75 protein-coding genes, 3 tRNA genes, 1 rRNA gene and 1 riboswitch are annotated in these 91721 nt (G+C 73.0%); of the genes, 66 read left to right on the top strand and 13 right to left on the bottom strand.

The window, feature by feature from the left end; genetic code table 11:
- Positions 1 to 211 precede the first annotated feature (211 nt).
- The 5 genes from rrf to K353_RS27435 all read left to right on the top strand — a co-directional run bounded on the left by rrf (position 212) and on the right by K353_RS27435 (position 3456).
- Positions 212 to 328: ribosomal RNA gene (gene rrf, locus K353_RS27455) — 5S ribosomal RNA — on the top strand.
- A 133-nt stretch (positions 329 to 461) separates the two neighbouring features.
- Positions 462 to 1154, top strand: a complete 693-nt coding sequence (locus K353_RS27450) for a SigE family RNA polymerase sigma factor (protein ID WP_111556211.1) — start codon at positions 462 to 464, stop codon at positions 1152 to 1154.
- Positions 1147 to 2253: a hypothetical protein gene (locus K353_RS34545; protein ID WP_158585497.1), complete on the top strand. Its 1107-nt coding sequence runs from the start codon at positions 1147 to 1149 to the stop codon at positions 2251 to 2253. Before K353_RS27450 ends, K353_RS34545 begins: the two co-directional genes overlap by 8 nt.
- A gap of 361 nt (positions 2254 to 2614) precedes the next feature.
- Positions 2615 to 2794, top strand: a complete 180-nt coding sequence (locus K353_RS27440; protein WP_199528263.1) for a hypothetical protein — start codon at positions 2615 to 2617, stop codon at positions 2792 to 2794.
- On the top strand, positions 2791 to 3456 hold the full coding sequence (locus tag K353_RS27435) for an ABC transporter ATP-binding protein (RefSeq protein ID WP_111556205.1): 666 nt from the start codon (positions 2791 to 2793) through the stop codon (positions 3454 to 3456). The genes K353_RS27440 and K353_RS27435 overlap by 4 nt, the downstream gene beginning before the upstream one ends.
- Positions 3457 to 3493: 37 nt before the next feature.
- Here K353_RS27435 and K353_RS27430 read toward each other — a convergent pair whose 3' ends face one another.
- Positions 3494 to 4327, bottom strand: coding sequence for a patatin-like phospholipase family protein (locus K353_RS27430; protein ID WP_111556204.1), 834 nt, complete (start codon positions 4325 to 4327; stop codon positions 3494 to 3496).
- Positions 4328 to 4465: 138 nt separating this feature from the next.
- Between K353_RS27430 and K353_RS27425 the strand changes: the two genes are divergently transcribed.
- The 4 genes from K353_RS27425 (at position 4466) to K353_RS27410 (ending at position 9044) form a co-directional block, all read left to right on the top strand.
- Positions 4466 to 7123 carry a sensor histidine kinase KdpD gene (locus tag K353_RS27425; RefSeq protein WP_233533861.1) on the top strand — a complete coding sequence of 886 codons (2658 nt, stop codon included), beginning with the start codon at positions 4466 to 4468 and terminating at the stop codon, positions 7121 to 7123.
- Positions 7120 to 7800 carry a response regulator gene (locus tag K353_RS27420; RefSeq protein WP_111556203.1) on the top strand — a complete coding sequence of 227 codons (681 nt, stop codon included), beginning with the start codon at positions 7120 to 7122 and terminating at the stop codon, positions 7798 to 7800. Before K353_RS27425 ends, K353_RS27420 begins: the two co-directional genes overlap by 4 nt.
- A gap of 63 nt (positions 7801 to 7863) precedes the next feature.
- Positions 7864 to 8274, top strand: coding sequence for an OB-fold nucleic acid binding domain-containing protein (locus K353_RS27415; RefSeq protein WP_100836172.1), 411 nt, complete (start codon positions 7864 to 7866; stop codon positions 8272 to 8274).
- Positions 8271 to 9044, top strand: coding sequence for a DUF3159 domain-containing protein (locus tag K353_RS27410; protein ID WP_199528262.1), 774 nt, complete (start codon positions 8271 to 8273; stop codon positions 9042 to 9044). The genes K353_RS27415 and K353_RS27410 overlap by 4 nt, the downstream gene beginning before the upstream one ends.
- Before the next feature lie 50 nt (positions 9045 to 9094).
- Here K353_RS27410 and K353_RS27405 read toward each other — a convergent pair whose 3' ends face one another.
- Together K353_RS27405 and K353_RS27400 are read right to left on the bottom strand one after the other, a co-directional pair.
- Positions 9095 to 9751, bottom strand: a complete 657-nt coding sequence (locus K353_RS27405) for a TrkA family potassium uptake protein (protein WP_111556202.1) — start codon at positions 9749 to 9751, stop codon at positions 9095 to 9097.
- Positions 9751 to 10419, bottom strand: a complete 669-nt coding sequence (locus tag K353_RS27400; protein ID WP_111556201.1) for a TrkA family potassium uptake protein — start codon at positions 10417 to 10419, stop codon at positions 9751 to 9753. The genes K353_RS27405 and K353_RS27400 overlap by 1 nt, the downstream gene beginning before the upstream one ends.
- A 246-nt stretch (positions 10420 to 10665) precedes the next feature.
- On the opposite strand from K353_RS27400, the gene K353_RS27395 reads away from it, so the two are divergent.
- The 9 genes from K353_RS27395 to K353_RS37300 all read left to right on the top strand — a co-directional run bounded on the left by K353_RS27395 (position 10666) and on the right by K353_RS37300 (position 21685).
- Positions 10666 to 12735 (top strand): APC family permease, encoded by a 2070-nt coding sequence (locus K353_RS27395; protein WP_111556200.1) that lies wholly within the window; start codon positions 10666 to 10668, stop codon positions 12733 to 12735.
- A gap of 611 nt (positions 12736 to 13346) precedes the next feature.
- Complete coding sequence (locus K353_RS27390) at positions 13347 to 14657, top strand: class I SAM-dependent RNA methyltransferase (protein ID WP_370447667.1); 1311 nt, start codon at positions 13347 to 13349, stop codon at positions 14655 to 14657.
- 246 nt (positions 14658 to 14903) lie between these two features.
- Positions 14904 to 16919 carry a TerD family protein gene (locus K353_RS27385; RefSeq protein WP_111556199.1) on the top strand — a complete coding sequence of 672 codons (2016 nt, stop codon included), beginning with the start codon at positions 14904 to 14906 and terminating at the stop codon, positions 16917 to 16919.
- Between the two features lie 142 nt (positions 16920 to 17061).
- A complete protein-coding gene (locus K353_RS27380; RefSeq protein WP_111556198.1) occupies positions 17062 to 17298 on the top strand; it encodes a toxin-antitoxin system HicB family antitoxin in 237 nt (78 codons plus the stop codon).
- On the top strand, positions 17295 to 17708 hold the full coding sequence (locus K353_RS27375; protein ID WP_111556197.1) for a fic family toxin-antitoxin system, toxin component: 414 nt from the start codon (positions 17295 to 17297) through the stop codon (positions 17706 to 17708). The genes K353_RS27380 and K353_RS27375 overlap by 4 nt, the downstream gene beginning before the upstream one ends.
- 176 nt (positions 17709 to 17884) lie before the next feature.
- Positions 17885 to 18715 carry a putative RNA methyltransferase gene (locus K353_RS27370; RefSeq protein ID WP_111556196.1) on the top strand — a complete coding sequence of 277 codons (831 nt, stop codon included), beginning with the start codon at positions 17885 to 17887 and terminating at the stop codon, positions 18713 to 18715.
- A gap of 107 nt (positions 18716 to 18822) precedes the next feature.
- Positions 18823 to 20148 (top strand): AAA family ATPase, encoded by a 1326-nt coding sequence (locus K353_RS27365; protein ID WP_146616580.1) that lies wholly within the window; start codon positions 18823 to 18825, stop codon positions 20146 to 20148.
- A 158-nt stretch (positions 20149 to 20306) separates the two neighbouring features.
- Complete coding sequence (locus K353_RS27355) at positions 20307 to 20615, top strand: nucleotide pyrophosphohydrolase (RefSeq protein WP_111556194.1); 309 nt, start codon at positions 20307 to 20309, stop codon at positions 20613 to 20615.
- Between the two features lie 182 nt (positions 20616 to 20797).
- Positions 20798 to 21685 carry a DUF6099 family protein gene (locus K353_RS37300; RefSeq protein ID WP_158585496.1) on the top strand — a complete coding sequence of 296 codons (888 nt, stop codon included), beginning with the start codon at positions 20798 to 20800 and terminating at the stop codon, positions 21683 to 21685.
- Between the two features lie 278 nt (positions 21686 to 21963).
- Here the strand turns inward: K353_RS37300 and dapD are convergent, their stop codons facing one another.
- Entirely contained in the window at positions 21964 to 22953 is a 990-nt protein-coding gene (gene dapD, locus K353_RS27345; protein WP_111556192.1) for a 2,3,4,5-tetrahydropyridine-2,6-dicarboxylate N-succinyltransferase, read from the bottom strand.
- A 101-nt stretch (positions 22954 to 23054) separates the two neighbouring features.
- Between dapD and K353_RS27340 the strand changes: the two genes are divergently transcribed.
- The 3 genes from K353_RS27340 to argF all read left to right on the top strand — a co-directional run bounded on the left by K353_RS27340 (position 23055) and on the right by argF (position 28691).
- The gene (locus K353_RS27340) at positions 23055 to 24806 is read left to right on the top strand and encodes a 3' terminal RNA ribose 2'-O-methyltransferase Hen1 (RefSeq protein ID WP_111556191.1); all 1752 of its coding nucleotides are present in this window, start codon (positions 23055 to 23057) and stop codon (positions 24804 to 24806) included.
- The gene (locus tag K353_RS27335) at positions 24803 to 27406 is read left to right on the top strand and encodes a polynucleotide kinase-phosphatase (protein WP_111556190.1); all 2604 of its coding nucleotides are present in this window, start codon (positions 24803 to 24805) and stop codon (positions 27404 to 27406) included. The genes K353_RS27340 and K353_RS27335 overlap by 4 nt, the downstream gene beginning before the upstream one ends.
- Before the next feature lie 283 nt (positions 27407 to 27689).
- Positions 27690 to 28691 (top strand): ornithine carbamoyltransferase, encoded by a 1002-nt coding sequence (gene argF / locus K353_RS27330; RefSeq protein ID WP_111556189.1) that lies wholly within the window; start codon positions 27690 to 27692, stop codon positions 28689 to 28691.
- 40 nt (positions 28692 to 28731) lie between these two features.
- Here the strand turns inward: argF and K353_RS27325 are convergent, their stop codons facing one another.
- Entirely contained in the window at positions 28732 to 29331 is a 600-nt protein-coding gene (locus tag K353_RS27325; protein WP_111556188.1) for a superoxide dismutase, read from the bottom strand.
- Between the two features lie 158 nt (positions 29332 to 29489).
- Positions 29490 to 29894, bottom strand: coding sequence for a type II toxin-antitoxin system VapC family toxin (locus tag K353_RS27320; RefSeq protein WP_199528259.1), 405 nt, complete (start codon positions 29892 to 29894; stop codon positions 29490 to 29492).
- 308 nt (positions 29895 to 30202) lie between these two features.
- On the opposite strand from K353_RS27320, the gene acnA reads away from it, so the two are divergent.
- The 5 genes from acnA (at position 30203) to K353_RS27295 (ending at position 38239) form a co-directional block, all read left to right on the top strand.
- Positions 30203 to 32920, top strand: coding sequence for an aconitate hydratase AcnA (gene acnA / locus K353_RS27315; protein ID WP_111556187.1), 2718 nt, complete (start codon positions 30203 to 30205; stop codon positions 32918 to 32920).
- Between the two features lie 152 nt (positions 32921 to 33072).
- Positions 33073 to 34395, top strand: a complete 1323-nt coding sequence (locus K353_RS27310; RefSeq protein WP_111556186.1) for a glycoside hydrolase family 18 protein — start codon at positions 33073 to 33075, stop codon at positions 34393 to 34395.
- A 422-nt stretch (positions 34396 to 34817) separates the two neighbouring features.
- Complete coding sequence (ngcE, locus tag K353_RS27305) at positions 34818 to 36215, top strand: N-acetylglucosamine/diacetylchitobiose ABC transporter substrate-binding protein (protein WP_111556185.1); 1398 nt, start codon at positions 34818 to 34820, stop codon at positions 36213 to 36215.
- Between the two features lie 127 nt (positions 36216 to 36342).
- A complete protein-coding gene (locus tag K353_RS27300; protein WP_111556184.1) occupies positions 36343 to 37275 on the top strand; it encodes a carbohydrate ABC transporter permease in 933 nt (310 codons plus the stop codon).
- 10 nt (positions 37276 to 37285) lie between these two features.
- Positions 37286 to 38239, top strand: coding sequence for a carbohydrate ABC transporter permease (locus K353_RS27295; RefSeq protein WP_111556183.1), 954 nt, complete (start codon positions 37286 to 37288; stop codon positions 38237 to 38239).
- Positions 38240 to 38393: 154 nt separating this feature from the next.
- On the opposite strand, the gene pepN is transcribed toward K353_RS27295, so the two are convergent.
- Positions 38394 to 41057: an aminopeptidase N gene (gene pepN / locus K353_RS27290; protein ID WP_111556182.1), complete on the bottom strand. Its 2664-nt coding sequence runs from the start codon at positions 41055 to 41057 to the stop codon at positions 38394 to 38396.
- 249 nt (positions 41058 to 41306) lie between these two features.
- Between pepN and K353_RS27285 the strand changes: the two genes are divergently transcribed.
- On the top strand, positions 41307 to 41876 hold the full coding sequence (locus K353_RS27285; RefSeq protein ID WP_233533864.1) for a disulfide bond formation protein DsbA: 570 nt from the start codon (positions 41307 to 41309) through the stop codon (positions 41874 to 41876).
- 33 nt (positions 41877 to 41909) lie between these two features.
- Here K353_RS27285 and K353_RS27280 read toward each other — a convergent pair whose 3' ends face one another.
- Positions 41910 to 43319 (bottom strand): amino acid permease, encoded by a 1410-nt coding sequence (locus tag K353_RS27280; RefSeq protein ID WP_111556180.1) that lies wholly within the window; start codon positions 43317 to 43319, stop codon positions 41910 to 41912.
- Between the two features lie 276 nt (positions 43320 to 43595).
- On the opposite strand from K353_RS27280, the gene K353_RS27275 reads away from it, so the two are divergent.
- From K353_RS27275 to K353_RS27255, 5 genes are all read left to right on the top strand, one after another.
- Entirely contained in the window at positions 43596 to 44192 is a 597-nt protein-coding gene (locus tag K353_RS27275) for a biotin transporter BioY (RefSeq protein WP_111556179.1), read from the top strand.
- A 71-nt stretch (positions 44193 to 44263) separates the two neighbouring features.
- Entirely contained in the window at positions 44264 to 44749 is a 486-nt protein-coding gene (locus tag K353_RS27270) for a ribose-5-phosphate isomerase (protein ID WP_111556178.1), read from the top strand.
- Between the two features lie 321 nt (positions 44750 to 45070).
- On the top strand, positions 45071 to 46201 hold the full coding sequence (locus tag K353_RS27265) for a PP2C family protein-serine/threonine phosphatase (protein ID WP_111556207.1): 1131 nt from the start codon (positions 45071 to 45073) through the stop codon (positions 46199 to 46201).
- A 394-nt stretch (positions 46202 to 46595) separates the two neighbouring features.
- Positions 46596 to 46790, top strand: a complete 195-nt coding sequence (locus K353_RS27260; protein WP_111556177.1) for a hypothetical protein — start codon at positions 46596 to 46598, stop codon at positions 46788 to 46790.
- A 371-nt stretch (positions 46791 to 47161) separates the two neighbouring features.
- Positions 47162 to 47313, top strand: a riboswitch (cyclic di-AMP (ydaO/yuaA leader).
- 5 nt (positions 47314 to 47318) lie between these two features.
- Complete coding sequence (locus K353_RS27255) at positions 47319 to 48347, top strand: LysM peptidoglycan-binding domain-containing M23 family metallopeptidase (RefSeq protein WP_111556176.1); 1029 nt, start codon at positions 47319 to 47321, stop codon at positions 48345 to 48347.
- Positions 48348 to 48504: 157 nt separating this feature from the next.
- Here K353_RS27255 and K353_RS27250 read toward each other — a convergent pair.
- Positions 48505 to 48578 (bottom strand) — tRNA-Gly (locus K353_RS27250).
- Between the two features lie 160 nt (positions 48579 to 48738).
- Here K353_RS27250 and K353_RS27245 point away from each other — a divergent pair.
- From K353_RS27245 to clpX, 5 genes are all read left to right on the top strand, one after another.
- Positions 48739 to 48812 (top strand) — tRNA-Pro (locus tag K353_RS27245).
- Positions 48813 to 49052: 240 nt separating this feature from the next.
- A complete protein-coding gene (gene tig, locus K353_RS27240) occupies positions 49053 to 50441 on the top strand; it encodes a trigger factor (RefSeq protein ID WP_111556175.1) in 1389 nt (462 codons plus the stop codon).
- A gap of 250 nt (positions 50442 to 50691) precedes the next feature.
- Entirely contained in the window at positions 50692 to 51321 is a 630-nt protein-coding gene (locus K353_RS27235; RefSeq protein WP_282206501.1) for an ATP-dependent Clp protease proteolytic subunit, read from the top strand.
- Positions 51322 to 51365: 44 nt separating this feature from the next.
- Positions 51366 to 52028, top strand: a complete 663-nt coding sequence (locus K353_RS27230; RefSeq protein ID WP_111556174.1) for an ATP-dependent Clp protease proteolytic subunit — start codon at positions 51366 to 51368, stop codon at positions 52026 to 52028.
- Positions 52029 to 52306: 278 nt separating this feature from the next.
- Entirely contained in the window at positions 52307 to 53593 is a 1287-nt protein-coding gene (gene clpX, locus K353_RS27225) for an ATP-dependent Clp protease ATP-binding subunit ClpX (RefSeq protein ID WP_014135752.1), read from the top strand.
- A gap of 142 nt (positions 53594 to 53735) precedes the next feature.
- Here clpX and K353_RS27220 read toward each other — a convergent pair whose 3' ends face one another.
- Together K353_RS27220 and K353_RS27215 are read right to left on the bottom strand one after the other, a co-directional pair.
- Positions 53736 to 54533, bottom strand: coding sequence for a hypothetical protein (locus tag K353_RS27220; protein WP_111556173.1), 798 nt, complete (start codon positions 54531 to 54533; stop codon positions 53736 to 53738).
- Between the two features lie 48 nt (positions 54534 to 54581).
- A complete protein-coding gene (locus K353_RS27215; RefSeq protein WP_111556172.1) occupies positions 54582 to 55535 on the bottom strand; it encodes a hypothetical protein in 954 nt (317 codons plus the stop codon).
- A 162-nt stretch (positions 55536 to 55697) separates the two neighbouring features.
- Between K353_RS27215 and K353_RS27210 the strand changes: the two genes are divergently transcribed.
- Positions 55698 to 58337, top strand: coding sequence for a valine--tRNA ligase (locus tag K353_RS27210; protein ID WP_111556171.1), 2640 nt, complete (start codon positions 55698 to 55700; stop codon positions 58335 to 58337).
- Positions 58338 to 58610: 273 nt separating this feature from the next.
- Positions 58611 to 59141, top strand: a complete 531-nt coding sequence (locus K353_RS27205) for a hypothetical protein (RefSeq protein ID WP_100836140.1) — start codon at positions 58611 to 58613, stop codon at positions 59139 to 59141.
- A gap of 63 nt (positions 59142 to 59204) precedes the next feature.
- On the opposite strand, the gene K353_RS27200 is transcribed toward K353_RS27205, so the two are convergent.
- Positions 59205 to 60752, bottom strand: coding sequence for a chitinase (locus K353_RS27200; RefSeq protein WP_111556170.1), 1548 nt, complete (start codon positions 60750 to 60752; stop codon positions 59205 to 59207).
- Between the two features lie 169 nt (positions 60753 to 60921).
- Between K353_RS27200 and K353_RS27195 the strand changes: the two genes are divergently transcribed.
- From K353_RS27195 to K353_RS27100, 20 genes are all read left to right on the top strand, one after another.
- Positions 60922 to 62313 (top strand): folylpolyglutamate synthase/dihydrofolate synthase family protein, encoded by a 1392-nt coding sequence (locus tag K353_RS27195; RefSeq protein WP_111556169.1) that lies wholly within the window; start codon positions 60922 to 60924, stop codon positions 62311 to 62313.
- Between the two features lie 6 nt (positions 62314 to 62319).
- Entirely contained in the window at positions 62320 to 62697 is a 378-nt protein-coding gene (locus tag K353_RS27190) for a DUF4233 domain-containing protein (protein ID WP_111556168.1), read from the top strand.
- A 96-nt stretch (positions 62698 to 62793) separates the two neighbouring features.
- Complete coding sequence (gene ndk / locus K353_RS27185; RefSeq protein ID WP_100836136.1) at positions 62794 to 63207, top strand: nucleoside-diphosphate kinase; 414 nt, start codon at positions 62794 to 62796, stop codon at positions 63205 to 63207.
- A gap of 364 nt (positions 63208 to 63571) precedes the next feature.
- Positions 63572 to 64597, top strand: a complete 1026-nt coding sequence (locus K353_RS27180) for a rod shape-determining protein (RefSeq protein ID WP_030458241.1) — start codon at positions 63572 to 63574, stop codon at positions 64595 to 64597.
- Positions 64598 to 64687: 90 nt separating this feature from the next.
- Positions 64688 to 65623, top strand: coding sequence for a rod shape-determining protein MreC (mreC, locus tag K353_RS27175; protein WP_111556167.1), 936 nt, complete (start codon positions 64688 to 64690; stop codon positions 65621 to 65623).
- Positions 65623 to 66267, top strand: coding sequence for a rod shape-determining protein MreD (mreD, locus tag K353_RS27170; protein ID WP_111556166.1), 645 nt, complete (start codon positions 65623 to 65625; stop codon positions 66265 to 66267). Before mreC ends, mreD begins: the two co-directional genes overlap by 1 nt.
- Before the next feature lie 21 nt (positions 66268 to 66288).
- Positions 66289 to 68523 (top strand): penicillin-binding protein 2, encoded by a 2235-nt coding sequence (gene mrdA, locus K353_RS27165; protein ID WP_111556165.1) that lies wholly within the window; start codon positions 66289 to 66291, stop codon positions 68521 to 68523.
- The gene (gene rodA / locus K353_RS27160; RefSeq protein ID WP_111556164.1) at positions 68520 to 69719 is read left to right on the top strand and encodes a rod shape-determining protein RodA; all 1200 of its coding nucleotides are present in this window, start codon (positions 68520 to 68522) and stop codon (positions 69717 to 69719) included. The genes mrdA and rodA overlap by 4 nt, the downstream gene beginning before the upstream one ends.
- Positions 69720 to 69804: 85 nt before the next feature.
- Positions 69805 to 71733, top strand: coding sequence for a TIGR03960 family B12-binding radical SAM protein (locus K353_RS27155; RefSeq protein WP_111556163.1), 1929 nt, complete (start codon positions 69805 to 69807; stop codon positions 71731 to 71733).
- 93 nt (positions 71734 to 71826) lie between these two features.
- Positions 71827 to 72471: a hypothetical protein gene (locus tag K353_RS27150; RefSeq protein WP_146616579.1), complete on the top strand. Its 645-nt coding sequence runs from the start codon at positions 71827 to 71829 to the stop codon at positions 72469 to 72471.
- Between the two features lie 133 nt (positions 72472 to 72604).
- Complete coding sequence (locus K353_RS27145; protein WP_100836129.1) at positions 72605 to 73378, top strand: TIGR03936 family radical SAM-associated protein; 774 nt, start codon at positions 72605 to 72607, stop codon at positions 73376 to 73378.
- A 363-nt stretch (positions 73379 to 73741) separates the two neighbouring features.
- Complete coding sequence (locus K353_RS27140; RefSeq protein ID WP_111556161.1) at positions 73742 to 77341, top strand: Rne/Rng family ribonuclease; 3600 nt, start codon at positions 73742 to 73744, stop codon at positions 77339 to 77341.
- Positions 77342 to 77595: 254 nt separating this feature from the next.
- Positions 77596 to 77913 (top strand): 50S ribosomal protein L21, encoded by a 318-nt coding sequence (gene rplU, locus K353_RS27135; protein WP_100836127.1) that lies wholly within the window; start codon positions 77596 to 77598, stop codon positions 77911 to 77913.
- A gap of 37 nt (positions 77914 to 77950) precedes the next feature.
- Positions 77951 to 78208: a 50S ribosomal protein L27 gene (gene rpmA / locus K353_RS27130; protein WP_030906548.1), complete on the top strand. Its 258-nt coding sequence runs from the start codon at positions 77951 to 77953 to the stop codon at positions 78206 to 78208.
- A gap of 101 nt (positions 78209 to 78309) precedes the next feature.
- On the top strand, positions 78310 to 79770 hold the full coding sequence (obgE, locus tag K353_RS27125; protein ID WP_111556160.1) for a GTPase ObgE: 1461 nt from the start codon (positions 78310 to 78312) through the stop codon (positions 79768 to 79770).
- Positions 79771 to 79949: 179 nt separating this feature from the next.
- Complete coding sequence (proB, locus tag K353_RS27120) at positions 79950 to 81086, top strand: glutamate 5-kinase (protein ID WP_111556159.1); 1137 nt, start codon at positions 79950 to 79952, stop codon at positions 81084 to 81086.
- Between the two features lie 80 nt (positions 81087 to 81166).
- A complete protein-coding gene (locus tag K353_RS27115) occupies positions 81167 to 81625 on the top strand; it encodes a hypothetical protein (RefSeq protein ID WP_111556158.1) in 459 nt (152 codons plus the stop codon).
- A gap of 162 nt (positions 81626 to 81787) precedes the next feature.
- Positions 81788 to 83095 carry a glutamate-5-semialdehyde dehydrogenase gene (locus tag K353_RS27110; protein WP_111556157.1) on the top strand — a complete coding sequence of 436 codons (1308 nt, stop codon included), beginning with the start codon at positions 81788 to 81790 and terminating at the stop codon, positions 83093 to 83095.
- 118 nt (positions 83096 to 83213) lie between these two features.
- Positions 83214 to 83852, top strand: a complete 639-nt coding sequence (locus tag K353_RS27105) for a hypothetical protein (protein ID WP_111556156.1) — start codon at positions 83214 to 83216, stop codon at positions 83850 to 83852.
- A gap of 85 nt (positions 83853 to 83937) precedes the next feature.
- Positions 83938 to 84996: a hypothetical protein gene (locus K353_RS27100; RefSeq protein WP_111556155.1), complete on the top strand. Its 1059-nt coding sequence runs from the start codon at positions 83938 to 83940 to the stop codon at positions 84994 to 84996.
- 88 nt (positions 84997 to 85084) lie between these two features.
- Here K353_RS27100 and K353_RS27095 read toward each other — a convergent pair whose 3' ends face one another.
- A complete protein-coding gene (locus K353_RS27095; RefSeq protein ID WP_111556154.1) occupies positions 85085 to 86170 on the bottom strand; it encodes a M48 family metallopeptidase in 1086 nt (361 codons plus the stop codon).
- 271 nt (positions 86171 to 86441) lie between these two features.
- Here K353_RS27095 and K353_RS27090 point away from each other — a divergent pair, with 271 nt between their 5' ends.
- From K353_RS27090 to K353_RS27065, 7 genes are all read left to right on the top strand, one after another.
- On the top strand, positions 86442 to 86669 hold the full coding sequence (locus tag K353_RS27090; RefSeq protein WP_111556153.1) for a hypothetical protein: 228 nt from the start codon (positions 86442 to 86444) through the stop codon (positions 86667 to 86669).
- A 334-nt stretch (positions 86670 to 87003) separates the two neighbouring features.
- Positions 87004 to 87153 (top strand): hypothetical protein, encoded by a 150-nt coding sequence (locus tag K353_RS34965; protein ID WP_199528258.1) that lies wholly within the window; start codon positions 87004 to 87006, stop codon positions 87151 to 87153.
- Positions 87154 to 87468: 315 nt separating this feature from the next.
- A complete protein-coding gene (nadD, locus tag K353_RS27085; protein WP_111556152.1) occupies positions 87469 to 88107 on the top strand; it encodes a nicotinate-nucleotide adenylyltransferase in 639 nt (212 codons plus the stop codon).
- 19 nt (positions 88108 to 88126) lie between these two features.
- Positions 88127 to 90292: an LCP family protein gene (locus K353_RS27080; RefSeq protein WP_111556151.1), complete on the top strand. Its 2166-nt coding sequence runs from the start codon at positions 88127 to 88129 to the stop codon at positions 90290 to 90292.
- A 146-nt stretch (positions 90293 to 90438) separates the two neighbouring features.
- Positions 90439 to 90876, top strand: coding sequence for a ribosome silencing factor (rsfS, locus tag K353_RS27075; RefSeq protein ID WP_100836116.1), 438 nt, complete (start codon positions 90439 to 90441; stop codon positions 90874 to 90876).
- Positions 90873 to 91520 (top strand): histidine phosphatase family protein, encoded by a 648-nt coding sequence (locus K353_RS27070; protein WP_111556206.1) that lies wholly within the window; start codon positions 90873 to 90875, stop codon positions 91518 to 91520. Before rsfS ends, K353_RS27070 begins: the two co-directional genes overlap by 4 nt.
- A gap of 108 nt (positions 91521 to 91628) precedes the next feature.
- Positions 91629 to 91701 (top strand) — tRNA-Ala (locus K353_RS27065).
- Positions 91702 to 91721 lie beyond the last annotated feature (20 nt).

Here is a 91721-nt window from a genome sequence, read left to right as displayed (position 1 = left end):
GCTTCGAGATGAGCACTCCCACCTCCTTGAGAGGGTAAGGCTCCCAGTAGACGACTGGGTTGATAGGCCGGATATGGAAGCCCTGTGAGGGGTGGAGTTGACCGGTACTAATAGGCCGAGGGCTTGTCCTCAGTTGCTCGCGTCCACTGTGTTGTTCTGAAACAACGACCCCCGCCCTGCCACGGGTGGGCGGTGCACAGTTTCACCGTGTTTCGGTGGTCATAGCGTGAGGGAAACGCCCGGTTACATTCCGAACCCGGAAGCTAAGCCTCACAGCGCCGATGGTACTGCAGGGGGGACCCTGTGGGAGAGTAGGACGCCGCCGAACAATCTTTCAAAGAAAGGGCTCCAGCCTCACGGCTGGGGCCCTTTCTGCATGTCCGGGACGGAATGGAGGGCGGAATAGGCCGGCGGCAGCGGAGTATTGCCGGGTGGGGCGGTGCACGGCACACTGTGACGTCATGGTCGTGGAGCAGGGCGAGGGGCCCGGTGGCAGAGCCGAGCGGGGCGACGACGACTTTCGGGCGTTCTACGAGGCGGCGTACGGGCAACTGGTGGCGCACCTGTACGCGCTGACGGGTGATCTGGGGGAGGCACAGGACGCGGCCCAGGAGGCGTTCGTCCGGGCCTGGAACCACTGGGGGCGGCTGGTGTCGCACGAGAATCCGGTGGCCTGGGTGCGGTTGACGGGGCAGCGGATCGCGATCAGCCGGTGGCGGCGGGCCCGGACCGCGTTGCAGAGCTGGATCCGGCACGGCGACGGGCAGTCGCCGGTTCCGGGGCCCGGACCGGAGACGGTGGCGTTGGTGGAGGCGTTGCGGCAGTTGCCGGAGGCGCAGCGGTCGGCGTTGGTGTGGCACCACATGGGGGGTCGTTCGGTGGCGGAGATCGCCGCGGACGAGGGGGTGCCGGTGGGGACGGTGAAGGCGCGCCTGCACCGGGGGCGGCAGGCGTTGGCGGGGTTGTTGGGGGAAGAGCCGGAGGTGGTCGTCGAGGAGCCGGTGGTCGCGTCGCTGCGGCCGGTTCGGGCGGCTGCCGCGGGTGAGCGGGAGCAGCGGGTGGCGGGGGTCGGCCGTGCCGAAGGGGGGCCGGTCGCGGTGGAGTTGACGGAGGGACGGGCGCGGGTGGCGGAGGACTGCGGGTCGCATGTCTAGGTCCGAGGTACCGGAGGTGGACGAGACGGAGGACCGTCCGGCGATCGGGGCTGCCCGGTTGGAGGCGATGTTCGACGGGCTGCGGCGTGAGGTGGTGCTGGGGGTCCCGGTGCCGGAGAGCACGGAGGTGGCCCGGCGGGGGGCGCGGCGCAAGCGCCGGCGGCGGGCGGGTGCGGTGGCCGGGGCGGGGGTGCTGGGTGGCGCGGTGCTGTGGACGGCGGTGGCGGTGGTGCCGTTGCAGGGCGGGCACGGGGCGGCGGGGGTGCCGGTGGAGCAGTCGGCGTTGCCGCGTCCGAAGGAGACGGTGACGTTGGCGCTGCCGTTGCCGCCACTGCCGTCGGCGAGCGGGAGCGCGAGCACGAGCGCGAGTGCGGGGGCGTCGGTTCCGGCCGGGGAGTTGCTGTCGCTGGCGTCGGCGGAGCCAGAGGTACGGGCGTTGGCGCTGGGGGCGGCGCGGATGCCGAGCGTACTGGGCGGGTACGGCCCGTGGACGGCGGTGTCCCCGTCGGCGAGTGCCGCCGGTGCATCGCCCTCCTGGTCCGCGCCGGCCTCCGCGTCCACCTCTGCGTCCGCGTCCACCCCCGTGTCCGCTTCCGGGCCGTCGCGCTCGGCACCGGCACCGGCGTCCGCGTCGGCGTCGGCGCAGTGGGGCGCGGGCCTCAGGGAGGGGTGTGTGTCGGGCCTGGTGGCGTCGGCGGGGGCGGTGCGGGTGTGGGGGGAGGCGTACACGGACGGTGGGGACCTGGCGGCGTCGGCGCACCAGTACGTGCTGGGTTTCCGGACGGTGGCGGACGCGGAGGTCGCCGGGGCCCGGCTGTTGGCGGGTGGGGAGTGCGTGGGGTCGGGCGCGGGCTGGGCGGTGGAGGAGCGGTCGGTCGGGGTGGCGGCGTTGGGTCTGTGGCAGCCCTCGGTGCGCGCGGAGGAGGTCGCGGTGCACGTCCGGGGGTCGATGGTGGCGGTGCTGACGGTGTGTCGGGGCGGGCGCGGGGTGGTGCCGGAGGTGGGGTTGTCGCAGGCGTTCCGGGTCTCGGCGGCGGAGTTCCTGTCCTTGGGTGAGCCGGTGGCGGGGACGGAGACGCCGGTCGTGCCGGTCGGCTGAGCGGCAACAGCGGTGGCGGTGCCGGGCGGACGGCGGGGAGAGGATGGGAGGTTTCGAAAAAAGTTCGAGAACCCGTGCAACCCCCCTGCTGCGGGCGGCGTTGGAGTGGTGGGGCCGTCACCGTGCGGGTGGCGGTCGCCGGGTGCGCTGGATCGGTCGGCCGGGGCGGAACAGGGGACCGCCCCGCCCGTCCGGTTCGGCGCCGGCCCGGGGGACGAGGCCGTACCGAGCCGTGGGGCTCCCGGTCCGAGGCCGGAGGGGGAGCGGCGTGGGGGTCGGGGCGGATTTCACGGAGCTGCGCGGTAGGGGGGCCGAGCCCTGGCCGCCGCCCGTGGCGGGGACGGTGGTGTGCGGGAGCCCGGTGCGCTTCCACCGCTCCGAGGGGGTCGAGGTGGAGGCCCTGCGGAGGCTGGACTGGGTGGGCCGGTCGCAGTTGCCGGTGGACTCCGCGGGGGTGTCGCGGCGCAGCCGCCGGGTGCGGTCGGCGTGGGAAGAGGACCACATCGCGGTGTGGCGGGCCGAGGAAGAGGTGCACGGATGAGTGGTGGCGCGATGGTGGTCGTGGAGGACGTGCACCGGACGTTCGGGGAGGGCGACCGGGCGGTGCACGCGGTGCGCGGGGTGTCGTTCACGGCGCGGGCCGGGGAGTTGACGGCGCTGCGCGGGCGGCCGGGTTCGGGCAAGACGACGCTGCTGAACCTGGTGGGCGGGCTGGACACGCCGTCCGCGGGGAGGATCAGCATCGCCGGGACGGACCTGGCGGGGCTGGACGAGGCGGGCCGGCTGGAGCTGCGGCGGAACCGGATCGGGTTCGTGTTCCAGCCGTTCGGCCTGGTCTCGGTGCTGACGGCGGCGGAGAACGTCGGGGTGCCGATGCGGCTGCGCAGGGTGGCGGTGCGGGAGCGCGAGGAGCGGGCCCGGACGCTGCTGGCGATGGTCGGGCCGGCGGAGCACGCGGAGCGGCGGCCGACTGAGATGTCGGGCGGTCAGCAGCAGCGGGTGGCGGTGGCGCGGGCGTTGGCGAACGATCCGGCGCTGCTGATCGCGGACGAGCCGACCGGGCAGCTGGACTCGGAGACCGGTCCGGCGATCGTGCAGTTGCTGCGCGCGGTGGTGCGCAGCAAGGGGATGCGCAGCGAGGGGGTGACGGCGCTGGCCGACCGGGTCCTGGAGCTGCGGGCCGGCCGGATCGTGGAGCCGTAGGCCCGGAGGGGTGGAACGTCCCCTCCGGGCCTACGGCTCAGCTGGTCCAGAGGGCGCGGACCTGGTCGGCGATCCGGCGGCCCTGGGCCCGGCCGGCTTCGGCGGAGGGGGTGCGGACGGCGGTGTCGAGCGGGTTGGGGCCGGCCGCGGCGAGGGAGTCCTCGTCGGGGGAGACGGCGAGGACACGCTGTCCGGCGGCTTCGAGGCGGGCGAGTTCGGCGGTGAGGAAGAGGTCGACGACCGGGGCGAGGACCAGGACGGTCCGCTCGCCGGTCATCAGGTCGGCGTTGTTCGAGCTGCGGGTGCCGCCGTCCATGTAGGGGCGGCCGTCGATCTCGACGGTGGGCCAGATGCCGGGGACGGCGCAGCTGGCGGCGACCGCGTCGACCAGGGGGACGCCGCTGTGCCGGTCGAAGGTGCGGGGTTCGCCGGTGCCGGCGTCGACGGCGGTGAGGGTGAGCGGCCAGGCGGGCCAGTCGTGGCCGGGGAGGCGGCCGGCGATGACGGCGCGCCGGTCGGCGGCCGGGACGGTGTCGGCGGCGAGGGCGAACTCGCCGACGCGGCGGCGGAGTTCGGCGGGGTCGGTGATCTCGGTGACCAGCTGGTGGAAGGTCTCGAAGAGCGCGCCGACGGTCTCGGCGGGCGGGACGAGCTCGTGGTTCTGGGCGGCCGGGTCGGCCTGGCGGCGGTAGAGCTCGGCGAGCGGCAGGCCGGAGGCGAGCTGTCCGGCGACGGTGGCGCCGGCCGAGGTGCCGAGGACGTGGTCGGTGGTGGCGGGGAGGTCGAGTCCGGCTTCGGCGAGGCCGTGCAGCAGGCCGGTCTCCCAGGAGATGCCGGCGAGGCCGCCGCCGCCGAGTACGAGTCCGCGCATGGTGGTTCCTCCTCGGGTCGTTCGCTGACCCCGGCATTGTGACCCGAACGGCGGCGGCGGGCGTCAAGAAGTCGTCAATTCTCCGCCCGGGCCCGTCTGATCAGCGGATATTGCGATCGTGGACCGTAGGCTCGGAGCATGGTGCACACGGCCCGCGGCAGGCTGCGGATCTACCTCGGGGCGGCCCCGGGCGTCGGCAAGACCTACGCCATGCTGGCCGAGGCGCACCGCCGGACCGGCCGCGGCGCGGACGTGGTGGTCGGCTTCGTGGAGACCCACGGCCGGGCCCGCACCGCCGCGCTGCTGGACGGGCTGGAGACCGTCCCGCGCCGGACGGCGACCCACCGCGGCGCCGAGTTCACCGAGCTGGACCTGGACGCGGTGCTGGCCCGCGACCCGGCGGTCGCGCTGGTCGACGAGCTCGCGCACACCAACGTCCCGGGCTCGCGCAACGCCAAGCGCTGGCAGGACGTCGAGGAGCTGCTGGCGGCCGGGATCGACGTGGTCTCCACCGTCAACATCCAGCACCTGGAGTCGCTGGGGGACGTGGTCGAGGGCATCACCGGCGTCCGGCAGCGGGAGACCGTCCCGGACGAGGTGGTGCGGCGGGCCGAGCAGATCGAGCTGGTCGACATGTCCCCGCAGGCGCTGCGCCGCCGCCTCGCCCACGGCAACGTGTACGCGCCGGAGAAGGTGGACGCGGCGCTCGCGCACTACTTCCGGCCCGGGAACCTGACCGCGCTGCGCGAGCTGGCGCTGCTGTGGACGGCCGACCGGGTCGACGAGTACCTCCAGCGCTACCGGGCCGAGCAGGGCATCCAGGGCACCTGGCAGGCCCGGGAGCGGATCGTGGTCGGCCTGACCGGCGGCCCGGAGGGCGCCACGCTGATCCGCCGGGCGGCCCGGATCGCGGCCCGCAACAGCGCCGGCGAGCTGCTGGCGGTGCACATCTCGCGCTCCGACGGGCTGTCCGGCTCCTCCCCGCGGGCGCTGATCGAGCAGCGGGCGCTGGTGGAGAGCCTGGGCGGCAGCTTCCACCCGGTGCTCGGCGACGACCCGGCGGCCGGGCTGCTGGACTTCGCGCGCGGCGTCAACGCCACCCAGATCGTGATCGGCACCAGCCGCCGCAAGGTCTGGCAGTACGTGTACGGGCCGGGCGTGGGCTACACGGTGACCCGGGACTCCGGGGACATCGACGTCCACATGGTCAACCACGAGCACGCGGCGCGCGGCCGGGGCCGGATCCCGATCCGCAAGGTGACCGACCTGGGCCGGACCAGGACGGTCGCGGGCTGGGTGATCGGGGTGGCCGGGCCGCCGCTGCTGGCGCTGGCGCTGACCCGCACCAGCGGGCCGGGGCTGTCCACCGAGATGCTGCTGTTCCTGTCGCTGACGGTGGGCGCGGCGCTGGTGGGCGGGCTGTTCCCGGCGATCGCCTCCGCGCTGGTCTCCTCCTCGGCGCTCAACTACTACTTCGCGCCCCCCGTGCACACCTTCACCATCGCCCAGCCGGAGAACATCGCCGCGGTGGTGATCTTCGCCGCGGTCGGCATCGCGGTCGCCACCGTGGTCGACCTGGCCGCCCGGCGCAGCCACCTCGCGGCCCGGGCCCAGGCCGAGGCGCAGACGCTGTCCGCGCTGGCCGGCACGGTGCTGCGCGGCGCGCCCACCGGCGAGGGGGTGCTGACGGCGCTGCTGGAGCAGGTCCGGGAGACCTTCCAGCAGGAGGCGGTGGCGCTGCTGGAGCGCACCGACCCGCCCGGCCCGCACGGCCGGTGGCAGGCCGCCGCCGCGGTCGGGCCGCGGCCGCCCGCCGGGCCGGAGCAGGGCGACGTGGACGTCCCGGTCGGCGAGCGGCTCGCGCTGGTGCTGCGCGGCCGGGTGCTGCCCGCCGAGGACCGGCGGATGCTCGGCGCGTTCGCCAACCAGGCGGCCGTCCTGCTGGAGCGCCGCCGGCTGGCGGGGGAGGCCGCGGCGGCCCGCCGGGAGGCCGAGGGCAACCGGATCCGCACCGCGCTGCTGGCCGCCGTCTCGCACGACCTGCGCACCCCGCTGGCCGGGATCAAGGCCGCGGTCTCCTCGCTGCGCGCCGAGGACGTCGAGTGGGACCCGGAGGACGAGGCGGAGCTGCTGGCCGGGATCGAGTCCGGCGCGGACCGCCTCGACCACCTGATCAACAACCTGCTGGACATGAGCCGCCTGCAGACCGGCACCGTCACCCCGCTGCTGCAGCCCACCGACCTGGACGAGGTGGTGCCGTTCGCGCTCGGCGGCGTGCCGCCCGGCAGCGTGCGCCTGGACGTGGCGGAGTCGCTGCCGATGGTGCGGGCCGACGCCGGGCTGCTGGAGCGGGTGCTGGCCAACCTGGTGGAGAACGCCGTCAAGTACGGGCCGTCGCGATCACCCGTCCTGGTGAAGGCGGACCTGCTGGAACGGGACGGCCGGGTCGAGCTGCGGGTGGTCGACCGCGGCCCGGGCGTCCCCGAGGAGGCCCGGGAGCGGATCTTCGCCCCGTTCCAGCGCTACGGCGACGCCCCGCGCGGCGCCGGGGTCGGCCTCGGCCTGGCGGTGGCGCGCGGCTTCGCCGAGGCGATGGGCGGCACCGTCACCGCCGAGGACACCCCCGGCGGCGGACTGACCATGGTGGTCTCGCTCCCGGCCGTCGAACTCCCCGCCGCCGAGCCGCCCACCGCCGGGCTCCCGGCCGTCGAGCCGCCCGCCGTCGAGCCGTCCGACCGCGCCCCCCGGAGTCCCGACGGGGGCTCCCCCGACAAGCGAAAGGCCGGTCCCGCATGACCCGGGTCCTCGTGGTGGACGACGAGCCGCAGATCGTCCGCGCCCTGGTGATCAACCTCAAGGCCCGCAAGTACGAGGTGGACTCCGCGCACGACGGCGCGAGCGCGCTGGAGCTGGCCGCCGCCCGCCACCCCGACGTGGTGGTCCTCGACCTGGGCCTGCCTGACATGGACGGCGTCGAGGTGATCCGCGGCCTGCGCGGCTGGACCAGGGTGCCGATCATCGTGCTGTCCGCCCGGCACGCCTCCGACGAGAAGGTCGAGGCGCTGGACGCCGGCGCCGACGACTACGTCACCAAGCCGTTCGGCATGGACGAGCTGCTGGCCCGGATGCGGGCCGCCGTCCGCCGGGCCGAACCGGTCGCCGCCGGGGGCGAGCCGGTGATCGCCACCGAGGGCTTCACCGTCGACCTGGCCGCGAAGAAGGTCAACCGCCAGGGGGCCGACGTCCGGCTCACCCCCACCGAGTGGCACCTGCTGGAGGTGCTGGTGCGCAACTCCGGGCGGCTGGTCAGCCAGACCCAGCTGCTCCAGGAGGTCTGGGGACCGGCCTACCGCAAGGAGACCAACTACCTGCGGGTCTACCTGGCGCAGCTGCGCCGCAAGCTGGAGGCGGACCCCTCGCACCCCCGGCACTTCATCACCGAACCGGGCATGGGCTACCGCTTCGAGCCGTGACCCGGCCGCGGGTCGGACCCGCGGCCCTGCCGCCCGGCACCGGCGAACCGGTACCCTTCCGGCATGAGTGGTGACAACATCGGCGACCAGCCGCAAGGCCGTTTCCGCCGCATGCTGAGCCGGTTGACCTCCTCCTCCGAGGAGCTGGAGGCCGAGGAGCTGCGGCAGGACACCGCGGAGGCGGGCTGCACCCCGATCGCCGCCTGCGGTGACCGCGAGGTCGTCACCGTCGCCGGCACCCTGCGCACCGTCACGCTCCGCCCCCGCGCGGGAGTGCCCGCGCTGGAGGCCGAGCTGTTCGACGGCACGGAGGCGCTGGACGTGGTGTGGCTGGGCCGCCGCTCGATCGTGGGCATAGAGCCGGGCCGCCGCCTGATCGCCAGCGGCCGGATCAGCCACGCACGCGGGCGCCGCGTGCTCTTCAATCCCCGCTACGAGCTGCGTCCGGTGGGACACGGGAACGAGTCCGCGTGAGCAATGAGGCGACCAGGGTGACCGCGCACGGTCCGCGGGACGAGGAGCGGCCCGGCGGGTACGGCCCGGCCGGCGGGCATGGGCAGCTGGACGGTCCCGGGCCGGTCGGTGCCGAGCCGGAGCGCGACGCCTCCAAGGAGGCCGCCGAGACGGTGCTCAAGGCGTTCGGCGGCATCCGCGGCATGGTCGACATGACGCTGCCGGGCCTGGTGTACATCGTCGCGTTCAACATCACCCACAAGGTGCCGGTGGCCGCCTGGTCGGCGCTCGCGCTGTGCGCGGTGTTCGTGGTGGTCCGGCTGGCCCGCCGGGAGACCATCCAGCACGCCTTCTCCGGCGTGTTCGGCGTGGCGATCGGCGCCTGGATCTCGATGAAGACCGGCAAGGCCGAGGACTTCTACCTGCCGGGCCTGCTGTGGAACGTCGGCTACTGCCTGGCGCTGGCGGTCTCCGCCCTGGTGCGCTGGCCGATGATCGGACTGATGCTCGGCCCGATCACCGGCGAGATGTTCACCTGGCGCAAGCAGAACCCGGGCCGGCTGGCCGCCTACACCAGGGCGACCTGGGCCTGGGTGCTGATCATGGGCCTGAAGCCGGTGATCCTGTTCCCGCTGTACTTCACCCACAACATCAACCTGCTGGGCTGGCTGAAGGTCGCGCTCGGCATCCCGCCGCTGCTGCTGGCGATGTACGTGACCTGGCGGATCCTGCTGACCGCGCCGCCGCCGATCAAGGCGGAGCCGGACGACGAGGACGAGCCGGAGAAGTGACCGGAGGGCCCCGCGCACCGCGCGGGGCCCTCCGTCGTCGCGGGAGCGGGTCAGCCGGCCAGCAGCGTCTCCAGCTCCTCCTCGCGCTCCTGGGCGGCGACGAACAGCAGCTCGTCACCGGCCTCCAGGGTGTCGCTGCCGCCCGGCACCAGCACCCGGCCCGCGCGGATGATGGTGACCAGCGCGGTGTCCACCGGCCAGGCCACGTCGCCGACCCGGGTGCCGACCAGTTCGGTGTCGGCGGCCAGGGTCAGCTCGACCAGGTTGGCGTTGCCCTGGGAGAAGCGCATCAGCCGGACCAGGTCACCGACGCTCACCGCCTCCTCGACCAGCGCCGACATCAGGCGCGGGGTGGAGACCGCGACGTCCACGCCCCAGGACTCGTTGTACAGCCACTCGTTGCGCGGGTTGTTCACCCGGGCGACCACCCGCGGCACGCCGTACTCGGTCTTGGCGAGCAGCGACACCACCAGGTTGACCTTGTCGTCACCGGTGGCGGCGATCACCACGTGGCAGCGTTGCAGCGCGGCCTCGTCCAGCGAGGTGATCTCGCAGGCGTCGGCGAGCAGCCACTCGGCGAGCGGGACGCGCTCCACCGAGATGGAGTTCGGGTTCTTGTCGATCAGCAGGACCTCGTGGCCGTTCTCCAGCAGCTCCCCGGCGATCGAACGGCCGACGGCTCCGGCTCCGGCGATGGCGACGCGCATCAGTGACCAGCCTCCTCGGGGCCCTTGGCGAACGCCGCCTCGACCGCGGTCAGTTCGTTGCGGCGCAGCATCACGTGGATCAGGTCGCCCTCCTGCACCACCATCTGCGGGGCGGGCAGCACGCCCTCGCCGACCCGGGTGACGAACGCCACCCGGACGCCGGCGGCGGCCTCCAGGTCGGCGAGCCGGTGGCCGATCCAGTCCGGGGTGAACGCGACCTCGGCGAGCTGCACGGAGCCCGACGGGTCCTGCCAGACCGGCTCGGCGCCGCTGGGCAGCAGCCGGCGCAGCATCTGGTCGGCGGTCCAGCGCACGGTGGCGACGGTCGGGATGCCCAGGCGCTGGTAGACCTCGGCGCGGCGCGGGTCGTAGATGCGGGCCGCGACGTGCTCGACGCCGAAGTTCTCGCGGGCCACCCGGGCCGCGATGATGTTCGAGTTGTCACCGCTGGAGACGGCGGCGAAGGCGCCCGCCTCCTCGATGCCGGCCTCCTTCAGGGTGTCCTGGTCGAAGCCGACGCCGGTGACCCGGCGGCCGTTGAAGCCCGCGCCGAGCCGACGGAAGGCGGTCGGGTCCTGATCGATGATCGCGATCGAGTGGCCCTGTTTCTCGAGCGCTCTGGCGAGGGCGGAGCCCACGCGTCCGCAGCCCATGATGACGATGTGCACGCGCCTACCTCACCCGGTCCGTTGGGGTCATGACCTGCGTAAACACCGCTCATCGTCCTTCCGTGCCCCCGATTGGGGGAGCCACTTGTCGGCCGCGCCTGTGATCCGACGCGAGGGGGCAACCCGGTGTTGCCCGCAAACCCTTCTGTCGACACGCTAGCCGGTCCGCCGAACACGGTCGCGAGCAAGGTGGCCCCGCGCGGCACCGGGTGCCGGTCGGAGCCCTTACGATTCCTTGCTGTGCCTATGCCTGCTGACCTACCGAAACGCATCCTGATCGGGCGTGCGCTGCGCAGCGACAAGCTGGGGGAGACGCTGCTCCCCAAGCGGCTCGCCCTGCCGGTGTTCGCCTCGGACGCGCTCTCCTCCGTCGCCTACGCGCCGGAGGAGATCCTGCTGACGCTGTCGCTGGCCGGCGCCTCGGCGATCCACTTCTCCTGGCAGATCGGCGTCGTGGTCGCCGTCGTGATGCTCGCGGTGGTCGCCTCGTACCGGCAGAACGTGCACGCCTACCCGAGCGGCGGCGGCGACTACGAGGTCGCCACCGTCAACCACGGGCCGAACTCCGGCCTGGTGGTGGCGAGCGCGCTGATGGTCGACTACATCCTCACCGTGGCGGTGTCGACCACCTCGGGCGTGGCCAACGTGGTGTCGGCGGTGCCCGCGCTGCGCGGGCACGAGCTGGGGCTGTCGGTGTTCCTGGTCGTCGTGCTGATGGGGATGAACCTGCGCGGCGTGCGCGAGTCCGGTTCGGCGTTCGCCGTGCCGACGTACGCGTTCATGGTCGGCGTCATCGGCATGGTGGTCTACGGCCTGGTGCGGCACTTCGGGTTCGGCACGGAGCTGCCCGCCGAGAGCTCCGCGTACCACCTGGAGGCGACGCCCGGCAACGGCTCGCTGGCCGGGTTCGCGCTGGTGTTCCTGCTGCTCAAGGCGTTCTCCTCGGGCTGTGCGGCGCTGACCGGCGTGGAGGCGATCTCCAACGGCGTGCCCGCGTTCCGCAAGCCGAAGAGCAAGAACGCGGCGACCACGCTGCTGATGATGGCCACCATCGCCGTGACGATGTTCATGGGCATCATCTACCTGGCCCACCTGACCGGCACGCAGATGGCCGAGAACCCGGCGGAGCAGCTGGTCGGCGCGCCGGCCGGGTACCACCAGAAGACCGTGCTGGCGCAGATCTCCGAGGCGGTGTTCTCCAACTTCACGCCCGGCTTCTACTTCGTCGCGGCGACCACCGGCCTGATCCTGGTGCTGGCCGCCAACACCGCGTTCAACGGCTTCCCGGTGCTCGGCGCGATCCTCGCCCAGGACCGCTACCTGCCCCGGCAGCTGCACACCCGCGGCGACCGGCTGGCGTACTCCAACGGCATCGTGCTGCTGGCCGGTGCGGCGATCCTGTTCATCGTGGCGTTCGACGCCGACCCGAACCGGCTGATCCAGCTGTACATCGTCGGCGTCTTCGTGGCGTTCAACATGAGCCAGTCCGGCATGATCCGGCACTGGACCAGGCTGCTGCGCACCGAGACCGACCCGAAGAAGCGCGCCCACATGCAGCGCAGCCGGGCGATCAACGCCTTCGGCCTGGTGATGACCATGGCCGTGCTGATCGTGGTGCTCGCCACCAAGATCGGCCACGCCTGGGTCGCGATCGCCCTGATGGTCGTGCTGTTCGTGATGATGAAGGCGATCCGCCGCCACTACGACCGGGTCAGCGCCGAGCTCAAGGCCGCCGAGGAGCCCGAGGACTTCACCCCGCCGACCCGGGTGCACGCCATCGTGCTGGTCTCCAAGCTGCACAAGCCCGCGCTGCGCGCCCTCGCGTACGCCCGGCTGGCCCGGGCCCAGACCCTGGAGGCCGTCACCGTCAACGTCGACCCGGTGGACACCGCGGCGCTGCGCGAGGAGTGGGACGAACGCGGCCTCGACGTGCCGCTGAAGGTCCTCGACTCGCCGTACCGCGAGATCACCGGGCCGGTGCTGGAGTACGTCAAGAACCTGCGCCGCTCCAGCCCGCGCGACGTGGTCGCCGTCTACATCCCCGAGTACGTCGTCGGGCACTGGTACGAGCACCTGCTGCACAACCAGAGCGCGCTGCGGCTCAAGGGACGGCTGCTGTTCAAGCCCGGCGTGATGGTGACGTCCGTACCCTGGCAGTTGGAGTCCTCGGAACGGCGCAAGGCGCCCAAGGCGTGGTCCGCGCCCGGCGCGGTGCGCCGCGGCGAGCTGCGGCGGCGGCCGGCCCCGCCCGCCGAGCCGGGTGCCGGTGCGGCCGGCGGGCGCCCGGGCGGGTCGGACGCCGCGCCGCGCGACTGAGCGCCCGCGCGGCCCGTCGGGCCTCCCGATGGCCTTCAATGGGCCCGTGGCGGACCGTTCCCGGTCCGTCGCGGGCCGCCGTGCCCGCCGCGCGGCGCCGCGCTCCGTCCGTGTGTCCGTGTGTCCGTCCGCTGTTCCGTCCGTGTCCGCGTGCCACCCGCCCCACCCCGTTCGTGATCCGTCCCCGCACCGCTGTCTCCCGTAAGGAAGCGACCCCCGTGACCCGCAACAACCCGCCCCGCTCCTCCGGTCGCCAAGGCCGGCCCGGCCGCACGTCCGGCGCCAAGCCGGGGCAGGTCGCGCACCCTCGCTGGAGCAGCCGGCCCGCCCGGCCCGAGGCCACCGACCGGGAGGGCAACACCGCCCGCAGCCTGCCGCCGGTGCCGGGCGAGGCGTCGAAGGACCGGGCGCCCGGGGACCGCGGGCCCGAGGACCGCGCGCCGAAGGGCCGGGCGCCGAAGGGCGGGTCCGAGGACCGGGCGTCGAAGGGCCGGGCACCGGAGGACCGGGCGCCGAAGGGCGAGGGCGGCGGCGGGCGGAAGCCCGCCCGGCAGGGGCGCAAGCCCGGAGCGGTGCGCCCGCCCAAGGCGCTGCGGCCCGCCCAGCCGGTGCTGCGGCAGCCCTCCGGGGACCCGCTGGTCGGCGAGCGCTACGAGGTCGAGGTCGGGCCGGTCGCGCACGGCGGGCACTGCGTGGCCCGGCACGAGGGGCGGGTGCTGTTCGTCCGGCACGCGCTGCCCGGCGAGCGGGTGGTCGCGCAGGTCACCGACGGCACCACCACCTCGCGCTTCCTGCGGGCCGACGCGGTGGAGGTGCTGGAGGCCGCCAAGGACCGGATCGAGGCGCCCTGCCCGTTCTCCGGCCCCGGCCGGTGCGGCGGCTGCGACTGGCAGCACGTCACGCCCGGCGGGCAGCGCAAGCTCAAGGCCGCCGTCCTCACCGAGCAGCTCGCCAAGCTGGCCGGCCTCACCCCCGAGGAGGCCCGCTGGGACGGCTCGGTCGAGCCGGTCGGCGGCAAGCTCCCGGCGGGCGAGGTCCCGGCCTGGCGCACCCGGGTGCAGTACGCGGTCGACGAGGAGGGCGTGATCGGCCTGCGCAAGCACCGCTCGCACGACGTCCAGCCGATCGACCGCTGCCTGATCGCCGCGCCCGGCGTCACCGAACTCGGCGTCGAGTCGCGGGACTGGACCGGGGTGGCCTCGGTCGAGGCGGTCGCCGCCTCCGGCTCCTCGGACCGGCAGGTGATCCTGCGGCCGCGGCCCGGCGAGCAGCTGCCGCTGGTCGAGCTGGACCGCGAGACGTCCATCGCCCGGATCGACGACCAAGACCTGTTCCACCGCGTCCACGGCCGCGCCTTCGTCCGCGAGCGCGCCGCCGGGCGCACCTGGCGGGTCTCCAACGGCGGCTTCTGGCAGATCCACCCCGAGGCCCCCGACACCCTGGTCGACGCCGTCCTGGCCGGGCTCGACCCGCAGTGGGGCGAGAGCGCGCTCGACCTGTACTGCGGCGTCGGCCTGTTCGCGGGCGCGCTCGCCGAGCGGGTCGGCGAGGACGGCGCGGTGCTCGGCATCGAGTCCGGCAAGCAGGCGGTCGCCGACGCCCGGCACAACCTGGCCGCGCTGGAGAACGTCCGGATCGAGTGCGACAAGGTCGAGACCCTGCTGCCCCGCACCGGCATCACCTCCACCGACCTGATCGTCCTCGACCCCCCGCGGGCCGGCGCCGGCCGCGACACCGTCGCCCACCTCAGCTCCCTGGAGGCCCGCCGGATCGCCTACGTCGCCTGCGACCCCGCCGCCCTCGCCCGCGACCTTGCCTTCTTCCGCGAGGGCGGCTACCGCCCGGTCTCGCTGCGGGCGTTCGACCTGTTCCCGATGACCCAGCACTTCGAGTGCGTCGCCATCCTGGAGCCGACCGGCTGACGGCGGGCCGGAGCAACGAGCACGCCGCACGGGCGCGGGATCCCTTCCCGCGCCCGTGCGGCGTTCCCGGGGGCGGGCGGGCGGGCGGCGGGCTGGTCGGGACGCCCGGGGTTGCCCACGGGGCGGTCCCGGGGACGGCTCCGTTCAAGGGGATGGCGTGAAGATCAGGAAGGAGTACCATCCTCGAAACGTGTGGGCATGGTGACGCTGCGCACACGTCGTTCGCCGTGCTCAGGAGGGGAAGCCGTGCACCAGTTGACCAAGGGCGCCAACGCCGAACTGTTCGCCGAGGGGGACGACCCGGGGCCGGTCACGGTCGCGCTGAGCTGGACCGACCCGACCGGGGCGGGCGACGCCGACGTGTCGGTGCTGCTGCTGGGCGCGGACGGAAAGGTGCGCCAGGACGCGGACTTCCTCTTCTACAACTGCCCCACCACCCCCGACGGCTCGGTGCAGCTGCTCGGCAAGGTGCCGACCGGCAGCGGCACCCAGGACCGGATCCTGATCGACCTCGCGGCCCTGCCCGCGGAGGTGCACCAGGTGGTCCTGGCGGCCAGCCGCCACGCCGGTGCCACCTTCGGCGAACTCGCCGAACTCCGGCTGGCCGTGCTGGACGGCGGCGGGGACGCCCTGGCCGCCTTCGACATCCCGGACGCCGGGGAGGAGACCGCGTTCGTCTTCGGCGAGCTCTACCGGCGCGGCGGCGCGTGGAAGTTCCGCGCGGTCGGCCAGGGCTACCGGTCCGGACTCGGCGGTCTCGCCGGGGACTTCGGCATCAGCGTCGACCAGGACGAGAGCGAGGACGAGAGCGGTGGCGGGGTCGGGGCCGGGGCCGGGGCCGCCGAGCGGGCCGCGAAGGCCGGGGCCGCGGGAGTTGCGGCCGTGGGAGTCGCGGCCGTGGGGGCGGGTGCGGTGGACACGGCGGGTGCGGCGCCCGTCCCGGCCGTCGAGCCGCCGGCCGCGCCGAAGCGGGCGGTGCGCACCGCCAAGAAGCGGGTCACCCTGCCGAAGGCCGCGAAGGCCGACCTCGCCGACCACCCGTCCTGGAGGCAGGCCCGGCTGTTCTCGGTGGCCGGGCTGAAGAACGAGCTGGACCGGGAGAACCGGGCCACCGCCACCCTGCTGGCGGTGATGGCCGAGGTGCCGGAGTTCGGGCGCCGGATCACCGCCATGTTCAACGCCCCCGCGGGCACCGTCCAGACCTTCACCGAGACCAGCTTCAAGCACGGCGACGGCACCGTCCGCCCCGACGGCACGGTCCGGGTCAGCCGGGCCGGGAAGATCTGGACCGCACTGGTGGAGACCAAGACCGGGGGCAGCCCGCTCAAGTCCGAACAGGTGCAGGCGTACCTCGACGTCGCCCACCGGCACGGCTACGAGACGGTCATCACGCTCTCCAACGACCTCGCCCTGGACGGCGAACCCCCGGTGACGGTCGACCGGCGCCGGGCCCGCAAGGTCGCGCTGCGGCACCTGTCCTGGGCCGAAGTGGCGCACGAAGCCCACCTGCTGTGCCACCACGACGGCGTGGTCAATCCCGCGCACGCCTGGCTGCTGAACGAGTTCCTGCACTACCTGCGGCACGAGAACTCCGGCTGCCACGGCTTCCAGAACATGGGCCCGGCCTGGGTGACGGTCCGCAACGCGATCTCCGAGGGCACCCTGCGGCCCGGGGACCGCCACGCGCTGCGGGTGGTCGAGAACTGGGAGCGGCTCACCCGGCAGCTGTGCCTGCGCCTGGGCGGTGAGCTGGGCGTCCCGGTCTCCCCGGTGCTGCGCGGCAAGCGGCGCACCGAACCGGCCGTCCGCCGGGCCCAGGCGGTGGACGAGCTGGCCGTCGGCGGCCGGATGCGCTCCGAGCTGGCGGTGCCCGGCCTGCCCGGGCCGATCGTGCTGGAGGCGGACCTGCGCACCGGCCGGATCGAGACCACCGTCGAGGTGGCGGCCGCCGAGCGCTCCCGGGCGCTCACCCGGGTCCAGTGGCTGCTGCGCCGGCTCGCGGACGCCCCCGCCGAGCTGCGGATCGAGGCGCTCACCGCGGACGGCGGGCCCGGGCCGTGCGAGCTGCTGCGGGCCCTGCGGGTCGAACCCGGCCTGCTGGTCCCCGCGGACGGCGCGGAGATCCGGGCGTTCCGGCTGACCCTGCCCGTCGGCATGGGGACCAGGCGCGGCGCGGAGGAGACGGGGTTCATCCGCAGCGTGGACACCGTCGTCGACCGCTTCCTGAACGAGGTCGTCCGGGTGCTGAAGCCCGCCGAGTAGCGCGCCGCGGGCGCCGTGCGGGTGTCGGCGGATCGGGGCGGGTGGCCGGTTTTCGCGGGGGCGCGGGCGGACATGGTGGGGAGCGGGGGAGCGGCCGGTTTGCGCCCTTGTTGTGCTAGCACGTCGGCGCTAGCTTTGAAGGATGGCCAAGAAGCAGCTGAACGTCAGGGTGGACGCGACCACCGCCGAGATGGCCCGCGAACGGGCGGAGCAGCAGGGGATCAGCATGAACCAGTACATCGAACGGCTGGTGCAGCAGGACATGGGCGAGGCCGGACGCAACTTCGTGGACGCCGCGGCGCAGTTCATGAAGGAGCACGAGGCGGTGTTCCTCGCCGAGTTCGGCTCGCCCAGTGAGCTCCAGGAGGTGCGCCGTTGAAACTTGAGGTCGACCTCTCGTGGCTGCTCATGACGGCCGAGCAGTACACGCCCGGTGACCCGCAGGTCACCGACTACGGATCGCTGCTCGCGGCGATCACCAGGCACCAGGCCGAGGTCTTCGACATCGCGGTCTACCCCGAGCCGCAGGACCGGGCGGCGGCGCTGATGCACCAGCTGATCCGGGTCCCCGCGCTGGAGCGCAACAACGAGCTGTTCGCCACCGCCGTCGCCTACGCGTACCTGGTGGCCAGCGGCTGCCGGGTGGCGACCACCGCGCGGGAGGTGCGCAGCCTGGCCCGGGCGATCCGAGAGGGCAAGCTCGGCATCACCGGCGTCGCGGAGCGGTTGGCGATGTGGGTGGTGGACGAGTCGGAGGAGGAAGAGGTCGGCGGCGACGGCGAGGAGTGAGGCGCCGCGCCGTACGGGCGGGGCGTCAGGGGCCGGGAGAGCGACGAGGCGCCCGCGGGCGGGATACCCTCGACGTTCCCCCGGCCCCTGACGGTCCTCGGCCCCCTGCCGAGGGCTCCCGGCAGGGCCGCCGACGATCTCCGCGAGGAGACGACCTCCGCGAGGATGCGAGCGAGTTGCTGCAGGACATCGAGCCCTACCTGGTCTGCCCGCACTGCGCCCGCCCGCTGGCCCTGGCCGGCCGCACCCTGCGCTGCGCGGACGGCCACAGCTTCGACCAGGCCCGGCAGGGCTACGTGAGCCTGCTGGCGGGGGACGCCAGGGCCGGCACCGCCGACACCGCCGAGATGGTCGCGGCCCGCGGCGACTTCCTGGCGGCCGGCCACTACGCGCCGCTGGAGCGGGCGCTGGCCCGGGCCGCGGCCGGCGTCCCGGCGCTCGGCGGGCTGGTCGCGGACCTCGGCGCGGGCACCGGCCACTACCTGGCCCGGGTGCTGGAGGCCCGGCCGGGCGCGGTCGGTGCGGCGCTCGACCTGTCCAAGTACGCGCTGCGGCGCGCCGCGAAGGCGCACCCGCGGATCGGCGCGGTGGTGTGCGACGCCTGGCGCCCGCTGCCGCTGCGGGACGGCGCCGCGGACGTGCTGCTGAACGTGTTCGCGCCGCGCAACGGGCCCGAGATGCGGCGGGTGCTGCGCCCGGGCGGCCGACTGCTGGTGGCCGCCCCGACCTCCCGCCACCTGCGCGAACTGGTGGGCGCGCTGGGCCTGCTGTCGGTGGACGAGGACAAGGAACGGCGGATCGGCGAGAAGCTCGGCCCGTGGTTCACGCCGGTGGGGCGCACCGAGGTGGAGTTCGCGCTGCGGCTGTCTCGGGCGGACGCCGCCGCCGTGGTCGGGATGGGCCCGAGCGCCTGGCACACCGACCGGGCCGCGCTGGCCGCCGCGCTGGCGGCGCTGCCCGAACCGGTCGAGGTCACCGGATCGGTGCTGGTCACCGCGTACGAGTGACACCGGGCGCGGCGGCGGGGCCGGCGGGGCCGACGGGGGACCCGAAGGGGTGAAAGGGCGCCAGGAGCGACGTTTCTGCACCTCAGGGCGGACTTAAAGTGCTCCGGGTGACCAGCGAAGCCCCCTTGGCCCCACCCCCGGCCGCCACCCGCGCGGTGCGGCAGGCGCCCGTTCCGACGGTGAAGCGCCCCACCATCGAGGAGCTGCGGCTGACCTCCTTCAAGTCCTACCGCCGGGCCATCCTGCCGCTGTCGCCGCTGACCGCGCTGCACGGGCCGTCCGGAGCGGGCAAGTCCAACGCGCTGGACGCCCTGACCGTGCTCTCCCGGCTCGCCCTCGGGGAGGAGATCAGGCCCTCGCTGGACGGCGTCGGCGGCCCGCGCGGCCCGCTCGCCGCCCCGGTGCGCGGCGGGCTGGTCGGCTGCGTGCCGCACGGGCGCAACGCGATCATCCTGGGCTGCACCGTGCGCTCCGGCGTCGGGGCGGTCCGGCTCGAAGTGGTGGTGCGCACCGACGAGCGGGTCCGGATCGCCCGCGAACGCCTCACCCTGGACGGCCACCCCCTGATGTCGACCGGCGAGCAGGACCTCGCCCGCGGCCGGGTCAACGTCACCTGGCACAACGACTCCCGGCAGGGCGACATCCGCGCCCCGCTGCCCAGCGACAGCCTGATCACCGCCCAACTCCCGCTGCGGGTCGCCGGGTCCTCCAAGGGCGAGCGCAAGGTGCTGGCCGCCGCCGAGCAACTGCTCACCGCACTGCGCGAGATGTTCGCGCTGCACCCCGTACCGGCCGCGATGCGCGGCTGGGGACGGCCCGAACCCCAGGCCCGGCTGCGCGGCACCGCCGCCAACATCTCCGCCGTGCTCCACCGGCTGGAGCACGAGTGCCCGCGCCGCTGGGCCCGCCTGCTGCGCGCCGTCCAGGCCGCCGCCCCGCACCCGCTGCTCGGCCTCGGCGTCGCCCGCCGCGGCGAGGCCGAACGGCAGCGCCTGATCGCCGTCTTCGACGAGGGCGTGCTCGGCCGCACCGGCGCCGACCAGGCCGCCGACGGCATGCTGCGACTGCTCGCCTTCGCCGCCGTCCTGCTCACCGGCGCGGCCGTCCTGGACGTCGACCCCGCCATCGAAGTACCGGACGCGCACCGGCAGTTGGTCCTGCTCGCCGAGGACATGGGCGCGGGCCTGGCGGCCGACCAGATCACCGCCCTGCTCCGGCTGGCCCGCGAGGTCACCGGCAAGGGAGACATCCGGCTGCTCGCCACCCTCCAGGACCCCGGCCCGGCGCTCGGCCTGGACGGCGTCGAACTGGTCGAGTGCCGACGCGATCCGGCCACCGGCCACAGCCTGCTGCGCCGCACCGAACCCGCCGCCCGGGTGCCGGTGCAGGGCGCGGCGCGCGGCGAGGGCCTGGTGGTAGACCTGGGGGAATGAGCGACGAAGCAGAACCGGCGAGGCCGGACGCGGAGATGGCGGCGGGCGGGGCGGCGGTGCCCGGGACGGTGGTGTCCGGGACGGCGGCGGGCGGGACGGGGGCGGTTGAGCCGGGGGCGGGCGGAGCGGGGGCCGGCGGAGGGGCGGCCGGGCTGACGGTGCCCGAACTGCAGCGGCGGCTGGCCGAGTTCGCGGCCGTCCGGGACTGGCAGCAGTACCACACCCCGAAGAACCTGGCCTCGGCGCTGACCGTCGAGGCGGGCGAACTGCTGGAGGTCTTCCAGTGGCTGACGCCCGAGCAGGCCGCCGACGTGATGGCGGACGCGGGGTCGGCGCACCGGGTCCGCGACGAGGTGGCCGACGTGCTGGCCTACCTGTTGCAGCTGTGCACCGTGCTGGAGGTGGACCCGCTGCGGGCGCTGGCGGAGAAGATCGAACGCAACGAGAGCCGGTTCCCCGCGCCCTAGCCGGGTTCCCGGCGGGCCTGGAAATCATCCGGAATTCACCCGGGCGAGGGACCCGGGTTGTCCACAGGGCCGGGTTTTCCACAGGTGCGCCGAACCCGCTGGGAGCATCCCGCGACCGGCGGCACGCTGATCCCCGTGACCGACCGCCGAAGGACGGCGGCGGTGGACGAGGGGAGCGCACCATGGAGGCGCTGCGACTGATCAAGACCGTCCGGCACGCCCTGGCCGAGGCCCGGACGACCGGCGACATCCTGCACGAGGCCTGGCAGTCCGGGCTGCTCACCGAGGCGGTGGGGGCCCGGATCGCCGACCACGACGGGGAGACGTTCGCCACCCTCGGGCAGCTGCTCTGCGAGGCCGGCGCGCACACCGCGAGCTGCCTGCGCCAACCGCCCGAACCGGGCCTGGACGACCTGCCCGGCGGCCCGGTCGGCGTGTACCCGGAGTGGTCCGGGCCGACGCTGGTCGAGCGGTTCGGCGCGCTCGGTGAGCTGGAGCCGGTGCTGGCCGAACTCGCCCTGCTGCTGGCGGAGATGAGCGAGAGCCTGGTGGTGCTCGCCTGCGGGGCGGAGACCGAGAGCCTGTACTGGAGCTGCATCGACGGGCTGGACGCCGGCTCCGAGTGCCGCGACCTGGTGGCCGAACTCCTGCGCGAGCAGCGGAGTTCGACGGACGCGCGGGCCCCCGACGACGAGCCGGGGCAGCCGGGGCGGCGGGAGCCGCGGGAAGGGGAGTGGGCGGAGCCGGCCGACCCGGGAGCCCCGGGCGGGGCCCGGCGGGAGGAGCCCAGGCTCGTGATCCCGCTGGGCCCGCCGGTCCCGGTGGCGGGCGGCGCTCAGGTGCGGGGCGACTCGTCCGGCGGGGTGTCCTGCGCGCGGCGGACGGGGGAGGACCGCAGGTCGGAGTCGAATCCGGCCAGGTCGGTGTTGATCGAGGCGAGCAGTTCCTGCATCTGCTCCAACAGCGACTTCGGGGTGGCGGGCACGCCGTCCGCGGTGGTGTCCGCGGTGGGCGGGTCGGTCCAGGGCTCGGACATGAGGGGGCCCCTTCAGCTCGGTGGTGCGGTGTGAAGCGCCGGGTGTCGGCACCGCCGGTCCAACGAGCCCCCGCCGCGCGCGGTCACCCCGGACCACCCGTTGAGGTCCAACCGGCGGTCCCGGTCAGCCGCAGGAGTGAGCCGGGTTTGCGGGGCCCGCCCCCGCTCGGCTACGGCGCCGGGGCACGGCGTCCGCCAGCCCGGCGGGCGCACCGGGTCCGCAGGGTGTGCCGGGTCCGCAGGCCGGGCCGGGCGGCCGGGCCGTTGGAGAACAGCGGCCCGACCGCCCGGCGGGAACCACCTGACAGGAGGTCAGTTGTGCGCGTGCAGATCCGTGTTCAGACCGCCCCACGAGCCGGAGCGGGCGATCACCTCGACCGCGCCGGACTGCGAGTTGCGGCGGAACAGCAGGTTGTCCTGGCCGGACAGCTCCACCGCCTTGGCCACCGAGCCGTCCGGCGTGGTGACCCGGGTGCCGGCCGTCACGTACAGGCCGGCCTCGACCACGCAGTCGTTGCCCAGCGAGATGCCGATGCCCGCGTTGGCGCCCAGCAGGCAGCGCTCGCCCACCGAGACGACCTGCTTGCCGCCCCCGGACAGGGTCCCCATGATCGAGGAGCCGCCGCCGATGTCGCTGTGGTCGCCGACCACCACGCCGGCGCTGATCCGGCCCTCGACCATCGAGGTGCCCAGGGTGCCCGCGTTGAAGTTGACGAAGCCCTCGTGCATCACCGTGGTGCCCTCGGCCAGGTGCGCGCCCAGGCGCACCCGGTCGGCGTGGGCGATCCGGACGCCGGACGGCGCGACGTAGTCGGTCATCCGGGGGAACTTGTCGATGCCGTACAGGGCGAGCTGCCCGCCCTGGGCGCGCACCGCCAGCCGGGCCTGCTCCACGTTGGCGACCGGGGTCGGGCCGATCGAGGTCCAGGCGACGTTGGCCAGCAGGCCGAAGATGCCGTCCAGGTTCTGGCCGTGCGGCTTCACCAGGCGGGAGGAGAGCAGGTGCAGTCGCAGGTAGACGTCGTACGCGTCCAGCGGTTTCTCGTCCAGGGAGGAGATCGTGGTGCGCACCGCCACCACCTCGACGCCGCGCCGGGCGTCGGTGCGGAGCGCCTCGGCGGCGCCCGGGCCGAGGGCCAGTTCGGCCTCCTCGGCGCTCAGTCGGACGGTGCCGGACGGGCCGGGGGCGGCGGCCAGCCCGGGCGCCGGGAACCAGGTGTCGAGCACGGTGCCGTCGGCGGCGATGGTCGCGAGGCCGGCGGCCACCGCGCCACTTGCGGGGGTGGAGGTTTCAGCAGTCACATCCCGCACCGTAACGAATCAGGCCGAGGGCTGACCAACACGCTCACCGGACGGACAAAACCTGGTGCTCCCGCACAGACCCGCAGGTCATACTCGGTCGGGTGTTCGTATCCATCTCCACCACCGGCACCGCCGAGAACCCCGCCTCCGACCTCGGCTTCCTGCTGCACAAGCACCCCGACAAGGTGCAGCGGTTCACCACCACGCACGGCACGGCGCACGTCTTCTACCCCGAGGCCGGGGAGCAGGTGTGCACCGCCGCGCTGCTGCTGGAGGTCGACCCGACGGCGCTGCTCCGCCAGGGGCGCGGCCAGGGCCGGTCCGGCTCGCCCGACCTCGCGCTCGCCCAGTACGTCAACGACCGCCCGTACGCCGCCTCCTCGCTGCTCGCGGTGGCGCTGCGCACGGTCTACCGGTCCGCGATGAAGGGGGAGTGCGCCCACCGGCCCGAACTGCCCGGCCGGGCGATGCCGCTGCGGATCGCCCTGCCCGCCGTCCCGGTGGCCGGCGGCGAGGGCCCCGCGCTGGTGGAGCGGCTGTTCGCCCCGCTGGGCTGGCGGGTCGACGTGCGGCCCGTTCCGCTGGACGAGTCCTTCCCGGAGTGGGGCGACTCCCGGTACGTGCGGCTCGAACTGACCGGCACCCTGCGGCTCGCCGACGCGTTGCAGCACCTCTACGTGCTGCTGCCGGTCCTCGACGGGGCCAAGCACTACTGGGTCGCCCCCGACGAGGTCGACAAGCTGCTCGCGGCCGGTCAGGGCTGGCTGGCCGAGCACCCCGAACGCGCCCTGATCATCCGTCGCTACCTGGCCCGCCGCTGGTCGCTGACCAAGATCGCCATGGAACGCCTGGCCCTGGCCCGCCTGGCCGAGGCCGACGACCGCGAGGCCGAGGAGATCGACAACGCCGTTCCGGACGTGCCGGACACCCCGGATGCTACGGATGCCACGGATGCCGCTGAGGAGGTGGACGCCACCGGATCGACCGGCCTGACCGGATCGACCGGCCTGACCGGCCTGACCGGCCCGACCGGCCTGACCGACCGGGTTTCGGTCACCGACGCCGAGCGCGCCGGTGACGCCGAGGGCGCCCGGGAGCGTGGGGGGCCGCTCGCCGTGCAGCGGCGGACGGCGATCCTGGCGGCGCTGGCTCGCACCGGCGCGGCCCGGGTGCTCGACCTGGGCTGCGGGCAGGGCGAGCTGGTGGGCGCGCTGCTCAAGGAGCCGCGGGTGACCGAGGTGCTCGGCGTGGACGTCTCCTCCCGCGCGCTGTCGACCGCCGCCCGACGGCTCCGCCTGGACCGGCTGCCGGAGCGGCAGGCCCGCCGGGTCAGGCTGGTCCAGGGCGCGCTGACGTACACCGACGCCCGGCTGAAGGGCTACGACGCGGCGGTGCTGTGCGAGGTCATCGAGCACCTCGACCTGCCCCGGCTGCCCGCGCTGGAGTACGCCGTGTTCGGCGCGGCCCGGCCCGCCGCGGTCGTGGTCACCACCCCGAACGTCGAGTACAACGCCCGCTGGGAGAGCCTGCCCGCCGGGCACCGGCGGCACGACGACCACCGCTTCGAGTGGAGCCGCGCCGAGTTCGCGGCCTGGACGGAGCAGGTCGCCGCCGCCTACGGCTACCGCGTCGAGCTGGAGCCGGTCGGCCCGGTCGACCCCGAGGTCGGCGCGCCCACCCAGCTCGCGCACTTCCGCATCGTCGAACCCGACCCGGCCGCCAGCACCACCGCGACCGGCACCACCCGCACCGCCGGCACCACCGCGACCGCGACCGCGACCGACACCGCCGCGACCGGCGCCGCCGGCACCCCGTCGTACGACTCCGCCCCGGAAGGGAGCGCCCACCGATGACCACCGAAACCCCGGAGACGACCCCCGCCCGGGCCGGCCGCCGACTGCCCGTCACCGACGTCTCGCTGGTGGTGCTGATCGGCAGCACCGGCTCCGGCAAGTCCAGCTTCGCCCGCAAGCACTTCAAGCCCACCGAGGTGGTCTCCTCCGACTTCTGCCGCGGGCTGGTCGCCGACGACGAGAACGACCAGTCCGCCTCCGCCGACGCCTTCGACGTGCTGCACTACATCGTCGGCAAGCGGCTCGCGGCGGGCCGGCTCACCGTGGTCGACGCCACCAACGTCCAGCAGGAGGCCCGCCGCCAGCTGGTCGCCCTCGCCCGGGAGCACCACGTGCTGCCGATCGCGATCGTGCTGGACGTCCCGGCCGAGGTGTGCGCCGAGCGCAACCGGGCCCGGCCGGACCGGCAGTTGCCGGCCCACGTGATCCCCCGCCACCAGCGCGAGCTGCGCCGCTCGCTGCGCGGGCTGGAGCGCGAGGGCTTCCGCAAGGTGCACGTGCTGCGCGGGGTCGAGGAGGTCGAGCGCGCCGAGATCGTCCCGGAGAAGCGGTACAACGACCTGCGGCACCTGACCGGCCCGTTCGACGTCGTCGGCGACATCCACGGCTGCCGCTCCGAGCTGGAGACGCTGCTGGAGCGGCTCGGCTACGCGCTCACCCGCGACGAGCGGGGCCGCGCGGTGGACGCCGCGCACCCCGAGGGCCGCACCGCGGTCTTCGTCGGCGACCTGGTCGACCGCGGCCCGGACACCCCGGGCGTGCTGCGCCTGGTGATGGGCATGGTCGAGGCCGGCCACGCCCTCTGCGTCCCCGGCAACCACGAGAACAAGCTCGGCCGCTGGATGGGCGGCCGCAAGGTCACCGTCTCGCACGGCCTCCAGGAGTCGATCGACCAGCTGTCCGCCGAGAGCGACGAGTTCCGGGCCCGGGTGCGGGAGTTCATGCGCGGCCTGGTCAGCCACTACCTGCTGGACGGCGGCGCGCTGGTGGTCTGCCACGCCGGTCTGCCGGAGAAGTACCACGGCCGCGCCTCCGGTCGGGTCCGCTCGCACGCGCTGTACGGCGACACCACCGGCGAGACCGACGAGTACGGCCTGCCGGTGCGCTACCCGTGGGCCGAGGAGTACCGCGGCCGCGCCCTGGTGGTCTACGGCCACACCCCCGTGCCGGTGGCGAGCTTCCTCAACAACACCATCTGCCTGGACACCGGCTGCGCGTTCGGCGGCAGCCTGACCGCGCTGCGCTACCCGGAGCGGGAGATCGTCGCCGTCCCGGCCGAGCAGGAGTGGTACGAGCCGGTCCGCCCGATGCACACCGACGCGCCCGGCGGCCGGGAGGGCCGCCCGCTCGACCTGGCGGACGTGGCCGGCCGCCGGGTGGTGGAGACCGCCCGGCTCGGCAACGTCGCCGTCCGGGAGGAGAACGCCGCCGCCGCGCTGGAGGTGATGAGCCGCTTCGCGCTCGACCCGCGGCTGCTCACCTACCTGCCGCCCACCATGGCCCCCTCGCCGACCTCCCGGCGCGAGGGCCTGCTGGAGCATCCCGAGGAGGCGTTCTTCGCCTACCGGCACGACGGGGTGCGGCAGGTGGTCTGCGAGGAGAAGCACATGGGCTCGCGGGCCGTCGTCCTGGTCGCCCGGGACGACGCCGCCCTGGAGAAGCGCTTCGGCCTGCCCGGCCCGGGCGCGATCTGGACCAGGACCGGCCGCGCCTTCCTCAGCGACGAGCGGCTCACCGGCGCGATCCTCGACCGGCTCCGGGCCGCCGCCGAGGACGCCGGCCTGTTCGACGAACTCGACACCGGCTGGCTGCTGCTGGACGCCGAGCTGCTGCCCTGGTCGCTCAAGGCGGTCGAGCTGCTGCGCCGGCAGTACGCCGCCGTCGGCGCGGCCGCCGGAGCCGCGCTGCCCGCCGCGCTCGACGCCCTCGCCCGGGCCGCCGACCGCGGACTGGACGTGGCGGAGCTGGCGGACCGCCAGCAGGAGCGCGCCGCCGACGCCCTGGCCTTCACCGAGGCGTACCGGCGCTACTGCTGGCCCACCGAGGGCCTCGACGGCATCCGGCTGGCCCCGTTCCAGCTGCTCGCCGCCGAGGGCGCCAACCTGGCCCTGCGCCCGCACACCGAGCACCTCGCCCTGATCGACCGGCTGGTGGAAGCCGACCGGACGGCCGCCGGGCCGGCCGCCGCGCAGCCGGTGCTGCACCGCACCGGGCGGCTGCTGGTCGACACCGGGGACGATTCCTCGGTCGCCGCCGCCACCGCCTGGTGGGAGGAGCTGACCGGCGCCGGCGGCGAGGGCATGGTGGTCAAGCCGGTCGACCCGCTGCACCGGGACGGCTCCGGGCGGCTGGTCCAGCCCGGGTTGAAGGTCCGCGGCCGGGAGTACCTGCGGATCATCTACGGCCCGGACTACACCCGGCACCTGGACCGGCTGCGCCAGCGCTCGCTCGGCCACAAGCGCTCGCTCGCCCTGCGCGAGTACGCGCTCGGCCTGGAGTCGCTGGACCGGCTGGCGGCCGGCGAGCCGCTGTGGCGGGTGCACGAGGCGGTGTTCGCGGTGCTGGCCCTGGAGTCAGAGCCGGTCGACCCCCGGCTCTGACGCCCCGGCGGTACGGACGGGTCCGGGCGGTACGGACGGGCACCGGCGGTGCGGGACCGGTACGGCACACGGACGGGAGCACCCCCGGGGCCCCGTCCGTGTCCGTCCGGCCACGGTCTGTCCACGGTCTGCCCACGGTCCGTGCGCAGTCCGTAGGCGGTCCGTACGCGGCCCGGGCGTTCTCCCGGCCCGGTAACGCGTCGGCCATCGAAGTGTTGCATGAATATTCGACTCCTCGTATACACTTCCCGTCTCAGTCCGCTGATCGACCCAGGAGACCGGTATGGCGTTCAACCTCCGGAACAGGCACTTCCTCAAGGAGCTCGACTTCACTCCCCAGGAGTTCCGTCACCTGATCGACCTGGCGGCCCAGTTGAAGGCCGCCAAGTACGCGGGCACCGAGCAGCCCCGGCTGCGCGGCAAGAACATCGCGCTGATCTTCGCCAAGACCTCCACCCGCACCCGCTGCGCCTTCGAGGTGGCCGCCCACGACCAGGGCGCGACCACCACCTACCTGGACCCGGCCGGATCGCAGATGGGGCACAAGGAGTCGATCAAGGACACTGCGCGGGTGCTGGGCCGGATGTACGACGGCATCGAGTACCGCGGCGACGGGCAGGCGATCGTCGAGGAGCTGGCCGCGTACGCGGGCGTCCCGGTCTGGAACGGCCTGACCGACGAGTGGCACCCGACCCAGCTGCTGGCCGACGTGCTCACCATCCGGGAGCACTCCACCAAGCCGCTGAACGAGACCACCCTGGTCTACCTCGGCGACGCCCGCTTCAACATGGGCAACTCGCTGCTGGTCACCGGCGCGCTGCTGGGCATGGACATCCGGATCGTCGCGCCGTCCTCGCTCTGGCCCGCCGAGGAGATCCGCAAGGCGGCCGAGACGCTGGCCGAGACCAGCGGCGCCCGGATCACCCTGACCGAGGACGTCCCGGCCGGGGTGGCGGGCGCGGACTTCCTCTACACCGACGTCTGGGTGTCGATGGGCGAGCCCAAGGAGGTCTGGGCCGAGCGGATCGCGCTGCTCAAGCCCTACCAGGTCTCGATGGACACGGTGCGCGCCACCGGCAACCCGGCGGTCAAGTTCCTGCACTGCCTGCCCGCGTTCCACGACCTCGGCACCGAGATCGGCCGGCAGATGTACGAGCTCACCGGCATGACGGAGCTGGAGTGCACCGACGAGCTGTTCGAGTCCGCGCACTCCGTGGTCTTCGACCAGGCCGAGAACCGCCTGCACACCATCAAGGCCGTGATGGTGGCGACCCTCGGCTCCTGAGCCGGGGCGCCCGGCCCGCGTCCGCGCTCCCGCGGGCGGCTCAGAAGCCGACGTCCACGCAGGCCGCCCGGTCGGCCGCGGCGTACGGCCCGACGGGGGTCCCCGCGTGCAGCACCAGCGAGTGCGCCTCGTCGGGCCGGAACCCCCACGGGACGGTCGCCGAGGCGGTGCCCGTCCCGCCCGGGTCGGTGCGCACGGTCATCCGCACCTCGTTGTCGACGGCGTCCGACCCGGCCACCTGCTGGTAGTGCGGCCCGGAGGACGCCGGGTCGGCGCCGCAGTAGCCGGTGTGCACGTGCGCGGGGAACTCGTGCGCCCCGGCCACCCCGACGAGCCGCACCGTGACGGAGGTGCGCCCGGCCGCCCGGTCGACGGTGACCCGCACCCGCGAGCCGTACGGCACCAGGTCGGGCGCGTGGGTGATCGCCCGGGCCGGGACGAAACCGTCCGCCCGGTCGAACCGGGCGTCCACCACCCGGTCGACCCCGGCCCCGGCCGGTCCGACCGGTGCGGAGGAGTCGACCGGCGCGGAGGAGCCGGCCGGCCCGGGAGGACCGGCCGGGCCCTGGGCGGCGGGCGGGCCGATCGGCAGCAGGGCGAGCGGCACCAGCAGCGCACCGGCAGCGGGGGACAGGGGCATCTCGCGGACCTTCCGACGGGCGTGCGGGGACGACACCCGCCACGGTGGCCGCCCCCGCCGCGCCGCGCACGCCGCCGTGCCGCACCGCCGCCCGCCGTCACCCGTACGGGAAGCGGCGTTCGAACAGCAGCACCGGTGCGGCTGGGGTGGTCGCCCGGTCAGCCCGCCGCGGTGATCCCGCGGATCTCGCAGCGCGGCCCGCTGGCGCGCATCAGCCGCAGGTCGGCGGTGACCAGCGGGGCGCCGTGGAGTTCGGCGACCGCGACGTAGGCGGCGTCGTCCGGGGTCAGGTTGTCCTTGAGCTCCCAGATCCGGCCGAGCAGCGGGGCCACCTCCACCGTGCGGATGGCCAGGCCGGGCAGTCGGCGGGCGATCCCGGCGACCTCCTCGGCGGTCAGCTCCTTGGCGAGGTACAGGCCGCGCAGCGACTGCATCACCTCGATCACCACGTGCTCGGGCGCCACCCACTCCGGGTCGGCGGCCAGCGCGGCCCGGGCCGCGTCGCCCCGGGGGCCCCGGTCGGAGAGCGACAGCACCACTGCGGAGGCGTCCACCACGATCACCCGGCACACGCTAGTCCGCCCGTCCCCGCCGCCCCGCCGCGGGGGTGCCCGAGCGGCGGAGCGGGGCCCCGTGGTGGGAGGCTGGGGGTGTCGGCGCTCCCGCGGCATGGCGGGGTGAGCCGGTGGAGTGCGGCCGGAGCCCATGCACTATGGTTTATCTCGACATCGAGATACATTCCGCGCTACGCTTTATCTTGACGTCAAGATACTTACCGAGAGGCGCAGGCCTTCCATCATCGGCTCGGTAGGCGGCAGGCAGGTTAGCCAAGGCTTACCTTACCACCGGGTGGACCAAAAAGGAGTCAGTCGTGTCCGCGAACAGCTTCGACGCCCGCAGCTCGCTGCAGGTGGGCGACGAGTCGTACGAGATCTTCAAGCTCTCCGCCGTCGAGGGTTCCGAGCGGCTGCCGTACAGCCTCAAGGTCCTGCTGGAGAACCTGCTCCGCACCGAGGACGGCGCCAACATCACCGCCGACCACATCCGGGCGCTGGGCGGCTGGGACCCGACGGCCGAGCCGTCCGAGGAGATCCAGTTCACCCCGGCGCGCGTGATCATGCAGGACTTCACCGGCGTGCCCTGCGTGGTCGACCTGGCCACCATGCGCGAGGCCGTGAAGGAGCTGGGCGGCGACCCGTCCAAGATCAACCCGCTGGCGCCGGCCGAGCTGGTCATCGACCACTCCGTCATCGCCGACAAGTTCGGCACCCCGGACGCCTTCGTCCAGAACGTCGAGATCGAGTACGGCCGCAACAAGGAGCGCTACCAGTTCCTGCGCTGGGGCCAGACCGCGTTCGACGAGTTCAAGGTCGTCCCGCCCGGCACCGGCATCGTCCACCAGGTCAACATCGAGCACCTGGCCCGCACCGTCATGGTCCGGGGCGGCCAGGCGTACCCCGACACCTGCGTCGGCACCGACTCGCACACCACCATGGTCAACGGCCTGGGCGTGCTGGGCTGGGGCGTCGGCGGCATCGAGGCCGAGGCCGCGATGCTCGGCCAGCCGGTCTCGATGCTCATCCCGCGCGTGGTCGGCTTCAAGCTGAACGGCCAGCTCCCGGCCGGCACCACCGCCACCGACCTGGTGCTCACCATCACCGAGATGCTGCGCAAGCACGGCGTGGTCGGCAAGTTCGTCGAGTTCTACGGCGAGGGCGTCACCTCGATCCCGCTGGCGAACCGCGCCACCATCGGCAACATGTCGCCGGAGTTCGGCTCGACCTGCGCGATCTTCCCGATCGACGCCGAGACCATCGGCTACCTCAAGCTCACCGGCCGCGACGAGCAGCAGCTCGCCCTGGTCGAGGCGTACGCCAAGGAGCAGGGCCTCTGGCACGACCCGTCGGTCGAGCCGGTCTACTCCGAGTACCTGGAGCTGGACGTCTCCACCGTCGTCCCGTCGATCTCCGGCCCGAAGCGCCCGCAGGACCGGGTGGTCCTGGCCGAGGCCGCCCAGCGCTTCCGCACCGCCGTGCGCGACTACATCAGCGTCGACGAGGCCGGCGAGGAGTCCTTCCCCGCCTCCGACGCCCCGGCGTCCAGCAACGGCATCCACAAGCCGTCCCTGGTCACCGCCCCCGACGGCTCGTCCTACGAGATCGACAACGGCGCGGTCGTGATCGCCTCGATCACCTCCTGCACCAACACCTCCAACCCCTCCGTCATGCTGGGCGCCGCCCTGCTGGCGAAGAAGGCCGTGGAGAAGGGCCTCACGGTCAAGCCGTGGGTCAAGACCACCCTGGCGCCCGGCTCCAAGGTCGTCATGGACTACTACGAGAAGGCCGGCCTGCTCCCGTACATGGAGAAGCTGGGCTTCAACCTGGTCGGCTACGGCTGCGTCACCTGCATCGGCAACTCGGGCCCGCTGCCCGAGGAGGTGTCGAAGGCGGTCAACGACAACGACCTCGCGGTCGTCTCGGTGCTCTCCGGCAACCGCAACTTCGAGGGCCGGATCAACCCCGACGTCAAGATGAACTACCTGGCCTCCCCGCCGCTGGTGGTCGCCTACGCGATCGCCGGCAACATGGGCGTCGACATCACCAAGGACGCGCTGGGCCGGGACGCCGACGGCAACGACGTCTTCCTCGCCGACATCTGGCCGTCGGAGCAGGAGGTGGCCCAGGTGGTCGCCGGCTCCATCGACCAGGACATGTTCGCCAAGGACTACGCGGACGTCTTCGCCGGCGACCACCGCTGGCAGTCGCTGCCCGTCCCGACCGGTGACACCTTCGAGTGGGACGCCGAGTCCACCTACGTCCGCAAGCCCCCGTACTTCGAGGGCATGGCCCAGACCCCGAGCCCGGTGACCGACATCTCCGGCGCCCGGGTGCTGGCCAAGCTGGGCGACTCGGTCACCACCGACCACATCTCCCCGGCCGGCAACATCAAGCCCGGCACCCCGGCGGCGCAGTACCTGACCGCCAACGGCGTGGAGAAGCGCGACTTCAACTCCTACGGCTCGCGCCGCGGCAACCACGAGGTGATGATCCGCGGCACCTTCGCCAACATCCGCCTGCGCAACCAGATCGCGCCGGGCACCGAGGGCGGCTACACCCGCGACTTCACCCAGGCCGACGGCCCGGTGTCGTTCATCTACGACGCCTCGCAGAACTACCAGGCCGCGGGCGTCCCGCTGGTGGTCCTGGCGGGCAAGGAGTACGGCTCCGGCTCGTCCCGCGACTGGGCGGCCAAGGGCACCGCGCTGCTCGGCGTCAAGGCCGTCATCGCCGAGTCCTACGAGCGCATCCACCGCTCGAACCTGATCGGCATGGGCGTCCTGCCGCTGCAGTTCCCGGCCGGCCAGAACGCCGACTCGCTGGGCCTGACCGGCGAGGAGACCTTCGAGTTCACCGGGGTCACCGAGCTGAACGAGGGCCGCACCCCGAAGACCGTCAAGGTCAAGGCGGTCGGCCCGGCGGGCGGCACCGTCGAGTTCGACGCCGTGGTGCGCATCGACACCCCCGGTGAGGCGGACTACTACCGCAACGGCGGCATCCTGCAGTACGTGCTGCGCAGCCTCATCGGCTGATCGGGCACGACGGCTGATCCGACAGCCGGTGGACGAGGGGCCGGACCGCATCGAGCGGTCCGGCCCCTTGTGCGTTCCGGTCCCGATGGACTAAACCTCTCCCTCAGCACATGGTCCATACCAATTGACGCTGAATCGGAGAGATTCACGGAATGACCAGACGCACATCTGCGGTCCTCGCGGCCGTCCTGATCGCCTCTTTCGCCGCCACCCCGGCCCAGGCCCACGGGAACGACGACCACGGCGGGAACCACCGGCTGGAGGGCCAGCGGGTCGGCTACTTCACCCAGTGGGGCATCTACAGCGGCTTCACGGCCAAGAGCGTCCAGGCCAGCGGCCAGGCCGGCAAGCTGACCGTGATCAACTACGCCTTCGGCAACGTCTCCGCCGACGGCACCTGCTTCGAGGCCAACGGGGCCGGCCTGGGCGACGCCTGGGCCGACTACCAGCGCCCGGTGGGCGCCGAGGAGTCGGTGGACGGCGTGGCCGACACCGCGGAGCAGCCGCTCAAGGGCAACTTCAACCAGCTCCGCAAGCTCAAGGCGCAGAACCCGCAACTGCGCGCGGTGGTCTCGCTGGGCGGCTGGAGCTGGTCCAAGTACTTCTCGGACGCGGCGCTCACCGACGCCTCCCGGAAGAAGTTCGTCTCCTCCTGCATCGACCTGTACCTCAAGGGCGACCTGCCGCAGCTGGGCTCGGCCGAGGGCGGCGCGGGCGCGGGCGCCGGGGTGTTCGACGGCATCGACGTCGACTGGGAGTACCCGGGCGGCGGCGGTGACGCGGGCAACGTGGTGCGCCCGGAGGACAAGCGGAACTACACCCTGCTGATGCAGGAGTTCCGCCGCCAGCTGGACGCGCTGTCCGGCCGGAAGGGCCCGCACTACCTGCTCACCGCCGCGGTCCCGGCCGGCGAGTCGAAGATCGACCAGCTGGAGGTCGGGAAGGTCGCCAAGTCGGTGGACTGGCTGAACCTGATGACCTACGACCTGCACGGCCCGTGGGAGGCCCAGGGTCCGACCAACCACGACGCCAACCTGTACACCGACCGGGCCGACGCCTCCGGGCAGCAGCTCAGCGTCGACCGGGTGGTGCGGACCTACCTGGACCGCGGCCTGCCCGCGAAGAAGGCCGTGGTGGGCGTCCCGTTCTACGGCTACGGCTGGACGGGCGTGCCGGCCGGCCCGAAGAAGAACGGCCTGTACCAGTCCGCCACCGGCCTGTCCCGGGGCGGGAACCTGCCCTACAACCAGATCAAGGACCTGCCGGGCACGGTCTTCACCGACCGCGCGCACGGGGCGACCTGGAAGTACGACGGCACCGAGTTCTGGACGTACGACACCCCCGACCTGCTGACCCGCAAGGCGCGCTACGTCGAGGAGAACGACCTGGGCGGCGTGATGGCCTGGTCGCTGGACAACGACGACGCCCGGGGCAGTCTGGTCTCCGCCCTGGACAAGGGCCTCCGGGACGACTGATTCCGGGCCGGACCCCCGGCCGGTCTCCCGCTGACCCCCGCTGACCCCCGCTCACCCCGGGCGGGGCGGCCGACGCGCAGCTTCGCGCATCACAGTTAGAGCACTGTGATGCGCAGAGCTGCGCGTTTCTATGTTCTTTCGAGCATCAACGCGCTAGATTCCCCTTCATACCTGGCGCGGACACGTAATTCGCAGGGTTCCTGCACATTGCACATGCTGCATCGCGGACAACGGTTCAGTCGTCAGGTTTGTTATCCGACCTGCTGACTATTGCCGCTGGGTGAACAGTGGACTATACCTTTGCAGCATCATCACACCGCCTCTGACCGGCACCTTCGCCGCTGGGCACCTTTCGGGCCGCGGGAGTTGACGTGACGTCAGCTCCGGTCCACTTCTTCTGGAACTGAGGGGTTAGGGCACTCATGGGCTCTGCAACTGAGTACAACCGTCGCGACCTGTTCAAGCGCGCGGCCGCGATCACCGTCCTCGCCGCGGGCGGCACTTCGCTGCTCGCCGCCTGCGCCGGCGGTTCCGGCAGCGGTGACAGCAAGTCCAGCGCCGCTCCGACGCTCGGCGGCGACAGCAAGAACCCGTTCGGGGTCAAGGACAGCGACGCGCTGGACGTCGTGATCTTCAAGGGCGGCTACGGCGACGACTACGCCAAGGTGTTCGAGGACGCCTACAAGAAGGCGTACGCGGGCGCGACCGTCTCGCACCTGGGCACCCAGGAGATCAGCGGCAAGCTGCAGCCGCGCTTCAACGCCAACACCCCGCCGGACGTCTTCGACAACTCCGGTGCCCAGGCGATGAAGGCGGACGTCCTGGTCAGCGCCGGCCAGCTCACCGACCTGTCGGTGCTGCTGGAGGCCCCGTACCTGGACGACCCGACGAAGAAGATCAAGGACGTCCTGCTGCCCGGCACCGTCGAGCAGGGCACCATCGGCGGCAAGATGTACTCGCTGAACTACGTCTACACCGTGTTCGGCCTCTGGTACTCGGCCAAGCTCTTCAAGGACAAGGGCTGGACCCCGCCGAAGACCTGGGACGAGTTCATCACCCTCTGCGGCACCATCAAGGCCGCCGGCATCGCCCCCTTCGCGCACCAGGGCAAGTACCCCTACTACGCGAACTACGTGATCTTCAGCCTGATCGCCAAGCAGGGCGGCCAGGACCTGGTCAAGAAGATCAACGCCTGTGACACGGCGGCCTGGGACGACCCGGCGGTGCTGGCCGGCGTCAGCGCGTTCAACAAGATCATGGAGGGCGACTTCCTCCTCCCCGGCACCAACGGCATGACCCACACCGAGTCGCAGACCGCCTGGTGCCAGGGCAAGGCCGCCTTCATCCCGTCCGGCTCCTGGCTGGAGAACGAGATGCTGGCCTCCACCCCGGCCGACTTCGACATGGCCTTCCTGCCGATCCCGTCGCTGCCCGGCGACAAGCTGCCCGGCACCGCGCTCTGGGCCGGCGCCGGCGAGCCGTTCATGGTCCCGAGCAAGGCCAAGAACAAGGCCGGCGGCCTCGAGTTCCTGCGCATGATGCTGACCAAGGACGGCTCCTCGAAGTTCGTGGCCACCGCGAACTCGCTGACCGTGCTGAAGGACGGCGTCAACCCCGACGTCGCCCTCAAGCCGGGCACCAAGTCCTCCGCCGACGCGGTCAAGGCGGCCGGCGACGTCACCTTCAACTTCAGCTTCCAGGACCTGCAGACCGCGTTCGACACCGAGATCGAGAACGCCACCAACGAGCTGGTCAACAAGCGCATCACCCCGCAGGAGTGGGTGGCCCGCGGCAAGGCCGCGACCTCCAAGAAGATCTGACACCCCAGCAGGCCGACGGCTTGTCACCGCAAGGCCGGGGCCCGCTCGCGGGCCCCGGCCGTTCCACGCGCTACCGCAGTTCCAGGCCTGTCTGACCACAGGCTGTCGGCGGACAGGAGCAGCTCCCATGCGACACCGTAAAACACCCTTCATCTTCGGGTTCCTCGTGGTTCCCGTCGTGCTGTACATCGCCCTGGTCATCTGGCCCTACCTGCAGACCTTCGGCTACTCGCTGACCGACTGGTCCGGCGCCTCGCCCGACATGAACTTCATCGGGCTGGACAACTACACCGCGCTCTTCAAGGACAGCGCCTTCCTCGACGCGCTCCAGCACAACCTGCTGCTGCTGGTCGTGCTGCCGCTCGCCACCATCCTGCTGGCGCTGTTCTTCGCCTTCATGCTCAACGTCGGCGGCAAGAGCGGCACCGGCGGCGTGCAGGGCGTGCGCGGCTCGGCCTTCTACAAGGTCGTCTTCTTCTTCCCGCAGGTGCTGTCGGTCGCCATCCTGTCGGTGCTGTTCCAGGGCGTGTACCGGACGGACAAGGGCGGCCTGCTCAACGGCGTCCTGATCGCGCTCGGCATCGTCGACGAGGGCCACCCCTGGGACTTCGCGTCCAACCCGACCTTCGGCCTGTGGTGCGTCATGGGCGTGATCATCTGGTCCGGCGTCGGCTTCTACCTGGTGCTGTTCTCGGCCGCCATGCAGAGCATCCCGAAGGACATCTACGAGGCGGCCCTGCTGGACGGCGCCAAGCGCGGCACCACCTTCTTCAAGATCACGCTGCCGCTGCTCTGGGAGAGCATCCAGACCGCCTGGGTCTACCTCGCGATCGCCGCGATGGACGCCTTCGCCCTGGTCTCCACCATGACGCCCGGCGCGTACTACGGCGGTGGCCCGGACCACCACAGCGAGATCATGGCGACCTTGCTGATGCGCAACTTCATCACCTACGGCAAGGCCGGCTACGCCTGCGCCATGGGTGTGGTGATCTTCTTCATCACCCTGGTCCTGTCCGTCGTCTCGCTCCGGGTCACCCGGCGCGAGAAGATCGAGTTCTGAGGTTCCCGGCATGAGCACCAACACCGACGCGACCACCGCCGTCCCGGCCCAGCGCAGCGGCGGGACCGACAAGCCGCGCAAGCCCGGCAAGGACCAGCGCTTCGCCGACGGCGGAGGGATCCTCAACGTCTTCTCGCACGGCTTCCTGGCCCTGTGGGCCGTGCTGATCCTCGTCCCGCTGGTCTGGATCGTCCTCGGCTCGTTCAAGAACAACACCGAGATCGGCGACAGCGCCTGGAGCTGGCCCTCGCACTGGAGCTTCGACGCCTTCACCCGCGCCTGGGACAAGGGCATCGGCGACTTCTTCATCAGCACCGTGATCGTGCTGGCGGGCTCGCTCACCCTGACCATGCTGCTCGGCTCGATGGCCGCCTACGTGCTGGCCCGGTACGAGTTCCGCGGCAACCGGGTCATCTACTACTTCTTCGTCGCCGGCGCGATGTTCCCGGTGTACCTGGCGCTCGTCCCGCTGTTCTTCATGATGAAGAACCTCGGCTCGGTGATCCCGTGGCTCGGCCTGAACCAGTACGCCGGCCTGATCCTGGTGTACACGGCGTACTCGCTGCCGTTCACCGTGTTCTTCCTGCACTCGTTCTTCCGGTCGCTGCCCAGCGCCGTCCACGAGGCCGCGATGATCGACGGCTGCTCGCACACCCGGGCGTTCTTCCAGGTCATGGTGCCGATGGCGAAGTCCGGCCTGATCAGCGTGTTCATCTTCAACGTGCTCGGCCAGTGGAACCAGTACCTGCTGCCGCTGACCCTGATGCAGCAGCAGAGCAGCGTCGACCCGGACCGCTCGATGCTCGCCCAGGGCCTGATGAACCTGGCCCTGCAGTCCGGCTACGCCAGCGACTTCCCCGGCCTGTTCGCCGGCATGACGATCGCGATGCTGCCGGTGCTGGTGGTGTACCTGTCCTTCCAGCGCCAGGTCCAGGCCGGTCTGACCTCGGCCACCCTGAAGTAGCCGCACCCGCCGTACCACCGCACTCGCCCGTGGGGCGGCTCCCTCCCCGGCGGAGGGAGCCGCCCCGCTGCGCGCCACCGGCCCGTACGACCGGCCCGCGCCACCGGCCCGTACGACCGGCCCCGCGCTACCGGCCCGTACGACCGGCCCCGCGCTACCGGGCGTCGCACTCCTGGGCCCGCAGCGCCCGGGCCAGGTCGTCCCGGCACTCCAGCACCAGCCGGCGCAGCGCCGGGGCGGCGTCCGGGTGGGCGGACAGCCAGGCGTCGGTGGCCGCGAGGGTCCGCGGGGTGGTCTGGTGCCGGGGGAAGAAGCCGCCGACGATCCGCATCGCGATCTCGATCGAGCGCTCCGCCCAGACCGACTCCAGCGCGGCGAAGTACCGCTCGGCGTAGGGGGCCGTCAACTCCCGCTGCCCGGGCTGGTCGAAGCCCGCGATCCGGGCCTCGACCAGGGCGTTGGGCAGCTCGTCGGAGTCGACCACCGAGGACCAGGCCTCGGCCTTGGCCTCCGGGGTGGGCAGCGCGGCCAGGCACTGGGTCTGCCGGCGGCGGCCGCCGGCCGTGTTGTCGCGGGCCAGCTCGGCGGCCAGCTCCTCGGCGGAGGCCCGCCCGTGCGCGGCGAGCGCCAGCCAGAAGTTCCAGCGCAGTTCCTGGTCGACCGTCAGGCCGTCGATCCGGCCGGTCCCGTCGAGCAGGCCGCGCAGCAGCCGCAGGTGGTCGGCGCGCTCGGCGGTGTCGGCCAGGAACCGGGCCCAGGCCAGCTGGTGGTCGCTGCCGGGGGCGGCCCGCTCCAGCTCGCGCAGCGCGCACTCGGCCAGCGCGGTGCCGTACCCGGCGCGGTGGGCCGGGTCGGCGTACACCGCCAGCGCGACGCCGGCCTGCTGGTGCAGGGACTGCAGGACGCCGACGTCGGACTCCCGGCCGGCGAAGCGCAGCACCAGGTCGAGGTAGTCCCGGGTGGGCATCAGGCCGTCCCGGGTCAGGTTCCACACCGCGGACCAGGCCAGCGCCCGGGCCAGGCTGGGCGCGTCCGCGCCGGTCGGGTCGGCGGCGCCGGGGCCGTCGGCCGGGGCGTCGGCGAGGTCGCCGAGCCCGGTGCGCAGGGTCTCCAGCGAGCGCTCGTCGAAGCGGACCTTGCCGTACGTCAGGTCGTCGTCGTTGACCAGCACCAACGCGGGCACCGGACGCCCGGCGGCCGCGGCGACCACGGTCCGCTCCCCGGCCACGTCCAGCTCGTAGCGGTCGGTGCGGCGCAGCGCGCCGTCCTCGGCCCGGTCGTACAGGCCGACCGCGATCCGGTGCGGGCGCGGCGGCGTGCCGTCCTGGCGGATCGCCAGCTCGGTGATCCGGCCCTCGGCGTCGTGCGCCAGCTCGGGGGTCAGGGTGTTGACGCCGGAGGTCTGCAGCCAGGCGGCGGACCAGGCGCGCAGGTCGCGGCCGCTGGTCTCCTCCAGGGCGTCCAGCAGGTCGTCGAGCACGGTGTTGCCGAAGGCGTGCTTCCTGAAGTAGGTGCGGGCGCCCTCGAAGAAGGCGTCCCGGCCGACGTAGGCGACCAGCTGCTTGAGGACGGCGGCGCCCTTGGCGTAGGTGATGCCGTCGAAGTTGAGCTTGGCGTCCTCCAGGTCGCGGATGTCCGCGGTGATCGGGTGGGTGGTGGGGAACTGGTCCTGCCGGTACGCCCACGCCTTGCGGCGGTTGGCGAAGGTGATCCAGGCGGAGCGGTACTTCGTGCCGGCGCCGATCTGCGCGTAGGAGCCCATGAAGTCGGCGAACGACTCCTTCAGCCACAGGTCGTCCCACCACTTCATGGTGACCAGGTCGCCGAACCACATGTGCGCCATCTCGTGCAGGATCACGTTGGCCCGGGACTCGTACGCGGCCTCGGTGACCTTCGAGCGGAAGACGAACTCCTCGCGGAAGGTCACGCAGCCGGGGTTCTCCATCGCGCCGATGTTGTACTCGGGGACGAAGCACTGGTCGTACTTGCCGAACGGGTACGGGTAGTCGAACTCCCGGTGGAAGAAGTCCAGGCCCTGCTTGGTGACGGTGAGGATCTCGTCGGCGTCGAAGTACGGGGCCAGCGAGCGCCGGCAGGTGGCGGCCAGCGGGATCTCCAGCCGGCCGCCGTCCGGCAGTTCGCGGGTGTAGTGGTCGCGCACCACGTGGTACGGGCCGGCCACCACGGCGGTCAGGTAGGTGGAGATCGGCTGGGTCGGCGCGAACTCCCAGGTGCGGGCGGCGCCCTCGTCGACGACGCGCCCTCCTTGCCCGCCCCCGGGCAGGAGGGGCCCGGTCGCGCTGACGCGCTCGGCCACCGCGTTGGCGTACACGTCCCAGGCGGCGGGGGCGGTCACCGTGAAGGTGAACGGGGCCTTCAGGTCCGGCTGTTCGAAGTCGGCGAAGACCCGGCGGGCGTCGGCCGGCTCGTAGTGGGTGTACAGGTAGGTCTCGCCGTCCGCCGGGTCGACGAAGCGGTGCAGCCCCTCGCCGGTGCGGCTGTACGCGCACTCGGCGACCACGGTCAGCCGGTTGTGCGCGGCCAGCACCGGCAGCGCCACCCGGGTGCCGTCGAACACCTCGGCCGGGTCCAGCGGCAGGCCGTTCAGCTCGACCGAGACCACCTCGGGGGCCAGCAGGTCGGCGAAGCTGCTCGTGCCCGGCTCGGCGCAGTCGAACGAGATCCGGGTGGTGGAGCGGAAGGTGGGCCGACCGGGGTCGGCCGCCCCGCTGACGTCCAGGTGGACGCGGTAGCTCTCCACCCGGATGATCGCGGCCCGGTCTCGGGCCTCCTCGCGGCTCAGGTTCTTGCCGGGCACGTCGGTACTCCTCTGTACGGAACACGCGGTCGCGGAACGTTCATGGCGCTCCTTCGGGGGCATCCTTTCACGCCGTCCGACCTGTGCCATTGCACTGGCGCGGAATCATCGCGGGCACCGGGCGGTTGCATTCCGGGGGACACCCCGACCACTCCTGCCCGCCGACTCCGAAGGACGCCGTCCGTGACGACCGCAGCCTCCCGCAAGACCGCCGACTTCTGGTTCGACCCGATCTGCCCCTGGGCCTGGATGACCTCCCGCTGGATGCTGGAGGTCGAGAAGCTCCGCCCGGTGGACACCCGTTGGCACGTGATGAGCCTGTCCGTCCTCAACGAGAACCGGGACGACCTGCCCGAGCAGTACCGCACGCTGCTGGCCGCCGGCTGGGGCCCGGTCCGGGTCCTGATCGCCGCCGCCCAGGCGCACGGCGACAAGGTGCTCGGCCCGCTCTACACCGAGCTCGGCACCCGCCTCCACAACCAGGGCCTGCCCAACACCCGGGAGACCGTCGTCGCCGCGCTGCGCGCCGCCGGCCTGCCCGAGGAGCTGGCCGACGCCGCCGACACCGACGCGTACGACGACGCGCTGCGCGCCTCGCACGCCGAGGGCATCGGCCTGGTCGGCGAGGACGTCGGCACCCCGGTGATCGCCGTCGACGGCCCGGACGGCGACCGGGTCGCCTTCTTCGGCCCGGTCGTCACCCCCACCCCGCGCGGCGAGGCCGCCGCCCGGCTCTGGGACGGCACGGTCCTGGTCGCCGCCACCCCCGGCTTCTACGAGATCAAGCGCACCCGCACCGCGGGCCCGTCCTTCGAGTAGGCCCCGCCGAGCGGAGCCGGACCCCGCGCCCCGTCAGGGGCGCGGGGTCCGCGCCGTCCGGGCCCCCCGGCCGCGCAGCGCGCCCGCCGCCGCCAGCACCAGCGTCAGCCCGGCCGTGAAGTAGAGCTGCACGCGGTTGGCGGGGTCCAGCGTCATCAGCACCAGCACCGCCAGGATCGCGGCCAGCGCCAGGTACGTCAGGTACGGGAACGCCCACATCCGGACCGGGAGTTCGGCCGCCGACAGGTGGCGGCGCATCCGCAGCTGGGCGACGCAGATGAACGCCCAGACCACCAGGACCGCCGCGCCCACCATGTTCAGCAGCCAGGAGAAGACGGTCTCCGGCCACCAGTAGGACAGCAGCACCGCGAGGAAGCCGAACCCGCAGGAGGCCAGCACCGCCCGGCGCGGCACGCCGCCGGAGAGCCGGGACAGCGCGCGCGGGCCGTGGCCGCGGGCGATCAGCGAGTGCGCCATCCGGGACGAGCCGTAGATGTTGGCGTTCATCGCGGACAGCAGCGCGATCAGCACCACCGCGTTCATCAGCTGGGCCGCGCCGGGAATGCCCAGCGCGTCCAGCACCGCGACGTACGGGCCGGGCCGCACCACCGCCGGGTCGTCCCACGGCACCAGCGTGACGATCACCGCCATCGAGCCGACGTAGAACAGCGCGATCCGCCACATCGCGGTGCGCACCGCGATCGCCACGCTGCGCCGCGGGTCCTTCGACTCGGCGGCGGCGATGGTGACGGTCTCCAGGCCGCCGTACGCGAAGACCGAGGCGAGCAGGCCGGTGATCAGGCCGCTCGTCCCGTGCGGGAGGAAGCCGCCGTGGCCGGTGAGGTTGGCCGCCCCCGGGGCGGCGGCGCCGGGCAGCAGGCCGCAGACCGCCAGCACGCCGATCACCAGGAAGGCGGTGATGGCCAGCACCTTGACCGCGGCGAACCAGAACTCGAACTCGCCGAAGTTGCGGACCGCCGCCAGGTTGGTCAGGCAGAAGAAGGCCATGAAGACCGCCACCCAGGCCCAAGACGGCACGGCGGGCAGCCAGCCGGAGACGATGCCGGCCGCGCCGATCGCCTCCACCGCGACACCGACGCACAGCAGCACCCAGAACAGCCAGCCGACGGTGAACCCGGCCCAGCCGCCGATCTCCCGGTCCGCGTGCACCGAGAAGGAGCCGGAGGCCGGGCGGGCGGCGGACATCTCGCCGAGCATCCGCATCACCAGCATGACCAGCAGGCCGGAGGCGGCGAAGGCCAGCACCACGGCCGGACCGGCCGCGGCGATCCCGGCGCCCGAGCCGACGAACAGCCCGGCGCCGATCACCCCGCCGAGCGCGATCATCGACAGGTGGCGCTGCTCGAGCCCGTGGGCCAGGCCCGCGTCCTCGGCGGCCGGCTCCCGGGCGGGCACGGTCTCGGGGGTGGGGGTGCGGGACATGCGGAGGGTTCCAGACTGTTCGACTAACGGACGCTTTCGCGGGGGTCCGTCCACTATTCGGCATCCGGCGGGGGCCTCCCAGGCGGGACCGCCATCCGGACGGCCATCCGACGCACGGTGACCGCACCCGCACCCACGGTGCGGATGAGGGCTCGGTCACAGGCCGGACCCGACAAGCCGGGACGGTCGGCTTTTGTCACGGCCGACGCGGCGGCGGGCGCCGGACAGCGCGTAGGTTCACAGGTGATCACCCGCATCGGACCCCCGGGAGCAGCCATGGCCATCGCCGCGCCGACACCCTCCACCGCCGTCCTCGCCGACCTGCTGCCGCAGGCGTCCACCCGGCTCGGTGCGCGCGCCCGCGACCTGGCCCTGGTGGCCGGCGGCGCCGCGCTGACCGGCCTGGCCGCCCAGCTGTCGGTGCCCGTCCCCGGCTCGCCGGTGCCGGTGACCGGCCAGACCTTCGCCGCCCTGCTGGTCGGCACCGCGCTCGGCGCCCGCCGCGGCGCCGCCGCCCTCGGCCTCTACCTGCTGGCCGGCGCGGCCGGCCTGCCGTGGTTCGCCCAGGGCACCTCCGGCGCGGGCCTGGCCACCCTCGGCTACGTGATCGGCTTCGTGGTCGCCGCCGCCCTGACCGGCGCGCTGGCCCGCCGCGGCGCCGACCGCGCCCCGCTGCGCACCGCGGGCGCGATGGTGCTCGGCAGCCTGGCCATCTACGCCGTCGGCGTCCCCTACCTGGCCTTCGCCCTGGACGTCCCGCTGGCGAAGGCCGCCCGCCTCGGCCTGTACCCGTACCTGGTCGGCGACGCGCTCAAGGTGGTGCTCGCGATGGGCGCCCTCCCGCTCACCTGGAAACTGCTCGGCCGCCGCTGACGCCGCGTCACCACCGCCGGGCCCGCGCCCCTGTCGGGGAGCGGGCCCGACGGCATGTCACACTCGTGGTCATGCGCGTCTACCTGGGCTCCGACCACGCCGGATACGAACTGAAGAACCACCTCGTCGAGTGGCTGAAGGGGGCCGGGCACGAGCCGGTCGACTGCGGCCCGCACGTCTACGACGCCGAGGACGACTACCCGCCGTTCTGCCTCCGGGCGGCCGAGCGCACCGCCGCCGACCCCGAGGCGCTGGGCGTGGTGATCGGCGGCTCCGGCAACGGCGAGGCGATCGCCGCCAACAAGGTCAAGGGCGTCCGGGCCGCCCTCGCCTGGAGCGAGCAGACCGCGGCCCTCGGCCGCGAGCACAACAACGCCAACGTCATCTCGGTCGGCGGCCGGATGCACAGCCTGGACGAGGCCACCGCGTTCGTCGAGGTCTTCCTCAACACCCCGTACAGCGGTGAGGCGCGGCACACCCGCCGGATCGACATGCTGTCCGAGTACGAGACCACCGGCGAGCTCCCGCCGATCCCGGCCCACCACCCGCAGGGCTGAGCCGACGGGGGACGCCCGCCCGGGCGTCCCCCGACGCACCCCGTACCGCGGCGGGCGCAGCTCGGGCGCACCGCGCCCAACGCGCGGACGTCCGGCCCCGGTTCGGCCGCACCGCCGGTCCGCCCGCCGGGCCCCCGCCCCCGGACCCGTCCCGGGCGGCCGAAACCCGCCGGGCCCGCCGCCCCGCGCTGCACCCGGTGCCACCCGCCCCGTCGACGCGGGCACCGGCGGTGGATAAGGTCGGTCCCCATGGTCGGCAGCGCGCGTCCCAGTGCGACGGGCCGGGGCGGCGGACCGTCCCGCGAACCCGTGACGGCCCGGCTGCGCGCGGCGCTGTACCGGGCCCGGCGCAGGCTGCGCCGCACCGGGGTCGACTACTTCCGCGGCGACGGCGCCGACTGGTGGGCGTTCGCCGCGCTCGCCCTGGCCGTCCCGCTGCTGGTGCTGCTCAACATCCTCGTCCCGGACTGGGCCCCGCCCACCGCCCTGGTCCTGCCGGTGCTGGCCGGCGCGCTGCTGCTGCGCCCCGGCACCCTGGTGCTGCTGTACGCCGCCGCGGCCGCCGGGCTGATCACCGAGTCCCTGGTGCACACCGGCGAGCGGGTGGCCAGCCCGCAGCCCGAGGCGTACGCCCACGGCGTCACCCCGGGCGCCGCCCTGGTGGTCGGCGCGGTCGGCGTCGCCGGGCTGCTGGTCGCCCAGTTCCGCCGCCGGATCGGCGTGCCCTGGCGCGGCGGCTCCACCATGCTCTTCGACCTGCGCGAACGGATCCGGGTCCAGGGCCGCGTCCCGCAGCTGCCCGACGGCTGGCACACCGACACCGCGCTCCGCCCGGCCGGCGGCCAGTCCTTCTCCGGCGACTTCATGGTCGCCGCCCGCACCGGCCCGGTGCTCGAAGTCGTCCTCGCCGACGTCTCCGGCAAGGGCATGGACGCCGGCAGCCGCGCCCTGCTGCTCTCCGGCGCCTTCGGCGGGCTGCTCGGCTCGCTGCCCGCCCACGACTTCCTGCCCGCCGCCAACGGCTACCTGCTGCGCCAGGACTGGGAGGAGGGCTTCGCCACCGCCGTCCACCTGGTCCTCGACCTGGACACCGGCGAGTACGAACTCCTCTCCGCCGGGCACCTGCCCGGCATGCACCGGCTGGCCGGGGCCGGCCACTGGGAGGTCAAGGAGGCCGAGGGCCCGCTGCTCGGCGTCTACGACGGCGCCAAGTTCGAGGGCGTGCGCGGTACTTTGGGCCCCGGCGACGTGCTGATGCTCTGCACCGACGGCATGGTGGAGATCCCCGGCCGGGACTTGGGCGAGGGCATGGACCGGCTGATGGGCGAGGCCGACCGGCTGGTCGCCACCATCCCGGCGGCCGGGCGCCCCGGGGCCGCGGTCCGGCTGATCGACAGCGTGGCCAAGCACGTCAACGACGACCGGGCGGTGCTGCTGGTCTGGCGCCGCTGACCCCGCCGGGCGCGGACGCGGCGGACGCGGCGGGCACGGAGCGCCCACGGAGTGTCAAACCCCGACGTTGATCTTCGGCCAATTCCCCTGGCATACCCGACCGGTGGGCACCGACCCGGCCTGCCTGCCGGTTTGCCGCGGCGGCCGCCGCGAACCGCCTCCCGCCGACGCCCCGTCAGGACCCGTCCGCTATCGTCGCGGTCGGCGGAAATCAGTCCCACCACCCGGGTTGGGGCCACCGGTGACGGGGCAAGTCCTTTACGCAGTCCGCACGAGCGACCACACTGAGTCCGGATGGAGTGGTGGGGACACGGGGGGTAGGGGCCGGTTTCCGCCTGGAGCCGTCGCCGGTTCCGACCTGAACCCCCGCCATGAATCGAGGAAGTGAGTCCCGGTGGCCTTCTCCGTCTCCGCCCTTGTCCTGTTCGGCGTCATCGTCTTCATCTTCATCCGCAACAAGCAGCTGAAGGGCGGACACGCCATCGTCGCCGCGCTGTTCGGATTCATGCTGAGCCAGTCGACCATGGCCGGGCCGATCCAGCAGTTCCTCAACTCGATCTCCAAGGCCATCTCCGGCATCGCGGGCTGACCACCCCGCCCGGCTCCGGGGAGCACGTTCCGGCGGGCGGGAGCACCCCCGTTCCGGACCGCACCGCTGCCCGCGGGTGACCAGGCTCACCCGACCCGTCACGCCAGGTCAGCGCCCAGGTGCACACAGTGGCCGACGTCGCCCGCTGTGTGCGGTTCGTGGGCGCACCGTCATGATCCCGTACGCGCACCGCAGCCCGTCGTCGGCGGAGCGTGACCTGGCGTACCGTCAGCCCCCTCCCGATCACGGGAACGGGGCTCTTCGGCGCTTGCCAGCTCCGCGAGCCGTGGGTTTTGCTTCCTCCGCAGCCCGGACATCGGCCGGGCTGGCCACCGAGCGGAACGCCTAGTCCTGCCGCCGTTCGGTGCCGACCAGACACCACGCCACGGCAGGAGCGGGGGAACCACAGGTAGGACGCCGGGCCCGGAACGCACGGGACGGCTCGGGGTGAAGCCGCGGAGACGCGGCCGGGCAACTCTCGCCCGAACCCGACAGCTCACCTCGTAGGCGTCGGAGAGGAACAGCTTCATGTCCGTCCAGGGCAAGCACCGCAAGCCGCGCCTGACCACCATCGCCCGCATCGCCATCGCCGCCGGCGTGGTGGGTGCCGCGGTCGGCCTCCCGGTCTCCGCCGCCTCCGCGCACGGCACCGCCGACCACCAGGACGGCGGCCGCCAGTGGGCCAACGTCTCGGTCGACGCCACCCCCGTCGCCGACACCACCGGCCACCCCGCCGGTGACGCCGCCGCGCAGACCTACAGGGTCGCCGCCGGCGACACCCTCTCGAAGATCGCCACCGCGAAGAACGTGGACGGCGGCTGGGAGAAGCTCTACCAGGACAACCGCTCGGTCATCGGCGGCAACCCGAACCTGATCTACCCCGGCCAGCAGCTGAGCGTCAACGGCCAGGCCGCCCCGGCGACTTCGGCCGCCACCTCCTCGGACGCCGCGGCCACCGCCGCCGCCCCGAAGACCCCGGCCAAGACCGAGGCCCCGGCCGAGGCGAAGGCCGCGACCCCGGCTCCCGCCAAGGCCGAGGCCAAGACCGAGGCCAAGACGGAGGCCAAGGTCGAGAAGTCGTCCTCGGCGAAGTCGTCGACCGCCACCGCCTCCACCGGTTCGAGCAGCGCCGGCTCCGCCGCGAGCTCCTCCTCCGGCTACGTCGCCCCCGCGCCGGGCAGCGTCACCACCGGCTACAAGGTGGCGGGCTCCAGCTGGTCCAGCGGCTACCACACCGGCATCGACTTCCCGGTCTCCACCGGCACCAGCCTGAAGGCGATCGCCGGCGGCACCGTGGTCTCGGCCGGCAACGGCGGCGCCTACGGCAACCAGGTCGTCATCAAGCTCGCCGACGGCAAGTACGCCCAGTACGCGCACCTCTCCTCGATCTCCGTCTCGGCCGGCCAGTCCGTGACGGCGGGGCAGCAGATCGGCCTGTCCGGCGCCACCGGCAACGTCACCGGCCCGCACCTGCACTTCGAGATCCGCACCACCCCGGACTACGGCTCCGACATCGACCCGGTCGCCTACCTGGCGGCCCACGGCGTCAACGTCTGATCCCCGGCACCACCCCCCGGAGGCCCCGCGCGACCCACCGCGCGGGGCCTCCGGGCCGTCCGCGGGGCGGGAGGGGGCGGCCGGAGGGCGGGGCCGCTGCGCCGGAGCGGGAACGGCGACGGCCCCGACCGCTGGGCGGTCGGGGCCGTCGGCCTCGTGGAGCGGGTGACGAGAATCGAACTCGCGTGACCAGTTTGGAAGACTGGGGCTCTACCATTGAGCTACACCCGCAGGGAAGCGCCCTCCGCCACCGTGCGGTGGTGAGGACTGGCCCAGCGTACCTGGTCGGGTCGGTGGATTGCACACTCCTTCCCGTTGTCGGCTCGTCCCCGGCTCGTCGATATCGCCCCGGGCGGGGGCGGGTCGACGTGTACTCTTCTGCTCGGCACCACGGGGTGTGGCGCAGGTTGGTAGCGCGTCCGCTTTGGGAGCGGAAGGCCGTCGGTTCGAATCCGGTCACCCCGACCGTGTGCGGCAGGGTCTCGTCGGTGGGCGGGGCCCTGTTGTCGTTGCGGCCCCGTCGTCGCCGCGCCCCGCCGCCGTGGCTCCGCCGCCGTGGTTCCCGGCCCCCGGGCTCCCGGCCCCCGGTGCCGGGCACAGCCGCTTTCGTGGTACCGGTAGGATGGATCGCTGGCGGTAGTACGGACAGCAATGCAGCCCCAACCGCCTATCGCCCTGACCGCAAGCCCCCTAGGAGACCCAACCGTGAAGAGCGCCGTCGAGACTCTGAACCCCACCCGGGTTCGACTCACCGTCGAGGTGCCCTTCGAGGAGCTCAAGCCCAGCCTCGACGCGGCGTACAAGAAGATCAACCAGCAGGTCACCGTTCCGGGCTTCCGCAAGGGCAAGATCCCGAACAAGGTGATCGACCAGCGCTTCGGTCGTGGCGCGGTGCTGGAGGAGGCCGTCAACGACGCGCTTCCGCGCTTCTACACGCAGGCCGTCGACGAGGGCCAGATCGACGTCCTGGGCCAGCCCGACATCACCGAGATCGAGGGTGTCGAGAACCTGGCGGACGGCGGGGACCTCAAGTTCACCGCCGAGGTCGACGTGCGCCCCGAGGTCACCCTGCCCGAGTTCTCCGAGATCGCCGTCGTGGTCGACCCGATCGAGGTCGGCGACGAGGACGTCGAGAAGTCGCTGGAGCAGCTGCGCGAGCGCTTCGCCTCCGTCAAGGACGTCGAGCGCGCCGCCGGCGAGAACGACATCGTGGTGGTCGACCTGGAGGCCAAGGTCGACGGTGAGGTGCCGGAGGACGGCACCGCCACCGGCGTGAGCTACGAGATCGGCTCCGGCCGCCTGCTGGACGGCATCGACGAGGCCGTGATCGGCCTGTCCGCCGGTGAGTCCAAGACCTTCACCACCACCCTCAAGGGCGGCACCCAGGTGGGCAAGGACTCCGAGGTCACCGTCACCGTGACCGCCGTCCAGGAGAAGGAGCTCCCGGCCCTGGACGACGAGTTCGCGCAGCTGGCGAGCGAGTTCGACACCCTCGAGGAGCTCCGCGCCGACTCCGTCAAGCGCCTTGAGCGGATGAAGGAGTTCGACCAGGCCACCCAGGCCCAGGAGAAGGTCCTCGACGAGCTGCTCTCGCGGGTCGAGATGGACTACCCGGAGAAGCTGCTCGCGGACGAGATCGGCACCCGCAAGCACAACCTGGAGCACCACCAGCTGGAGCCGATGGGCCTGACCCTCGACACCTACCTCGCCTCCCAGGACAAGTCCCGCGAGGACTACGAGAAGGAGACCGAGGAGCAGGCGAAGAAGGGCATCAAGACCCAGTTCGTGCTGGACCAGATCGTCAAGAACGAGGAGCTGGGCGTCAACCAGGAGGAGCTCACCGAGCACCTCATCCGCCGCGCCGCCGGCTCCGGCCTCACCCCGGACCAGTTCGCCCAGCAGGTCGTCCAGGGCGGCCAGGTGCAGCTGCTGGTCGGCGAGGTCGCCCGCGGCAAGGCGCTGGCCCTGGTGGTCGAGGCCGCCAAGGTGACCGACACCAACGGCGAGACCGTCTCCTTCGAGGACGACGAGGAGGAGACCACCGAGGCCGCCGAGGCCGCCGCGGAGACCTCCGAGGAGTCCGCCGAGGCCTGAGCCTCCTGACCGTCGGACCGCCGACGGGGCGTCGAAGCACCGGGAAAGGGCCCGGACACCGCAGGGTGTCCGGGCCCGTTCGCGCGTTCCCGGGCCGTCCCGGACGCGTTCGGCCTGCTCACCCTGCGCTCACAGCGAACAGTTCTGCGTGGGGGATTCAGCGGCGGGGCCTGCGCGTTAGGGTCGGTGGACAGCGACACACACGCAGATCGACTGAGCAGGTGGCTAAGTGACGTTCCCGCAGATGCAGATGCCTGGCCCGATGGCACCGCACGCCGCCGGCGGCGACGTGGGTGGCGGCCTGGGCGACCAGGTCTACAACCGGCTGCTCAACGAGCGCATCATCTTCCTCGGCCAGCAGGTCGACGACGACATCGCCAACAAGATCACCGCCCAGCTGCTGCTGCTCGCGGCGGACCCCGAGAAGGACATCTACCTCTACATCAACTCCCCGGGTGGATCCATCTCGGCCGGCATGGCGATCTACGACACCATGCAGTACATCAAGAACGACGTGGTCACCATCGCGATGGGCATGGCGGCGTCGATGGGCCAGTTCCTGCTGACCGCGGGCGCCAAGGGCAAGCGCTTCTCGCTGCCGAACGCCAACATCCTGATGCACCAGCCCTCCGCGGGCCTCGGCGGCTCCGCCACCGACATCCGGATCCAGGCCGAGCAGCTGCTGCGCACCAAGAAGCGGATGTCGGAGCTGATCGCCTTCCACAGCGGCCAGTCCTTCGAGCAGATCACCCTGGACTCCGACCGCGACCGCTGGTTCACGCCGGAGGAGGCCAAGGCGTACGGCCTGATCGACGAGATCATGCACAGCGCCGCGGACGTCCCGGGCGGCGGCGGCACCGGCGCCGGCCTGGCCGGCTGACCGGCATCGGAACCCTGACCGCACGCTTCGGAGGACCAGAAACCATGAACATCCCCAGCCTGTCCGGTGCCAAGGCCCGCCTGGAGGACATGCGCGCCGAGGGCCGCTACATCGTCCCGCGGTTCGTCGAGCGCACCTCGCAGGGCATCCGCGAGTACGACCCGTACGCCAAGCTGTTCGAGGAGCGCATCATCTTCCTCGGCTCGCAGGTGGACGACGTCTCGGCGAACGACATCATGGCGCAGCTGATCTGCCTGGAGTCGATGGACCCGGACCGGGACATCTCGCTCTACATCAACTCGCCCGGCGGCTCGTTCACCGCGCTGACCGCGATCTACGACACCATGCAGTTCGTGAAGCCGGACATCCAGACGGTCTGCATGGGCCAGGCGGCCTCGGCCGCCGCGGTGATCCTGGCCGCCGGCACCCCCGGCAAGCGCCTCGCCCTGCCGAACGCCCGCATCCTGATCCACCAGCCGTACACCGAGACCGGGCGCGGCCAGGTGTCCGACCTGGAGATCCAGGCCAAGGAGATCTTCCGGATGCGCGAGCAGCTGGAGACCATGCTGGCCAAGCACTCCAGCAAGGACGTCGAGCAGGTCCGCGAGGACATCGAGCGCGACAAGATCCTCACCGCCGAGGAGTCGCTGGAGTACGGGCTGATCGACCAGATCGTCTCGACCCGGAAGAACTCGTACACCGACTGACCTTCCCGCCCCGGGGCGGTGCGTACGTGACGTACGCCCCGCCCCGGGGCGTTCCGGTCCTGGCGTCCGTCCCGCACAATGGCAGTCGGGACACGTGCCCGCGACGGCATCTGTTCGGTATCAATTCGCCCAGGGCGTAGGGCAGACCGGTCGAAGTCGGCGGAAACGACGGCTCGGCAGAGTACCGTCGGATACCAGACCGACCGCCGACGGCGCAGCCGGTCTCACAGCACCAGGCCCCGACCCCCGCGGGGCCCCTGGCGAAGGGGAAGCACCTCGTGGCACGCATCGGAGACGGTGGCGACCTGCTCAAGTGCTCGTTCTGCGGCAAGTCGCAGAAGCAGGTGAAGAAGCTGATCGCCGGGCCAGGCGTGTACATCTGCGACGAGTGCATCGACCTGTGCAACGAGATCATCGAGGAGGAGCTCGCCGAGAGCTCCGAGGTGCGCTTCGAGGAACTGCCGAAGCCCCGCGAGATCTACGAGTTCCTGGACCAGTACGTGGTCGGGCAGGACCTCGCCAAGAAGGCGCTGTCGGTCGCGGTCTACAACCACTACAAGCGGGTCCAGGCCGGCGAGGCCGGGCGCTCCGGCTCCGGCCGGGACGACGCGATCGAACTGGCCAAGTCCAACATCCTGCTGCTGGGCCCGACCGGCTCCGGCAAGACGCTGCTGGCGCAGACCCTGGCCCGGATGCTGAACGTGCCGTTCGCGATCGCGGACGCCACGGCGCTGACCGAGGCCGGCTACGTCGGCGAGGACGTCGAGAACATCCTGCTGAAGCTGATCCAGGCGGCCGACTACGACGTCAAGAAGGCCGAGACCGGGATCATCTACATCGACGAGATCGACAAGGTCGCCCGCAAGAGCGAGAACCCGTCGATCACCCGGGACGTCTCCGGCGAGGGCGTGCAGCAGGCGCTGCTGAAGATCCTGGAGGGCACCACCGCCTCGGTGCCGCCGCAGGGCGGGCGCAAGCACCCGCACCAGGAGTTCATCCAGATCGACACCACCAACGTGCTGTTCATCGTGGGCGGCGCGTTCGCGGGCCTGGAGCGGATCATCGAGGGCCGGGCCGGCGCCAAGGGCATCGGCTTCGGCGCCACCATCCGCTCCAAGCGCGAGGTGGACTCGGCGGACCACTTCCGCCAGGTGATGCCGGAGGACCTGGTGAAGTTCGGGATGATCCCCGAGTTCATCGGCCGTCTGCCCGTCATCACCAGCGTGCACAACCTGGACCGCGAGGCGCTGCTGCAGATCCTCACCGAGCCGAAGAACGCGCTGGTGAAGCAGTACCGCAAGCTGTTCGAACTGGACGGCGTGGAGCTGGAGTTCACCCGGGACGCGCTGGAGGCGATCGCCGACCAGGCGATCCTGCGCGGCACCGGCGCGCGCGGTCTGCGGGCCATCATGGAGGAGGTGCTGATGTCCGTGATGTACGAGGTGCCGTCCCGGCAGGACGTCGCCCGCGTGGTGGTCACCGGGGACGTCGTCTCCAAGCACGCCATCCCGACCCTGGTCCCGCGCGACATGATCAAGCGCGAGCGCCGGGAGAAGAGCGCCTGAGTCCGGCGCTTCGCCGCCCGGCCCGACACGGAAGGGCCCCGCACCGGTTCACCGGTGCGGGGCCCTTCCGTTCGTTCGTCCGAGCGTCTTGCGGCGCGGGGCCGTTGGTCGGCCCGGAGGTCCGCTTCCGGGGCCCGGAGGGCTACTTGGCGACCTCGGAGACCTGGCGCAGCTCGCGGGTGTCGGCGGCGACCTTGTCGAGGTCGACACCGTCGGCCTTCTCCATCACCAGCACCACGGCGGAGTAGTCGGCCCAGACGCAGACCGCCAGGTCGGGGGTGTCGCCGCTGGTGACGAGGCCGCAGGACATCGAGCCGCCGAGCGGACCGGCGTCCACCGACTTCTTCTGGGTGACGGTGTCACCCTCCTTCTCCATGTCCTTGAACTGCTGGTCGACCTGGTAGGACGGCCGGGTCACCTTGCCGTAGCCGCCGGCCGCGATCAGCACCCGGCTGCCGTCCTCCGAGCCGTAGACGGCGGCGACCGTCTCGTCCGGCTGGAGCGAGTCGGGGTCGGAGGCCGAGTCCTGCTTCATCTGCTCGGCCATCTGCTGGGCGGTGTCCGCGCCGGCCTCGCTGCTCATGCCCTGGAAGGTCGGGGGCATGACGACCTTGTACTTGCCGGACTTCGAGACGGTGTCGTAGGCGAGGTAGCCGACCACGCCGGCGCCGGCCAGGATCACCGCGGACACGATGGACAGCGTGACCCACAGGCCCTTGCGGGACTTCTTCGGCGGGGCCGGGTAGCCGCCGGGGGCGCCGGCCGGGTAGCCCTGCTGCGGCAGCGGGGCGCCGCCCCAGGACTGCTGCTGCGGCGGCTGCTGACCGGGGTGGCCGTATCCGGGCTGCGGGGCGGGCGCGCCCTGCGGGGGTATCGGGGCGCCGGGGGGCTGCGGCGGCCCGAAGCCGGGCTGCGGCGGGCCGAACTGGTGGTCGGACACGGCTGGGGCTCCGTTCACGCGGGGAGGTGGTGCTGGCGGGGTCGGGTGCTACTTGGCGACGGTGGAGGCGTCCCGGAGCTGGCGGGCCAGCGCGGCGACCTGGTCGACGGTCAGCTGCTTGCCCTTGGGGTCGAGGCTGTTGGTCGTCACCGAGCCGATCGTGGAGTGGGTGGCGAACACGCACACCGGCACGCTCGGGGCGGCGGCGGCGGAGGTGCCGCCCTCGGCGCCGATGGTGCCGCAGCGCAGCCGGCTGCCGGAGTCCTTCGGGTCCTTGGCGTCGACGTCGGACAGCTTCTGCTTCCAGACCGCCTTGCCGCCGTCCGTCGAGCCGCCGGAGTCGTCCGAGCTGTTCATCGCCTCGTCCAGCTTGGCGACCAGGACGTCGATCGCCTTGTCCGGGTCCTTGACGGTGCCCCAGCTGCCGCCGAAGCTGGCCAGGTCGGTGGTGTTCTTCTGGTAGGTCACGCTGAGCGAGCCCTCGAAGGTGCCGACGGCCTCCAGGCCCTTCAACTCGCCCTTCTCGTTGGACGACTTCTTGGTGTAGCCCGCCACGCTGTCCTGCACCACGAGCTTGTACTTGCCCGCGGTGTCCGAGCCGGAGCCGCCCTTCAGCCCCCACCACAGGCCGCCGCCGACCACGGCCACGCCGAGCACGACCACCAGCGCGATGATCCCGCCCCGGCCCTTCCTGGCCGGCGCGGGCGGCGGCGGGTACCCGCCGTAGCCGGGCTGCTGCTGGGGCGCGCCCCACTGCTGCGGGGGCTGCGGCGGCTGGCCGTAGCCGGGCTGCGGGGCCGGGGGCTGCTGCGGGTAGCCGTAGCCGGGGGGCTGCTGCTGGGGCGCGCCGTACGCGGGCGGTTGGGGCTCGCCGTACGCGGGCGGCTGGGGGGCGCCGTAGGCCGGCGGCTGGCCGTAGCCGGGCTGCGGAGGGGGAGCGCCGTACGGCTGCTGCGGCTGCCCCTGCGGATACTGCTGCGGTCCCTGCCCCTGGCCGTACATCGTCGTCAGTCTCCCCCGCCGCTTGCGCGTTCCGCGGCCCTCTTGTGGTCGGTCGAGTGGTCGAGCATGCGGCACGCTATCGTACGGTCCCCCCACCGTGCCCGAGTGGTCCGGACACCGTCGGTTCGTAACCGAGGTCCGCACTTCCGTAAACTGTTCGTCGTGACCGACACGACGAACCAGCGCCCCGCGAACTCGCACCCCGGGGACGACGCAGCCACCCTCCCGACGACCTACGCCCCGGCCGAGGTAGAGGGCGAGCTGTACGAGCGCTGGGTGGAGCGCGGTTACTTCACGGCCGACGCGAAGAGCGAGAAGCCCCCGTACACCATCGTCATCCCGCCCCCGAACGTCACCGGCGCGCTGCACCTGGGCCACGCCTTCCAGCACACGCTGATGGACGCGCTGACCCGCCGCAAGCGGATGCTCGGCTTCGAGGCGCTGTGGCTCCCGGGCATGGACCACGCGGGCATCGCCACCCAGAACAAGGTGGAGCAGCAGCTCGCCGAGGCCGGCCTGTCCCGGCACGACCTGGGCCGGGAGGCCTTCGTCGACAAGGTCTGGGAGTGGAAGGAGAACTACGGCGGCCGGATCCTCGGCCAGATGCGCCGGCTCGGCGACGGCGTGGACTGGTCGCGCGAGCGCTTCACCATGGACGAGGGCCTCTCGCAGGCCGTCCAGACCATCTTCAAGAAGCTCTTCGACGACGGCCTGATCTACCGCGCCGAGCGCATCATCAACTGGTGCCCGCGCTGCCTGACCGCGCTCTCCGACATCGAGGTCGAGCACGAGAACGTGCCCGGCGAGCTGGTCTCGATCCGCTACGGCGACGGCGCGGACGCGATCGTGGTCGCCACCACCCGCGCCGAGACCCTGCTGGGCGACACCGCGGTGGCCGTCCACCCGTCCGACGAGCGCTACGCGCACCTGGTCGGCCGGACGGTCAAGCTGCCGCTGACGGACCGTGAGATCCCGGTCGTCGCCGACGAGCACGTCGACCCGGAGTTCGGCACCGGCGCCGTCAAGGTGACGCCCGCGCACGACCCGAACGACTTCGCCATCGGCCAGCGGCACGGCCTGCCCAACCTGACGGTGATGGACGACCGCGGCATCATCACGGTGCACGGCCCGTTCCTCGGCCTGGACCGGCTGGAGGCCCGCTCCGCCGTGGTCGGCGCGCTGCGCGAGCAGGGCCGGATCGTCGCCGAGAAGCGCCCGTACGAGCACGCGGTCGGCCACTGCTCGCGCTGCCACACCGTGGTCGAGCCGCGGCTGTCGCTGCAGTGGTGGGTCAAGGTCGAGCCGCTGGCGAAGGCCGCGGGCGACGCGGTCCGCGACGGCCGGGTCGAGATCCACCCGAAGGAGCTGGAGCGCCGCTACTTCGACTGGGTCGACAACATGTACGACTGGTGCATCTCGCGCCAGCTCTGGTGGGGCCACCGCATCCCGGTCTGGTACGGCCCGGACGGCGAGGTCGTCTGCGTCGGCCCGGACGAGCAGCCGCCCGCCGGCGAGGGCTGGACCCAGGACCCGGACGTGCTGGACACCTGGTTCTCCTCCGGCCTGTGGCCGTTCTCCACCCTGGGCTGGCCGGAGCGCACCGCCGACCTGGAGAAGTTCTACCCGACCGACGTCCTGCTGACCGGCCACGACATCATCTTCTTCTGGGTCGCCCGGATGATGATGTTCGGCCTGTACGCGATGGACGGCGAGGCCCCGTTCAAGACGGTGGCGCTGACCGGCCTGGTCCGCGACGAGTTCGGCAAGAAGATGTCGAAGTCCTCCGGCACCGCCGTCGACCCGCTGGACTGGATGGACGCCTACGGCGCCGACGCCGTCCGCTTCACGCTGGCCCGCGGCGCCAACCCCGGCGCCGACGTGCCGATCGGCGAGGACTGGGTCAAGGGCTCGCGGAACTTCTGCAACAAGATCTGGAACGCCACCCGGTTCGCGCTGATGAACGGCGCCACCGTCCGGGGCCCGCTGCCCGCGCCGGAGGAGCTCACCGCCGCGGACCGCTGGATCCTCTCCCGGCTGAACGCCACGGTGGCCGAAGTCGACGCGCTCTACGAGGACTTCGAGTTCGCGAAGGTCTCCGACGCGCTGTTCCACTTCGCCTGGGACGAGGTCTTCGACTGGTACGTCGAGCTCTCCAAGACCACCCTGAACGGCGGCGGCCCGCGGGCCGACCACGCCCGCCGGGTGCTCGGCGAGGTGCTGGACGTGACGCTGCGCCTGCTGCACCCGATCGTCCCGTTCGTCACCGACGCGCTGTGGACGGCGCTGACCGGCGCCGAGTCGGTGGTCGTCGCCGAGTGGCCGACGGACTCCGGCTACCGGGACGCCGACGCCGAGTCGGAGATCGCCCTGCTGCGGCAGGTGGTCACCGAGGTCCGCCGGTTCCGCAACGACCAGGGCCTGCGCGACACCCAGAAGGTCCCGGCCCGGCTGGAGCTGGCCGGCCACCGGCTGGAGGTGCACGAGGCGGCGATCCGCGCGCTGCTGCGGCTGACGGTGCCCGAGGAGGGCTTCCACGCCACCGCCGCGCTGCCGGTGGCCGGCACCACCGTCGCGCTCGACCTGTCCGGCACCATCGACGTGGCGGCCGAACGCAAGCGCCTGCAGAAGGACTTGGCCGCCGCCGAGAAGGAGAAGGCGCAGACCACCGGCAAGCTCGGCAACGAGGCCTTCCTGGCCAAGGCGCCGGACGAGGTGGTCGCCAAGATCCGCGTCCGGCTGGCGGCCGCCGAGGCCGACATCGAGCGGATCACCGCCCAGCTCGCGGCGCTGCCGCAGGGCTGACCGCGGGCCGGCAAGGGCCGTCGCTCCCGTCGGGGGCGGCGGCCCTCCGCCTTTTCCCGGGTTGTTCCCGACGGGTTGTCAATTCCCTTGCCCGCGCGTCGCGGTATCGCCGGAGCACCCCCTATTCGGCGTCATTGTGCGGCAATTGACCCGTCGCGCCATTTGGAATGCATTGCGTTGCCCACCCGCGCGCGTTCAGCGACCTTTGCACACCGGATGTGTACGGTGGGCGGAAGTTCCCATTCGGGCGGGGCACGAACGGAGGGCACGCACATGATGGCGACCGGGGAGTTGGCCGACGAACTTCCGGACGAACTTCCGAGGGAAGAGGTGGAGGCGGCCAAGGCCCGGGCGGCGACGCTGCTGCTGGCATTCCGGCACGGAAACCAGATCGCCTTCGACACCGAGCTGGACCGGCTGCTCGCCGAGCACGTCGAACGCGAAGTGGCCACCCTGCTGGTGTGGATCGCCGCCGAGGCGGTCCGCAAGGCGTACGCCCCCGAGGTCGCCGACCGGGTGCTGCGCGGCCTGGCCCGGCGCGCCCCGCACGACACCTCGCAGGTGCCGGTGGACGAGGAGGCGGCCGGCGCCGCCCTGCTGCTGGAGGCCGTCGCCGCGGGCGACGTCGCCCAGGTGCGCGCCCTGGTGGCCGGCACCCCCGACACCACCTACCTGCTCGGCGGCCTGGTGCAGGCGGTGGCGATGATGCTGCCGCTGCTGCCGGAGGGCGAGGCCGAGGAGATCGCCGCCGAACTGCGCCGCCGGCACGCGGGGCGGCTGCCGACGCCCCGCGCGACGTACTGACGGCTCGTCACCGCGCGTCCCGGCCCGGGCGGTTCCCGCACCGGGACGCGGCCGGACGAAGGGTCACGGCATCGCGTGCAGGTGCGCCCCCACGGTGGTGGCGATCGGGTTGCCCGCGGTGGCGTCCCAGTTGGTGGACCAGGTCATCGCGCCGCCGATGGTCGGCCACTTGGCCGGCGGGACGAAGCTGCCGCAGTTGGTGCCGGCGGCCAGGCAGTCCAGCGCGTTGTTCACCACCGACGGGCTGATGAAGCCGCCGCCCGCCGCGCTGGTGGAGGCCGGGACGCCCAGGCCGACCTGGTCGGGCCGCAGGCCGCCCTGGAGCTGGATGCAGGCCAGGCCGGTGAGGAAGTTCTCGGTGCCCTGCGAGTAGACCCCGCCGTCGCAGCCGAGCATCGCGCCGCTGTTGTAGTACTGCATGTTGACGATGGTCAGGATGTCCTTGGTGGCCAGCGCCAGCTTGAAGTACTCCCCGCCGGTGGACTGCATGCCGATGGTCTCCGGGGCCATGGTCAGCACGAAGCCGGACCCGACCTTGGCCGCCAGGGCGTGCAGCGCCTGCGCCATGTAGGTGGAGTTGACGCCGTTCTCCAGGTCGATGTCGATCCCGTCGAAGCCGTACTGCTGGATCAGGGCGTACGCCGAGTTGGCGAAGTTGGCCGCGGCGGCGGAGTCGGCCACCGAGACGGTGCCGTTCTGCCCGCCGACCGAGATGACCACCTTCTTGCCGGCCGCCCGCTTGGCCGCGATGTCGGCCTTGAACTGGGCCTCGGTGTAGCCGCCGAGCTTGGAGGAGAGCGTCGGGTCCAGGGTGAAGCCCAGCCCGCCCGGGGTGCCGGTGGCGTCCGCGAAGGCCACCGCGATGATGTCGTACGCGGCCGGGACGTCGCTGATCCGCTGCGGCGTCGCGCCGTTGTAGAAGTCCTGCCAGTAGCCGGTCAGCAGGTGCCGGCGGGGCGGCGCGGTCGGGCTGCTCGACGCCGACGGGGACGGCGAGGGCGAGGCGCTGGTCGAGGGGGACGGCGACGGGGTCGGCGAGGTGCCGGTCGAGGGGGAGGACGAGGGCGACGGGCTGGTGCCGTTGCCCGGCCCGACCAGCGAGACCCGGTCGACCAGAAACGGGGTCTGCCCGTACCAGCCGTGGAACCAGACCGACACCGAGGTGGTGGCCGCGCCGGTGGTGAAGGTGGAGGTCAGGGTGTTCCACCCGGCGTTGGAGCTCCAGGTGGACGGGTCGGTGCCGCCGGTGCCGGTGACGCCCGCGAACACGTAGCTGCCCTGCACCACGGTGCTCAGGGTGTACGTGGAGTTGGGCAGCACGGTGACGGTCTGGCTGCAGTTGGCGTAGTCGTTGCCGGCCGGGGAGCCCTGGAGGTCCCAGCCGGTGGCGGCGTTGTTCACCGCGGTGACGGTCGGGCCGCAGGTCCACGGGCTGAGGTGGTTGCCGGCCGAGAAGTCGCCGTTGACGACCACGTTCACGTTGGGCGCGGCGGCGGTGGCCGTGCCGGTACCGGTCAGGACCAGGCCGACCAGGCCGGTGGAGGCCGCCAGCAGTCCGGCGAGCAGGGCCCGCCCGGCGCGCGGGCGGGGACGGGGCTGTGGTGCACGCATGCCATCTCCAGGTGGGGGAGTGTCGATGGGGGGTGCGGTGCGGGAAGCTCGGTGCGGGGAGCGGGTGGGAGCGACTCACACGGTGGAGTAGACCAATTCCGGTGTCAAGGGGGCCTGCGGGCCGGGGTGCCCGTCCGGCCGCGGCGCACGGAGTCCTTAGACTGGCGGGGTGAGCGACAAGGCCGAGCCCAACCCCTACACCGTCCGCCCCGCCGACGCCGGCGGCACCGACCCCGAACTGCGCGCCGTCGAGGCCGAGCTGGCCACCCGCTGGCCGGAGAACAAGCTGGAGCCCTCGCTCGACCGGATCGAGGCGCTGATGGACATCCTCGGCCAGCCGCAGCGCTCCTACCCCTCGATCCACATCACCGGCACCAACGGCAAGACCTCCACCGCCCGGATGGTCGAGCAGCTGCTGGGCGCCTTCGAGCTGCGCACCGGCCGCTACACCTCCCCGCACGTGGAGTCCGTCACCGAGCGGATCAGCCTGGACGGCGCGCCGATCAGCCCGGAGAAGTTCGTCGAGACCTACCGGGACGTCGAGCCCTACGTGCGGATGGTCGACGCCGCCCAGCCGGTCGCGATGTCCTTCTTCGAGGTGCTCACCGGCATGGCCTACGCCGCCTTCGCCGACGCGCCGGTGGACGTCGCGGTGGTCGAGGTCGGCATGGGCGGCTCCTGGGATGCCACCAACGTGATCGACGCCCAGGTCGCGGTGATCACCCCGATCGGCCTGGACCACACCGACAAGCTGGGGGAGACCACCGGCGAGATCGCGGTCGAGAAGTCCGGGATCATCAAGCCCGGCGCGCTCGCCGTGGTCGCCCAGCAGCAGCTGGACGCGGCCGAGACGATCCTGCGCCGCGCCGTCGAGGTGGACGCCACGGTGGCCCGCGAGGGCCTGGAGTTCGGTGTGCTGCGCCGCGAGGTCGCGGTCGGCGGCCAGCTGGTGACCTTGCGCGGCATCGGCGGCCACGAGTACCCGGAGCTCTTCCTCCCGCTGCACGGCGACCACCAGGCGCAGAACGCCGCGCTGGCGCTCGCCGCGGTCGAGGCGTTCTTCGGCATCGGCCAGGGCGGCGCCGAGCACCTGGACGAGGAGAAGGTCCGGCAGGCGCTGTTCGGCGTCTCCTCCCCGGGCCGGCTGGAGGTGGTCCGGCGCAGCCCCACCGTCATCCTGGACGCCGCGCACAACCCGCACGGCGCGCAGGCCGCGGCCAGTGCGATCGGCGAGGCGTTCGGCTTCACCAAGCTGGTCGGCGTCATCGCCACCAGCGGCGACAAGGACGTCACCGGCCTGCTGGAGGTCTTCGAGCCGATCCTGGCCGAGGTCGTGGTCACCCAGAACTCCACCCACCGCGCGATGCCGGTCGACCGGCTGGCCGCCCTCGCCGTCGAGGTCTTCGGCGAGGACCGGGTGCAGGTCGAGCCGCGCCTGGACGACGCGATCGACGCCGCCGTCACCCTCGCCGAGGAGGAGGACCTCGGCGGTGCCGGCGTCCTGGTCACCGGCTCCGTCATCACGGTGGGCGAGGCGCGCCTGCTGTTCGGAAGGAAGTAGCCGCCGATGCGCACCCTGTGCTCCTCCACCCTGATCGGCGAGGCCCTGCTGATCATGTTCGCCGGCCTGGTGGCGATGAAGCTCACCGACGTCGGCACCGGCACCATCTGGGCGGTCAGCGCGGTGGCGATCGCGCTGTGCGTGCTGCTGTGCGGCGTGATCACCCGCCCCGGCGCGGTGTACGTCGGCTGGGCGCTGCAACTGGCCGTGCTGGCCGCCGGGCTGGTGCTGCCGACCATGTACGCCTTCGGCGTGGTGTTCGGCGGCCTGTGGTGGTGCTCGGTCCACTACGGCCGCAAGATCGACGAGTTCAAGGCCCGGCGGGCCGCCGCCGAGTCGGCCGCCGCCGAGTCCCCTGTCGACGGGGCCCCGGCTCCGGCCTGACCGGCCTGACGTGGGACTGGGCGACGGGGTGCCGGCCCGGCCGGGGTAGTGTCGGGGGCACAGTCAGGCACGACCGAACACCTCAGGAGCCGTACCGTGTCCCAGCGCACTCTCGTCCTGCTCAAGCCCGACGCCGTGCAGCGCGGCCTGGCCGGCGAGATCATCAGCCGGATCGAGCGCAAGGCCGGCTGGCGGTTCGCTGCGATGGAGCTTCGCACCTTCGACCGCGCCACCCTGGAGCAGCACTACGCCGAGCACGTCGGCCGCGACTTCTACGAGCCGCTGCTGGGCTTCATGACCTCCGGCCCGTCGATCGCGCTGATCGTCGAGGGCGAGAACGTCGTCCCCGGCATCCGGGCGCTGGCCGGCGCGACCGACCCGCTGGCGGCCGGCGCGGGCACCATCCGCGGCGACTACGCGACCATCACCCGGGAGAACCTGATCCACGCCTCGGACTCCCCGGAGTCGGCCGAGCGCGAGATCAAGATCTTCTTCCCCGCGCACGCGTGAGGGTCCGGTAGCGATCCGGTGCTCCGTGCCCCCGCCGGGCATGGGGCGCCGCCCACGGGGAACGAGCAGCTCAGGGGCCGGACGGCGGATCGGGTTGCTCCCTCTGGGCGTTAATCCTCAAATCACGGAACCCTACCCTCCGACACGGCGTCCCAATGCCAGGAGAAGCTGATTCGCCCCCGGAGAATGGGCGGCACGCCGTAGCCGCCGCCCGCGCTGACCGGCGTGACTACGATGGACCCAACTCACGGGCACGGAGCGGCTGCTCAGCCGCCGTCAGCCCGTTCGCGGGCTCGCACGGCCGGCCCGCTCCCCGCCCTTGATCCGAACTCGGGAAGGCACTCGACATCCCATGGCGAACAACCTGTCGTTTCTCGGCCGGGACCTGGCGATCGACCTAGGCACCGCGAACACGCTGGTGTACGTCCGGGGCAAGGGCATCGTGCTGAACGAGCCGTCGGTGGTGGCCGTGAACACCAACACCGGCGGAATCCTCGCGGTCGGGGCCGAGGCGAAGAAGATGATCGGCCGGACCCCCGGCAACATCGTCGCGATCCGCCCGCTCAAGGACGGCGTGATCGCCGACTTCGAGATCACCGAGCGGATGCTGCGGTACTTCATCATGAAGATCCACCGCCGCCGCTACCTGGTCCGCCCGCGGGTCGTGGTCTGCGTCCCCTCCGGCATCACCGGCGTCGAGCGCCGCGCCGTGGTCGAGGCCAGCATGCAGGCCGGCGCCCGCCAGGTGCACATCATCGAGGAGCCGATGGCCGCGGCGATCGGCTCCGGCCTGCCCGTGCACGAGCCGACCGGCAACATGGTGGTCGACATCGGCGGCGGCACCACCGAGGTCGCGGTGATCTCGCTCGGCGGGATCGTCACCGCGCAGTCGCTGCGGGTCGCCGGCGACGAGCTGGACAGCGCCATCGTCCAGCACATCAAGAAGGAGTACAGCCTGCTGCTGGGCGAGCGCTCCGCCGAGCAGATCAAGATGTCGATCGGCTCCGCGTTCGGCCTGGAGGGCGAGAAGGACGAGCACGCCGAGATCCGCGGCCGCGACCTGGTCTCCGGCCTGCCGAAGACCGTGGTCATCTCGGCCGCCGAGGTCCGCGAGGCCATCGACGAGCCGGTGAACTCGATCATCGACTCGGTCAAGACCACGCTGGACCAGTGCCCGCCGGAGCTCGCGGGCGACGTGATGGACCGCGGCATCGTGCTCACCGGCGGCGGCGCCCTGCTCCGCGGCCTGGACGAGCGGCTGCGCCGGGAGACCGGCATGCCGGTGCACATCGCGGAGAACCCGCTGGACTCGGTGGCGCTGGGGGCGGGCAAGTGCGTCGAGGAGTTCGAGGCACTGCAGCAGGTCCTGGACGCCCAACCGCGTCGTTGAGCGCCGTCGGGCGCCGTTGAGCAAGGCAATCCGAACTACACACCGAGCTGAGCCGATGAGCATGCAGCACGAAGGGGCGGCGGCAGCACCGTGAGGGACACCCGAGAGAGCCGACTACTGCTGGTCCTGCTGGTGGTGGTGGCCTTCGCCCTGATCACCGTGGACATCAAGGGCGGCCAGGACTCGCCGCTCGGCGGCGCCCGCCGGGCCGCGGCCTCCGCGCTCGGCCCGGTGGAGAACGCCGCGGCCGGCGCGGTCGATCCGGTCGCCGGCTACATCCGGGCGGTCCGCGACGCCGGCACCCACCAGCAGCGGCTCGACCAGATCACCCGGGAGAACACCGAGCTGCGCCAGAAACTGGCCTCCTCGGACGCCGCGGCCGGCCGCACCAAGCAGCTCGACGACATGCTGCACACGGCCGGCTCCGGCGGCTACACCGTCAAGGCCGCCCAGGTCATCGCGATCGGCGCGGCCCAGGGCTTCTCCTGGACCATCACCATCGACGCCGGCAGCGACGACGGCCTGACCCGCGACATGACCGTGATCGACGGCCAGGGCCTGGTCGGCCGGATCACCACCGTCGCCCCGACCACCGCGACCGTGCTGCTCGCCTCCGACCCCGGCTTCACCGCCGGCGTCCGGCTGGAGGGCGGCGGCGAGATCGGCTTCGCGGCCGGGCAGGGCGCCTCGCCGATGCGGATCGAACTGCTGAACGGCCGGGCCCAGGTCAAGGCCGGCGACCGGCTGGTCACCTTCGGCTCGCAGAGCGGCCGCCCGTTCGTGCCCGGCGTGCCGGTCGGCACCGTCAAGGAGGTGCAGGCCACGCCCGGGCAGCTGACCAAGACGATCCTGGTCGAACCGTACGTGCAGTTCACCCGGCTCGACCTGGTCGGCGTGGTGGTCGTCCCGCCGCGCACCGACCCGCGGGACGCCGTGCTGCCGCCGGTGCCCGCCGCGTCCGCCGGCGCCGCGGGCAACCCGCAGGCGCCGATCGCCGCCGTACCGCCGACCACCGGGGGGAACTGATGCCGCGCCCGAGCCGCGTCCTGCTGTCCGCCGTGCTGCTGGTGCTGGCCCTGGTGATCCAGGTCAGCGTCCTCGGCCGGCTCCAACTGCCCGGCGCCACCCCGGACCTGCTGATGCTGGTGGTGGTCGGCCTTGCCCTGGTCTACGGCCCGACCAGCGGCTGCCTGGTCGGCTTCTGGGCCGGCCTGCTGGCCGACCTCGCCCCGCCCTCCGACCACGCGGTCGGCCGGTACGCGCTGGTGCTCTGCCTGGTCGGCTACGGCGCCGGCCTGCTCCGCCCGGAGGGCGGCCGGCAGCGCTCGGCGCTGTCCGCGCTGGGCGTGGTGGCGGTCGCCGCGGTGCTCTCCACCCTGCTGTACGCGACGGTGGGCGCGCTGGTCGGCGACACCGCGGCCCGGCACGTCGGCCTGACCGGCCTGGTGTTCAGCGCCCTGCTGTACGACGTCCTGCTGGCCCCGTTCACGGTGCCGCTGGTGATGCTGCTGGCCCGCCGCTTCGACGGCGACCGGGCGGTCAACGAGACCGAGCGCGGCGCGGACGGCGGCTCCGGCCTCGGCGCGCTGGCCCGCTACCGGACCACCCGCCAGCCCTCCGCCGCCCCCTACAAGAAGAAGCGCGCGCTCGGCCTCGCCAAGCGCCCCTGAGCCGGGACGGAGACCGCGCACGTGAGCAACATCCCCGAGACCGGCCGGACCCGCCGGGTGACGATCCGGCTGGTCGTCCTCCAGGTGCTGGTCCTGTCGCTGCTGGCCACCCTCGGCGGCCGGCTGTGGTACCTGCAGATCCGCAACGGCAAGGAGTTCACCGAGAAGGCCCAGGGCAACCACATCCGCGAGGTGGTGGAGCCCGCCGTCCGCGGCGAGATCCTGGACGCCTCCGGGCGGATCCTGGCCGGCAACGAGACCAAGCTGGTGGTGTCGGTCTCCCGCACCGCGCTGCTCCAGCAGAAGGACCGCGGCAAGGCGGTGCTCTCCCGGCTCGCCGAGGTCCTGGGCGTCCCGGCCGAGGACGTGCAGAACAAGGTCCGGCTGTGCGACGCGAAGACGCCGCAGCCCTGCTGGAACGGCTCCCCGTACCAGCCGATCCCGGTCACCCAGCAGGCCACCACCCAGCAGGCGATGCAGATAATGGAGCGCCGCGAGGACTTCCCCGGCGTCACCGCCCAGCCCACCGCGCTGCGCCGCTACACCAACGCGGAGGGCGCCAGCGCCGCCCAGATCCTCGGCTACCTCTCGCCGGTCACCGACGACGAGGTCACCAAGACCGCCGACAAGGCCGGCCGGGAGCGCCGCCTGCCCTCCGACCAGATCGGCCGGGCCGGCCTGGAGTCGGTGTACGACGACGACCTGCGCGGCACCACCGGCGTCGACCGGCTGGAGGTCGACAACCTCGGCCGGGTGATCGGCAGCGCCGGCACCACCCCCGCGCAGTCCGGCAACAACCTGGTCACCTCGATCGACGCCCGGGTGCAGAAGGTGGTCGAGGACCAGCTGGCCCAGGCCATGGCCGAGGCCCGCAAGGTGTACGACAAGGAGAGCAGCAGGAACTACATCGCCGACTCCGGCGCGGCCGTCGTGATGGACGTGCACACCGGCCGGATCGTGGCGATGGCCAGCGCCCCCACCTACGACCCCAACCTCTGGGTCGGCGGCATCTCCGCCAAGGACTACGAGACGCTGAACAGCAAGGACTCCAACTACCCGCTGATCAACCGGGCCATCCAGGGCCAGTCCGCGCCCGGCTCCACCTTCAAGGTGATCTCCACCACCGCCGCCGCGCAGGCCGGCTACGACCTCAACGGGCACTACCCGTGCCCGAAGTCGCTGACCATCGGCGGCCGCGAGTTCAAGAACTTCGAGAGCGAGAGCTTCGGCGACATCTCGCTGGAGAAGGCCCTGGAGGTCTCCTGCGACACCGTCTTCTACGGCCTGGCCTACGACCAGTGGATGAAGGACGGCGGCCTCAAGCCCAAGAAGGACGCCCAGGACTGGTTCTTCAAGACCGCCCACGAGTTCGGCCTCGGCGCCAAGACCGGCGTCGACCTGCCCGGCGAGGTGGCCGGCCGGGTCCCCGACCGGCAGTGGAAGCAGTCCTACTACGACGCGATGAAGGACTCCTGGTGCGCGCAGGCGGCCAAGGGCGGCCACGAGTACGACGACGAGATCGCCCGCGAGAACTGCGTCGACGGCAACCAGATGCGCGCCGGTGACATGGTCAACTTCGCCATCGGCCAGGGCGACACCCTGGTCACCCCGCTCCAGATGGCCCGGATCTACTCGGCGCTCGCCAACGGCGGCACCCTGTACCGGCCCACCATCGGCAAGGCCGTGGTCAGCCCCGACGGCACCCTGGTGCGCGACATCGCCCCGCACGAGGACGGCAAGATCCCGGCCCAGGGCAAGCTGCTGGAGTACATCGACCAGGCCACCGCCGGCGTCATCACCTCCGGCACCGCCGCCTGGAAGTTCACCGGCTCCGGCTGGCCGCAGGGCAAGATCGAGCTGCACGCCAAGACCGGCACCGCCGAGGTCGCCGGCAAGCAGACCACCTCCTGGCTGACCACCTACAGCAACGACTACGCGGTGGTCATGACGATCAGTCAGGGCGGCACCGGCTCCGGCGGCTCCGGCGACTCGGTGCGCCGGATCTACCAGGCGCTGTACGGCGTCGACGACAAGGGCGCCATCGACAACTCCAAGGCGCTGCTGCCCAAGCCGCAGGCCGAACTGCCCAAGTTCAACCCGGACGGCACCGCGATCGTCCCCACCGCCTTCGGCTACGAGCCGGGCGCGACCTTCCTGGACCCGGCCCCGCCGGCCCGGGCCGGCCAGGTGTCCGGCGTGCTGCTCGCCGCCGTCGAACCCACCCGCGGCGGCGGGTACGGAAGGGGCCGGGCATGACCTCGTACGACTCCTACCGGACGGTCCGGCTCTCGCCCCGGCGCTCCTCGCTGGGCCGGGCGCTGGCCAAGGACTCCCCGCTGCGGCGGCTCGACTGGATCATGATCCTGGCGGCGCTGGCGCTCTCCGTGATCGGCTCGCTGCTGGTCTGGTCCGCCACCCGCGGCCGTGACCAGCTCACCCACGGCGACCCGCAGTACTTCCTGTACCGGCACCTGACCAACCTGGCGATCGGCATCGGCCTGTGCGTGGCGGTGATCCTGCTCGGCACCCGCCGGCTGCGCACCGCGGTGCCGTTCATCTACCTGGCCGTGGTGCTGATGCTGTTCGCGGTGCTCAGCCCGCTCGGCTCGACCATCAACGGCGCGCACGCCTGGATCCAGTTCGGCGGCGGCTTCTCCATCCAGCCCGCCGAGTTCGCCAAGCTGACGATCGTGATGGGCATGGCCGCGGTGCTGTCCGCCCGGGTCGACGCCGGCGAGCGGGAGGTCCCGCCCACCCGCAGCGTGCTCCAGGCACTGGCGGTGGCCGGCTTCCCGATGGCCGTGGTCATGCTGATGCCGGACCTCGGCTCGGTGATGGTCATGGTGGTCACCATGCTCGGCGTGCTGCTCGCCTCCGGCGCCGCCAACCGCTGGGTGGTCGGCCTGCTGGCCGGCGGCACCGCCGGGGCGCTGGCGATCTGGAAGCTCGGCGTCCTCAGCCAGTACCAGATCGACCGCTTCGCGGCCTTCGCCAACCCGGCGCTCGACCCGGCCGGCGTCGGCTACAACACCGCGCAGGCCCGGATCGCGATCGGCTCCGGCGGCCTGACCGGCATGGGCCTGTTCCACGGTACCCAGACCATAGGGCAGTTCGTCCCCGAGCAGCAGACCGACTTCGTGTTCAGCGTGGCCGGCGAGGAACTCGGCTTCGCCGGCGGCCTGGTGATGCTCGGCCTGCTCGGCGTCATCCTGTGGCGCGCCTGCCGGATAGCGCGCCACGCCAGCGACCTGTACGGGACGATCCTGGCGGCCGGCGCGGTCACCTGGTTCGCCTTCCAGGCGTTCGAGAACATCGGCATGAACCTCGGCATCATGCCGGTCGCGGGCCTCCCGCTCCCGTTCGTCTCCTACGGCGGCTCCTCGATGTTCGCGGTCTGGATCGCGGTCGGACTGCTGCAGTCGGTGCGCTCGCAGCGGCCGATAGGGGTCTGACCCCGCCACCGCGTGGAAACAGTGACCCTCGGGGCTCGGCTACCCTGAAGGGTCACTGCTTTTTCTGCCGTAAAGGTCCTTGCGCATGACTGTCGAATCGGTCTTCCCACGCCTGGAGGCCCTCCTCCCGCACGTCCAGAAGCCGATCCAGTACGTCGGTGGCGAGCTCAACTCGACCGTCAAGGACTGGGACGCCTGCGACGTCCGCTGGGCGCTGATGTACCCCGACGCCTACGAGGTCGGGCTGCCCAACCAGGGCACGATGATCCTCTACGAGGTGCTGAACGAGCGCGAGGGCGTCCTCGCCGAGCGCAGCTACAGCGTCTGGCCGGACCTGGAAGCGCTGATGCGCGAGCACGGCGTCCCGCAGTTCACGGTCGACGCGCACCGCCCGATCAAGGCGTTCGACGTGTTCGGCCTGTCGTTCTCCACCGAGCTCGGCTACACCAACATGCTGACCGCGCTCGACCTGGCCGGCATCCCGCTGAACGCCGCCGACCGCACCGTGGACGACCCGGTCGTCCTCGCGGGCGGCCACGCCGCGTTCAACCCGGAGCCGATCGCCGAGTTCATCGACGCGGCCGTGATCGGCGACGGCGAGCAGGCCGTGCTCGACATCACCGACATCGTCCGGGCCTGGAAGGCCGAGGGCCGCCCCGGCGGCCGGGACGAACTGCTGCTGCGCCTGGCGAAGACCGGCGGCGTGTACATCCCGCGCTTCTACGACGTCGAGTACCTCCCCGACGGCCGGATCGCCCGCGTCGTCCCGAACCGCCCCGGCGTGCCGTGGCGGGTCTCCAAGCACACCGTGATGGACCTCGACGAGTGGCCCTACCCCAAGCAGCCGCTCGTCCCGCTCGCCGAGACCGTGCACGAGCGGATGTCGGTGGAGATCTTCCGCGGCTGCACCCGCGGCTGCCGCTTCTGCCAGGCCGGCATGATCACGCGCCCCGTGCGGGAGCGAAGCATCACCGGCATCGGCGAGATGGTCGAGCGCGGGCTGAAGGCCACCGGCTTCGAGGAGGTCGGCCTGCTCTCGCTGTCCTCCGCGGACCACTCCGAGATCGCCGACGTCACCAAGGGCCTGGCCGACCGCTACGCCGAGGACAAGATCGGCCTCTCGCTGCCCTCCACCCGGGTCGACGCCTTCAACATCGACCTGGCCAACGAGCTCTCCCGCAACGGCCGCCGCTCCGGACTCACCTTCGCCCCCGAGGGCGGCTCCGAGCGCATCCGCAAGGTCATCAACAAGATGGTGTCCGAGGAGGACCTCATCAACACGGTGGCCACCGCGTACGGCAACGGCTGGCGTCAGGTGAAGCTGTACTTCATGTGCGGCCTGCCCACCGAGACCGACGAGGACGTGCTGCAGATCGGCGAGATGGCGAAGAACGTCATCGCCAAGGGCCGCGAGGTCACCGGCACCAACGACATCCGCTGCACGGTCTCGATCGGCGGCTTCGTCCCCAAGCCGCACACCCCGTTCCAGTGGGCCCCGCAGCTGTCCGCCGAGGCCACCGACGCGCGGCTGACCAAGCTGCGCGACTCGATCCGCGGCGACCGCAAGTTCGGCAAGAACATCGGCTTCCGCTACCACGACGGCAAGCCCGGCATCATCGAGGGCCTGCTCTCCCGCGGCGACCGCCGGATCGGCGCCGTCATCCGCGCCGTCTACGAGGACGGCGGCCGGTTCGACGGCTGGCGCGAGCACTTCTCCTACGACCGCTGGATCGCCTCCGCCGGGAAGGGCCTGGCCGGCACCGGCGTCGACGTGGACTGGTACACCACCCGCGAGCGCGGCTACGAGGAGGTGCTGCCCTGGGACCACCTGGACAGCGGCCTCGACAAGGACTGGCTCTGGGAGGACTGGCAGGACGCGCTGGAGGAGGTCGAGGTCGAGGACTGCCGCTGGACCCCGTGCTTCGACTGCGGCGTCTGCCCCCAGATGGACACCCACATCCAGGTCGGGCCCACCGGCAAGAAGCTGCTCCCGTTGACGGTGGTCAACAGCTGACGCGGCCTCACCCCCGGGCCCCCGCCACGACCCCGTGGCGGGGGCCCTTTGCCTGGGTCTTACCATCGGCTGATCGGTCGACGGGGAGTGACGGTGGCTCAGCAGGGCGGGGGATGCCTGGTCGCGGTGGTGCGGCCGGTGGTGGTGGCGGTCGTGGTGCCGCTGCGGCTGCTGTGGGAACTCGTGGCGCTGGTCGCCCGCGGGGTCGGGCGGCTGGTCGGCGGGGTGCTGCTGCGGCCGCTGCGCCTGCTCTGGCGGTGGGTGCTGGGGCCGCTGCTGCACTGGCTGGTGGTCGTGCCGGTCGGCCTGCTGTGGCGGTGGCTGGTGGTGGTGCCGCTGACCCGGCTGTGGCGGTGGGTGGTGCGGCCGGTCCCGGCGGCGCTGTGGAACTACGTGCTGGCCCCGATCGGGCGCGGGACGGCGTACCTGGCGGTCGGGTTCGGCCGGGTGGCCGCCTGGCTGGCGTACCACCTGGTCGCGGTGCCGGTCCGGGCGCTGTGGCGGTGGGTGCTGGTGCCGCTCGGCAGGGCGCTCCACCACGGCGTGTGGCGGCCGGTGCTGTTGCCGGTGCTGCGCGCGCTCTGCCTGGCGTTCCGCCGGGCCTGGCGGCTCGGCGGCCGGATCTGGCGCTTCACCGTCGTCGCCCCCTGCCGCTGGGTGCGCCGCGACGTCTGGTGGCCCGTCAAGGCGGAGGTCCGCCGGGTGGCCCGGGAGGTACGGCGGACGCTGCTCGGCTGACGCACCGCGTACCCTTGGTGGGGACAAGGTCCGGCCGGAGCCGCACGCGGTGCGAGGCCGGACGGGGACAACTGACGAAGGACTGAGCCCCCTGGCACGCCGCACGCCCGACGGTCCGCCGCCCGCGCCGACGGTGCAGCGCATCCGTCTCCGCTACACCAAGCGCGGCCGTCTGCGCTTCACCAGCCACCGGGACTTCCAGCGGGCGTTCGAGCGCGCGCTCCGCCGCTCGGCCGTCCCGATGGCCTACTCCGCGGGCTTCACCCCGCACCCCAAGGTCTCCTACGCCAACGCCGCCCCGACCGGCACCGCCAGCGAGGCCGAGTACCTGGAGATCGGCCTCGCCGAGCACCGCGACCCGGAGGCGCTCCGCCGCCAACTGGACGAGTCGCTGCCGCCCGGCCTGGACGTCACCGACGCGGTCGAGGTCGCCACCGGCAACTTCGTGGAGCGCCTGGAAGCCTCCGAGTGGCTGCTGCGCCTGCCCGGCGTGGAGCCCGCCGAGGCCGAGAAGGCCGCCGCCGTGTTCCTGGCCGCCGAGGCGGTCGAGGTCCAGCGGATGACCAAGAACGGCCTGCGCACCTTCGACGCGCGCGCCGCCGTCGCCGCGATCGAAACCGTCCCCGAGGGCTCCCCGCTGGTCGGGATCGGCGACAACACGGCCACGGACGGTGCGGACGATGTCCGCGCGGGCGCTCCCTGTGCGATACTGCGGCTGGTAGTACGACACGCCACACCCGCCGTACGACCCGACGACGTATTGTCCGGTCTCCGTTCGACGGCCGACCTCGCGCCGCCGGTCCCCGTAGAGGTGACCAGGCTGGCGCAGGGGCCGCTCGACGAGCAGACCGGCACGGTGACCGACCCGCTGGCGCTCGACCGCGCCGCGGCCGAGGTCGGCCGGTAGGCCGCCCCGCCGCGCGCAACCGCCGTCCGCCGAGTGGGCGGGAGCGCAGGCACGGAGGGAACTCCGGGCCTGTGGCTCCCCGGCCCCCGCGGCTCCCCAGGGGAGCGAGCGTCGTCGCGCGCAGGCCCGGCCGTCCTTTCGGCCCGGCCCTTGAAAACTGAGAAGAACTGGTCAGACCAGAAGACTTTTCGACCCCCCGCGTCCCGCGGGGGGTTGAGCGAGACTACGAGCCCCTGTGCGGTCTCACGTCCGCACGACGGCACCGTGGGAGCCGGACCGCCCGAAGCGGCGTCCGGCTGGTGAACGCGGTGGAGCGTCGTGCCAGGACGCGGAGCCCGGGGGCCTGACGGGAGACACACCCGCATGCTCGAAAACACCGAACCGCAGCCCGCTGCGGCCGACAACAACGACGACAACGGGGCCGACGGCGCCGCTGCGGCGCCGCCGCGCCGCCGACGCCGAGCGGTGTCCCGCCCGGCCGGCTCCCCGCAGGGTGCCGCGGGCGAGGGCGACGGAACCGTGGTGGCGGCCCCCGCCGCCCCGACGGCCGCCGAGGCCGAGGCCTCGGCCGCCGAGCCAGTGGCGGAGGAGAAGCCCGCCCGTGCCCGGCGCACCCGCAAGCGTGCCGAGGCTCCGGCCGGTGCGCCGGAGGCCCCCGCCGCGGTCGAGGTGCCCGCCGAGGCCCCGGCCGCCGAGTCCGCCGCCGAGCCGGTGGCGGAGGAGAAGCCGGTCCGCGCCCGCCGTACCCGCAAGCGTGCCGAGGCTCCGGCCGGTGCGCCGGAGGCCCCCGCCGCGGTCGAGGTGCCCGCCGAGGCCCCGGCCGCCGAGTCCGCCGCCGAGCCGGTGGCGGAGGAGAAGCCGGTCCGTGCCCGCCGTACCCGCAAGCGCGCCTCCGCGCCGGTCCAGTCGCCAGTGGCGGCCGAGGAGCCGGCCGTCGAGCCCGCGCCCGAGGCCGAACCGGTCGCCGAGGAGGAGCCGGAGGCCGAGGCCCCGGTCGAGGCGGTCGCGGAGCCCGAGCCGGTCGTCGAGGCCGAGCCGCCGCGCGCCCGCCGCCGGGCCGTCCGCCCGTCCACCGCGATCTTCCAGGCGCCGGTGTTCCAGGAGCCCGAGCCCTTCACCGCCCCCGCGCCCGCCGCCAAGGCCGCCACGGCCAAGAGCGCCGCCGCCAAGACCACCGCCGCCAAGGCTGCCGAGCCGGCTCCGGCCGCCGCGGTCGAGGAGGAGCGGGCGTCCGAGGAGGAGTTCGAGTACAGCGGCGTCGGCCGCCGCCGCCGGGTCCGCACCGCGGTGCGCGTCCAGCAGCCGGCCAAGTCCGCGAAGGCCGCCCAGCAGCCCGCCAGGGCCGCCGCTCCGGCTGCGCCGGCCGCCCCGGTCGAGGCCCCCGCCGAGGTCGAGGCGCCCGCCGCCGGCCCCGAGCAGGACGCCGAGTGGGAGGACGACCGCCCGTCCCGCCGCCGCCGTCGCGGTGGCCGTCGCCGCCGTCGCGGTGACGCCGAGGACGCGCCCGAGTCGGCCGAGGCCGAGAGCGCCGAGACCGAGGCCGAGGACGCCGCCCACCAGGGCTCCGACGCGGGCGACGACCACGACGAGGCCGAGGACGACCAGGAGGACGACCTGGCCGCCGGCCTGTCCTCCTCGCGCCGCCGCCGTCGCCGTCGCCGCCGCAGCGGTGAGGGCGCCGACCAGCCGGAGGCCAGCGAGGACGGCGTGCGCACCGTGGTGAAGGTGCGCGAGCCGCGCCGCCGCTCCGCGGAGCCCGCGTTCGACCCGGACGAGGTGCAGTCCATCAAGGGCTCCACCCGCCTGGAGGCCAAGAAGCAGCGCCGCCGCGAGGGCCGCGAGCTGGGCCGCCGCCGCGTCCCGATCATCACCGAGGCCGAGTTCCTGGCCCGCCGGGAGTCCGTCGAGCGGGTCATGGTGGTCCGCCAGAACGGCGCCCGCACCCAGATCGGCGTGCTCGAGGACGGCGTGCTGGTCGAGCACTACGTCAACAAGGAGCAGGCCACCAGCTACGTCGGCAACGTGTACCTGGGCAAGGTGCAGAACGTGCTGCCGTCCATGGAGGCCGCGTTCGTCGACATCGGCAAGGGCCGCAACGCCGTGCTGTACGCGGGCGAGGTCAACTTCGGCGCGCTCGGCGGCCACGGCGGCCCGCGCCGGATCGAGTCGGTGCTGAAGTCCGGCCAGTCCGTGCTGGTGCAGGTCTCCAAGGACCCGATCGGCCACAAGGGCGCCCGGCTGACCAGCCAGATCTCGCTGCCCGGCCGCTACCTGGTGTACGTGCCCGAGGGCTCGATGACCGGCATCTCCCGCAAGCTGCCGGAGAACGAGCGGGCCCGCCTCAAGCAGATCCTCAAGAAGATCGTCCCGGACGACGCGGGCGTGATCGTGCGCACCGCCGCCGAGGGCGCCTCCGAGGACGAGCTCACCCGCGACGTCCAGCGCCTCCAGCAGCAGTGGGAGGAGATCCAGAAGAAGGCCGCCACCGGCAACGCCCCGGCGCTGCTGTACGGCGAGCCCGACATGACCGTCCGCGTCGTCCGCGACATCTTCAACGAGGACTTCACCAAGGTCATCGTCAGCGGCACCGACGCCTGGAGCACCATCCACGACTACGTCACCAACGTCGCCCCCGACCTCACCGAGCGCCTGCAGCGCTGGACCTCGGACGTCGACGTGTTCGCCACCTACCGGATCGACGAGCAGCTGATGAAGGCGCTGGACCGCAAGGTCTGGCTGCCCTCCGGCGGCTCGCTGGTGATCGACCGGACCGAGGCGATGGTCGTCGTCGACGTCAACACCGGCAAGTTCGTCGGCCAGGGCGGCAACCTGGAAGAGACCGTCACCCGCAACAACATCGAGGCGGCCGAGGAGATCGTCCGCCAGCTGCGGCTGCGCGACCTCGGCGGCATCATCGTGATCGACTTCATCGACATGGTGCTGGAGTCCAACCGGGACCTGGTGCTGCGCCGCCTGCTGGAGTGCCTGGGCCGGGACCGCACCAAGCACCAGGTCGCCGAGGTCACCTCGCTCGGCCTGGTCCAGATGACCCGCAAGCGGGTCGGCCAGGGCCTGCTGGAGTCCTTCTCCGAGCCCTGCGTGCACTGCAACGGCCGCGGCGTGATCGTCCACATGGACCAGCCCGGCCACGGCCACCAGGGCTCGCACGCCGCCGCCTCCTCCGGCACCGGCGAGGGCGGCGGCAAGCGCCGCCGCCGGGGCCGCGGCGGGGCCGGCGGCGCGGAGGGCGACGCGGTCGAGGGTCTCGGGTCGGTCGAGTCCGCCGAGGTCGCCGAGGCGGTCGAGGCCGCGGAGACCGTCCTGGACGTGGTCGAGGAGCTGGAGCCGGTCGACGCGTTCGCCGACACCGAGATCGTCGAGACCGGCGCCGTCGAGGCCGAGCCGGTGCGGGCCGCCGAGGCCGCCCGGGCCGTCGTCGAGGAGAAGCCCGGCCTGGTGGAGATCCCGCCGGCCGCCCCCGCGGCGGGCGGGCGCACCCGGCGCCGCGCGGTGCGCAAGGCCACCGCTCCGGCCGGGGCGTCCGGCGAGGCCGAGATCGTGGTCCTGCAGGCCCGCGCCGAGGCCGCGATGGAGGCCGCGCTGAGCGCCGCCGAGAAGTCGGCCGCCGAGCAGCAGTCGGCCGTCGAGGTCGCCGGGACGGCCGCGGAGGTGGCGGCCGAGGCCGTCGCCGCGGTGGAGCCCGGGGCCGATGTCACCGTCGAGGTCGACACCGAGCAGCCCGTCGAGGACCCGGCCGAGGAGGCCGCGCCGAAGAAGCGGGCCCCCCGGAAGACCGCGGCCAAGACCGCGACCGCCGCCAAGAAGACCACGGCGGCCAAGAAGACCGCGGCGAAGAAGACCACCGCCGCGGCCGCCAAGAAGACGACCGCCCGCAAGACCGCCACCAAGCGGACCACGGCGGCCAAGAAGGCCGCCGCCGAGGGCGACGGCGCCGCGGAGTGAGCCCGGCCGCGGAGTGAGCCCACGGGGGCCGGGAGCAGCGCCGACGCGCCGCTCCCGGCCCCTCCGCACGTCCCGGTTTGTCTTCGGATGGGCCGGTCCGTATCCTTGACCATCGGCGTGTTGACGCCGCGCTCCAGAGCACCTCACCTCCCGGGTGGACGCCGCTTCCGGCGTTTGACGGGGGAGGCCGCTTGTGTCCATACCCAGGCGGCTGGCATCCGGAGTTCCGACCGAGTTAGGAAAGCAGGTACCGCATGTACGCGATCGTTCGCGCCGGCGGCCGCCAGCACAAGGTCGCCGTGGGCGACGTGCTGGAGATCGACCGTATCGACGCCAAGCCGGGTGACTCGGTCGAGCTCTCGACCATCCTCGTCGTCGACGGTGAGTCCATCACCTCCGACCCGTGGGTGCTCGGTGGCGTGAAGGCGCACGCCGAGGTCGTCGACCACACCAAGGGCGACAAGATCGTCATCCTGCGCTACAAGAACAAGACCGGCTACCGCCGTCGTCAGGGCCACCGCCAGAAGCACACCGCGGTGCGCATCACCAGCATCGACTCGGTCAGCAAGTAACCACTTCCCGCGGTCTTCCTAGAAAGGGGATAGCCAGATGGCACACAAGAAGGGTGCGAGTTCCACTCGCAACGGTCGTGACTCGAACGCCCAGCGCCTCGGCGTGAAGCGCTTCGGCGGTCAGGTCGTCTCCGCCGGCGAGATCATCGTCCGCCAGCGTGGCACCCACTTCCACCCGGGCGCCAACGTCGGCCGGGGCGGCGACGACACGCTGTTCGCGCTGACCGCCGGTGCCGTGGAGTTCGGCAACCGCCGCGGCCGCAAGGTCGTCAACATCGTGGCCGTCGAGGCCTGAGTCCGTACAGACTCGCTGTGAAGGGTGGGCCGGGATGATCCGGGCCCACCCTTCCGCTTTACCGCAGGACACCCTTTTCTTTCGCCCGGGAGGCACCGCTCATGACCACCTTCGTGGACCGCGTCGAACTGCACGTCGCCGCGGGTAACGGGGGCCACGGCTGCGCCTCCGTGCACCGGGAGAAGTTCAAGCCGCTGGGCGGCCCCGACGGGGGCAACGGCGGCGAGGGCGGCTCGGTCATCCTGGTCGTGGACCCGCAGGTCACCACGCTCCTGGAGTACCACCACTCGCCCAAGCGCAAGGCCACCAACGGCAAGCCCGGCGCGGGCGGTCACCGCACCGGCGCGGTCGGCCCGGACATCGTGCTGCCCGTCCCGGACGGCACCGTCGTGCTCGACCGCAGGGGGAACGTGCTGGCCGACCTGGTCGGCCCCGGCACCAGCTTCGTCGCCGCCCAGGGCGGCCGCGGCGGCCTGGGCAACGCGGCGCTGGCCTCCGCCCGCCGCAAGGCCCCCGGCTTCGCGCTGCTCGGCGAGCCCGGCGAGGCCCGCGACATCGTGATGGAGCTGAAGTCCGTCGCCGACGTCGCGCTGGTCGGCTACCCGAGCGCCGGCAAGTCCTCGCTGATCTCGGTGCTCTCCGCCGCCAAGCCGAAGATCGCGGACTACCCGTTCACCACCCTCGTCCCCAACCTCGGCGTGGTGACCGCCGGCGAGACCGTCTACACGATCGCCGACGTGCCCGGCCTGATCCCCGGCGCCAGCCAGGGCAAGGGCCTGGGCCTGGAGTTCCTGCGGCACGTCGAGCGCTGCGAGGTGCTGGTGCACGTCCTGGACTGCGCCACCCTGGAGCCGGGCCGCGACCCGCTCACCGACCTGGAGACCATCGAGGACGAACTCGCCCAGTACGGCGGCCTGGAGGACCGGCCGCGGCTGGTCGCGCTCAACAAGGTCGACGTCCCGGACGGCCAGGACATCGCCGACCTGACCCGCGCCTCGCTGGAGGAGCGCGGCTACCGGGTGTTCGAGGTCTCCGCGCTCGCCCACAAGGGCCTGCGCGAACTCTCCTTCGCGCTGGCCGAGATCGTCGCCGCCGCGCGCGCCGCCAAGCCGGTCCAGGAGAACACCCGGATCGTCATCCGGCCCACCGCCGTCGACGACGCCGGCTTCACCATCGAGGAGGAGGACGGCGCCTACCGGATCCGCGGCGGCAAGCCCGAACGCTGGGTCCGGCAGACCGACTTCGCCAACGACGAGGCGGTCGGCTACCTCGCCGACCGGCTGGCCCGGCTCGGCGTCGAGCAGGAGCTGTGGAAGATCGGCGCCCAGGAGGGCGACACCGTCATCATCGGCCCCGAGGACAACGCGGTCGTCTTCGACTGGGAGCCCACCATGGCGGCCGGCGCCGAGATGCTCGGCCGGCGCGGCGAGGACCACCGGATGGAGACCCAGCGCCCCGCCGTCGACCGCCGCCGCGAGCGGCAGCGCGGCCGGGACTCGGCGGAGCAGGAGTACCTGGAGTTCGAGGCGCTCTCCTCCGGCCGCGAGCAGCTCGACCAGTAGGGGCGCAACCGCACGACGGGGGCGCGGGCGGACCGCCCGCGCCCCCGTCCGCGCTTTCCGGGCCCGGCCCCGCGCCGGGGCGCCGCCCGGACGTCTCACGCCTCGTCGCGATTTCGTGACCCGCAATCCGGCTCGCTAGATTGCGGGCGTACACAGGGCGCGTCGGAAAGGTCGGACTGATGGTGGATCAGCTGCTCCGCGAGGAGGTCGTTTCGGCGCGGCGGATCGTGGTGAAGGTCGGCTCCTCCTCGCTGACCACCGCCGCCGGCGGACTCGACGCGGACCGGGTGGACGCCCTGGTCGACGCGCTGGCCAAGCTGCGCCGCCGCCCGGACGCGCCGGAGCTGGTGCTGGTCTCCTCCGGCGCGATCGCGGCCGGCCTGGCCCCGCTCGGCCTGGAGAAGCGCCCCGGGGACCTGGCCCGGCAGCAGGCCGCGGCCAGCGTCGGCCAGGGGCTGCTGGTGGCCCGGTACACGGCCTCCTTCGCGCGCTACGGGGTGCGGGTCGGGCAGGTGCTGCTGACCGCCGAGGACGCCAGCCGCCGGGCCCACTACCGAAACGCCTACCGGACGCTGGAGCAGCTGCTGACGATGGGCGCGGTGCCGGTCGTCAACGAGAACGACACGGTGGCCACCGCCGAGATCAGGTTCGGCGACAACGACCGGCTGGCCGCGCTGGTGGCCCACCTGGTCCGGGCCGACCTGCTGGTGCTGCTCTCCGACGTGGACGGCCTGTACGACGGCGACCCGGCCAAGCCCGGCACCAGCCGGATCGAGCTGGTGCGCGGCCCGGAGGACCTGGCGGGCGTCGAGGTCGGCAGCGCCGGCCGGGCGGGCGTCGGCACCGGCGGCATGGTCACCAAGGTCGAGGCGGCCCGGATCGCCACCGGCGCGGGCATCCCGGTGGTGCTGACGGCGGCCAGCCAGGCGGCCGACGCGCTGGCCGGCCGGCCCACCGGCACGCTGTTCCGGCGCACCGGCAGCCGCTCCGCCGACCGGCTGCTCTGGCTGGAGCACGCCTCCTCCCCGCGCGGCTCGCTGACCCTGGACGACGGGGCGGTGGCGGCCGTCGTGCACGGCGGGAAGTCCCTGCTGCCCGCCGGGGTGACCCGGGTGGAGGGCGAGTTCGCCGCGGGTGATCCGGTCGACCTTCTTGGCGAAAACGGTCACATCGTCGCCCGCGGACTGGTCAACTTTGATGCGAGGGAGTTGCCCCGTCTGCTCGGCCGGTCCACCCGAGAACTGGCCCAGGAGCTCGGTGCCGCGTACGAACGCGAGGTCGTCCACCGCGACGACCTGGTCGTGCTGCGCGGCTGAGCGCGGGCGGCGGGCCCGGTACGGGGGGTGGGAGCAGCGGGCCGGGGGGTCCGCGCGACACGCTGAATGGGAGGCCGCCGGTGGTTCGCAGGCGGGAGGAAGCGCTGCCGGGGCAGAGGCCCGAGCGGCGGCTCACCAGCATCGAGGGCGGCCGGGACGTCGAGCAGCGGGAGGCCCCGCGGGAGGCTCCGCGCGAACAGGCCCGGATGTGGCACGTGGTGCTGAGCGTGGCGGGCGCGGCGACACCGCTGCCGGAACTGCGGACGGCCCTGGAGAAACTGGCGCACGACCACTCGTTCTTCCTGACCGCCCGCTACGCCGCGGACCACGCCGAGGTCCGCTACTGGGAGGAGGCGCGGGACCTGCACGACGCGGCGGCGATCGCGCTGCGGCTGTGGGGCGAGCACAGGGCCAGCGCGAAGCTCCCGGCCTGGGAGATCGTCGGCCTGGAGGTGGTGGACCGCCCGACGTACCACAAGCGGGTCGCGGAGGGCTTCGGGGCCCCGCCGCCGCAGCTCGGCGGGGTGCACCCGTACTGACCCGGCGGGTGGTGGTCCGGGGCGTGCTCCCGGGCCGGGCTTCCCGGCCGCGGTCCGTGCCGGGCTTCCGGGCGGTCGACCGGGGGCGTGCTCCCGGGCCGGGCGTCTCAGCGGGCGAAATGCGCGCCGGAACGGGGCGGTCGGCTCGCTAGGCTTTGCGGCATGAGCGATCTCACCGCCACCGCCGACAGCCCCGTCCTCGCCGCCGCGCGCCGTGCCCGGGAGGCGGCCGCCGCCCTGGCGCCAGTGCCGCGCTCGGTGAAGGACGCCGCGCTGCTGGCGATCGCGGACGCGCTGGTCGAGCGGGCCGAGGAGATCACCGCCGCCAACGCGGAGGACGTCGAGCGGGCCCGCGCGGCCGGCACCGCCGAGTCGGTGATCGACCGGCTGACGCTGACCGGGGAGCGGATCGCCGCGATCGCCGCCGACGTCCGCAGCGTGGTCGGCCTGCCCGACCCGGTGGGCGAGGTGGTCCGCGGCTACACCCTGCCCAACGGCCTCGACGTGCGCCAGGTCCGCGTCCCGCTGGGCGTGGTCGGCATCATCTACGAGGCCCGGCCGAACGTCACGGTGGACGCCGCCGCGCTCTGCCTGAAGTCCGGCAACGCGGTGCTGCTGCGCGGCTCGGGCTCCGCGTACCGCTCCAACACCGCGCTGGTGGAGGTGCTGCGCGCGGCGGTGGCCGGCGCGGGCCTGCCGGCCGACGTGATCCAGCTGGTGCCGGGCGAGAGCCGCGAGTCGGTGCAGGAGCTGATGCGCGCCCGCGGCCTGGTCGACGTGCTGATCCCGCGCGGCGGCGCCTCGCTGATCCGCACCGTGGTCGAGGGCTCGACCGTCCCGGTGATCGAGACCGGCACCGGCAACTGCCACGTGTACGTGGACGCCCAGGCCGACCTGGCGATGGCCGTCGGCGTGCTGCTGAACTCCAAGGCGCAGCGGGTCAGCGTCTGCAACTCGGCCGAGACCCTGCTGGTGCACCAGGACGTCGCGGACGCCTTCCTGCCGCTCGCGCTGGCCGCGCTGGCCGGGGCCGGCGTCACCGTGCACGGCGACGACGCGGTGCTCAAGGCCGCCGAGGGCACCGGGGTGACGGCCGTCCCGGCGACCGAGGAGGACTGGGGGACCGAGTACCTGTCGCTGGACCTGGCCGCCGCCGTGGTGCCCTCGCTGGAGGCCGCGGTGGAGCACATCCGCCGCTACTCCTCGGGCCACACCGAGGCGATCGTCACCGGCTCGCAGCCGGCCGCCCGCCGCTTCACCCAGCTCGTCGACTCCACCACGGTGGCCGTCAACGCCTCGACCCGGTTCACCGACGGCGGCGAGTTCGGCTTCGGCGCGGAGATCGGCATCTCCACCCAGAAGCTGCACGCCCGCGGCCCGATGGGCCTGCCGGAGCTGACCAGCACCAAGTACATCGTCACCGGCGACGGGCACGTGCGCGGCGAGGCCCGGCAGACCGTCGGCGGCTGAGCCCGCGGCAGGGGGCGGGCGGGGCGGCGGTGGCCCGCGCGGCCGAATGCCGTAGCCCGTCCGGACCCGATCGGCCGGACCCACAGACAAAAGCCCCGGCCGGTAATACATTGAAGCCGTGGCTGAGGATGTGGGGGGCTCGCCGTACTCCGACGGCGCCGACCACGGTGGTGCGGACGACGAGTTCGCCACCGTGGTCCTCGACGAGAGCTTCGTCCGCTCCGCCGCCGTGCACGAGCCGAGCGCCCGGGAGCGGCAGCTCGCCGCCGCCGAGGCCCGGCTCGAACCGGAACAGGCCGGTGCGGCCCGGAGCTACGAGTTCACCGAGTCCGCCGAGTTCGTCGGCGTGGGCGAGGCGCTGCCGCTGGAGCTGCGCCCGCTGCCCGGCGGACTCGACGAGGACCGCTTCTACCCCGACCCGTGGTCCGGGTGCGACCGGCAGGAGCGGCGCACCCGCCGCTCCCGGGTCCGCGCCTTCGACCCGCTGCGCGGCGGGACGGTCGCCCAGCAGCGCTGGCACCGGCCGGTGGCCTGGGTGCTGGCCCTGGTGATGGGCGTCGGCCTGGTCGCGCTGTCGGTCGCCGCGGTGTACCGGGGCGTCGGCGGGGCCGGTCAGGACTCGCCGGCCCGCCCGGCCAGCGGCAGCAGCAGCCAGCCCAAGGACAGCGGCGCCCCGTCCGGGGCCGCCTCGTCCGGGGGCGTCCCGTCCGCGGTGCCGGTGCAGCCGTCCGCGGTGGCCGCCGTCCCGGTGGGCTGATGCCCCTCGGGGACGTCACGCACCGTCGCGTGCTCGTTGCCCGCGCCCCCTCGTCGCGAGCGGCCCGCGAGTCTACCCTGGTGTCATGGGTGACCCGCGCGAGCCTCCTGGGGGCACGCCCGAGGGTGGTTCCAACGATGACGAGTTCCGGTCCGTCGTCTTCGACGAATCGTTCGTCCGGGCTGCCCGGATCCAGGAGCTGTCCGCGCAGGAGCGGCTGTCGGGCGCCCCGGGCCGGGCCACCCGGCCGCGCGGCTGGGGCTGGCTGGCCGCGCCCCGGCAGGCCATCGCCCTGCTGCTGGTCGTCGCGCTGGCGTTCGCCGCGGCCGTCTACTTCGGGATCAGCTCCCCGCGCGGGGAGGTCGCCCCGCCCAGCGGCACCCAGCTGAGCATCAGCCTCACCCCGCTCGCCCCGGCCGGGGCGGTCACCGCGGCCGCCGACCACGCCGACCCGTTCGCCGGACTGCCCGCCGGGTACGCCGACGGCCCGGCCGGGCTCGGGCTGCCGACCGCCACCGCCACCGCCCACTTCACCGGCTCCCAGGTGCAGCGGGCCCTCGACTCCGTCCAGCACTACCTGGTGGCCTCCGAACTGAACCCGGCCACCCTGACCGCCAACGAGACTGCGCAGGTCCGCGACCTGCTCACGGCCGGCGAACTCGCCCAGTACGACGACAGCACGAACTCGCCCCGGGACGACCAGCACCACGACGCCACCGGCTGGATGGTCCGCTTCGACCCCGGGCAGGTCGCGCTGGCCACCGACACCGTCAAGGCCGCCGGCAGCATCCACATCGGCGAACTCGACAGCGACACCCTGCAGGTCACCACCGACCACACCCTGGTGTACGCGCTGCGCCCGGCCGGCACCACCAGCGACCCGTCGGTCACCCTGTACGCGGTGCGCCGGGCGGTGCGCATCGACGTCGACCGGGCCGACCTGGACATCGGCCGGCTGCGGGTGGTCGACGCCGCCGTGCAGGCCGGGCCCAGCTCCTGCACGGCCGGGCAGAGCGACTACCTGCAGCCGATCCTGGCCACCGCGGCGGGCGTCCGCCCGAGCACCCCGCCGGTCGTCGACCCGACCGACCACGGGCGACCGGCCTGGCAGTCCTGCGGGGTGCTCGGGCCGATCACCGGCTGAACCGGCTGGTGCCCGAGGGTCCGGTCGGGCGGTCGGGCGGTCGGGCGGTGGGGCGGTGGGCGGTCGGGCGGTCGTCGGATCGGTCCGGTCAGTCCTGCGACTCGCCGTCCTTGGTGCCGCCGCCGCCGCTGTTGCTGCCGCCGTTGCCGCGGCCGGCGCCCGCGAAGGTGTCGCGGAGCTTGCCGCCGACCGTGCCGACGCCGTTGCCCAGGTCGCGCAGCAGGCCCATCAGCGGGTCCTTGCTCTCCTTCACCGACTGCGAGTACGACTCGGCGGCCGCCTTCCACTGCGCGCCGACCGTGGTCTCCGGGTCGTCGCCGCGGCGCGGGTACGCCCCGGCCAGGATCGAGCGGTACTCCTCGCTCTCCGCCCACTTCTTCAGCTGGGCCACCCGGGTCACCGCGAAGGGGTGGGACTGCGGCAGCACCTGGAGCAGCTTCAGCACGCTGTCGCGCAGGTCACCGGCCTTGTCGTACTCTGCGGCCTGCTCCAGGAACGCGTCCACGTTCATCTCCGACAGGTGCGCGCCGCCGGCCAGCTTCATCAGCGACCGCATCGACGCCTGCAGGTCCTGACCGGCCAGCAGGCCGGCCCGGTCGCTGGACAGCTCGGCCTTGCGGAACCACTCCTTGAGCGCGGTGATCAGCGCGGTGATCGCCAGGTTGCCCAGCGGTATCCAGCCGATCCGGGCCGCCAGATTGGTGAGGATCATCAGCATCGTCTGGTACACGGCGTGCCCGGACATCGCGTGGCCGACCTCGTGGCCGATCACCACCCGCAGCTCCTCCTCGTCCATCAGCTCGACCAGCCCGGTGGTGACCACGATCACCGGGGTCTCCATGCCGATGCAGTACGCGTTGACCTTCGGGTCCTGGGAGACGTACAGCTCCGGGACCTTCTCCAGGTCCAGCACGTAGGCGGCGTCGCGGACCATGTCGTACAGCTCCGGGAACTGACGCTCCGACGTCTTGACCGCGGTGGCCAGGAACAGCAGGCGCACGCTGCGCTCCGACACCAGGCCGGCCAGCTTCTTCAGGATGTCGTCGAAACCGGAGAGCTTGCGCAGCGCCACCAGCCCCGAGCGGTCCGCCGGGTGCTCCCAGGCCCGGGTGGAGATGTCGGGGAAGCGCTGGCGGCGGCGGCTCGGCGCGGAACCCTTGGTCATGTCGGTCATTGAGTACCTCTCCTGGATCGACGCCGGCACCGGCACCTGCGGCCGGCCCCCGCTGCTTTCCACTTCAACGTCGGTGTGTCCGTACTCGTCCCCGCGGTCACGCTACGCCGTCCGCCCCGCGGCCGGGGAGGGCGGGGACGGGCCTTCCCGGTCGCTTCCCCCTGGTGCCGGGCTTGCTGCCCGTCCGCTCGGGGACACTCCGGGGGGCCGGGCCGGGGCGGCGGTAAACGGGACTACGCTGGCTCTGCCGTACCGAACAAGGAGCCCCGTGATGACCTCTGCCGACCTGGTCCAGCTCGCCGGACCGATCTCCACCGAGAACGGCCCCGGTCTGTTCCTGCGGTTCATCCTGATCGCCTCCTTCGTCGGAGTCGGCCTGATGGTGTGGGCGCTGGCCCGGGCGAACCGCGACGGCGCGAAGCGCGACGCGGCCCGTGAGTCCGCCGGCGAGGCCGAGCGGACCGGGGCGGCCGGACGCACGGCCGACGACCTGAACTGACTCGGCCTGGCCTTGGGCCGACCTGGCTCTGGGCCGACCGGACTGCTCCGGCGCCGGGTCCGGGCCCGGGTCGTCGGGCCGCCCGGGTCGTCGGGGCTGTCGGAGGACCGGTCGGAAGGCTGGTCGGAGCGCCGGGCGGGCCGTGGGCGCCGGGCCTTCCGGACGCCCGTTCCCGGTGCGGGCGTCGCGCCGCCGACCGGACGACGGTTCACGGGTGGTCAGACGCGGTGGGCCGCCGCGCGGTTGCGTGTCGGGCCCCCGTACGATGAGCGCGCGGGCCGTACGGTCCGTGACCGCCTGGTCCTCACACCGAGCCGAGAAGGTCCCGCCGATCATGAGCCCTGCTGCCCTGCCCGCCATCGTCCACCTCGCCGAGGAGGGCGGTAACCACGACAGCCTCAACCCCCTGCTGACGGGTGGCGGGGCGCTGTTCATCCTGCTGCTCCTGCTGTTCATCACCACCCGCTTCAACCGCGACCGCTGACCCCGGTCGCACCGCCGCCCCGTCCGCCGCGCGTCTGCGGCCCCCGGGGTGGCGGAGCTCGGTGCGGCCGGGGCCCGTCGACGGGCGGAATCCCCGGGACATCCGGGTCGCGTAAGGTGTGGCGCCATGAGAGAGCAGGTCGAGACCTCCGGGACGAACGTGGCGCCGGGCACCTCCGCGCCAGGCACCCCGGCAGCTGGCGCTCCGGCGGTGGACGCTCCCGCGACGAACGCTCCGGCCGTGGGCACACCGGCTGCGGGCGCCCCGGCCGCAGGCACGTCGTCCGTGAGCGCACCGGCCGTGGACGCACCGGCTGTGGACGCACCGGCTGTGGACGCACGGGTGCCGGGAGACGCTCCGCGCAGGCGGCGGCTGGGCGTGATGGGCGGCACCTTCGACCCCATCCACCACGGCCACCTGGTCGCCGCAAGCGAGGTGGCGAGCGCCTTCCAGCTGGACGAGGTGATCTTCGTCCCCACCGGGAAGCCCTGGCAGAAGTCCGACCGCCAGGTCTCCCCGGCCGAGGACCGCTACCTGATGACGGTGATCGCCACCGCCGAGAACCCCCAGTTCTCGGTCAGCCGGATCGACATCGACCGCAACGGCCCCACCTACACCGTCGACACCCTGCGCGAGCTGCGCGGCCTCCACCCCGACGCCGAGCTCTTCTTCATCACCGGCGCCGACGCCCTCGCCCAGATCATCTCCTGGCGCTCCTCCGAGGAACTCTTCGACCTCGCGCACTTCATCGGCTGCACCAGGCCGGGCCATACTCTCTCCGACACCGGCCTGCCGGTCGGCGGCGTCTCGCTGGTCGAGGTGCCCGCACTCGCCATCTCCTCCACCGACTGCCGGGTGCGCGTCGCCAAGGGCGAACCCATCTGGTACCTGGTGCCGGACGGCGTGGTCCGATACATCCACAAGCGGGCGCTGTACGCGTCGGCCCGGCCTTGATGCCCCCGGGAGGGACGACGTGACCGGAACGTCCGACGACCAGAACTGGTTCGGCCAGCACCCCCAGCCCCGCCCGCCCCACCCCCAGCAGCAACAACAGCAGCCGCCGTCGCCGCAACAGCAGCAGCCCGGGTACTACCCGCAGCAGGGGTACGAGCAGCAGGGGTACGAGCAGCAGGGCTACGGGCAGCAGGGATACGAGGGCTACGAGCAGCAGCCGTCGCAGCAGCAGCAGCCGTACGGGCAGGGCGGTCAGTACGACCAGTACGGCGGCGGTAGCCAGTACCAGCAGCCCGGGGGGTACCCGCAGGCCCCGTACGGCGAATACGGTGACGGCGGGCAGCAGGCCGCCGTGCCCGGGTACCCGGCGCAGGGCTACGACCAGGGCGGGTACGAGCAGCCCGGGTACGGGCAGGGCGGCTACGGGCAGTCCGGGTACCCAGGTCAGGGCTATGAGCAGTCCCCCGGTTACGGGCAGGGCGGATATGAGCCGCAGGGGTTCGAACAGGGCGGCTACCAGGGGCAGTTCGACGACCCGCGGCAGGGCGGCGATCAGCAGGGCGGGGACGCGTACGGGCAGCAGCAGCCCTACGACCCCTCCTACGGGCAGCAGCAGCCCGAGTCGGGGCGTTACCCGCAGTCGACCGCGACGCAGGCCCCCGGGCAGGTGCCCGGACAGGCTTCCGGGCCCGGGTCCGAGCGGGCGGCCGGCCGGGCGGCCGGGCGCGGGGTGCCGCCGGTGAGCCCGGTGGCGGGGCCGGCTGCCGCCGGGGTGGTGCCGCCGCGGGCGCGTCCGGGGGCGGCGGGCTCGACCGGGTCGGTCGGGTCGGTCGGGTCGACCGGAACGGCTGCGTCGGCGGAGGAGCCGTCCGAGCTGGTCGGTGGCCGGGCGGCGGCGGCCCGGGCGCAGGCCAAGGGCGGGGACTCGTACACCACGGGCGAGTTCAGCTTCGTCGACGAGCAGACGGAGGAGTCCGAGGACGCGATCGACTGGCTGAAGTTCGCCGAGTCGCGCAGCGAGGTGCGGGCCGAGCGCCGGCGGCGGCTGCGCAACCGGCTGGTCTCGTTGCTGGTGGTCGTGGCGGTGCTGGCGTCCGGCACGGTGGGCTACCTGTGGTGGAGCGGGAAGCTCGGCGGCGGGGACGACGCGGCTGCGGCGGTCGGTGGCCGGTACGTCAACGTGGTGCACCTGTACGACCCGCAGGGCAAGATCACCACCGCCCTGCTGGTCGACGACGAGGGCGGCAGGAAGGCGACCGTGCTGCTGCTGCCGGACGCCCTGCAACTGCCCAGCAACGGCGATTCCGCCACCACGACGATGAGCAAGGCCCCGTCGGAGCTCGGCGCCTCCGCCACCCGCGACGGCCTCTCCGCGGTGCTCGGCGCCAAGGTGGCCGGCACCTGGCGGCTGGACACCCCCTACCTGCTGCTGCTGGTCACCCAGCTCGGCGGCGTCAAGGTGGACACCAATGCCGAGGTGCGCGAGGGGAACAAGGCGGACGGCAAGGTGCTCGCCCCGGCGGGCAAGGACGTCCTGCTGAGCGGGCACGCCGCCGTCGCCTACGCGACCCTGCAGGCGCCCGGTGAGACCCCGGACGCCCAACTCGCCCGGTTCGGCCAGGTGATGGCCGGGGTGATCAACGCCATGCCGACCACCATGGCGGAGGCCACCGACGACGTGCACCGGATGAACATGGTCCCCGACCCGTCGCTCCCCGAGAGCGCGCTGGCCGGCGTGCTGGTCAACCTGGCCAAGCAGGCGAAGGCCGGGCACCTGTCCACCGCCGTGCTCACCGCCAAGCCCGACGGCACCCTGGACGACGCCACCGCGGGCAAGCAGGTGAAGGAGATCCTCGGCGGTGCCATCGGCAGCGCCAAGGGCACCGGCGGTTCCACCCGCGTCACCGTGGTCAACGCCTCCGGCAGTGAGACCTCGGTGGCCGCCGCGCAGGTCGCGGTGATCAACGCGGGCATGGACGCGCTGCCGTCCAGCGCCAAGGCGACCGAGCAGGCGACCTCCGAGATCCGCTACACCGACGACGCCAAGCAGTCGGCGGCCCTCACCCTGGCCACCAGCATGGGTCTGCCGGACTCCGCGGTGAAGAAGGTCGCCGACGCGCAGAACGCGGACCTGGTGCTGGTGGTCGGCAAGGACTACCAGCCGCCGTCCCAGAAGACGCAGTGAGCGGAGGCGGCCGCGCGGGGGCGGCCGGGGTGCCGTCGAGGCGCCGTTGAGGCGGGGTCGGAGCCCCCGGGCGGAAACGCTCGGGGGCTCCGTCGCGTTCGTGAGATCCTGGGAGGGTATCCCCACAGCCGAGCCGGAAGAGCAACGTGACCGTCACCGACCGAAGCCAGGAACTGATCACCGTCGCCGCACAGGCGGCGGCCGACAAGCTGGCGCACGACATCATCGCCTTCGACGTCAGCGAGGTGCTGTCGATCACCGACGCCTTCCTGATCGCCTCCGCCGCCAACGACCGCCAGGTGCGGTCGATCGCCGAGGAGATCGAGGACCAGCTGCGCGAGAAGCTCGACATCAAGCCGGTGCGCCGGGAGGGCGAGCGCGAGGGCCGTTGGATCCTGCTCGACTACCTGGACATCGTGGTGCACGTCCAGCACTCCGAGGAGCGCTCCTTCTACTCGCTCGACCGCCTGTGGAAGGACTGCCCCGAGCTGCCGCTCCCCGAGGACGCGCTGGCCACCCGCAACCGGCCGGAGAACGCCGTCACCGACGCCGCCGGCAACGCCGTCTCCGGGGGCGACCTCTGAGCCGCTCGGCGGTCTGGCCGCGCATCGTCTTCTGGCGGCACGGCCAGACCTCCTGGAACCTCGAATCGCGGTTCCAAGGCACGACGGACATCGAGCTCACCGACCAGGGCGTCTTCCAGGCCCAGCGGGCGGCCCGGCTGCTCGCCGGGCTCCGGCCCGACCTGCTGATCTCCTCCGACCTGCAGCGGGCCCGGCGCACCGCCGCCGAGCTCGCCGGGCTGACCGGCCTCGAGGTGCACCACCACGAGGGCCTGCGGGAGACCTACGCGGGGGAGTGGCAGGGGCTCACCAACGCCGAGATCCGGGCCCGGTACCCGGAGCAGTACGAGGCGTGGGCGAACGGCGAGCAGGTGCGCCGCGGCGGCGGCGAGCTGGCCACCGAGGTGGCCGACCGGGCCGTCCCGGTGGTGCTCGACGCGGTGGACAAGCTGCCGGAGGGCGGCACCCTGGTGGTGGTCAGCCACGGCGGCACCATCCGCACCATGATCGGCCGGATGCTGGGCCTGGAGCCTCGGCTGTGGGAGCGCTTCGGCGGTCTCTCCAACTGCTGCTGGTCGGTGCTCGGGCAGGACACGCGCGGCTGGCGGCTGCTGGAGCACAACGCGGGAACGCTGCCGCAGCCGGTCATCGGCGACGAGACCTGACGGCCGCCCGACCCGGATTTCACAGTTCCGGCTCTGACCAGCTAGAGTCTTCCTCGTTCGCAGCGAGGAACGCAGACGGGAAACCGGGGGCGGGAGTCGCGGAACTGCGGGGCTATAGCTCAGTTGGTAGAGCGATTGCATGGCATGCAATAGGTCAGGAGTTCGATTCTCCTTAGCTCCACTCCGCACCGGTGGTCCGTG

Source organism: Kitasatospora sp. SolWspMP-SS2h, from assembly GCF_003259315.1.
In the GTDB taxonomy this organism is placed as follows: domain Bacteria; phylum Actinomycetota; class Actinomycetes; order Streptomycetales; family Streptomycetaceae; genus Kitasatospora; species Kitasatospora fiedleri.
This window is presented reverse-complemented; position numbering and strand designations above follow the sequence as displayed.

What these genes read in the sequence shown, in the direction of transcription:
- K353_RS27450 (WP_111556211.1), top strand. Translation starts at nt 462, where the DNA reads ATGGTCGTGGAGCAGGGCGAGGGGCCCGGTGGCAGAGCCGAGCGGGGC.
- K353_RS34545 (WP_158585497.1), top strand. Translation starts at nt 1,147, where the DNA reads ATGTCTAGGTCCGAGGTACCGGAGGTGGACGAGACGGAGGACCGTCCG.
- K353_RS27435 (WP_111556205.1), top strand. Translation starts at nt 2,791, where the DNA reads ATGAGTGGTGGCGCGATGGTGGTCGTGGAGGACGTGCACCGGACGTTC.
- K353_RS27430 (WP_111556204.1), bottom strand. Translation starts at nt 4,327, where the DNA reads ATGCGCGGACTCGTACTCGGCGGCGGCGGCCTCGCCGGCATCTCCTGG.
- K353_RS27425 (WP_233533861.1), top strand. Translation starts at nt 4,466, where the DNA reads ATGGTGCACACGGCCCGCGGCAGGCTGCGGATCTACCTCGGGGCGGCC.
- K353_RS27420 (WP_111556203.1), top strand. Translation starts at nt 7,120, where the DNA reads ATGACCCGGGTCCTCGTGGTGGACGACGAGCCGCAGATCGTCCGCGCC.
- K353_RS27415 (WP_100836172.1), top strand. Translation starts at nt 7,864, where the DNA reads ATGAGTGGTGACAACATCGGCGACCAGCCGCAAGGCCGTTTCCGCCGC.
- K353_RS27405 (WP_111556202.1), bottom strand. Translation starts at nt 9,751, where the DNA reads ATGCGCGTCGCCATCGCCGGAGCCGGAGCCGTCGGCCGTTCGATCGCC.
- K353_RS27395 (WP_111556200.1), top strand. Translation starts at nt 10,666, where the DNA reads ATGCCTGCTGACCTACCGAAACGCATCCTGATCGGGCGTGCGCTGCGC.
- K353_RS27380 (WP_111556198.1), top strand. Translation starts at nt 17,062, where the DNA reads ATGGCCAAGAAGCAGCTGAACGTCAGGGTGGACGCGACCACCGCCGAG.
- K353_RS37300 (WP_158585496.1), top strand. Translation starts at nt 20,798, where the DNA reads ATGGAGGCGCTGCGACTGATCAAGACCGTCCGGCACGCCCTGGCCGAG.
- K353_RS27335 (WP_111556190.1), top strand. Translation starts at nt 24,803, where the DNA reads ATGACCACCGAAACCCCGGAGACGACCCCCGCCCGGGCCGGCCGCCGA.
- argF (WP_111556189.1), top strand. Translation starts at nt 27,690, where the DNA reads ATGGCGTTCAACCTCCGGAACAGGCACTTCCTCAAGGAGCTCGACTTC.
- K353_RS27325 (WP_111556188.1), bottom strand. Translation starts at nt 29,331, where the DNA reads ATGCCCCTGTCCCCCGCTGCCGGTGCGCTGCTGGTGCCGCTCGCCCTG.
- K353_RS27310 (WP_111556186.1), top strand. Translation starts at nt 33,073, where the DNA reads ATGACCAGACGCACATCTGCGGTCCTCGCGGCCGTCCTGATCGCCTCT.
- ngcE (WP_111556185.1), top strand. Translation starts at nt 34,818, where the DNA reads ATGGGCTCTGCAACTGAGTACAACCGTCGCGACCTGTTCAAGCGCGCG.
- K353_RS27300 (WP_111556184.1), top strand. Translation starts at nt 36,343, where the DNA reads ATGCGACACCGTAAAACACCCTTCATCTTCGGGTTCCTCGTGGTTCCC.
- K353_RS27295 (WP_111556183.1), top strand. Translation starts at nt 37,286, where the DNA reads ATGAGCACCAACACCGACGCGACCACCGCCGTCCCGGCCCAGCGCAGC.
- K353_RS27285 (WP_233533864.1), top strand. Translation starts at nt 41,307, where the DNA reads ATGACCTCCCGCTGGATGCTGGAGGTCGAGAAGCTCCGCCCGGTGGAC.
- K353_RS27280 (WP_111556180.1), bottom strand. Translation starts at nt 43,319, where the DNA reads ATGTCCCGCACCCCCACCCCCGAGACCGTGCCCGCCCGGGAGCCGGCC.
- K353_RS27275 (WP_111556179.1), top strand. Translation starts at nt 43,596, where the DNA reads ATGGCCATCGCCGCGCCGACACCCTCCACCGCCGTCCTCGCCGACCTG.
- K353_RS27270 (WP_111556178.1), top strand. Translation starts at nt 44,264, where the DNA reads ATGCGCGTCTACCTGGGCTCCGACCACGCCGGATACGAACTGAAGAAC.
- K353_RS27255 (WP_111556176.1), top strand. Translation starts at nt 47,319, where the DNA reads ATGTCCGTCCAGGGCAAGCACCGCAAGCCGCGCCTGACCACCATCGCC.
- K353_RS27235 (WP_282206501.1), top strand. Translation starts at nt 50,692, where the DNA reads ATGCCTGGCCCGATGGCACCGCACGCCGCCGGCGGCGACGTGGGTGGC.
- K353_RS27230 (WP_111556174.1), top strand. Translation starts at nt 51,366, where the DNA reads ATGAACATCCCCAGCCTGTCCGGTGCCAAGGCCCGCCTGGAGGACATG.
- K353_RS27215 (WP_111556172.1), bottom strand. Translation starts at nt 55,535, where the DNA reads ATGTACGGCCAGGGGCAGGGACCGCAGCAGTATCCGCAGGGGCAGCCG.
- K353_RS27205 (WP_100836140.1), top strand. Translation starts at nt 58,611, where the DNA reads ATGATGGCGACCGGGGAGTTGGCCGACGAACTTCCGGACGAACTTCCG.
- K353_RS27200 (WP_111556170.1), bottom strand. Translation starts at nt 60,752, where the DNA reads ATGCGTGCACCACAGCCCCGTCCCCGCCCGCGCGCCGGGCGGGCCCTG.
- K353_RS27190 (WP_111556168.1), top strand. Translation starts at nt 62,320, where the DNA reads ATGCGCACCCTGTGCTCCTCCACCCTGATCGGCGAGGCCCTGCTGATC.
- mreD (WP_111556166.1), top strand. Translation starts at nt 65,623, where the DNA reads ATGCCGCGCCCGAGCCGCGTCCTGCTGTCCGCCGTGCTGCTGGTGCTG.
- rodA (WP_111556164.1), top strand. Translation starts at nt 68,520, where the DNA reads ATGACCTCGTACGACTCCTACCGGACGGTCCGGCTCTCGCCCCGGCGC.
- K353_RS27155 (WP_111556163.1), top strand. Translation starts at nt 69,805, where the DNA reads ATGACTGTCGAATCGGTCTTCCCACGCCTGGAGGCCCTCCTCCCGCAC.
- K353_RS27140 (WP_111556161.1), top strand. Translation starts at nt 73,742, where the DNA reads ATGCTCGAAAACACCGAACCGCAGCCCGCTGCGGCCGACAACAACGAC.
- rplU (WP_100836127.1), top strand. Translation starts at nt 77,596, where the DNA reads ATGTACGCGATCGTTCGCGCCGGCGGCCGCCAGCACAAGGTCGCCGTG.
- rpmA (WP_030906548.1), top strand. Translation starts at nt 77,951, where the DNA reads ATGGCACACAAGAAGGGTGCGAGTTCCACTCGCAACGGTCGTGACTCG.
- obgE (WP_111556160.1), top strand. Translation starts at nt 78,310, where the DNA reads ATGACCACCTTCGTGGACCGCGTCGAACTGCACGTCGCCGCGGGTAAC.
- proB (WP_111556159.1), top strand. Translation starts at nt 79,950, where the DNA reads ATGGTGGATCAGCTGCTCCGCGAGGAGGTCGTTTCGGCGCGGCGGATC.
- K353_RS27110 (WP_111556157.1), top strand. Translation starts at nt 81,788, where the DNA reads ATGAGCGATCTCACCGCCACCGCCGACAGCCCCGTCCTCGCCGCCGCG.
- K353_RS27100 (WP_111556155.1), top strand. Translation starts at nt 83,938, where the DNA reads ATGGGTGACCCGCGCGAGCCTCCTGGGGGCACGCCCGAGGGTGGTTCC.
- K353_RS27095 (WP_111556154.1), bottom strand. Translation starts at nt 86,170, where the DNA reads ATGACCGACATGACCAAGGGTTCCGCGCCGAGCCGCCGCCGCCAGCGC.
- K353_RS27090 (WP_111556153.1), top strand. Translation starts at nt 86,442, where the DNA reads ATGACCTCTGCCGACCTGGTCCAGCTCGCCGGACCGATCTCCACCGAG.
- K353_RS34965 (WP_199528258.1), top strand. Translation starts at nt 87,004, where the DNA reads ATGAGCCCTGCTGCCCTGCCCGCCATCGTCCACCTCGCCGAGGAGGGC.